This window comes from Streptomyces aureocirculatus, from assembly GCF_000720475.1.
Taxonomy (GTDB): Bacteria; Actinomycetota; Actinomycetes; order Streptomycetales; family Streptomycetaceae; genus Streptomyces; species Streptomyces aureocirculatus.
Map to the genome: position 1 here is coordinate 1 of NZ_JOAP01000033.1, position 82079 is coordinate 82079.

Annotated in this window: 77 protein-coding genes and 2 pseudogenes; 49 read left to right on the forward strand and 30 right to left on the reverse strand. The window is 71.4% G+C overall.

Annotated elements, in window-relative coordinates; all coding sequences use genetic code 11:
• Positions 1-2176, reverse strand: a 2176-nt coding sequence (locus tag IG78_RS0127375) for an FtsX-like permease family protein (RefSeq protein ID WP_030567829.1), incomplete at its 3' end; no start/stop codon positions are given.
• An 84-nt stretch (positions 2177-2260) separates the two neighbouring features.
• On the opposite strand from IG78_RS0127375, the gene IG78_RS0127380 reads away from it, so the two are divergent.
• The 4 genes from IG78_RS0127380 (at position 2261) to IG78_RS0127395 (ending at position 6547) form a co-directional block, all read left to right on the forward strand.
• Entirely contained in the window at positions 2261-3433 is a 1173-nt protein-coding gene (locus IG78_RS0127380; protein ID WP_030567831.1) for a DUF2786 domain-containing protein, read from the forward strand.
• Positions 3433-3831, forward strand: a complete 399-nt coding sequence (locus IG78_RS0127385; protein WP_030567833.1) for a MerR family transcriptional regulator — start codon at positions 3433-3435, stop codon at positions 3829-3831. Before IG78_RS0127380 ends, IG78_RS0127385 begins: the two co-directional genes overlap by 1 nt.
• A 59-nt stretch (positions 3832-3890) precedes the next feature.
• Positions 3891-6035: an FUSC family protein gene (locus IG78_RS0127390; RefSeq protein ID WP_030567835.1), complete on the forward strand. Its 2145-nt coding sequence runs from the start codon at positions 3891-3893 to the stop codon at positions 6033-6035.
• Between the two features lie 119 nt (positions 6036-6154).
• Positions 6155-6547, forward strand: a complete 393-nt coding sequence (locus IG78_RS0127395; protein WP_107055010.1) for an SgcJ/EcaC family oxidoreductase — start codon at positions 6155-6157, stop codon at positions 6545-6547.
• 338 nt (positions 6548-6885) lie between these two features.
• Here the strand turns inward: IG78_RS0127395 and rpsN are convergent, their stop codons facing one another.
• Positions 6886-7191: a 30S ribosomal protein S14 gene (gene rpsN / locus IG78_RS0127400; RefSeq protein WP_030567838.1), complete on the reverse strand. Its 306-nt coding sequence runs from the start codon at positions 7189-7191 to the stop codon at positions 6886-6888.
• Positions 7191-7427 carry a 50S ribosomal protein L28 gene (rpmB, locus tag IG78_RS0127405; RefSeq protein WP_030567840.1) on the reverse strand — a complete coding sequence of 79 codons (237 nt, stop codon included), beginning with the start codon at positions 7425-7427 and terminating at the stop codon, positions 7191-7193. The genes rpsN and rpmB overlap by 1 nt, the downstream gene beginning before the upstream one ends.
• 71 nt (positions 7428-7498) lie before the next feature.
• Here rpmB and rpmG point away from each other — a divergent pair, with 71 nt between their 5' ends.
• The 5 genes from rpmG (at position 7499) to IG78_RS0127430 (ending at position 9931) form a co-directional block, all read left to right on the forward strand.
• The gene (rpmG, locus tag IG78_RS0127410; RefSeq protein WP_014150502.1) at positions 7499-7663 is read left to right on the forward strand and encodes a 50S ribosomal protein L33; all 165 of its coding nucleotides are present in this window, start codon (positions 7499-7501) and stop codon (positions 7661-7663) included.
• 1 nt (position 7664) lies between these two features.
• The gene (locus tag IG78_RS0127415) at positions 7665-7913 is read left to right on the forward strand and encodes a type B 50S ribosomal protein L31 (protein WP_030567844.1); all 249 of its coding nucleotides are present in this window, start codon (positions 7665-7667) and stop codon (positions 7911-7913) included.
• Positions 7913-9142 (forward strand): CobW family GTP-binding protein, encoded by a 1230-nt coding sequence (locus IG78_RS0127420; protein WP_051852986.1) that lies wholly within the window; start codon positions 7913-7915, stop codon positions 9140-9142. Before IG78_RS0127415 ends, IG78_RS0127420 begins: the two co-directional genes overlap by 1 nt.
• A 2-nt stretch (positions 9143-9144) precedes the next feature.
• Positions 9145-9387, forward strand: a complete 243-nt coding sequence (rpsR, locus tag IG78_RS0127425) for a 30S ribosomal protein S18 (RefSeq protein ID WP_030567848.1) — start codon at positions 9145-9147, stop codon at positions 9385-9387.
• Between the two features lie 304 nt (positions 9388-9691).
• A complete protein-coding gene (locus IG78_RS0127430; protein WP_030567850.1) occupies positions 9692-9931 on the forward strand; it encodes a DUF397 domain-containing protein in 240 nt (79 codons plus the stop codon).
• A gap of 57 nt (positions 9932-9988) precedes the next feature.
• On the opposite strand, the gene IG78_RS0127435 is transcribed toward IG78_RS0127430, so the two are convergent.
• Entirely contained in the window at positions 9989-10477 is a 489-nt protein-coding gene (locus tag IG78_RS0127435; protein WP_030567852.1) for an ATP-binding protein, read from the reverse strand.
• Between the two features lie 336 nt (positions 10478-10813).
• Between IG78_RS0127435 and IG78_RS42750 the strand changes: the two genes are divergently transcribed.
• The 7 genes and pseudogenes from IG78_RS42750 to IG78_RS0127470 form a co-directional block, all read left to right on the forward strand.
• Complete coding sequence (locus tag IG78_RS42750) at positions 10814-11665, forward strand: helix-turn-helix domain-containing protein (protein WP_404827765.1); 852 nt, start codon at positions 10814-10816, stop codon at positions 11663-11665.
• 123 nt (positions 11666-11788) lie between these two features.
• Positions 11789-13246 (forward strand): aldehyde dehydrogenase family protein, encoded by a 1458-nt coding sequence (locus IG78_RS0127445; RefSeq protein WP_030567854.1) that lies wholly within the window; start codon positions 11789-11791, stop codon positions 13244-13246.
• Positions 13247-13380: 134 nt separating this feature from the next.
• A complete protein-coding gene (locus IG78_RS0127450) occupies positions 13381-13929 on the forward strand; it encodes a DinB family protein (RefSeq protein ID WP_030567856.1) in 549 nt (182 codons plus the stop codon).
• Positions 13930-14010: 81 nt separating this feature from the next.
• On the forward strand, positions 14011-14655 hold the full coding sequence (locus tag IG78_RS0127455; protein WP_030567858.1) for a PadR family transcriptional regulator: 645 nt from the start codon (positions 14011-14013) through the stop codon (positions 14653-14655).
• Positions 14656-14858: 203 nt separating this feature from the next.
• Entirely contained in the window at positions 14859-15869 is a 1011-nt protein-coding gene (locus IG78_RS0127460) for a daunorubicin resistance protein DrrA family ABC transporter ATP-binding protein (protein WP_030567860.1), read from the forward strand.
• Complete coding sequence (locus IG78_RS0127465) at positions 15866-16705, forward strand: ABC transporter permease (protein ID WP_030567862.1); 840 nt, start codon at positions 15866-15868, stop codon at positions 16703-16705. The genes IG78_RS0127460 and IG78_RS0127465 overlap by 4 nt, the downstream gene beginning before the upstream one ends.
• A gap of 245 nt (positions 16706-16950) precedes the next feature.
• Positions 16951-17106 (forward strand): annotated as a pseudogene (locus IG78_RS0127470) (MerR family transcriptional regulator); the annotation flags it as partial.
• A gap of 363 nt (positions 17107-17469) precedes the next feature.
• On the opposite strand, the gene IG78_RS0127475 reads toward IG78_RS0127470, so the two are convergent.
• From IG78_RS0127475 to IG78_RS0127500, 4 genes are all read right to left on the reverse strand, one after another.
• Positions 17470-18174 carry a phosphotransferase gene (locus tag IG78_RS0127475; protein WP_157855883.1) on the reverse strand — a complete coding sequence of 235 codons (705 nt, stop codon included), beginning with the start codon at positions 18172-18174 and terminating at the stop codon, positions 17470-17472.
• A gap of 205 nt (positions 18175-18379) precedes the next feature.
• Positions 18380-18850, reverse strand: a complete 471-nt coding sequence (locus IG78_RS0127480) for a glycine-rich domain-containing protein (protein WP_030567868.1) — start codon at positions 18848-18850, stop codon at positions 18380-18382.
• 323 nt (positions 18851-19173) lie between these two features.
• Positions 19174-19389, reverse strand: coding sequence for a hypothetical protein (locus IG78_RS51660; protein WP_225882245.1), 216 nt, complete (start codon positions 19387-19389; stop codon positions 19174-19176).
• Positions 19390-19670: 281 nt separating this feature from the next.
• Positions 19671-20900, reverse strand: coding sequence for a helix-turn-helix domain-containing protein (locus IG78_RS0127500; protein WP_030567872.1), 1230 nt, complete (start codon positions 20898-20900; stop codon positions 19671-19673).
• A gap of 257 nt (positions 20901-21157) precedes the next feature.
• On the opposite strand from IG78_RS0127500, the pseudogene IG78_RS42755 reads away from it, so the two are divergent.
• Together IG78_RS42755 and IG78_RS0127510 are read left to right on the forward strand one after the other, a co-directional pair.
• Positions 21158-21463, forward strand: a pseudogene (locus IG78_RS42755) (MerR family transcriptional regulator); the annotation flags it as partial.
• A 140-nt stretch (positions 21464-21603) separates the two neighbouring features.
• Complete coding sequence (locus tag IG78_RS0127510; protein ID WP_030567876.1) at positions 21604-22851, forward strand: DedA family protein; 1248 nt, start codon at positions 21604-21606, stop codon at positions 22849-22851.
• Between the two features lie 25 nt (positions 22852-22876).
• Here IG78_RS0127510 and IG78_RS0127515 read toward each other — a convergent pair whose 3' ends face one another.
• Positions 22877-24532, reverse strand: coding sequence for a threonine/serine exporter family protein (locus IG78_RS0127515; protein WP_030567878.1), 1656 nt, complete (start codon positions 24530-24532; stop codon positions 22877-22879).
• A 163-nt stretch (positions 24533-24695) separates the two neighbouring features.
• Entirely contained in the window at positions 24696-25187 is a 492-nt protein-coding gene (locus tag IG78_RS0127520) for an inorganic diphosphatase (RefSeq protein ID WP_030567880.1), read from the reverse strand.
• An 85-nt stretch (positions 25188-25272) separates the two neighbouring features.
• Here IG78_RS0127520 and dacB point away from each other — a divergent pair, with 85 nt between their 5' ends.
• From dacB to folE, 6 genes are all read left to right on the forward strand, one after another.
• A complete protein-coding gene (dacB, locus tag IG78_RS0127525; protein ID WP_030567882.1) occupies positions 25273-26787 on the forward strand; it encodes a D-alanyl-D-alanine carboxypeptidase/D-alanyl-D-alanine endopeptidase in 1515 nt (504 codons plus the stop codon).
• Positions 26788-26866: 79 nt separating this feature from the next.
• Complete coding sequence (locus IG78_RS0127530; RefSeq protein WP_030567884.1) at positions 26867-28012, forward strand: zinc-dependent metalloprotease; 1146 nt, start codon at positions 26867-26869, stop codon at positions 28010-28012.
• Between the two features lie 176 nt (positions 28013-28188).
• A complete protein-coding gene (gene tilS / locus IG78_RS0127535) occupies positions 28189-29292 on the forward strand; it encodes a tRNA lysidine(34) synthetase TilS (protein WP_030567886.1) in 1104 nt (367 codons plus the stop codon).
• Between the two features lie 45 nt (positions 29293-29337).
• Entirely contained in the window at positions 29338-29898 is a 561-nt protein-coding gene (gene hpt, locus IG78_RS0127540; RefSeq protein ID WP_016643984.1) for a hypoxanthine phosphoribosyltransferase, read from the forward strand.
• Positions 29899-30093: 195 nt separating this feature from the next.
• Positions 30094-32148, forward strand: a complete 2055-nt coding sequence (ftsH, locus tag IG78_RS0127545; RefSeq protein WP_030567890.1) for an ATP-dependent zinc metalloprotease FtsH — start codon at positions 30094-30096, stop codon at positions 32146-32148.
• Positions 32149-32271: 123 nt separating this feature from the next.
• Positions 32272-32877 (forward strand): GTP cyclohydrolase I FolE, encoded by a 606-nt coding sequence (folE, locus tag IG78_RS0127550; protein WP_030567892.1) that lies wholly within the window; start codon positions 32272-32274, stop codon positions 32875-32877.
• Positions 32878-33208: 331 nt separating this feature from the next.
• Here folE and IG78_RS0127555 read toward each other — a convergent pair whose 3' ends face one another.
• The 6 genes from IG78_RS0127555 to IG78_RS0127580 all read right to left on the reverse strand — a co-directional run bounded on the left by IG78_RS0127555 (position 33209) and on the right by IG78_RS0127580 (position 38374).
• The gene (locus tag IG78_RS0127555; RefSeq protein WP_030567894.1) at positions 33209-33697 is read right to left on the reverse strand and encodes a DUF3180 domain-containing protein; all 489 of its coding nucleotides are present in this window, start codon (positions 33695-33697) and stop codon (positions 33209-33211) included.
• Between the two features lie 90 nt (positions 33698-33787).
• Entirely contained in the window at positions 33788-34384 is a 597-nt protein-coding gene (folK, locus tag IG78_RS0127560; RefSeq protein ID WP_030567897.1) for a 2-amino-4-hydroxy-6-hydroxymethyldihydropteridine diphosphokinase, read from the reverse strand.
• Positions 34381-34740 (reverse strand): dihydroneopterin aldolase, encoded by a 360-nt coding sequence (gene folB / locus IG78_RS0127565; RefSeq protein WP_030361050.1) that lies wholly within the window; start codon positions 34738-34740, stop codon positions 34381-34383. Before folB ends, folK begins: the two co-directional genes overlap by 4 nt.
• Before the next feature lie 197 nt (positions 34741-34937).
• Positions 34938-35525 carry a nuclear transport factor 2 family protein gene (locus IG78_RS0127570; RefSeq protein WP_030567899.1) on the reverse strand — a complete coding sequence of 196 codons (588 nt, stop codon included), beginning with the start codon at positions 35523-35525 and terminating at the stop codon, positions 34938-34940.
• The gene (gene folP / locus IG78_RS0127575) at positions 35522-36394 is read right to left on the reverse strand and encodes a dihydropteroate synthase (protein ID WP_030567901.1); all 873 of its coding nucleotides are present in this window, start codon (positions 36392-36394) and stop codon (positions 35522-35524) included. The genes IG78_RS0127570 and folP overlap by 4 nt, the downstream gene beginning before the upstream one ends.
• A gap of 153 nt (positions 36395-36547) precedes the next feature.
• A complete protein-coding gene (locus IG78_RS0127580; protein WP_030567903.1) occupies positions 36548-38374 on the reverse strand; it encodes a phosphatidylglycerol lysyltransferase domain-containing protein in 1827 nt (608 codons plus the stop codon).
• Between the two features lie 249 nt (positions 38375-38623).
• Between IG78_RS0127580 and IG78_RS0127585 the strand changes: the two genes are divergently transcribed.
• Positions 38624-39757 carry an alpha/beta hydrolase gene (locus IG78_RS0127585; RefSeq protein WP_030567904.1) on the forward strand — a complete coding sequence of 378 codons (1134 nt, stop codon included), beginning with the start codon at positions 38624-38626 and terminating at the stop codon, positions 39755-39757.
• Positions 39758-39793: 36 nt separating this feature from the next.
• Here IG78_RS0127585 and IG78_RS0127590 read toward each other — a convergent pair whose 3' ends face one another.
• On the reverse strand, positions 39794-40960 hold the full coding sequence (locus IG78_RS0127590) for an ABC transporter ATP-binding protein (RefSeq protein WP_030567906.1): 1167 nt from the start codon (positions 40958-40960) through the stop codon (positions 39794-39796).
• Between the two features lie 175 nt (positions 40961-41135).
• Here IG78_RS0127590 and IG78_RS0127595 point away from each other — a divergent pair, with 175 nt between their 5' ends.
• From IG78_RS0127595 to IG78_RS48390, 4 genes are all read left to right on the forward strand, one after another.
• A complete protein-coding gene (locus IG78_RS0127595) occupies positions 41136-41876 on the forward strand; it encodes an ABC transporter permease (protein WP_030567909.1) in 741 nt (246 codons plus the stop codon).
• Entirely contained in the window at positions 41873-42553 is a 681-nt protein-coding gene (locus IG78_RS0127600) for an ABC transporter permease (RefSeq protein ID WP_030567910.1), read from the forward strand. The genes IG78_RS0127595 and IG78_RS0127600 overlap by 4 nt, the downstream gene beginning before the upstream one ends.
• 80 nt (positions 42554-42633) lie before the next feature.
• Positions 42634-43599 (forward strand): ABC transporter substrate-binding protein, encoded by a 966-nt coding sequence (locus IG78_RS0127605; RefSeq protein WP_030567911.1) that lies wholly within the window; start codon positions 42634-42636, stop codon positions 43597-43599.
• A 157-nt stretch (positions 43600-43756) separates the two neighbouring features.
• Entirely contained in the window at positions 43757-45448 is a 1692-nt protein-coding gene (locus IG78_RS48390; RefSeq protein ID WP_030567912.1) for a hypothetical protein, read from the forward strand.
• Positions 45449-45622: 174 nt separating this feature from the next.
• On the opposite strand, the gene IG78_RS0127615 is transcribed toward IG78_RS48390, so the two are convergent.
• Both IG78_RS0127615 and IG78_RS0127620 read right to left on the reverse strand, forming a co-directional pair.
• A complete protein-coding gene (locus IG78_RS0127615; protein ID WP_404827766.1) occupies positions 45623-46981 on the reverse strand; it encodes a PH domain-containing protein in 1359 nt (452 codons plus the stop codon).
• Positions 46978-47502, reverse strand: coding sequence for a PH domain-containing protein (locus tag IG78_RS0127620; protein WP_030567914.1), 525 nt, complete (start codon positions 47500-47502; stop codon positions 46978-46980). Before IG78_RS0127620 ends, IG78_RS0127615 begins: the two co-directional genes overlap by 4 nt.
• A 165-nt stretch (positions 47503-47667) precedes the next feature.
• On the opposite strand from IG78_RS0127620, the gene IG78_RS0127625 reads away from it, so the two are divergent.
• Positions 47668-48762, forward strand: coding sequence for an NADH-quinone oxidoreductase subunit D (locus tag IG78_RS0127625; RefSeq protein ID WP_051852988.1), 1095 nt, complete (start codon positions 47668-47670; stop codon positions 48760-48762).
• A gap of 75 nt (positions 48763-48837) precedes the next feature.
• Here the strand turns inward: IG78_RS0127625 and IG78_RS0127630 are convergent, their stop codons facing one another.
• Positions 48838-49803: an SAM-dependent methyltransferase gene (locus tag IG78_RS0127630; protein ID WP_037686530.1), complete on the reverse strand. Its 966-nt coding sequence runs from the start codon at positions 49801-49803 to the stop codon at positions 48838-48840.
• Positions 49804-49974: 171 nt separating this feature from the next.
• Between IG78_RS0127630 and IG78_RS0127635 the strand changes: the two genes are divergently transcribed.
• Both IG78_RS0127635 and IG78_RS0127640 read left to right on the forward strand, forming a co-directional pair.
• Positions 49975-51177 carry a sensor histidine kinase gene (locus tag IG78_RS0127635; protein ID WP_030567917.1) on the forward strand — a complete coding sequence of 401 codons (1203 nt, stop codon included), beginning with the start codon at positions 49975-49977 and terminating at the stop codon, positions 51175-51177.
• A gap of 131 nt (positions 51178-51308) precedes the next feature.
• On the forward strand, positions 51309-51983 hold the full coding sequence (locus IG78_RS0127640) for a response regulator transcription factor (protein WP_030567918.1): 675 nt from the start codon (positions 51309-51311) through the stop codon (positions 51981-51983).
• Positions 51984-52003: 20 nt separating this feature from the next.
• Here the strand turns inward: IG78_RS0127640 and IG78_RS0127645 are convergent, their stop codons facing one another.
• The gene (locus tag IG78_RS0127645; protein ID WP_030567919.1) at positions 52004-53113 is read right to left on the reverse strand and encodes a DUF5937 family protein; all 1110 of its coding nucleotides are present in this window, start codon (positions 53111-53113) and stop codon (positions 52004-52006) included.
• Between the two features lie 284 nt (positions 53114-53397).
• Between IG78_RS0127645 and IG78_RS42760 the strand changes: the two genes are divergently transcribed.
• Complete coding sequence (locus IG78_RS42760; protein WP_037686533.1) at positions 53398-53634, forward strand: hypothetical protein; 237 nt, start codon at positions 53398-53400, stop codon at positions 53632-53634.
• Here IG78_RS42760 and IG78_RS0127655 read toward each other — a convergent pair.
• Entirely contained in the window at positions 53594-54790 is a 1197-nt protein-coding gene (locus IG78_RS0127655; protein WP_030567922.1) for a threonine aldolase family protein, read from the reverse strand. The genes IG78_RS42760 and IG78_RS0127655 overlap by 41 nt on opposite strands.
• Before the next feature lie 210 nt (positions 54791-55000).
• On the opposite strand from IG78_RS0127655, the gene IG78_RS0127660 reads away from it, so the two are divergent.
• From IG78_RS0127660 to IG78_RS0127715, 11 genes are all read left to right on the forward strand, one after another.
• On the forward strand, positions 55001-55969 hold the full coding sequence (locus IG78_RS0127660; RefSeq protein WP_169749722.1) for a Rossmann-like and DUF2520 domain-containing protein: 969 nt from the start codon (positions 55001-55003) through the stop codon (positions 55967-55969).
• A complete protein-coding gene (gene panC, locus IG78_RS0127665) occupies positions 55966-57030 on the forward strand; it encodes a pantoate--beta-alanine ligase (protein WP_030567925.1) in 1065 nt (354 codons plus the stop codon). Before IG78_RS0127660 ends, panC begins: the two co-directional genes overlap by 4 nt.
• Complete coding sequence (locus IG78_RS0127670; RefSeq protein WP_030567927.1) at positions 57027-58730, forward strand: L-aspartate oxidase; 1704 nt, start codon at positions 57027-57029, stop codon at positions 58728-58730. The genes panC and IG78_RS0127670 overlap by 4 nt, the downstream gene beginning before the upstream one ends.
• Before the next feature lie 5 nt (positions 58731-58735).
• Positions 58736-59746, forward strand: a complete 1011-nt coding sequence (gene nadC, locus IG78_RS0127675; RefSeq protein WP_030567929.1) for a carboxylating nicotinate-nucleotide diphosphorylase — start codon at positions 58736-58738, stop codon at positions 59744-59746.
• A 6-nt stretch (positions 59747-59752) separates the two neighbouring features.
• Positions 59753-60559, forward strand: a complete 807-nt coding sequence (locus tag IG78_RS0127680; RefSeq protein ID WP_030567931.1) for a type III pantothenate kinase — start codon at positions 59753-59755, stop codon at positions 60557-60559.
• A 575-nt stretch (positions 60560-61134) separates the two neighbouring features.
• The gene (locus IG78_RS49450; RefSeq protein WP_157855884.1) at positions 61135-61533 is read left to right on the forward strand and encodes a hypothetical protein; all 399 of its coding nucleotides are present in this window, start codon (positions 61135-61137) and stop codon (positions 61531-61533) included.
• Positions 61534-61934: 401 nt separating this feature from the next.
• Positions 61935-62609: a hypothetical protein gene (locus IG78_RS0127690; RefSeq protein WP_030567933.1), complete on the forward strand. Its 675-nt coding sequence runs from the start codon at positions 61935-61937 to the stop codon at positions 62607-62609.
• 13 nt (positions 62610-62622) lie between these two features.
• On the forward strand, positions 62623-62802 hold the full coding sequence (locus IG78_RS0127695) for a hypothetical protein (RefSeq protein ID WP_030567935.1): 180 nt from the start codon (positions 62623-62625) through the stop codon (positions 62800-62802).
• Positions 62803-62957: 155 nt separating this feature from the next.
• Positions 62958-63458, forward strand: coding sequence for a BlaI/MecI/CopY family transcriptional regulator (locus tag IG78_RS42765; RefSeq protein WP_225882247.1), 501 nt, complete (start codon positions 62958-62960; stop codon positions 63456-63458).
• A gap of 102 nt (positions 63459-63560) precedes the next feature.
• Complete coding sequence (locus tag IG78_RS0127710) at positions 63561-64097, forward strand: amino-acid N-acetyltransferase (protein ID WP_030567939.1); 537 nt, start codon at positions 63561-63563, stop codon at positions 64095-64097.
• Between the two features lie 224 nt (positions 64098-64321).
• Positions 64322-64657, forward strand: a complete 336-nt coding sequence (locus tag IG78_RS0127715) for a histone-like nucleoid-structuring protein Lsr2 (RefSeq protein ID WP_030567941.1) — start codon at positions 64322-64324, stop codon at positions 64655-64657.
• Here the strand turns inward: IG78_RS0127715 and IG78_RS0127720 are convergent.
• Entirely contained in the window at positions 64636-65310 is a 675-nt protein-coding gene (locus IG78_RS0127720; protein ID WP_030567943.1) for an SCO3374 family protein, read from the reverse strand. The genes IG78_RS0127715 and IG78_RS0127720 overlap by 22 nt on opposite strands.
• 465 nt (positions 65311-65775) lie before the next feature.
• On the opposite strand from IG78_RS0127720, the gene IG78_RS0127725 reads away from it, so the two are divergent.
• Positions 65776-68298 (forward strand): ATP-dependent Clp protease ATP-binding subunit, encoded by a 2523-nt coding sequence (locus IG78_RS0127725; protein WP_030567946.1) that lies wholly within the window; start codon positions 65776-65778, stop codon positions 68296-68298.
• A 250-nt stretch (positions 68299-68548) separates the two neighbouring features.
• Here the strand turns inward: IG78_RS0127725 and IG78_RS0127730 are convergent, their stop codons facing one another.
• A complete protein-coding gene (locus IG78_RS0127730) occupies positions 68549-71548 on the reverse strand; it encodes an NACHT domain-containing protein (protein WP_078965650.1) in 3000 nt (999 codons plus the stop codon).
• Positions 71549-71916: 368 nt separating this feature from the next.
• Between IG78_RS0127730 and IG78_RS0127735 the strand changes: the two genes are divergently transcribed.
• Positions 71917-72597 (forward strand): M23 family metallopeptidase, encoded by a 681-nt coding sequence (locus IG78_RS0127735; protein ID WP_030567950.1) that lies wholly within the window; start codon positions 71917-71919, stop codon positions 72595-72597.
• Between the two features lie 73 nt (positions 72598-72670).
• On the opposite strand, the gene IG78_RS0127740 is transcribed toward IG78_RS0127735, so the two are convergent.
• On the reverse strand, positions 72671-73255 hold the full coding sequence (locus tag IG78_RS0127740; protein ID WP_030567952.1) for a TetR/AcrR family transcriptional regulator: 585 nt from the start codon (positions 73253-73255) through the stop codon (positions 72671-72673).
• 133 nt (positions 73256-73388) lie between these two features.
• Here IG78_RS0127740 and IG78_RS0127745 point away from each other — a divergent pair, with 133 nt between their 5' ends.
• From IG78_RS0127745 to IG78_RS0127755, 3 genes are all read left to right on the forward strand, one after another.
• Positions 73389-75038 carry an MDR family MFS transporter gene (locus IG78_RS0127745; RefSeq protein WP_078965651.1) on the forward strand — a complete coding sequence of 550 codons (1650 nt, stop codon included), beginning with the start codon at positions 73389-73391 and terminating at the stop codon, positions 75036-75038.
• Between the two features lie 268 nt (positions 75039-75306).
• Entirely contained in the window at positions 75307-75753 is a 447-nt protein-coding gene (locus tag IG78_RS0127750) for a helix-turn-helix transcriptional regulator (RefSeq protein ID WP_030567956.1), read from the forward strand.
• Positions 75754-75832: 79 nt separating this feature from the next.
• A complete protein-coding gene (locus IG78_RS0127755; RefSeq protein WP_030567958.1) occupies positions 75833-76279 on the forward strand; it encodes a VOC family protein in 447 nt (148 codons plus the stop codon).
• Positions 76280-76331: 52 nt separating this feature from the next.
• Here IG78_RS0127755 and cseC read toward each other — a convergent pair whose 3' ends face one another.
• The 5 genes from cseC to IG78_RS0127780 form a co-directional block, all read right to left on the reverse strand.
• A complete protein-coding gene (gene cseC, locus IG78_RS48395; RefSeq protein WP_404827767.1) occupies positions 76332-77870 on the reverse strand; it encodes a two-component system sensor histidine kinase CseC in 1539 nt (512 codons plus the stop codon).
• Positions 77871-78473: 603 nt separating this feature from the next.
• On the reverse strand, positions 78474-79190 hold the full coding sequence (cseB, locus tag IG78_RS0127765) for a two-component system response regulator CseB (RefSeq protein ID WP_030567962.1): 717 nt from the start codon (positions 79188-79190) through the stop codon (positions 78474-78476).
• Positions 79191-79267: 77 nt separating this feature from the next.
• Positions 79268-79861, reverse strand: a complete 594-nt coding sequence (locus tag IG78_RS0127770; RefSeq protein WP_030567964.1) for a hypothetical protein — start codon at positions 79859-79861, stop codon at positions 79268-79270.
• 68 nt (positions 79862-79929) lie between these two features.
• On the reverse strand, positions 79930-80469 hold the full coding sequence (locus IG78_RS0127775; protein WP_030567966.1) for a SigE family RNA polymerase sigma factor: 540 nt from the start codon (positions 80467-80469) through the stop codon (positions 79930-79932).
• A 331-nt stretch (positions 80470-80800) separates the two neighbouring features.
• Positions 80801-81733 carry an HhH-GPD family protein gene (locus tag IG78_RS0127780; RefSeq protein WP_030567968.1) on the reverse strand — a complete coding sequence of 311 codons (933 nt, stop codon included), beginning with the start codon at positions 81731-81733 and terminating at the stop codon, positions 80801-80803.
• Between the last annotated feature and the right edge of the window lie 346 nt (positions 81734-82079).

Here is an 82079-nt window from a genome sequence, read left to right on the forward strand (position 1 = left end):
ACCCCCCGAGCCCCACCACCGTCACAAGGAGCCCAAGCACCGCCCCCACCCCCACAGCAAGCCCCGCCTCCACACCCACCACCACCCGAATCTGCCCAGGGGAGGCCCCCACAAGCCGCAACGAACGCAGCTCGGGCCCCCGCACCCCCGCCGACATCAACTGCGTGCTGACCAGCGAGATCGCCGTGTACGCGAGACAGATGCCGAGCAGCATGAGCAACCCGAGCCGCGTCTGCCCCCGCACCCCGGGGTACTCGGCGGCCAACCACTCCCCGGCGGACCGCACCTCACCCCCGGTGGCAACCCGCAGCGCCGCCACGACAGCCGCACGGTCGGCCCCCGGCCGCAGGGTCACGTCCATGCGGTCGAACGGGGCGACAGGAACGTTGCGGGACGTCACGTACGCCCCGTTGTCACCGGTACCGCGTGCGAGCACCGCCACGATCCGCAACCGCGCCGGACGCCCGTCCCCGAGCCGTACGTCCACCCACTCGCCGACCCGGCGCCGCTCCCACTCCTCGTTGACGACGATGGAACGGTCGTCGAGCCGGCGCACGTCCCCGGCGACGACGGGCAGCCGCGTCACCGCCGCGAACGCCCGCGGGTCGCTCACCGCGCGGGCCTCGGAGCGCACGAGCGCGGTGCCACCGTCCTCGCGTACGTACACGGCGGTGGCCGCGGAGGCGGCGACCACGGCCCCCGGGACGCCCCCGGCGACCGGCTTCAACCTGTCACCGGTGACGACGAGATCCGCGGCGGTACGAGCCCGCGCCTCCACGGCCTCGGCCCGCCCGACCGTCGCGGCGGAGCCGAGCAGACACCCCGCGAGAGCCACGGTGACGAGCACGGGAGCAGCCACCGCACTCGTACGCCGCACGGCCCCGGCCATGTTGGCCCGTGCCAACCGGACAAGGGTCCTCGCACGTCGCCCCCTGCTTCCGCGAGCACAACCCACGCGGGCGGCACCCTGGGGACCACGAGCAGCACTCTGGAGACCACGAGCAGCACCCTGGAGGCCACGAGCGGCACCCTGAAGGCCAACGGCGACCCGGTCCACGTACCGCACCGCCAAAGGCACGAGCGCCGCCACCGCAGTGGCGAGCACCATCCCCTCCACCACATAGAACTTCCGCTTCATCAGCTCAGCGGGCGCAGCCCAGAGCGTCCACAGCAACCACCCGCCCCCGCCCACAAGCAACCCCGCCCCCACCACCCGCCGGGCAGGCGGCATGACCCCCACATCGAGCGAAGCGTCCCGCAGGGCCGCCACGGGACTGACCCGCCCCGCCCGGCGCGCCGCGCTCCAGGACCCGGCGAGCGCCACGGCGAGGCCGGTCCAGAAGGCGAGCTGGTACGGCCACCACGCCCAGGTGGAGCCCGAGAACCCCTCGGCGACCGTGAACCACGCAGGCGCGACGCCCACGTCCACCAGCACCCCGGCAAGCACGGGCGCGGCCCACGCCCCACCCGCACACCCGACCGCGGAGGCCACCGCGCCCACCACGAGCGCCTCGCCGAGCACCCACCGCCGCACCTGCCCCCGACTCGCCCCGGCCGCCCGGAGCAGCCCGAACTCGCGCCGCCGCAGGGCCACCACGAACGCGAACGTGGACGCGGTCACGAACGCGGACACGAACGCGGCGACCCCGCCCGCCGTGCCGAGGAAGGAGTTCACGGCCACCAGGGCTTCCGCGTCCCGCTCGGTGGCGGGGTCGACAAGGCGCCGGTCGGCACCGGTGAGGACACGCGCCCCGGTCCCGGACGCGGCGACGACGGCGCGGACGGAGGCCACGGGCGCGTCCACGCCCACCGCGTCCACGCCCACCGCGTCGACCCCTGCCGTCTCCCCGCCGACCACGCCCGATGCCCTACCGTCTGTGCGGGTATGCCCCAGGAGTCGAAGCTCGCGCAGCAATTCTTTGTCCACAGGGTGTGGATGAGCGAGCCGCTTCGTCACCCGACGGACCTCGGGCCCCCGCTGCACCGCCACCGTCAGCGTGTCCTGCCCCGCGACCACCACCGGTGACCCGGCGAACCGCACCGGCGCGCGCACCGGCGGGTCCAGGCTCGCCGCGAGCCCCACCCCCATGGCGGCCACCAGGGCCACCCCGAGGGCGATGGCGACGAAGGCACCCAGAAATCCGGCCCACCGGGCCCGTAGCGACGCAAGAACCATGCCCCGAGCCAACCGTGCCCGGCCCCGGCGCTCACGACCACTGGCGGGCCGGTCGAGGGTATGGCCAGGCCTACCCTTAGGGGTATGGAATCGGTGATCGACAGGGCGTTCGCGGCGGCGTTGTACGGGCCGGACGCGGGCGCCGGGCGCGCGGGCGGGGCCACACACGGGCTCGACACCGGCGCGTCCCTGCTCGCCGCCGCCCCCACCGCGGACGCCGAACTGGCCGCGCGGGGCGAGGAGTTGCTCCGTCGCGCCTGGGAGCGCGGCTGGCAGCCCGCCGACGTCCTGCGCCTGGTGCGCCGCGACCTGGACGAGCCCCACGTACGCCTGGCCGCCTCCCTGATCCGCGCCGAGACCCGGGCGTACGCCCCCGACCGGCTGCCAGCCCGCTGGCCCGCCCAGCTCGCCGCCCTCGACGCGCACGCGCCCTGGCGGGCCCCCGACCGGTTCGCCCACGCCACCGCCGTACTCGCCCTCTACCGCCTGCTGCTCCAACTGCCCCCGACAGAGCCCGTCGGCCCGGCGCCCGGCACCCCCGTACACCTGCCGCCACCGCACCCGGGCGACGAACCGCGCGCCCTCACCCGCATCCGCGCCCTGCTCGCCAAGGCCGAGGCGACCGGCTATCCGCAGGAGGCGGAGGCGCTGACCGCCAAGGCGCAGGAGCTGATGGCGCGGTACAGCGTCGACGAGGCCGTGCTCGCCGCCCGTACGCAGGCCGCCGGTGTGCCCGGCGCCTGCCGCATCGGCGTCGACGCCCCGTACGAGACGGCCAAGGCGATCCTCCTGGACGCCGTCGCCGACGCGAACCGCTGCCGAGCGGTCTGGAACGAGGCGTACTCCTTCTCCACCGTCGTCGGCTTCGACCCCGACCTCGAAGCGGTGGACCTCCTCTACACCTCCCTCCTCGTGCAGGGCACCGCGGCGATGACCAAGGCGGAGGCCGGTCAGCGTGCGGGCGGGCGCAAGCGCACCAAGGCGTTCCGGCAGGCCTTCCTGATGGCGTACGCGCAGCGGATGGGCGCCCGCCTGGAGGCCGCCGCGGCCCCCGTCACCCACTCCGGCACCGACGGCGGCGCGCTGCTCCCGGTGCTCGCCGCCCGCGACGTCGCCGTCACCGACCGGACGGAGCGGATGTTCCCCGAGACGTCCACGACCCGGGTGCGCGGGGTGCGGGACGGCGAGGGCTGGGCGCAGGGTGCGGCGGCCGCGGACCGGGCGCACATGGCGCACCACGCGCGCGTGGAGGGCTGATGCGCATAGGGGAGCTCTCGGAGCGCACCGGCGCCTCCCGCAGGCTGCTGCGCTACTACGAGGAGCAGGGCCTGATCGTCGCCGACAGGGCCGCCAACGGCTACCGGGACTACGACGAGTTCTCCGTGGACAGGGTCCTGCAGATCCGCGGCCTTCTGGACGCGGGCCTGCCGACCCGGATCATCAAACAGATACTCCCGTGCCTCAACAGGCCCCGCACCATCCACTTCCCCGACGCCACCCCGGAGATGCTGGCCACCCTGGAGCAGGAGCTGGCCCGCATGACGCACCGCGCCGAGTGCCTGCTGCGCAACAGGGACGCCATCGCGGAGTACTTGGACGAGGTACGGGTTACCCGGGACGTGGGAGGTCGGGGAGGCCAGGGTGGCCAGGGCTGACGGACCGATCCGTCACACACTTTGCCCCATATGTGAAATATCCCCCGTAGTATCACTAAATGACCTGGTGGCGAGCCCTGAAGAAGACGGGGCGTTCGGGTCTGGCCGTGGAGCGGCGGCGGCTCGAACCCCTGGTGGCGCTGCGCGGCGCGGCGGGCCTGGCGATCGTGATCGGTCTGAGCCTGACGCTGTTCGGCCCGGCGGTCGCGGCGAGCTCGGCGTTCGGCGCGTTCCAGGCGGCCATCGCCACCTTCCAGCGCAGTTGGCGTCCGCGCCCCGAACTGGCCCTGGCCTCCGGCACCAGTTTGGCCCTCTCCACCTTCCTCGGTTACCTCACCGGCAGCCACCTCCTCCTCTTCCTGGCCCTCCTGGCCCTGTGGACCTTCCTGGCGGGCCTGAGCTGGGCGGCGGGGCCGACGATCGGCCTGATCGCCACCTCCAACGTGGCGATCATGCTGGTCACGATCACCCTGCCGACGTCCGTGGCCGCGGCGGCCGGGCACGCCGCGATGATGGTCGTGGGCGGCGCGCTCCAGGCGGCCCTGGTGATCGTGTTCCCGGTACGCCGTTGGGGCGCCCACCGCGACGCCCTCGCCGACGCCCTGGCCGCGGAGGCGGACTACGCCCGCAGGCTCCGCCACGACCCCGTGGCGCCCTTCGACCCGGTCCCGCTGATGACGGCCCGCGCCGCCGCCCACATCACGCCGCGCCAGGCCCGCACCCGCCCAGCCGAACTCCACGGCGCCCGCGGCGTCGCCGAGCGCATCCGCCCGGTCCTCGCCTCCCTGGCCGACCCGGCCCTCGGCGTCCCCGCGGACGGCCCCGAACGCGACCGGGTCCGCGAACTCCTCGCCGCGACGGGCACCATCCTGGACGCGGCGGCCCGCGCCATCCGCCACGGCGACCCGGTGGACCTCTCCCCGTCGGCGATCGCCACCTTCCGCACCCCGGACACGGGCGCCGTCCTCTCGGGCCCGCCCCAGCGAGCGGCCCGCCGCCTGGCCACGCTGCTACGGGACGTGGTGGAAGTGGCGGGAGGAACGTCGGCGGACGAGACCCCCGCCCCGGCCGCGGGCAAGCAGCCGACGAAGGCCAACCTGGTCAGGCCCGGGCTCACGGCCCTGGTCCCGGCCGCCCTGCGGGCCATGCGCCAGGAGCTGAAGCGGCGGCACACGGCGGTGACCCGCCACGCCCTGCGCGTGACCACGGTGGCGGTCGCGGGCTACATCCTCGGTACGTACCTGCCCCTGGGCCACCCCTACTGGGCCCCCATGGCGTCGGTCATGGTCATGCGCCCCGACTTCTCCCAGACCTACACCCGCGCGGTGGGCCGCTTCGCCGGCACCTTGGTGGGCGTGACCCTGGCCACGGCCCTGGTCCAGTTGACGCACCCGGACACCCACCTCTCCGCCGCGCTCGCGGTGGCCTCCGCGGGCCTGATGTACCTCCTGATGCGTACGGGCCAGATCGCCGCCCAGGCCTGCGTGGCCGCGTACGTGGTGTTCCTCCTCGGCATGGGCGGCGAGCAGTGGACGCAGACGGTCCCCGAACGCGTCGTCCTGACCCTCATCGGCGGCCTCCTCGCCATGGCGGCGTACGCCTCGTACCCCGCGTGGGAGACGCCGCGCCTGCGTACCCGCCTCGCGGACTGGCTGACGGCGGAGGGCAGGTACGCGGCGGCCGTCGCCGACCACTACGCGGACCCGGCGGGCACATCCTGCCCCGACGTCCGCGAGACCCTCCTCGCCGCGCGCGACGCCCGGGCCGCCTGGCAGGAGGCCCTGGCCAAGGCCGAGCACGAACCCGTACGCCACCGCGGTCTCTCGCGGGCGGCGGCAGCGGAGGCGGAGGAAGCCCTGGCCCAGTTCGGCCGGGTCGCCATGCTCCTGGAGGCCCACCTCCCGGACCGCGGCACGCCCCCCGTGCCCGCCGCAGCCGACCTCGCCACCGCTCTGCGTACGGCCACCGAGCAGGGCGCGAAGGCCGTACGGGAGCGCCGCGTCCCGCGCTGGGACCGGGTCCACGACGTCCTCACCGCCTGGGCGCCGGAGGACACCCCCGCCCGGATCGTCCGCCGAGGCGCCACCCTCCTCCGCAAGGCCCTGACCGACCTCTCCGAGGCCCTGGACACAACACCACCCCCCATGCTGGTGGACGGCGCCACCACACCCCGACGCCAGGGCGACACCCCTCCGCGCACATAGCGGCCACCCAGTGGCTGGGGCTGCGCCCACAGGGAGGGCGGTGGACGGCGCCCCCTCCCTCGTCGACGAGAAAACCGCCCCTTGACCTCAAGTCCGCTTGAGGTCCCAGAGTGATCTGCATGAACACCGAAACCGCAGACATCAAAGCCATCGAACAGGTCGTGGCCACCGTCGAGCGCACCCAACGCGCCAAGGATGCGGAGGGTTTCCTCGCGCTGTTCCATCCCGATGCCCTCTGGACGACCGGCCATGGCAAGGTCCTCATCGGCTTCGACGCGATCGCCGAGTTCACCCGCACCGTGCTGCCCACGGCGAGCTGGGACGGTGAGGTCACCTACGAGGCAGTACACACGCAGTTCCTGCGGCCCGACGTGGCAGCCGTCAAGGTCCGCCAGGTCTACCACTCGCCAGAGGGCGATACGGAAGGCGCTCCGCTCTACGTCATGACCAAACAGGATGACGGGAGATGGCTGTTGCACGCATGCCAGAACACTGAAGTGCGGGCCGGTTAGGGCTCGCCCGGCCGACGACAGCCCCGCCGGGACCTCAGGACCGCAAGAGGCACCGAGCCGCAGACGCTGTCGCGACCGGAGGGGTCGTGGCGGTATGACCGAGCGCAGCGTGCCAAGCAACACACTTACGGTGCGATGAAGCCAGGCAGTGTCCACTACGCGAGCACGGCCATACCGCCACGACCCCGCCACCCCCACAACCGGAAGGGCGAAAACGACCGTCGGCGCAGGAGACGGGCAGTATCAAGACGTCAACGGCCGTTGACCACGAGCGCAACGGGCTCACCCCCGGTGATGGCGACCCAACTGCCTCCCAGGCTGCTGAATCGCGCGCCGAGCTACCAGGAGGATTTGCGCACGCCGGGCAGAAAACCGGCGTGAGCCTGCTCCCGCAGCCGCACCCGGGAGAGCCCGAACGCCCCCACGTACCCGCGGGGACGCCCGTCCACGCTGTCACGGTTGCGCACCCGAGTGGCACTCGCGTCCCGAGGCTGCCGGGCCAACTCCGCCCGGGCGGCACGCCGTTCGGCGTCAGGCGTGGAAGGCCGCCGGATGACCTCCTTCAGGAGGGCCCGCCGCGCCGCGTACCGCGCGACGACAACCCGCCGCTGCTCATTCTTGGCGATCTTGCTCTTCTTCGCCATCAGACCTTCACCCCACGGGCACGGATCCTGGCCACGGCGGCCTCGATCCCGATGGTGTCGACGGTCTTGATGCCCTTGGCGCTCAGCCGCAGCCGGACATGGCGCCCCTCGCTGGGCAGCCAGTACCGCTTGCGCTGGACGTTGACGTCGAAGCGGCGCGGGGTGCGCCGGTGCGAGTGGGAGATCTGATTGCCGAACCCCGGCACGGCGCCGGTGAGCTGACAGTGGGCGGACATGGTGACGCACCTCTCGATCGGATTCGCTCCCGCTTATTTGAAAACGGGATTCATTTTCATACACTACCTCCATGGCCCGCAACGAACTCCGCCCGATCATCAAGCTCCGGTCCACAGCCGGAACCGGCTACACGTACGTGACCCGCAAGAACCGCCGGAACAACCCGGACCGCCTGACCCTGCGCAAGTACGACCCGGTGGCAGGCCGGCACGTCGACTTCCGAGAGGAGCGCTGACATGCGACCCGACATCCACCCGCCGTACGGCCCGGTCGTCTTCCGCGACAAGGCCGCGGACTTCGCCTTCTTGACCCGCTCGACCGCGACGAGCGAGAAGACGGTCGTCTGGGAGGACGGCAACACCTACCCCGTCATCGACGTCGAGGTCTCCTCCGCGAGCCACCCCTTCTACACGGGCCAGCAGCGCGTACTGGACACCGCGGGCCGCGTCGAGCGCTTCGAGCGGCGTTACGGCGGCGGCCGCTGATGGAAGCGCACCCCACCGGAGGCGCGGCAGGACCGCAGCCGTCCGCGGGCCGCATGGACGTAGCAGTGGTCGCCGGTCTGCACGCGGAGGCACGGTCGGCGGCGGTGGCCAGGCTCCTTGCCACCGTGCCCGGCAGCGTGGCGCTGCACCACGATCTGTCGAGCGCGGCGCACGGCACGGTCGCGCGGACGGTGCGCGACGCCGGCGGCCTGCTCTCCACCGGCGAGGCCCCGCTGGTGAACGACTGCGCGTGCTGCGCGCTGCGCGAGGACCTGGTGCCGGAGCTGGAGCGGCTCGCCGCGGGCGGGCTCACCCGGCTCGCGGTGGTCGAACTGTGGGACTCCGTCGAGCCCAAGGCCATGGCGGAGGTCATCGCGGGGCACGGCTCGCAGGCGCTGCGCCTGACCGGTGTGATCACGGCCGTGGACCCGGCCCTGCTCCTGCCGTACCTCGCCAATGGCGACGACCTGGTGGACGCCGGGCTCGCCGCGGCGGCCACCGACCAGCGCACGGTCGCCGACACCTGGGCGCGCCAGTTGGAGTACCCGCCGGTGCTCGCGGTACTCGAACCCGACGGCCAGACCGACCAGACCGACCCGGCCGACCCCGCCGCCCCCGGCGAGGCGGACGCCGAGGACCGCGCGCTGCTCGCGCAGCTCCACCCGACGGCCCGCCAGGTCCCGATCGGCCACGGCGACCTGGCGGGCGCCGCACTCGCGGGGTTCGACGTGGAGGCGGCGGCCGCGGCCCAGCACCCGGCGTGCGCGCTGCTGCCCGCGGAGGCCGACGACAGCGGGGTCAGCACCTTCGTCTGGCACCGTGAACGGCCCTTCCACCCAGAGCGGCTCTACGCCGCCCTGGAGGACCTGACCTGTGCGGCCGCCCGCAGCCGTGGCCGCTTCTGGCTCGCGGACCGGCCCGACACGCTCCTCGCGTGGGACGCGGCGGGCGGCGCGCTGTGCGTGGAGAACGCCGGACCCTGGCTCGCCTCCCTGCCGGACGCCGCGTGGGAGATGGTGCCGCCGGTGCGCAGGGCCGCCGCCGCGCTCGACTGGCACCCCGAGCACGGGGACTGCTGCCAGCACCTGGTGTTCACCTCGCCGGGCCTGGACCGCGACGGAATCGCCGAGGTCCTGGAGTCCTGCCTCCTCACGGACGAGGAGTACGCCGCGGGGCGTGCCGCCTGGAAGACCCTGACCCCCGCCTTCGACGCCCTCCTGGAGGTCTGACCTTGTCCCCGCGCCGCCCCGACCGTGCAGGCAAGCCCCTGAAGCCCCGGCCCAACCCCCTCGATACGGCGGGAATCACATACATCGACTACAAGGACACCGACCTGCTGCGGAAGTTCCTCTCCGACCGCGGCAAGATCCGCAGCCGCCGGGTCACCCGGGTGACGGTGCGGCAGCAAAGGCAACTGGCGAAGGCCATCAAGAACGCCCGCGAGATGGCGCTGCTGCCGTACGCGTCCCGCTGAGGGGCCGCGCCCTTTCGCGGCATACATCCCGTGACGCCCGTAACGCCGTCGCGCGGTGGACACCTCCCCGTCCGCCACGCGGCGGCGTTCTTTTCGACTTCGGCCAAAAAGAGCAGCCGTAATGGCTCTCTTTGCGTCTGTCATAGCGAGCGGGGCGGTGTTCGATCCGGTCAACCGAGGGCTGTAACCAGCTCACCACACCGCGTGCACGTGCATCTGCCCATGCATCAGCACATGAACAGAGCTATGATCCGGGACAGTTGACAGTTACAACAACAGCCACGGCACCACCGGGGAGCGACCTGTGCACCACGTGTTCAACGGCATGGCGGCCACGGATCTTCACGGGGTCATCTGGCAGAAGAGCAGGCACAGCAATTCACAGGGTGCCTGCGTGGAGTTCGCGAAACTGCCGGGCGGCGACGTGGCCGTCCGCAACTCGCGGTTCCCCGAGGGGCCCGCGCTCGTCTATACGCGCGCCGAGATCGAGGCCATGCTGCTCGGCATGAAGGACGGCGAGTTCGACGACCTCATCGGGGGCTGACCGGCGCCGCGGGTCCCCGGCCCAACCGGCGCCCGGGCCCCCTGGGGGGCCACGGGCCTAGGCCAGTTGGAACAGCGCCCACACCACTTTGCCGTTCAGCGCGCCCGCCAGCGGGTGCCAGCCCCAGCCGTCGCTGAACGAGTCCACCAGGAAGAGGCCGCGGCCCGACTCGGCGGAGAAGTCGTCATCCGCCTCCTCGCGCGCCACCGGACTGTCGTCGCTGGGGTCCCGTACCGCACACACCAGACGCGAGGTCCAGCGCATCATGTGCAGACGCACGGGCGCGTCCTCGGTGGCGCCGACCGGACACGCGGCACGCGGAGTGTCCGCGGGCAGCGCGTGCCGCAGGGCGTTGGTGACGAGCTCCGACACGACGAGCGCGATGTCGTCGAACCGCTCTTCGAGGTCCCAGGACACCAGCGTCTTGCGGGTGAACTGCCGGGCGCTGCCCACGGCTTCGTAGCGGGCGGGAAGAGCGCAGGAGGCCGCGCTGGAGACCGCGGAGGGGTCGAGCGGAGGAAGGCCCTGCCGTAACGGCTCGAGCATGGTCGATCCATTCGTCCCCATGCGAGGCACTCCCCGGTTTTCGCGGTTCGCGGTACAAAGCGATCGGGCGGTGGCGCGGTCGGTACAGCCGGGCGGCACAGCGATGGCGCAGCGGTGACGCGCGGACCATGGTTCCGAATGCGTACAGCAGATGCAAGGGCAGATGCACGTGCACGCGCCGGACTCGACCGTTCCTGGGCTGTTTCTTGCCTATTTCTTCCGACGACTTCTTGCGGAGACCTTCCTGAGGCTTTCCCTTTCCGTAACCGAACGAGCACGGCCTGAAGCGTTTAATGGCAGACTGCGGGTCTCACACCTTGGGGAGGACTGAGCGAAGTGACCGCTGGGGAGTCGAGCGGCTCGGTGGTACGGCGCATTCTGCTGGGCTCGCAACTGAGGCGCCTGAGAGAGTCGCGGGGCATCACCCGTGAGGCGGCCGGCTACTCGATCCGCGCATCCGAATCGAAGATCAGCCGCATGGAGTTGGGACGGGTGAGCTTCAAGTCGAGGGACGTCGAGGACCTCCTCACGCTCTATGGCGTCATGGACGAGGCGGAGCGCGGCGCACTCCTCTCGCTCGCCAAGGAGGCGAACCTGACGGGCTGGTGGCACAGCTACTCGGACGTCCTGCCCGGCTGGTTCCAGACATATATCGGTCTCGAAGGCGCGGCCTCCCTGATCCGTGTCTACGAAGTCCAGTTCATCAACGGCCTGTTGCAGACCGAGGCCTACGCCCACGCGGTCGTCGAGCGCGGCATGAAGGCCGCAGCCGCAGGCAAGACGGGCGGAGGGCGCAAGTCCGCGCGCGGCAACCGGGTCAACCAGGCCGACGTGGACCGCCGCGTGGCACTGCGCCTGGAGCGCCAGAAGCTGCTCGTGTCCGAGCGTGCCCCGAAGTTCGCCTGCGTCCTGGACGAAGCGGCCCTGCGCCGCCCGTACGGCGACCGCGAGGTGATGCGCGGCCAGATCCAGCATCTGATCGACATCTCGGAGCGCCCGAACGTGACGTTGCAGGTCATGCCGTTCACCTTCGGCGGGCACGCGGGCGAGTCCGGCGCGTTCACGATGCTCAGCTTCCCCGAGTCCGACCTGTCGGACGTCGTGTACCTGGAGCAGTTGACGGGCGCGCTCTATCTGGACAAGCCCGAAGAAGTCGCCCAGTACGAACGGGTGATGGCCGAGCTGTAACAGGACTGTCCTGATCCGGCCGACAGCCGTGACCTTCTCCGTGGTCTACTCCAACTGACCTGAATCGTCAGTAGGATGACGTGAAATCAGGTGTCTGCACTCTGCGGCAAGGGGTCTCGCGTCATGTCCTTCTTCACCGATCTGGCTCACCAGTACATCGACGGTGAGTGGAAGGCCGGCTCCGGTTCCTGGGACATCATCGACTTCAACCCGTACAACGGGGAGAAACTGGCGTCGATCACGGTCGCCACGGCGGACGAGATCGACCAGGCCTACCGCGCGGCGCAGCGCGCCCAGGAGTCCTGGGGCGCCACCAACCCCTACGCCCGGCGTACCGTCTTCGAACGCGTCCTGCGGATCATCGAGGACCGCGAGGCGGAGATCACCGAGGCGATCGTCGCCGAGCTCGGCGGCACGCTGGTCAAGGCCGGCTTCGAGCTGCACCTGGCCAGGGAGTTCCTGCGCGAGGCGATACACCTCGCGCTCGCCCCGCAGGGCCACATACTCCCCTCGCCGGACGACACCAAGGAGAACCGCCTCTACCGCGTCCCGGTGGGCGTCGTCGGTGTCATCAGCCCCTTCAACTTCCCCTTCCTGCTCTCGCTGAAGTCGGTGGCCCCCGCCATCGCCCTCGGCAACGCCGTCGTCCTGAAGCCGCACCAGAACGCCCCGATCCTCGGCGGCAGCCTGATCGCGAAGATCTTCGAGGACGCGGGCCTGCCGCCGGGCGTCCTGAACGTCGTCATCACGGACATCGCCGAGATAGGCGACGCGCTCATCGAGCACCCGGTGCCCGGCGTCATCTCCTTCACGGGCTCCGACGCCGTCGGCCGCCACGTCGCCACGGTCTGCGCCCAGAACTTCAAGCGCTGCGTCCTCGAACTCGGCGGCAACAGCGCCCTGATCGTCCTGGAGGACGCCGATGTGGACTACGCGGTCGACGCCGCCGTCTTCAGCCGCTTCGTGCACCAGGGCCAGGTCTGCATGGCCGCGAACCGCATCCTCGTGGACCGGGCCGTGCTCGCCGAGTTCACCGAGAAGTTCGTCGCCAAGGTGAAGACCCTGAACGTCGGCGACCCGGCGTCCCCGGAGACGCACATCGGCCCGCTCATCAACTCCTCGCAGGCCGACGGCGTGACCTCGCTGGTCACGCAGGCCGTCCAGGCGGGCGCCACGGCCCTGCTGCACGGCGCCACCGAGGGCAATCTGGTCGCGCCCTCCATCCTCACCGACCTGCCCGAGGACGCTCCCGTGCTGCGCCAGGAGGTGTTCGGCCCGGTCGCGCTCATCCTGCCCTTCGACGGCGAGGAGGAGGCCGTCCGCATCGCCAACGACACTCCGTACGGTCTGAGTGGCGCCGTCCACACCGGTGACATCGAGCGCGGGGTGCGGCTCGGCAAGCGCATCAACAGCGGCATGATCCACATCAACGACGGCACCGTCCACGACGAGCCGATCGTGCCCTTCGGTGGCGAGAAGCACTCCGGCGTCGGGCGCCTCAACGGCGAGGCGACGGTGGAGGCGTTCACGACCCACAAGTGGATCTCGGTACAGCACGGCCGCTCGCGCTTCCCGTTCTGAGGCGCCGTGGAGCTCCCGGAGAGCTGAATTCCACACCCGCGGACCCTTGAGGACAGCACCTGTCCGCAAGGGTCCGTAGCGTCTGTGGTGTCGGAAAGGCCGACGGCCCGGCAGGGCGCAGAAAGGCGGACACCATGGTCACCCACGTCAACGCGGAAGCTCACGGCGACGAGCGCGGCGCATTGATCGCCTTCGTGGACGCCCAGCGCGGCGGCATCCGCCGCTCGGTGCTCGGCCTGAGCGACGAGCAGGCGTCGGCCCGCCCGAGCGCCAGCGAGCTGACCCTCGGCGGCCTCGTCAAGCATGTCGCGGAGACCGAGCTGAACTGGCTGCGTATGGCACAGCAGAAGCCGAACGAGCGGCAGCGGACCGAGGAGACCTGGGGCGACAGCTTCCGGCTCGTCGAGGACGAGACGCTCGCCGACGTCCTCGCCCTCTGGGAGCAGGTGGCCGCGGAGACCGAGGAGTTCATCCGCGCGGTGCCGAGCCTTGACGACACCTTCCCGCTGCCCGATGCGCCCTGGTTCCCCAGCGACGGCGCCGTCTCCATGCGCTGGCTGATGCTGCACCTTATCGAGGAGATCGGCCGGCACGCCGGTCACGCCGACATCATCAGGGAGTCCCTCGACGGCAGAACGGCCTTCGAGCTGGTGGCCCTGGAGTCGGGCCAGTCGTGGGGATGAGCGTCCGGACCCGTACCCTAGTCAAAGTTGATGAATAGCGTCGACTGAACGACGCAAGGCAAGGGACTGAAGGGTGCGTGGATGTCAGCGATCCGGCTGCTTGTACTCGGGGCCGTCCGTCAGCACGGGCGTGCGCACGGCTACCAGGTGCGCAACGACCTGGAGTACTGGGGCGCCCACGAGTGGTCCAACGCCAAGCCGGGCTCGATCTACCACGCCCTCAAGCAGATGGCGAAGCAGGGCCTGCTGCACGAGCACGAGACCGCGCCGTCCACGGCGGGCGGTCCGCCCCGTACCGAGTACGAGATCACGGACAAGGGTGTCGAGGAGTACCTCGCCCTTGTCCGTGAGGCGCTGACGTCCACGCACAACCAGAAGCCCGACATGCTCTCGGCCGCGGTGGGCTTCATGGTCGACCTGCCGCGCGGGGAAGTCGTGGCCCTGCTGAAACAGCGGATCCAGAACATGGAGGACTGGCGGACCTCCGTCACCGACTACTACACCCCCGAGGACGGGCCCGAACAGCTCGGTCACATCGGCGAGATCATGAACCTGTGGCTGCACTCGGCGGATGCGGGCGCGGCGTGGACCCGCCAACTCGTCGAGCGTGTCGAACGCGGCGCGTACACCTTCGCCGGCGAGGGGGAGCCGTTCGTCGCGGTGCTCGCCGACGGCGAGGAGAACCCGTTCGCGACGGGGGAGCGGCACGCGGGCGACGACGCCTGAGGCATCGGCGCATCTGCGGTATCTCCGATACCTCCGGTAGCTCCGGCATATCTGATACCTCCGGCATCTGAAGCGTCACAGTAATCAAGTTTGACGAGTCTCGCGTTCGGGCAGTACCTTTGGGCCGCCCCTGGTAGTCAAGCTTGATTACCAGGGATTTTGTGGGGCACGGCTGGCGGTGCTCGACCCCTGGAGGGAGACGGATGACGGACGCGATCGTCGTCGAGGGCGCACGGAAGAGGTACGGCGAGAAGCGGGCCCTGGACGGGCTCGACCTGGTGGCCGCGCGGGGCACGGTGCACGGAGTGCTCGGTCCGAACGGCGCGGGCAAGACCACGGCGGTGCGGATCATGGCCACGCTGCTGCGGGCGGACGAGGGCCGCGTGGAGATCGCCGGGTGCGACGCGCGGCGGCAGGCGCGTGAGGTGCGCCGTCGCATCGGCCTCCTCGGTCAGCACGCCGCGGTGGACGAGGAGCTGAGCGGACGGCAGAACCTGGAGATGTTCGGGCGCCTGCACCACCTGGGCGCGCGCCGCGCGGGCGTACGGGCCGACGAACTCCTGGCCCGCTTCGGCCTCGCGGACACCGGCCGCAAGGCGGTCAAGCAGTACAGCGGCGGCATGCGGCGTCGCCTGGACCTAGCGGCGTCGCTGATTACGGAGCCGGAGGTGCTGTTCCTCGACGAACCGACGACCGGCCTCGACCCGCGCGGCAGGGCCGAGGTGTGGGAGTCGGTGCGCTCCCTGGTCGGCGGCGGTACGACGGTGCTCCTGACCACGCAGTACCTGGAGGAGGCCGACCAGTTGGCCGACCGCGTCTCCCTGGTCGACCACGGCCGGGTCATCGCCGAGGGCACCACGGACGACCTTAAGGCGCGGCTGGGCGGTGACCGCATCGACGTGGTGGTGCGCGACGGGGCCGAGCTGGTGCGCGCCGCACGCCTGCTGCCGGGCGCCGTGGGCGGCACGGACGCCCTGGGCGGCACGGACGGCGTGGGCGGCACGGACGGTGTGACGGTCGACGCCGACCGGCGGCTGGCCAGCGCGCCGGTCACCGACCGCATGGAGGCGCTGACCCGTGTGGTCCGCGCGCTCCAGGAGGAGGGCATCGAAGCGGAGGACATCGCGGTGCGCAGGCCGACCCTCGACGAGGTGTTCCTGCGCCTCACGGCGGGCCGTACGGAGGACCAGAACCGCATGAAGGAGGCCGTGTGAGCGCGACGACGACCGGTGCGACGGCACCGCCCGCGGACACGGTGAACGGCTCACGGCTCGTCCTGGCCCTCACCGACTGCTGGACGATGACCCGGCGCGAGCTCGCGCACTGGGGCCGCCAGCCCGTCCAGGTCCTGGTGGGGCTCTTCTTCCCCGTGATGATGCTGCTGATGTTCAACTACCTGATCGGCGGCGGCAAGGGCATCACGGGTGACTACGCCGAGTTCCTGGTGCCCGGGATGTTCGCGTTGACCATGGTGTTCGGTCTCGACGCGACGATGGTCGCGGTCACCACCGACCTCAACAAGGGCGTGGTGGACCGCTTCCGGTCCATGCCCATGGCCAACGGCGCCGTCCTGGTGGGCCGTTCGGTCGCCGACATGCTCCAGTCCTTCGCCTCCCTGCTCGTCATGATGGGCGTGGGCCTCACGATCGGCTGGCGCTGGCACGGCTCCCTCGCCGCGGTGGCCGGGGCGGTCGGCCTCCTCATGCTGCTGCGGTTCGCGATGCTGTGGCTCGGCATCCACCTGGCGATGGTCGCGGGCAGGCCGGAGCTTGTGACCGCCGTGCAGATCCTGGTCTGGCCGGTGGGTTTCCTGTCCAACGCGTTCACCGTCCCGGCGAACATGCCGGACTGGCTCGGCGCCGCCGTCGAGTGGAATCCGATGTCGGCGGCGGCCACCGCGGTGCGGGAGCTGTTCGGCAACGATCCCGGGGTGGCCGGGACGTCCTGGGCGGCTGAGCACGCGATGCTGCTCGCGGTGCTCTGGCCGGTGGCACTTGTGGCGGTCTTCCTGCCGCTGGCGGTACGGAGGTTCGGGGGCCTGAGCAGGTAGGCCCCCTGGACCCCAGCCCTGTCGGCGCTCCGCGCCTCGTCCTCAATCGCCGGACGGACTCTTTGGAGCCCCTCCGGCGATTGAGGAGCGGGGTCTGGGGCGGAGCCCCAGTTTCGGGAAGGGGCGGGACCGGGGCGCACCGCGAGGACCACCCACCCCCGCCCCGGAGAATCCGGACTTGCACCTCACGCGGCGTGAGGACCCAGGCTGAGGCGCGTACCGAACAAGGAGAGGGCGGAAGAGCCATGAGCTACTCCGTGGGACAGGTCGCCGGCTTCGCCGGGATCACGGTGCGCACCCTGCACCACTACGACGAGATCGGCCTGCTCGCACCGAGCGACCGCAGCCACGCGGGCCACCGCCGCTACGGCGACGGGGACCTGGACCGGCTGCAGCAGGTCCCTACCGCTGACTTATGGTCCTGACCTGCGTATATACGCCACCCGCCAGGGGCTGAGGGCACTTTGAGGGCACACCGGAGCCGAGAACGGCCTCGACGGCGTCCCGCGTGGTGTCCTCCTGGTTGGGCCAAAGGTGCGTGTACGTGTCGAGCGTGATGGGCGGCTTCGAGTGCCCGAGCCGCTTCTGAGGTTGTGTCTCGCGCGCGGGCGCGCGCGTACCGCGCCCCACTGGCAATCGCGCCGAATCCATCGCGGGACGGCTCAGGTAACCGGTTCTTCCCCTTCCCGCGCGCGAGGGGAGGCGAGCCCCGCGACCGGTCGCTATGCCCCTCACGCGCGCGCGAGGAACGGCCCGTCCACTCCTCATGCCTTGATCGGCCCGCGATAGGTGGCCCATGACCGCGCGGCAGTCGTGAGCGCGGCTCGGTGCGGTAGTGGGTCTGTGCGCTCCATGCTTTCCCACGCGACAAGTACGGCGTGCGCGAACGTGCCGACATCGGACGGGTCGGCATGACGGTACGCGGGCACCTGTCGGGCGACGGCCTCGGCCTGCTCCGGCGAGTGGCCGGACGAGATGAGGCGCAGCACGGCGAACGCCGTGTCGGCCCACGCGGGCGCAGGACAGGCAAGTGCCCAGTCCAAGAGGCGCAGACGGCCGTCGGCAGAGATCAGCATGTTCAGCGGGGACATGTCCGTATGGCTCAGGGAGCGTCCTTGCAGCCCGGTCGGAACGCCGTCGGGCAGGAAGTCGGCCCACCGTGTGTGAAGCGGCTTCTTCCGCAAGGTCTCAGGCCATGGCACCTCGGACACGGCGGTGAGCGTGCGGACGAGGGAGCCGACGTCAGGCGAACCAGGGGCAAGGTCCGAGTGTCGGCCGTCGACGTACTCGTATCCGACGAGCAGCCACCCATCCGCCTCGACTTCCCACAGCAGTCGAGGGGCGAGCGGAGCGTGCCGCGTCACCTGCGCCTCGTGCCGGTACACCCACGCCGACGGGTCATCGAGCTGCGTGCCCTTGACGAACAGGCGCCCCGAGCGGGCATGCACCGTGCAGGCGAGGCGGGACATCACCCCGTGGCTGGCCGTCTCGGCCCGCTGTACCTGTCCCGCGTGGCGCTCGACGACACGCTGTACGGCAGCCGGTAGGTCATGCCATGAGATGCGCTCCACCCCGCGTTCCCCCCTTCGGTCGCGTCGGACAAACGGAGACCGGTCCCCGGCCCGGCCACAGAGTGGCACAGACCGGAGACCGGCACGGGGAAAGCGTCGAGCGTCAGACCTTCTTGGGGCTGTTCAGGCTGTCGCTGCAATTCGCGTGGCATTGCGAGCACTCCGCGAGGTCCAGCTCAGGCCAGAACTCCATGTCGAGTTCGTACCCGGCGAGCGTGATCGCGTCCACGGTTCGCTCGCGCAGCGTCTTGCCCCCGCCGTGCTCGTCCTTGTCGAGGAAACCCGGTTGGTGGTGCACGAACGAGCCGAACGTCTGCTCGCAGAAGTCCTGATACGCCTTGGTGTGGAGCAGGAAGGCGTGCCAGAAGTCATCCACCAGGGGCGAAGGGCTGAGCGGCTTGTCGCTGCGGGCGCTCGCCGCTACGAATGCGAGCATCTGCCCAACTCCGCGGTCTGCCTTCTCCTCGGTCAGTTGGGGGAACCTGCCGCGCATGTTGGCGGAAAGGGTTGATCGCAGCTCGGCGCTGATCAGCCTCCGCGCGTCGATCGTTGCGCGCTCTTGGATGGTGGTCATGTTCCTTGCCTCCTTGAGTCGGTGGTGCAACGGGCGTGGGTGGTAGCGACCGCGGCCGGGCGCTCCGCCACGGTCCGCGGTATGACCCCGCCCGCCGGGGGCTGTCCGGTCACTCGGCGGGCGGGGAGTTCTATGCCGTCAGATGGACGGCGAGTCGGGCACGGAGTGCGCGGGGCCTGCCGCGTCCTGGCCGTCGAGGCTGTCGCTGATGAGGAAGCCGAGGCAGGAGAATCCTGCGGCCATCCCCAGGGCCCACAGCCACCCCAGGACGCGCCCCAAAGGGTCACAGCGAAGCGGTACGACTGCGGACGCGTGGCGCGCGTTCACGACACTGCCTCGCGCTTCGCGTTGCGCTGATCGATGATGCGCCCGATCTGACAGGCGCAGACCTCCATCTGATCAGGGGTGAGGATGAGCGTCGTCTCACTTGCCCCGCCGTCCTCGAAGTGAACTTGCACAGGCAGGGAGCCTTGTTGCGCACGAGGGTCGTAGACCGCGTCCCGCCGTATCGGCGTGATGTGGGTGACCTGAGCAGGCACCGGCCGCAGAGTCGTGCCGTCGGCGGGGGCGGACCAATCGTCACCGCCGCCCGGCGGGCGCAGGTGGTAGGTCCGCCGCCCCTCGCCGGGCAGGGCGACGACGACACCGACCCTGCCGTCTCGGGCGGTGTCTCGGGCGAGGTCTCCGAGCTGTGGGTGGAAGGGGGCCGCTGTGCCTAACTCTCCGCCCTGGGAAGGGAGATGAGGTGCTGGTCGTGGCGTCATGCCATCGACGCTAGGAGGACGTCAGGGGCTCAATATGAGGGCGAGGAATATGACCCTCATCCGTCCAGGTGGAAGCGATCGGACATGCGGCGCAGCTTCTCGCGCGTGGCGGCGCGCTCGGCGTAGACGATGCTCCGGAGCGTCGCGCGGGCGATGGGGTGGTTGCGTACGAGCTGCGGAGCGATCCGCTCGGCCCTCTCCAGTTCGACGAGCGCCTTGTCCCGGCTGCCGTCCCACAACCACGCCCGGGCGAGGTCCATGTGGTGGTGCCCCTGGCGGGAGTTGGGCAGAGCGGCGACCAACGCGGGACTGGTGCGGCGGTTTATGGCGAGCGCCTTGGTCTGCTCGCCCGTCTCCAGGGCGACGCTGATCGCGTGAATCTGTACGTTGCCCTGGGAGAACGTCAGCGAATGACGGTCGTAGACCGGTGGCCCTTGGCGCTCGCCCATGCGGTCGGCGGCGGCGCGGGCATGCCCGATCCGTTCCTCGGCTTCGGCTACGCGGTTCCCACGTGCGGCAGAGACCGCAGCGCGTAGCTGTAGTGATCCCCAGGCGCGCACCGCGAGCGGTTCGCCGCTGTCATAACCGTCCTGCACGCTGTTGAGCGCCCGGTCCGACAGGCTCAGCGCGTCGGACCAATCGGCGGTGGCCCACATGTCCCACACGCGCATCCAGTCGGCTACGGCGGGCATCACCGCGTCGCCGGACAGCCGGGCGGACCACGCGGCCCGCTCGCAAGCCATGGCGATCAGCTCGGGATGTCCGAGCGCGTGCGCGGCGGTGTGGGCGAACTTGCAGCACACCGCGTACACCGCGTACGCCTCTTCGCGCTCGTGACCCGTAGCGACCTCGGCGAGCGCGCGGGTCTCGCGCAGCAGATCGGGCAGGACGCGCAGGATCGCGACGTTCGCCGCTGCGTCCCGCAAGCGGTGCAACCGCGTCATCTCGCGCCACAAGGCGGCCGACGGGCGCGGCGTGCCGTCATATACGGGGGTGAGGTCATAGCGCCGCAGCTCTCTCATGATCGAGGACGCGGCGACCTGCCACTGATTCTCGCTCGGGCTGCTCGTGTACGGCCGTCCGATCAGGTCGTTGGGATGTACGTGCAGCTCGGCGGCAATCGCGTTGAGCAGCCCCACGCGGTCTATCTCGATCTGCCCGCACTCCATCTTGGACACCCACCCCTGACTCTTCCCCAGGGCTGCGGCGAGGTCCGCCTGCGGCATCCCGAGGCGCAGGCGCGCCCGGCGTACGCGACGGCCGATCTCTTCGGCTTCCTCCAGCATCAGCTCACCCCCAAGACTGCGGCGGGGCTGCTGGGCTCATGCGGTCGGCAGGGCATCAGGGCTCCATCCGTTCGGGCCTGTCCATTCAGAACGGTACCCATCCCTGTGTGGGCCGCAGGGGCTGTCGCGCTCTCTCTCGCTCGGCCGAGACCCGGGCGGGGCCGTCGGCGTGGTGCACCCATGAAAGCCACGGGCACGCTCTTGTGCCCCGAGGGCACACTCAGGGCACAAGGACCGGGAAGGGCCCGGAAAACGTCCCCCTCGACGAGGTCGCGACCCTGCTCGACGACCCGGACGCGGACCCGCGCGCGCATCTGCGCCGCCAGCACGAGCTGCTGTCCGCCCGCATCGTCAAGCTCCAGCAGATGGTCACGGCCGTCGAGACCGCCATGGAGGCGCAACGCATGGGCATCAACCTCACCCCCGAGGAGAAGTTCGAGGTGTTCGGGGACTTCGACCCGGACCAGCACGCCGAGGAGGTGGAGCGCCGCTGGGGCGACACGGAGGCGTACGCGGAGTCGCAGCGCCGCACCGCCTGGGGCTATAAGGACCAGGGGACCAGGGGGCCCGAGGTCAGGACTTGCCCTGGAACCTGTCCGTGTCACCTGGCGTTGGTAACTTGGGGCGGCGACCGCTGTCATCACATCGCACGGCCGCCCCCGAAGCCCGCCGCACTTCCTCACACCCACAGGAGCCCGGAACCGTGACGACGCTTGCGCTCGGACCAAGCTGGCTAGATCCGGACTACCTGCTGAACCAGTTCGGCCTCTGGGGCCTGCTCCTGATCGTCTTCGCCGAGTCGGGCCTGCTCATCGGCTTCTTCCTGCCCGGTGACTCGCTCCTGTTCACCACCGGCCTGCTGATCACGACGAACAAGCTGGACACCCCGCTGTGGCTGACCTGCATCCTGATCTGCATCGCCGCGATCGCCGGTGACCAGGCCGGATATCTCTTCGGCAAGAAGGTCGGACCCTCCCTGTTCAACCGCCCGGACTCCAAGCTCTTCAAGCAGGAGAACGTGGTCAAGGCCCATGAGTTCTTCGAGAAGCACGGCCCGAAGTCCCTGGTCCTGGCCCGCTTCGTGCCGATCGTGCGGACGTTCACGCCGATCATCGCGGGCGTCAGCGGCATGCGGTACCGCTCGTTCATCACGTTCAACATCATCGGCGGCGTCCTGTGGGGCGCGGGCGTCACGCTGCTCGGCGCCTGGCTCGGCAAGCACGAGTTCGTCCACAAGAACATCGAGGCGATCCTGATCCTGATCGTCCTGATCTCGGTGGTGCCGATCATCATCGAGTTCCTGCGGGCCCGAGGCAAGGGCAAGAAGGGGGCCGCCCAGTCCCCGGACCAGACCTCCGCGGGCCAGGCCTCCCAGGCCTCGGCCCAGGAGGACGACTCCGCGGACGGTCAGCAGTACCGGACCCAGGAGCCGCAGTACCCGTACCAGGGCGGCTACTCCCAGCAGTACGAGGGCCAGCCCCAGCACCCCCACCAGCCCCAGTACCCGGGTGGGCAGCAGTACCAGGGCGGTCAGTACGGCGACCAGCAGAACCAGGGGCAGTACGGCGACCAGCAGAACCAGGGGCAGTACGGCAACCAGCAGTACCAGAGCCAGTACGGCAACCAGCAGTACCAAGGGCAGTACGGCGGCCAGCAGCCGTACGGAAACGACCAGCAGCAGTACGGCGGCGATCAGCAGTACGGCGGCCAGCAGCAGCAGTACGGCGGCGGTCAGTACCAGGCGCAGCAGCCCCAGCACCCGGACGAGCAGGGCCAGTACCCCGACCAGCAGACCCAGTTCCTGGGACAGCAGCCCCTGTACCCGGACCCCCACCAGGCCCCGGACCACCAGACCCCGGATCACGAGGCCCCGGACCACCAGACCCAGTACCTGCGGCGGCAGCCCCCGGCCCCCGACGACTCCGAGCAGCACAACCAGAACAGGTACTGACCGGAGCCGTACCGAGCCGTACGGGTTAGAAGCCGCGCGTCCGCTTGGCCGCGCGGCGCCCCCGCTGGTCCTGCGCCGCCGGGGCCTTGAGGAAGAGACGGGACAGCTCCCCGCCGAGGTTCACGCCGATCGCGATGGCCAGGGCGAGCGCCGCCGCCTTGGAGAGCGAGGCGAGGCCCGGGTTCAGGTTGTTGCGGGCGATCTCAAGAAGTCCGAAGTACGTCGCGCTACCGGGAAGCAGCGGCCCGATCGCCGCCGTCACGAACGGCAGCGCGGAAGCGAACCGGTAGCGCGAGAGCAACTGCCCGAACAGGCCCACGAGCCCTGCCGCGACCGCCGTGGCCGCCACCGGCGAGATGTCCCCGGCCCGCGCGAGCGCACCGTAGACCACCCAGGCGACCCCGCCGTTCAGGGTGACGAGCAGCACGGTTGAACGTTCCTGCTGAAGCAGGATCGCGAAGGCGAGGCTCAGTGCCATGGACGCGGCGATCTGGATCCAGGGCCGGTCGCTGGTGTGGATCGACGTCTCCGGGTTGAGGCCCGCGTCGAGGGTCACGCCGAGATAGAGCACCATCAGGACGCCGCAGACGATGCCGACGATCAGATACCCGACTTCCAGGAGCCGGGCGGCCGCGGTGATGTAGTAGCCGGTCAGACCGTCCTGGACGCCCGCGACGAGCGCCCGCCCCGGAATCAGCGCGAACAGCCCACCGGTGATCACCGCGGACGCCTTCACGTCCGGCATGTCGAGCAGACTGATCGCCACGCCCATGGCGGCGGGCGGCATCGCCGCGACCACGAACTGGTAGAACTCCGGCAGACCGCGCCCGGCGCACAGCCACGCGAGCCGGTCGCCCAGCATCGCGCCAAGGGCGGCCGCGACGAACACGAGCACGTCACCGCCGACGAGGACGGACGCCGAACCGGCGAGCAGCCCGGCCGCGGCCGTCAGGGCCCAGCCCGGGTAGGGGTGCCGGTTGCGGCGCACCTCGGCGAGGCGCCGGTAGGCCTCCTCCAGGGAGACCTCGACGTCCTCGGAGCTGATGTCGTCCACGAGCTGGTAGACGGCCGCGAGACGCGTGTAGTCCGTGCCGCGGCGGCGGACCGTCCGCGACGCCGTCACCGGGTCGTCGACAAGGGACGGCTGGTACGAGATGGCGATCAGCGTGAACGTGACGTTCGGCTCGCAGCGGTCGAGGCCGTAGGAGTGCGTGACGGCGAACATCGCCGCCTCCACGTCCTCCGCGCCCTCGCCGCCGGCCAGGAGCAGCTCCCCGATGCGCAGCGTCAGGTCCAGGACGCGCGGTACGGCGCGCCCCTCGTCGTCCTCCCGCTTCTGCGTCGGCTCCGGTGCCGGGCGCTCGGCCACCGGGGTGCGCAGCATCGTACGCATCCGGTCCTGCCAGGGCGCCTCCTTCGTCAGCCGGACGATGGGCACCCCGCCGGGCGGCGTGAAGGCGGGCGGCTGCTGCCGGGCGTCGTAGGTCTGCGGCGGGGTGAACGCCGACGACTCGTTGTCCTCGGGCACCTGCGGGATCCTGAGGCCCGTCGGGATCGTGAACTCGGAGGACGGATGGTCTTCCTCGGCCTCGGCCGTCTGGTCGACGCCGCCCACCGGGGCGAAGGCGCTGTGCGCCTCGTCCGACTGCGGCTTGCGGTCTTCCTCCTCCGGTTCAGCCACCGGTGATGCCTCGCTCCTATGTGCGTACGTGTCGTTGCGCGCCCTACGTACGTCAGTATGCGCACGACGTACGTAGGTATGCGTCCGCATCCATGGCGCAGACGCGGACGGGCCGCGTGACCCGGGGAGGTCACGCGGCCCGTCGGCTGCGGCTCGCGGGGGCTCAGTGGCCGCCCTGCGCCTCGAAGCGCTTGTACGAGGCCTCGATCTCGGCCTCGGCGTCGGTGCGGCCGACCCAGTCGGCGCCCTCGACGGACTTGCCGGGCTCCAGGTCCTTGTAGACCTCGAAGAAGTGCTGGATCTCCAGGCGGTCGAACTCGGACACGTGGTGGATGTCGCGCAGGTGCTCCACACGCGGGTCGGAGGCGGGGACGCACAGCAGCTTGTCGTCGCCGCCGGCCTCGTCCGTCATCCGGAACATGCCGATCGCGCGGCACTTGATGAGGCAGCCGGGGAAGGTCGGCTCGTCCAGGATGACCAGGGCGTCCAGCGGGTCGCCGTCCTCACCGAGGGTGTTCTCGACGAAGCCGTAGTCCGCCGGGTAGCTGGTGGACGTGAAGAGTCGACGGTCCAGGCGGATACGGCCGGTCTCGTGGTCGACCTCGTACTTGTTCCGCGAACCCTTCGGAATCTCGATGGTGACGTCGAACTCCACGGGTGGCTCCTCCATGATCAGCACATACTTCGGGTGGTTAAGTGTCCCTCACGCAGATGTGTGATCGCGAAAGGGGCAGGTCGTCGTGGACGAGCGCAAGCCTGGGCAGCAGTTTCGGCGGCTGCTGCAGTTTCTGAGGCGGCTTGCCGTCAAGCCGCCCGCGAAACTCAGGACCTGGCAGCTCACGGCCGTCTCGGCCGCTGTCGGCCTCGTCGTCGCGGCCGTGGCGATCGCCGCGGCCGGCCCCTGGGACTCCTCCGGTCAGCGTACGGCCGAGCGGGACCTCGCGGCTTCCCGGGAAGCCGGGGGTGGCGGAGATCACGCCGGGGCGCCGGGCCGCGAGGCGTCGGACTCGGTGCCGAGCGCCCCCGCCGTGCTCGCCGGACTCTCCCGTTCCGCCCGTACCGCCGACGGGACGGGCACCAAGTCCCTCACCGCCGTCCTCGACCCGCTCATGGACGACGCGAAGCTGGGGCCCGAGCGCTCCGCGGTGGTCGTGGACGTGGTCTCCGGCAAGCGCGTGTACGGCAAGGGGGCGGGGCGGGAGCTGACCCCCGCGTCCACCACGAAGATCGCCACCGCGGTCGCCGCCCTGTCCGCCCTCGGCCCCAACCACCGGCTGACCACGAAAACCGTCGTCGAGCCGGGATCCCGCGACGTCGTCCTCGTCGGCGGCGGCGACCCCACGCTGACCGCCCGCGGCGAGGGCCGCTACGTGACCGAGTCCGCGAGCCTGCGCGATCTCGCCGACGACACCGCCGAAGCCCTCAAGAAGCGCGGCGCCGACCAGGACGTCACCCTTTCCTACGACACGTCCCGCTACTCAGGACCGCCGCAGCACCCCATCGGCCCCAACGAGAACATCGCCCCCGTCAGCGCCCTCATGGCCGACGAGGGCCGCCTCGACACATCCTCGTCGGGGACCGCGCCGCGCACCGCCGAGCCCGCGGGCGACGCCGCGCGGAACTTCGCCAACCTGCTGCGCGAACGCGGCATCGGCATCGAGGCCGACCCCGGCCCCCGCAAGGCGGGCGCGGACGCCGAGCACCTGGCGAGCACCCGGTCCCAGCCCCTCGCCGCCCTGGTCGAGCGGATGCTGACGCACAGCGACAACGACATCGCCGAGGCCCTGGCGCGCGAGACCGCCGTGGCCGCCGGGGAGCCCGCGAGCTTCGAGGGGGCCTCGCGGGCGGTGCGGGCCCGGCTCGGCAAGCTCGGCCTGCCGCTCGACGGAGCCGTGTTCGACGACGGCAGCGGCCTCGACCGGGACGACCGGCTCAGCGCGAAGCTCCTGGCCGCCCTCCTGAAGCGGGCCGCCGGGCCCGGTCACCCGGAGCTGCGCCCCGTGGTCACCGGCCTGCCGGTCGCCGGATTCACCGGCACCCTGGTCGGCCGTTACCCGGACGCGTCCGCGGGCACCGGTCTCGTACGCGCCAAGACCGGCACCCTCACCGGCGTGAACAGCCTCGCCGGCACCGTGGTCGACGCGAACGGACGTCTCCTGGTCTTCGCCTTCATGACCAACGGCACGACGGACCCCCAGGGCGCCCAGTCCACCCTTGACGCCATGGCCACGGCCCTCGCGGTCCGCGGGTCGTAGCGCCCCGTCCCGCGCGGGCCGGACCCACGGCGCCCCCAACCCCGGACGCGGGCCCGGCCGACCACGTACGGTTGACGGCATGACGAGCCTCGGTGGTGCGGAGATGGTCGACTGGAACCTCGCGGTGGCGACCGCGACCCGGCTCGTGCGGCCGGGCCCGGAGGTCAGCAGGGACGAGGCCCGCGCGGTGGTCGCCGAGCTGCGCAAACACGCCAAGTCCTCGGAGGGACACGTCCGTTCGTTCACCCGTATGGGTACGGAGGACACCCACGACACCCCCGTCCTGGTGGTGGACCGCGCGGGCTGGGTGCGCGCCAACGTCGCGGGCTTCCGGGAGGTGCTCAAGCCGCTCCTGGAGAAGATGCAGGACCGCCGCGGCGGCGGCCCCGGCGGCGCCGTGCTCGGCGCGGTCGGCGGCAAGGTGACGGGCGTCGAGCTCGGCATGCTGCTCTCCTTCCTGGCCTCCCGCGTCCTCGGCCAGTACGAGACCTTCGCCCCCGCCACCCGCGAGCTCCCGGCCGGCGCCAACGGCGGCGGCAGGCTCCTGCTCGTGGCGCCCAACATCGTCCACGTGGAGCGCGAACTCGACGTGGACCCGCACGACTTCAGGCTCTGGGTGTGCCTGCACGAGGAGACCCACCGCACCCAGTTCTCGTCCGTGCCGTGGCTGCGCGACCACCTGGAGGGCGAGATCCAGGCCTTCCTCAGCGAGACCGACGTCGACCCGATGACGGTCCTGGAGCGCATCAGGGAGGCGGCCCAGTCGCTGGCGGGCGGCCGCTCCGACGGCGCGGAGTACGAGGACGGCAGGACCGGTGCGGCCGACGGCGGCCGCTCCTTCGTGGAGATCGTCCAGACCCCGGCGCAGCGCGAGATCCTGGCCCGCCTGACCGCCGTCATGTCCCTGCTCGAAGGCCACGCGGACTACGTCATGGACGGTGTCGGACCCGATGTCGTGCCGTCCGTCACCGAGATCCGGGAGAAGTTCAAGGAGCGCCGCAGGCGCGGCGCGGGCCGCCTCGACCAGGCGCTGCGCAAACTCCTCGGCCTGGACGCGAAGCTGCGGCAGTACCGCGACGGCGAGCGGTTCGTACGAGCGGTCGTGGACGAGGTCGGCATGGACGGCTTCAACCGCGTGTGGACCTCCCCGAACACGCTGCCCACCAAGGCCGAGATCGCCAAACCGGCGGACTGGGTCGCACGGATGCACCACAGGGCGGACTGAGCGAACCGATGCGGCCGACGGCAGAAGAACGCCTCCGCAATCACCCGTCCGAGGGACCGTGAGCTGTGGGTGGGCGTGCGATGCTCGGGTAATGGCTCGGCTCTGTCACCATCGACACACTCTGAGTGACTGATCCGAGGCTCACCCCCCGAACTTCATGAAGGGAACCAACCGGAATGGGTCCCCATCCTGCGGTCGCGGCGATACGCCTGGCGGTCCGCCGCGTGCTCCACGACGTACTGACCGACACCGCCGCGCACCGCGAGCTCACCCCGTCGCGCTCCGCGCGCCCTCACGGCAACCCCCATCCCCCTCAGCAGACCCCCCTGGAGCCCCTGACCCCCCAGGGCTTCGCGCACGAGCCGCCCCCGCCGCTCGTGCTCGTGGCGTGCTCCGGCGGCGCCGACTCCATGGCGCTCGCGTCGGCACTCGCGTTCGAGGCCCCCAAGCTCGGCATCCGCGCGGGCGCGGTGACCGTCGACCACGGCCTTCAGCCCGGCTCCGACCTGCGCGCCGCCGAGGTCGTCACGCGGATGACCGCGCTCGGCCTCGACCCCATCGAGTCCCTGGTGGTGCACGTCGGCCGCGACGGCGGCCCCGAGGCCGCCGCCCGCGACGCGCGCTACGCCGCCCTCGACGAGGCGGCCGAACGCCACGGCGCCGTCGCCGTGCTGCTCGGCCACACCCGCGACGACCAGGCCGAGACGGTGCTGCTCGGGCTCGCCCGCGGCTCCGGCATCCGCTCGCTCTCCGGCATGGCCGCGGTCTCGGGGGCCGGCGGCCGTTACCGCAGACCCTTCCTGCACCTCGACCGCCAGACCGCCCGCAAGGCGTGCATGGTCCAGTCGCTGCCCGTCTGGGACGACCCGCACAACGCGGACCCGGCCTACACCCGCTCCCGTCTGCGGCACGAAGGCCTGCCCGCTCTGGAGAAGGCGCTCGGCAAAGGCGTCGTGGAAGCCCTCGCGCGCACCGCGCAGCTCTCCCGCGACGACGCCGACGCGCTCGACGCCTGGGCCGCGCAGGCCGAGTCGTCGGTGCGGGACGCCACGGGCGTGCTCGAGTGCGCCAAGCTGTTCGCGCTGCCGCCCGCGGTGCGCCGCCGCATCGTGCGCCGCGCGGCCATCGAGGCGGGCGCCCCCGCGGGCGCGCTGTTCGCCCGGCACATCGAAGAGGTGGACCGGTTGATCACGGGCTGGCGGGGCCAGGGCGCCATCAATCTCCCGGGCAAAGTCGTCGCACAGCGGCAGGGTGGCAGACTGGTCATCCGGCAAGGCTGACCCGGGACCGTTTTTCCCGACCGGCCGGTGGGACGACCGAAAGTGATGCGGGTGGACGCGAAAGACATGGGCACCGACCTTCAGTCGGTGCTCATCACCAAGGAAGAGATCGACGCGAAGCTGGCTGAGCTGGCCGCGAAGATCGACGCGGAGTACGCGGGCAAGGACCTGCTGATCGTCGGCGTGCTGAAGGGCGCCGTGATGGTCATGGCGGACCTGGCGCGCGCGCTGTCCACGCCGCTCACGATGGACTGGATGGCGGTGTCCTCGTACGGCGCCGGCACCCAGTCCTCCGGCGTGGTCCGCATCCTCAAGGACCTCGACACCGACATCAAGGGACGCCACGTCCTGATCGTCGAGGACATCATCGACTCGGGCCTGACGCTGTCGTGGCTGCTCTCCAACCTCGGCTCGCGCGAGCCCGCGTCCCTCAAGGTGTGCACGCTCCTGCGCAAGCCCGAAGCGGCGAAGGTTGCCATCGACGTGGAGTGGGTCGGCTTCGACATTCCGAACGAGTTCGTCGTCGGGTACGGCCTGGACTACGCGGAGAAGTACCGCAACCTGCCGTTCGTCGGCACCCTCGCCCCGCACGTCTACGGCGGCTGACGACTTGCGCCGGGCGGCCCGGGCGGCGTAAGACGCCCGGGAACCCTCAGCCGTTTCCCGCCGTTGGAGCATGCGAAGGCGGTACAGGCAGCCGTCCCGTGCGGCTTCGGGTCACAATGCTGGGGTACCGTCCGAAGAACAGTCTTTATCAAACTCACTATGGCAGGAGGTACGGAGCGCCATCGCTCCGTGTGGATGGACGTGAAGCGATACTTCCGTGGGCCAGTCATGTGGATCGTGCTGGCCGTCCTTGCCGTGGTCGTGTTGATGCAGGTCGTCGGTTCGTCCGGCGGCTACAAGACGGTGGACACCGGCCAGGTCGTGCAGGCCATCGACGACAACAAGGTCGAATCGGCCAAGCTCACGACCGGTGACGATCACACCATCAAGGTGGAGCTCAAGGACGGCCAGAAGGTCAAGGGCAGCAGCAAGATCCAGGCGAGCTACATCGGCGACCAGGGCGTCGAAGTCGCCAAGATGCTGCAGGCCAAATACGAGGACAAGCAGATCCCGGACGGTTACACCGTCTCCCCGTCGAAGCAGAACCCCTTCGTCGGCATCCTGCTGTCCCTCCTCCCCTTTGTTCTCATCGTCGTCGTCTTCCTGTTCCTGATGAATCAGATGCAGGGCGGCGGCAGCCGGGTCATGAACTTCGGCAAGTCCAAGGCGAAGCTCATCACCAAGGACACCCCGAAGACGACGTTCAGCGACGTCGCGGGTTCCGACGAAGCGGTCGAGGAACTCCACGAGATCAAGGAGTTCCTCCAGGAGCCGGCGAAGTTCCAGGCCGTCGGCGCCAAGATTCCCAAGGGCGTGCTGCTGTACGGCCCGCCCGGAACGGGCAAGACGCTCCTCGCGCGCGCAGTCGCGGGCGAGGCGGGCGTGCCGTTCTACTCCATCTCGGGTTCCGACTTCGTCGAGATGTTCGTCGGTGTCGGTGCCTCCCGTGTGCGTGACCTCTTCGAGCAGGCCAAGGCGAACGCCCCGGCGATCGTCTTCGTCGACGAGATCGACGCGGTCGGCCGCCACCGCGGCGCCGGCCTCGGCGGCGGTCACGACGAGCGCGAGCAGACGCTCAACCAGCTCCTCGTCGAGATGGACGGCTTCGACGTGAAGGGCGGCGTCATCCTGATCGCCGCCACGAACCGGCCCGACATCCTCGACCCGGCCCTCCTGCGCCCCGGACGTTTCGACCGGCAGATCGCCGTCGACCGCCCGGACATGCTGGGCCGTCTGGAGATCCTCAAGGTTCACCAGAAGGGCAAGCCGGTCGCTCCGGACGTCGACCTGGGCGCCGTCGCGCGGCGCACGCCGGGCTTCACCGGCGCGGACCTGAGCAACGTCCTCAACGAGGCCGCCCTGCTCACCGCGCGCGGCAACCAGAAGCTGATCGACAACCACATGCTGGACGAGGCCATCGACCGCGTCGTGGCGGGCCCGCAGAAGCGGACCCGGATCATGTCCGACAAGGAAAAGAAGATCACCGCGTATCACGAGGGCGGTCACGCCCTGGTCGCGGCGGCCTCCCCCAACGCGGACCCGGTCCACAAGATCACGATCTTGTCGCGCGGACGTGCCCTCGGGTACACCATGGTCCTGCCGGACGAGGACAAGTACTCGACCACGCGCAACGAGATGCTCGACCAGCTCGCGTACATGCTGGGCGGGCGCGCGGCCGAGGAACTGGTCTTCCACGACCCGACCACCGGTGCCGCCAACGACATCGAGAAGGCCACGGCCACCGCTCGCGCGATGGTCACGCAGTACGGCATGACCGAGCGTCTCGGCGCGATCAAGTTCGGCGGCGACAACACCGAGCCGTTCCTCGGCCGCGAGATGGGCCACCAGAGGGACTACTCCGAAGAGGTCGCGGCGCTGGTCGACGAAGAGGTCAAGAAGCTCATCGAGACCGCGCACAACGAGGCCTGGGAGATCCTGGTCGAGAACCGCGACGTTCTCGACAACCTGGTCCTGCAGCTCCTGGAGAGGGAGACGCTGAACAAGGAGGAGATCGCGGAGATCTTCGCCCCCATCGTCAAGCGTCCGGCTCGGCCGGCCTGGACGGGCTCCACGCGGCGTACGCCGTCGACGCGCCCGCCGGTGCTCTCGCCGAAGGAGCTCTCGCTGACGAACGGTGCGAACGGCGCCACCCCCGCGGTGACCGCCGGTTCGAGCGGTACGGCCGGTACGGCTGGTACGGGTGAGACCCAGGGCATCGAGGTGGCTCCGGAGGACCGCCCCGAGAGCTGACTCCCGCCCGCCCCGGGCGCCTCACCAGGCCCGGAATGGATGCCGCGCCCCCCAGGTTCTAGCCTGGGGGGCGCGGCTCTTTTCCGCCGTCCGCATGAAACAGGAACCAGGAACGAGGCACAGATGACCGACCCCGTGACGCTGGACGGCGAAGGCTCCATCGGCGAGTTCGACGAGAAGCGGGCCGAGAACGCCGTGCGCGAGCTGCTCATCGCGGTCGGTGAGGACCCGGACCGCGAGGGCCTGCGGGAGACGCCGGGGCGGGTGGCGCGGTCGTACCGCGAGATATTCGCCGGTCTGTGGCAGAAGCCCGAGGACGTTCTGACGACGACGTTCGACCTGGGGCACGACGAGATGGTCCTGGTGAAGGACATCGAGGTCACATCGTGCTGTGAGCATCATCTGGTGCCCTTCAGAGGGGTGGCGCACGTCGGCTACATCCCGGCCACCACCGGCAAGATCACCGGCCTGTCGAAGCTTGCCCGGCTTGTGGACGTCTACGCCCGGCGCCCGCAGGTACAGGAGCGGATGACGACGCAGATCGCCGACTCCCTGATGGAGATCCTGGAGCCGCGCGGAGTGATCGTCGTGGTGGAGTGCGAGCACATGTGCATGTCGATGCGCGGTATTCGTAAGCCGGGCGCCAAGACCATCACGTCCGCGGTCCGTGGGCAGTTGCGGGACGCGGCCACGCGGAATGAGGCTATGAGCTTGATCATGGCGCGGTGAGGGGCGCTTGCGCTGGGCGGTGACGGGGGGTGTCGCGCTGCGCGCTCGTCCTCAAGCGCCGGACCGGCTTGATCTCCGCGCTGTGCGCTTGTCCTCAAGCGCCGGACGGGCTTGATTCCCGCGCTGCGCGCTTGTCCTCAAGCGCCGGACCGGCTTGATTTGGTGCGCGCTTGTCTTCACGTGTCGGACCGGCGGGATCTTCGCGCTTCGCGCCTGTCCTGAAGCGCCGGAGCGGCTGGATTTGCTGCGCCGGACGGGCCTGGGTGCTGAGTGGGCTGGGTGCTGGCTGGGATGGCTCAGGGCGGGGGCAGTGGCCGGGGGGTGGGGTGGGTCACGCTGCGGGGGCCGTGCCGCCGTGTTCGTCGTCCCCGTCCTCGGGGAGTTTGCAGACCCGTTCCAGGAAGAACGCGGCCGCTATGACGCCGATGCCCGCCAGGACCGAGAAGCCGGCGTAGTACGCCTGGTCGCGGCGGGCGGGGATGTCCAGGAACTCCAGCATGAACACGCCCACGCCGCCGTACATCCCACAGACAAGGGCCGCGACCAGCGCGCTGGCCTGGCCGAAGACGACGGCGCGGGCGGCCATCAGCGGCTCGACGCCCTTCGCCCCCGGCCACCGCTCACGCTGGGCGCGCAGCCTGGCGCGCAGCGAGATCGCCGTGGCGAGCAGGACCACGGCGATCAGGGCGAGGACGATGGGCGCGGCGAGTGGCACGCGCGGCAGCGTGCCCACGGAGTCCCACAGCCGGGCCCCGGCCCAGGACAGCACTCCGGCGACGCCGAAGAGGCCCGCCAGCATCCCCACGCGCAGTTGCTTCATTCCGGCGGTCGCCCCTCAGTCCCTGTCCGTGCCTGCTTGCCTGCCGGGTGCGTCCCTGGCCTGCTGTGTGGTCCCTGTGGACCCTAACGATTACTCGGGCAGCCGGAGTTCCAGATCGGCGCGCGCCGCGACACCCTCGCGGGTGATGTCGTCGAGCAGTTGGGCCACGGGCCCGTGCCCGGCGAGCTGCGCCTCCGGCTCGACGTCGTGCCACGGGGCGAGCACGAAGGCCCGCTCGTGCGCCCGCGGGTGCGGCAGCGTGAGCACCGGGTCGTCCGAGACCACGTCGGCGTACGCGACGATGTCCACGTCGATCGTGCGCGGACCCCAGCGCTCGTCCCGTACGCGGTGGAAGGCCTCCTCCACGGCCTGTGCCCGCTCCAGGAGCGAGGACGGGGGGAGCGTGGTCCTCACGACCACCACGGCGTTGAAGTAGGCGGGCTGGGAACCGGGCTCGACGCCCCAGGGCTCCGTCTCGTACACCGGGGAGACCGCCTTGACCCGCAGGCCCGGAGTGTCCTCCAGGGCGTCCACGGCCCCCTGGAGGGTCTCCAGGCGGTTGCCCAGGTTCGACCCGAGGGAGATCACGGCGCGCTGCGGGTTGGACAGCGTCGTGTCGGCGGCGTCCACCTGCTCCACGACGGACGTGGGCACCGGCTGGACGGTGGGGTCGCTGTGGGCGGTCATACGCGGCTCCGGGTGATGGTGACGGTCACGTCGTCGAACGGGACGGTGATCGGGGCGTCCGGTTTGTGCACCGTGACCTCGACTTCCAGGACTCCGTCGTGCTTCAGGCAGGCCTGGGCGATGCGCTCGGAGAGCGTCTCGATGAGGTTCACCGGCTCCCCCTCGACGACGGCCACGACCTCCTCCGCCACGATGCCGTAGTGCACGGTCTTCGCCAGGTCGTCGTCGGCCGCGGCCGCACGGGTGTCCAGGCCCAGGACCAGGTCCACGATGAAGGTCTGGCCCTCCTCGCGCTCCCGCGGGTACACACCGTGGTGCCCGCGGGCCTTCAGGCCACGCAGCGCGACACGATCCACGCGAATCACTCCTGACAGTCGTCGGTAAGGGCCGGTCCTGCCGTGTGCGGTCGGCACACCGGCCTCGATCGAATCTACCTGCGGGCACCGACAGTGTTCGCTCGCGGGGCTGCCGGACGGCGCTCCCACGCGGGCTTGCGGTTGCCCCTACCCACTGAGGAGCCCTCGGCCACACCTCCGAGTAGTGGGCCCGTCGTCTAAGAAGAGGGCTCGTCGTCCTCGTCGTCACCGGTCTCGGCGAGCACCGGTGACGCGTGGTGCGACCACAGCTTCCAGCCGTCGGGTGTGCGGCGGAACACATTCGTGGCGACCACGAGCTGCCCCACGAGGGGGCCGAGCTCGTCGCCGCCCTGGGGCGCGGGACCGCCGCTGAGGATGTTCTCCGTGCAGGTCACCAGGGCGGTGTCGCCGGCCACACAGACCCGCAGGTCGGTGAGGAAGAACTGGATGTACTCGGTGTTGGCCATGATCAGCGCGTACGACCTGAGGACCTCGCCGCGGCCTGTGAGCACCGGCCAGCCGGGGTGGACGCAGGAGATGGCGGGCCCCTCCGAGGCCGATTCCGGTTCGCCGTCGCCCTCGGGGCCCGCCTCCGGCAGGCCGCTCTCGCGGACCGTGCCGGGGCCGCCCGTCTCCGGTGTCCCGCTGTACGTGTCCGCGTCGTCGAGGTCCGCGGCGTCGAGCCACAGGTCCGACACGCCGTCGAAGTCCCCCCGCTCCAGCGCTTCGTAGAAGGCGGTGTTGGCGAGCTCGACCTGCTCGACGTCCGTCTGCGCGCGCGTCACTGAGTGCCAGCCTCCCCGGAAGCGTCCGGTCCGGCGCCGTCGTCGGCACCGCTGTTCCCCCCGTGGCGGGGCGTTGCGGCGTCCGTGACGGCCTGCGCCACCCGTACCGCGTCCGCCGTGGCCCGTACCTCGTGCACGCGCACCGCCCAGGCGCCCTGGTGCGCCGCGAGGGCGGACACCGCGGCCGTCGCGGCGTCCCGCTCGCGCGCGGGCGGCGGGGATCCCTGCGGGCCCGCGAGGACCCGGCCAAGGAACCTCTTGCGGGACGCGGCGACCAGGACGGGGCGGCCGAGCGTGCGGAGCCGGTCGAGGCGGGCGAGCAGTGCCAGGTCGTGCTCGGCGTTCTTGGAGAAGCCGAGGCCCGGGTCGACGACGATCCGCTCCGGGGCGATGCCCCCGGCGACCGCCGCCTCCACGCGCGCGTGGAGTTCGTCGACGACTTCGGAGACCACGTCCTCGTACACAGGCCGGGCGTGGATGTCGGTGAGGAAGCCGCGCCAGTGCATGACCACGAAGGGGGCCTGCGCGGCCGCGACGGCCGGCACCATGCCGGGGTCGGCGAGGCCCCCGGAGACGTCGTTCACGAGGACGGCGCCCGCCGCGAGCGCCTCCTGTGCCACGCGGGCGCGCATGGTGTCCACGGAGACCGTGACACCCTCGGCCGCGAGACCGTGTACGACGGGGACGACGCGCCGCAGCTCCTCGTCCTCGTCCACCCGCGCGGCGCCCGGCCGGGTCGACTCGCCGCCCACGTCGACGAGGTCGGCGCCCTGGGCGACGAGGTCGATGCCGTGCTTGACGGCGGCCGTGGTGTCGAACCAGCGCCCGCCGTCGGAGAACGAGTCGGGGGTCACGTTCACGACCCCCATGACGGCACAGCGGTCCCACCGGGGGAGTCCCGCCACAGTGCCCCCGGCGTCCCCGCGTCGCCCGCCGCCGCCCCCGGCCGGGATACGCAGCCCGTCCTCGCTGTCCCCGCGCAACGTACTCATGCCTCAAGCCTAGGCCCGCGCGGGCCGCCGCTACGCCGCGCGGACCTCACGCTCCGCGGTGTGCGCCGACTGATGCGGGCAGGGACGGCGCTGCGCGGTGGCGCGGCGCAGGAATCGCGGCAGCGCGAGCGTGACGAAGCCCTCCGCCTGCATCGCGGCGAAACCGATCCGCGGCAGGTCGCGGCTGGAGCGGTAGACCACGAAGCGGGGCTCCCAGCGCGGCCGGAACTTCGCGTTGAACTTGTACAGCGACTCGATCTGGAACCAGCGCGAGAGGAACACCAGGAGCCCGCGCCAGGCGCGCAGGACCGGGCCCGCGCCCAGCTTCTCGCCGCGGGCGAGCGCCGCGCGGAACATCGCGAAGTTCAGCGACACACGTGTGATGCCGAGCTTCGGCGCGGCTTGCAGGGCGGCGACGATGAGGAGTTCGTTCATGCCCGGGTCGGCCGACCTGTCGCGGCGCATCAGGTCGAGCGAGACACCGTCCTGCCCCCACGGCACGAAGTGCAGTACGGCCTTCAGGTCGCCGTAGGCACCGGCCTTCTCGTCGGCCTTGTGGGCCGTCGCGATCAGGCAGTCGCCGTCGTCGGGGTCGCCGATGCGGCCGAGCGCCATGGAGAAGCCGCGCTCGGTGTCGGTGCCGCGCCAGTCCTCGGCGGCGCGCTGGATGCGGTCGAGTTCCTTCTCCCCGAGGTCACGGATGCGCCGCACGCGCGTCTCGTAGCCATTGCGCTCGATCCGCTTGACCATCTGGCGCACGTTGCGCATCGCGCGCCCGGACAGGGAGAAATCCGCGACATCCACCACCGCCTCGTCGCCCAGCTCCAGGGCGTCGAGGCCGGTCTCACGGGTCCAGACCTCACCGCCGGTCTCGGAGCAGCCCATGACGGCCGGGGTCCAGGAGTGCGCCTTGGCCTCGTCCATGAAGCGCTCGATGGCGCCGGGCCAGGCCTCCACGTCGCCGATGGGGTCGCCCGACGCGAGCATCACGCCGGACACCACGCGGTAGGTGACGGCGGCCTTGCCGCTGGGGGAGAAGACGACGCCCTTGTCGCGGCGGAGCGCGAAGTGGCCGAGGGAGTCGCGCCCGCCGTGCCTTGCGAGCAGCTCACGCAGCCGGCTCTCGTCGTCCTGGGTGAGGCGCGCGGCCGGGTGCTCGGGGCGGAAGGCCAGGTAGACGGTGGTGAGCGCGGTCAGCATGCCGAGGGCGCCGAGGGAGACGCCGACCGTCCAGGAGGTGCGGCCGGTGTAGCCGACGGGCCCCTCGAAGCCGAACAGGCCGTACAGGACGTGCGCGAGGCGGTCGGTGAGGCCAGGGTCGCCGATGACCTTGTCCGGGTGCACGCTGACGATGACGAGGCCGAGCGCGATGGAACCGGCTCCGAGGAGAACGAAGTTGGCCAGTGCCCGCCAGCGGCTGCGCGGGTCCGGCAGTGCGGCGAACTCGGTGCGGTGCCGCAGCAGCAGCGCGAGGAGCGCGAGCGAGATCGCGGCGCCGATGAACGAGTGGCGGTAGGCGAACTGTGCGACCGCGCCCGCAGGCAGCAGCACCACCGCGGCCCGCCAGGCGCGCCGCTTGTGCCGCCGCAGGCCGTGCGCGAGCAGGAGCAGCAGGACGCCGCAGCTCAGCGCGAGGGCGGCGGCGAAGGGTCCGAGCGCGCCCGGCAGGACTTCGGCGAAGGTGTGCAGGCGGCTGCGCCGGAAGCGCGGGAAGACGGCTGCGGCGATGTTCAGAAGGCCCACGAGGGCGCAGATTCTGGCGGCGAGGACCGGGACGGCCTCGGCGCGGGGGCCGCGCAGGATCCGGCGCAGCCGGCCGTCGCCGCCGCCCTGGCCTCCTGGAACCGCACCCGACATTTCGCCATCTATCCTGACAGACATCGCATCCCGTAGTTCTGCGAGAGAGCTTTGACCCCGGTACCAAAGGTGGCAACCGGTGATATTGCGCCCTCTAGGACGGTCCTTCGGGGACAGGGGTTCACTCCCCTCCGGAAAACCGGCGGAAAGCTGGCGGAAAAGGTACGGCTCGGGTCGTATCCATGGATTCCGCCCTCCGCGCCGACCCCCTGAGGGCGGACAGGCAGAAAGCGCAGGCAGGATCATCCCATGGGTCTCACGAGCAATAAGGTGCTGGCACTTGCCGTAGCGCTGGCCGTGCTGCTGTTCATCGGCACGGTCTGGCTGTGGCCGCGCCTCGCCCGCCGCAGTTGGCAGGCGATCATCGGGCGAGTCGGGCTGCTGCTCGCCACACAGCTCGCGATCTTCGCATCCGTCGGCCTCGCGGCCAACCAGGCATTCGGCTTCTACGCCACCTGGGCCGACCTCTTCGGCCAGGAGACGTCGCAGGGCGTGGTCGTCGACCACGACGCCATGAAGGGTGAGAAGGGCCCGGTCCGCGTCGTCGACACCAAGTCCGTCGACGTACCCGGAGGCGGCATCCCGCGGATCGGCGGCCAGATCCAGAAGATCGACATCCAGGGCCGGAACTCCAGGATCGCCAGCCCGGCGTACGTGTATCTGCCGCCCGAGTACTTCCAGCCGCAGTACAAGAACCGCACCTTCCCCGCGGCCGCCGTCCTGACCGGCTACCCCGGCACCGCCGAAGCGCTCATCAAGGGCCTGCACTACCCGCAGACCGCCCACAAGCAGGCCAAGGACGGCAAGATGCAGCCGATGATCCTGGTCATGCTGCGGCCCACCGTGGCGCCGCCCCGGGACACCGAGTGCGTGGACATCCCCGGCGGCCCGCAGTCCGAGACGTTCTTCGCCAAGGACCTCCCCGGCGCCATCAGCGACCACTACCGCGTCGGCAAGAAGGCCGACAGTTGGGGCATCATCGGCGACTCCACGGGCGGCTACTGCGCCCTGAAGGTCGCCATGCACCACCCCCGCGCGTACGGCGCCGCCGTCGGCCTCTCGGCCTACTACAAGGCCGCCCAGGACGTGACGACCGGCAACCTGTTCCACGGCGACAAGGAACGGGAACGGCGCGCGAACCTGCTGTGGTACCTCGACCACATGCCGCCGCCCAGGACCTCCCTCCTTGTGACCACCAGCAAGAAGGGCGAGGGCAACTACAAGGACACCAAGAAGTTCATCGAGAAGGTCAAGTCCCCCACCCGGGTCTCGTCGATCACCCTCGCCAGCGGCGGCCACAACTTCAACACGTGGCGGCGTGAGATCCCGGCGTCCTTGGTGTGGATGAGCGGGCGGCTGACCGGCGGGTCGGACGTGCGCTGAGCCCCTTGGGCGGCTGACCGGCGGGGGCGTGCGCTGTCACGCCCCGGCTACCGACGCCACCGTCTCCAGGTCGACGTCCTCGCGCGCGATGTCCCGCGCGTCCGCCGCCGTCGAGCGGCGCAGCGCCTCGTGCAGCCGGGCCGGGGTGAGGACCCCGAGGAAGCGGCCCTCGCTGCGCTCGTCGATGACCGCGATCCAGCCCGCGTCGTGCTGGAGCATCGTCGAGAACGCCTGCTTCAGGCTGGCGCCGACCGGCAGCCACGCCTCCATGCGGCGGGCGTGCTCGCGCACCGTGCCGGTGCCCACGCGCGCGTGCTCGGCGGAGATCCAGCCGTGCAGATTGTTCTCGCCGTCCAGGACGACGGCCCAGCGGGCGCCGGCCCCTTCGAGGTCCTTGGGCAGCGGGTCGTCGAGGTGGACCACCGGCGGCTGCTCCAGGTCGCCCTCCTCGATGGGCGTCACGGACAGCCGCTTAAGGCCCCGGTCCGCGCCCACGAAGTCGGCGACGTACTCGGTGGCGGGCGCGCCGAGGACGGTGGAGGGGGTGTCGAACTGCTCGACGCGGCCCTGTCCGTAGACGGCGATGCGGTCACCGAGGCGGACTGCCTCCTCGATGTCGTGTGTGACGAACAGCACGGTCTTGCGAACGGCCTGCTGCAAGCGGAGGAACTCGTTCTGCAGATGCTCGCGCACCACGGGGTCGACCGCTCCGAACGGCTCGTCCATCAGCAGGACGGGCGGGTCGGCCGCCAGCGCCCTGGCCACGCCGACGCGTTGGCGCTGGCCGCCGGAGAGCTGCTCGGGATAGCGGTCACCGAAGGTCGCGGGGTCGAGGCCGACGAGGTCGAGGAGTTCGGCGGCGCGCTCGCGGGCCTTCGCGCGCTTCACGCCCAGCAGGTGCGGGACGGTGGCGGTGTTGTCCAGGACCGTTTTGTGCGGGAAGAGGCCGATCTGCTGGATGACATAGCCGATTCTGCGGCGGAGCTGGACGGGGTCGATTCCGGATATGTCCTCGCCGTCGAGGAATATCCGCCCCTCGGTCGGCTCGATGAGCCGGTTCACCATTTTCATCGTCGTGGTCTTGCCGCAGCCCGACGGGCCCACGAGCGTGACCAGTTCACCCTCCGCCACCTCGAAGGACAGGTCGTCGACGGCTGTCGTACCGTCCGCGTACCGCTTGGTCACGTTCTCGAACCGGATCATGATTCCCCATTGTGGCGCGTGTTCTGTGAAGACGGTGTTGCGCCCGCACGAAGAGGGCCCCCGCGTCTCGGAGATTGTCAGTGCTCGGGGTTAGGGTCGCCAGTCAGATGGACATGTGGGTTTCGGCACGTGTCCGGGTCTGCATGGCGACGGGGTTTCGGGGGAGGCGGGGCGGGTGAGCAAGCGGGACTGCCTGGTGGCGAACGACTGGATCTGCGGCGAGTACATCCGCTCGCGCAGCCAGGAATTGACCGACGCGACGCTGGAGCATGTGGCGATCACGGGCGCGTCCGTGCTGATAGGCGTGGCGGTCGCGCTGCCCCTCGCGCTGATCGCGCGGCGCTGGCGCTTCCTCGCCGCCCCCATCCTCGGCGTGACCACGGTGTTGTACTCGATTCCCTCGCTCGCGATGTTCTCGCTCCTGCTCCCCTTCTTCGGCCTTTCCGCCTCCTTGGTCGTCACGGGCCTCGTGCTGTATTCGCTGACGATCCTGGTGCGCAACATCCTCGCGGGCCTCCAGGCGGTCCCCGAGGACGCCAGAGAGGCCGCCAAAGGCATGGGGTACGGCCCGCTGCGGCTCCTGTGGGAAGTGGAACTGCCGCTCGCGCTGCCCGCCCTGCTCGCCGGTGTGCGCATCACGACGGTGTCCACCGTGGCCCTCACCACCGTCGGCGCGATCGTCGACTACGGCGGCCTCGGCACGCTGATCCTCGACGGCCTCGACACCCAGTTCAAGGCGCAGGTGCTCACCGCGTCCGCGCTGTGCGTCGTCCTCGCCATCGCCGCCGACCTGCTGCTTCTCGCTCTCCAGCGGCTGCTCACGCCCTGGACGCGAGCCCATCGAATACGACCGGGCCGCTTCTCGCGCAAGGCGGGCGCGGCCAACAGCGTGGCCAAGGTGGCTGAGCCCGTATGAACGCGATATCCGGTGCCTATGACTGGCTGACCACGTCCGCCAACTGGCAGGGCGAAAAGGGGGTGTGGCACCGTCTCGCCGAGCATCTGTACTTCAGCGGTGTGTGCCTCGCCGTGGCCTGCCTGATCGCGCTGCCCGTCGCGCTGCTGCTCGGCCACATCGGCAAGGGCGGCGCGCTCGCGGTCAACATCTCCAACGTCGGCCGTGCGGTGCCCACGCTCGCCGTCCTGATCCTGCTCACGCTCACCCCGCTCGGCGAGCACGGGGACATGCCCACGCTGATCGCCCTCGTCCTGTTCGCCGTGCCGCCGCTGCTCACCAACGCCTACATCGGCATGCGTGAGGTGGACCACTCGGTGGTGGAGGCCGCGCGCGGCATGGGCATGAGCGGACGTCAGCTCTTCGCCCGGGTCGAGCTGCCCCTCGCGTACCCGATGGTCATGACCGGGATCCGGTCGGCCGCGGTGCAGGTGGTGGCCACGGCGACGCTCGCCGCGATGGCCGGGGAGGGCGGTCTCGGGCGGATCATCACGGCCGGGTTCAACCTGCAGAACACCCCGCAGGTCGTCGCGGGCGCCTTCCTGGTGGCACTGCTCGCGCTGTTCGTGGAGGGCGTCCTGGTCCTCGCGGGGCGGCTCCTCGATCCGATGCGGGGGCGGTCCCGGGTGGGCGGCTGAGCCGGCCGGACCTTCCCGACGCTTGCAGCGAAAACTCTCGAAACGGTTCTCGACATGGTTTCCGAAATGGTGGTTCACCGATGAACAGCAGGACGCGTCGCGCACGACGGATGGCAGGGGCGGCAACGGCCGTCGTGGCGCTGACCGCGGGGCTCTCCGCGTGCGGCGGGGACAGCCTGGAGGACGACAAGGGGTCCGACGGCGGCGGCAAGGGCAAGCTCGTGGTGGGTTCGGCGCGGTTCACCGAGCAGAAGGTCCTCGCCGAGCTGTACGCGGGCGTCCTGCGGGACGCCGGTTACGACGCGTCGGTCAAGACCGTGCAGAACCGCGAGGTGTACGAGCCCGAGTTGAAGAAGGGCACCATCGACGTCGCCCCGGAATACGCGGCCACGCTCACGGAATTCCTCAACCTGAAGAAGAACGGCGCCGACGCGAAGCCGGTGGCCTCCAGCGATCTCGACGCGACGTACGGCGAACTCACCGAACTCGCCGAGCTGCGCGGCCTCAAGGCACTCCCGGCCGGTAAGGCCGTGGACCAGAACGCGTTCGCGGTGACCAGCAAATACGCCGAGGAGCACAAGCTCAAGACGCTTTCCGATCTTGGAAAGTCCGGCGAGAAGGTCCGCGTCGCGGCCGGTGACGAATGCGAGACCCGGCCGTTCTGCGCACCGGGCCTGAAGAAGAAGTACGGCATCGACGTCGCCGGAATCGACCCCAAGGGCGTCGGCACCACACAGTCGAAGCAGGCCGTGAAGAACGGCACGGACCAGTTGGTCCTGACGACCACCACGGACGCGACGCTGAAGAACTTCGGCCTGGTGATCCTGGAGGACGACAAGAAGCTCCAGAACGCCGACAACATCCTTCCCGTCGTGAACGCCAAGGAGGCCGGTGACAAGAAGGTGGCCGCGGCCCTCGCCAAGGTCACCAAGGCACTGACGACGGACGATCTCATCGAACTGAACCGCAAGGTCGACGAGGAGCGCCAGAAGGAAGCGGATGTCGCCAAGGAGTATCTGGAGTCGAAGGGCCTGATCGAGAAGTAGGGCTCGCGACCGGCCCGGGTTGCGTAATCCCGGCGGAGGGGATGAAGTGGCCCCTCGTGGAAGAAGTGGCTCACTGGGGTGGGGAGTTGCGGTGGGGGCACCGGGAATTTGGCGGGCGAGGCACCAGACTTCGCCTACGCGCGGTAAGTTTCTGGCCATGCCACGTGGACGTCACCGCCATTCCCCACCACTGCACAGGCTGCTTCCTCCGTCGGCGGTCGCAGGCTTCTCCCTCGTCTGCGCCGGCGGCGCCTGGATGTTCGCGGAACCCGTCGTGCTGCGCGGACTCGTCGCCGCCGCGGCGGCGAGCGCCATAGTGGGCTCGGTCGTCATGCGCCAGTGGGACCGGGCGGCGGGCAAACGGGTCGCGGAGCTCAGCCGCGCACGCGCCGGTGACGAGTGGCGCTACGAGGAGCGGATAGCCGAGGCCGAGTCCGACCTCGATGAGTCCCGCGAGCTGCGGACCAAGCTGGAGGCCAAGCTGCGCTCCAAGCGGGCCGAGCTCGCGGCGCTGCGCAACGAACACGCGGCGCTGCTGCGGCGGTACGCGACGGCGGAGACCGAGCGGGCCAGCGCCCTCGAAGGACGCAGGCTCCTCGCCATCGAGGCGTTGACGTCCACACGGGCGGCACTGCCCGCGGGAGCGCCCGCCGCGCGGGAGGCGCCCTCCGGTGAGGGAACGTCTCCGCGGGAGGGGGCGGTTGACGGGGAGTCGGTGCGGGTCTCGGACGACTCCGCGGTCGAGTCGTCCTCGGGGCGGGTCTTGGACGACTCCGCGGTCGAGTCGTCCTCGGGGCGGGTCTTGGACGAGTCCGCGGGGGGAGTCCCGACTGCGGCCGCAGTCGCGACTGCGGCGGAAGTCCCGGCCGAGTCGGTTGGGTGGGATGAGGCGGAAGTCCCGGCCGAGTCGGTTGGGTGGGATGAGGCGGAAGTCCTGGCCGAGTCGGTTGGGTGGGATGAGGCGGAAGTCCTGGCCGAGTCGGTTGGGTGGGATGAGGCGGAAGTCCTGGCCGAGTCGGTTGGGTCGGGTACCTCGGTGGAGTCGGGTGCCTCGGTGGAGTCGGTCGGGTCGGCCGAGTCCGTGGGGTCGGCCGAGTCCGAGGGGACGGGTGAGTCCGTGGGGACGGGCGAGTCGGCGGGTGATTCCGCCGGTTCCATCCCGGCCGCCGATGCCCGGGTGGCGGTCCGGCCGGGCGCGAGCCCCACTCCTTCGCTGTACGGGCGCGCCAACGTCGCGCTCGACCGCCTGGCACGGCCTGGGGCGTCGGTCGCGCGGCCGACGGTGGCTGCCGCGGGCGCCGAGGGCGGCCCCGCCGTCGCCGACGCCGCCGAGGCGGACGACTCCGGCTCAGGCTCCGGCTCCGGCTCCGGTGACGCCGACGAGCCCGGTGACCCGGTCGACCCGGGCCACACCACCGGCGGTTCCGCCCCGGCGACGACGACCGAGGCCGCCGACGAGCCGGTCCACAGCCACGGCGATGGTGGTGCCCGTGGTCACGAGCGCGCGGCCAGGGGCCACTTCGCCGTTCCCGTCGCTGCGGCCGTGGTGCCGCCCGCGCAGGGGCGGCGGCTCCCGGGGGAGGGCGGTTTCGACTTCTTCGGTACGAAGAGCACGTCCGCGAAGAGCCTGGCACCGGCCGCGCTGGACACCGTCCAGAACGAGGACCTCGCCGACGTCGTGGGCGAGGAGGCCCTCGCGGTCCACAAGGCGGAGGCCGAGGCCGAGTTCAAGCCGTCGGACGCCGCGACGGACGCGGAGCGGGGCGTGGGCCAGGTCATCGACCTGACGGCCCACGACGAGACGGAACAGATCGACATGGAGGGCCTGCGCACGGCGCTGCGCGCGTAGCAGCGCGACGCGCGCCCCGCGTACCCCCTCGCCGTGGGCGGCGGCGTGCCGTTCCTGCCCGCTGTCGCGGTGGGCCTCGGCGCGCCCCGTCCCTCGTCGGACACCAAGGTGACCGCAGCCGTGGGCTGTGCCCACCCGTTCCGCCCCTGGCGGACCAGTTGCCCACAGCGGAGCTCAGGCCATCCACCGGTCGGGCCGCGCCTCCCTGCGCCCCGTCCGGGACCGCTCGGCCTGACCATGAAGCAAGTCGGCCGCCTCCGAGGCGGACCGAAGCCGCGCGGTCACCGTCTTGTTGGCCCCCGTGTCCACCTTCACATCGGCCACGCCCTTGAACCGCTGCCAGGGCCCCTGCCCGACCCGCACGCTCTGCACCTTCGCGTGCGGCACCAACGAGAGCCGCCGCCGCAGCAGCCCGTGCCGCGCGGCGAACACGGCATCGGTGACCGCGAGCCCGTACCCGTGCCACCACACAGGAACGCACCAGGCCGCCCGCGAAGGCGGCCGCGAGAGCTCGTCGGCGGCGGGCACCCGCACCCCGGGCAGCACCTGCGAGATCACGGACTCGGCGACCGGCCGCGGGGCGACCGGCACCAGGACGCTGTTCGACGACCCCGCCACGTCCAGCTCGACCCGCACCCAGCCGAAGCGCCGCCACAGCAGCGGCTCGACGACCCGCACGGTCTGCACCCGTCCCGGCGGCACCGTCTCGTGCGCCTTGTCCAGAAGCCCGTGGTCGATGCGCAGGCCGTCGGGGGACTCGCCCACGCGCCAGTCGTACTCCGCGACGAAGCGGCCCACACTGCTCGCGAAGGCGCCGCCCAGCATGGGCAGGGCGGTCGCGATGACGGTCCAGGCGTTGTGCGTGATCAGCCACAGGACCGTCGGCACGACGAGCGCGGCCACCAGGAGCACCCAGGGGGCGCCGGTGAGCAGCAGGGACACGGCGAGCATGCGCGGCTGTACGTGCAGCAGGTTGCGGACCGGCGCCTCGCCGACGTCCCTGGCGGTCTCCGGGGCGAATCCGGCGGCACGCGCGAGCAGTTCGGCGCGCAGGGCGGCGGCGTCCTTCTCGCTGAGGTAGGCCAGCTCGTCCTTCTTCTCCGTGCCGACGACGTCCAGCTTGAGCTTGGTGACACCCACGATGCGGGCGGCGAGCGGCTGGGTCACGTCGACGGCCTGGAGCCGGTCGAGCCGGATGTGCGCGGTGCGCCGGAACAGCAGCCCCGTACGGATCCGCAGTTCCGTTTCCGTGACGGCGAAGTGAGTGAACCACCAGCTCAGGAAGCCGTACAGGGCGCCGCCGACGATCACGGCGAGGACACCGAGGGCGAGGGTGAGCGCGGTCAGCTCGGACAGACGGCGCTGGGTGCCGTCCGGGTCGTGGAAGGCCAGCCCGACGAGGATCGCGACGGGCGCCCAGGCACGGCGCAACGGCGTGACCGGGTGCAGCCGCCGCTCCCGGAGGCCGCTGGGGGCGGGGGCGCCGTCCAGGTTCCCGAGACCCGCCCCGCCGGTCTTGGCGGGCTCCCTCACAGCCCCGCCGATCTGGCCTCGCCGAGCTCCGTCAGTCGGTCGCGCAGCCGCTCGGCCTCGCTGGGGACGAGGCCCGGGATGCGGGCGTCCGTGGCGGCCGCGGCCGTGTGGAGCTGGACGCCTGCCAGGCCGAAGTACCGCTCCAGGGGGCCGGAGGTGACCTCGACGAGCTGCATCCTGCCGTACGGCACGACGGTCTCCTCGCGCCACAGGACGCCCCGGCTGATGAGGAGGTCGTCGGCCCGCTCGGTGTACCGCCACGAGCGCCAGTTGCGCCCCAGCATCACCCAGCCCCAGGCCGCGAGCGCCAGCGGCAGCGCCGCGAAGGCCGCCCACGCCGGTCCCGCGAAAAGTCCGAGCAGCACGCCGAGCGCCACCGCGGCCGGCACCAGCCACACCACCAGCAGCAGCCGGCGCATCGTCAGCACCCCGCGCGGCAGCCCGGTCCACCCGGACGGCACGCCGTCACCCCCCGTGGGTCCCGTGGATCCCTCTGGCCCCGCCGCCGTCCCCGTCTCCATGCCCCAAGCGTACGTACGGCATCTGACACCTGCGTGTCCGCACGCGTACGACAGACTGTGGGCATGAGCCCCACGACGGAGCACACGCCCACGACGCGGCCGCCGCGGACGACCGATCCCGCCGAGGCCACCTTCGGCATCGGCGGCGCGGCCGAGAGCACCGACATGGTGCTGAACATCGGCCCCCAGCACCCGTCAACGCACGGTGTGCTGCGATTGCGCCTGGTCCTCGACGGCGAGCGGATCGAGCGGGCCGAGCCGGTGATCGGCTATATGCACCGCGGCGCGGAGAAGCTCTTCGAGGCCCGCGACTACCGCCAGATCGTGATGCTCGCCAACCGCCACGACTGGCTGTCGGCGTTCTCGAACGAGCTGGGCGTCGTCCTCGCCGTGGAGCGGATGCTCGGCATGGAGGTGCCTGAGCGCGCCGTGTGGACGCGCACGCTCCTCGCCGAGCTGAACCGGACTCTCAACCACCTGATGTTCCTGGGCTCGTATCCGCTGGAGCTGGGCGGCATCACGCCGGTGTTCCACGCCTTCCGGGAGCGCGAGGAACTCCAGAACGTCATGGAGGAGGTCTCCGGCGGCCGCATGCACTACATGTTCAACCGTGTCGGCGGTCTCAAGGAGGACCTGCCCGCGGGCTGGACGGGACGCGCGCGCGGCGCCGTGGCCGCGGTGCGTTCGCGCATGGACGTGTACGACAGGCTCGTGCTCGGGAACGAGATCTTCCGGGGCCGCACCCGCGGTGTGGGCGTGCTCTCCGCCGAGGCGGTGCATGCCTACGGAGTGAGCGGTCCGATCGCCCGTGCCTCCGGAGTGGACTTCGACCTGCGCCGCGACGAGCCGTATCTGGCGTACGGGGAACTCGGCGACGTCCTGAAGGTCGTGACCCGGCAGGACGGCGACTGCCTGGCCCGCTTCGAGTGCCTTCTGGAGCAGACCCACAACGCCCTCGACCTCGCCGACGCCTGCCTCGACCGGATCGCCGACCTGCCTCAGGGCCCCATCAACCAGCGTCTGCCGAAGGTGCTCAAGGCCCCGGAGGGCCACACGTACGCGTGGACCGAGAACCCGCTCGGCATCAACGGCTACTACCTGGTCTCCAAGGGCGAGAAGACCCCCTACCGCCTCAAGCTCCGCTCGGCCTCGTACAACAACATCCAGGCCCTTGCCGAGCTGCTGCCGGGCACGCTGGTCGCCGACATGGTGGCGATCCTCGGTTCGCTGTTCTTCGTGGTCGGCGACATCGACAAGTAGGGCACGACTCTCCCCACCATCACCCAGTAGTGCACCATCACCCAGTAGTGCACGATCACCCAGTAGGGCAACGATTCAGAGGCCGGTCACGGGGGCCAGTACGTCCGTCAGGTCGAGCCGCACTGGCTGTGCCAGCCAGCCGAAGTCCCCGAGGCCGCCCGGCGCCGTCAGCTCCGCCGCCTCGCCCGCGCGGGCAAGGGCCCGTACGTAGGCGGCCGGATCGCCGGAGGCGAGCGTGCGGGGCGGGCGGCCGCCGTGGACGCCGAGGGCGTGCAGGGCGGCGCGCTGGGTGCACAGGCGGGCGCCGGGCAGCGCGCAGGCGTCGAGGGCCACATGGGCGGTGACGTCGCGGCTGCCGTCCGGCACGGGCGGCTCCGCACGGCCCGCGCGGAAGCCCGCGAGGGTACCGAAGGGCGGCCGGGCCTCCCGGGTGTGCGCGTAGTCGACGGCAACCGCGAGACCCCGCGTCAGCGTCGCCACCGCCGCCGCCCACGCCTCGTCCCGGGGGCGCCCGATCTCCGCGCGCAGGCCGGGCTCGGCGCCGAGCGGCCACCAGCGAGCCAGCCACGCGGCGTCCGGGCCCTCGACCGGGCCGCCGAGTTCCTCGGTGCCGTCGGCGTGCACCAGGACGCGGCGCAGCGCGCCGTCGGGCGCCCGTTCGGCCACGTCGAGGGGCACGTTGTCGAGCCACTCGTTGGCGAAGAGCAGACCCGTCACACCGGCCGGGGGCGTGGCGCGCCACCGGATGCGGTCATCGAGCCCTTCGGGGCGTTCGGCGCGCTCCACCGCGTACGCACGCGCGCGTGCCGCCACCTCGCCGGGCAGGGCCGCAAGGACGCCCGCCGTCAGCTCGCCGCGGCCAGCGCCCATGTCCACGAACGCGAGCTCGCCGGGGTGCCCGAGCGCGGTGTCGACCCGGCACAGGAGCCGGGCCACGGCGTCCGCGAACAGCGGTGAGGCGTGCACGGAGGTGCGGAAGTGCCCCGCGGGTCCCTCAGGGCGGCGGTAGAAGCCACCGGGGCCGTACAGGGCGCTCTCCATGGCTTCCCGCCAGCCGCTCGGCGCGCCGCTTTGCCCTGCGCGGGCTCCTCCTGCCTCGTTCGTCACATCCCGAAGGCTAAGCGGGCCTCCACCTTGGGGAGTACGAGAGGGTCGTACGGATCGGACCTCCGGTTGACCCGGGGGCCTGATGGGTTGCCTACGCTGGGTTACGTGCAGCGCCTCTATGACTTTCTCCGCAGACACCCGACAGGAGTCGACGTCTTCTGGGCGTTCGTCCTGCTCGGCATCTCCGGGATCGGTGTGGTGGCCGTAGCCGAGTCCGACGGCCGTGACCCGGCGCTCGCGTCGATTCCGGTCGTCGTCGGGCTGTGCCTGGTGGTGGCGCTGCGGCGCCGGGCGGTCGAACGGATGCTGGTCCTCGCCGCGGCCATCGGCGTCATACAGATGATCTTCGATGTGGAGCCGGGGCCCGCGAACTTCGCGATGCTCGTGATCATCTACACAACCGCGGCGGACGGCGCCCCGTGGGCCTCCCGGTTCGCCCTGGTCGGCGGGCTCGCGGCGGCGCCCCTCTCGCAGGCGCGCTGGCCCGAGGGCAGCACGGGCGTCTGGGGCAACATCCTCTTCATGGTCTTCATGGTCGTGCCGTTCGCCCTGGCCTGGGTGCTCGGCGACTCCATCCGTACCCGCCGGGCCTACTTCGCCCAGTTGGAGGAGCGCGCCAACCGCCTGGAGAAGGAGCGCGAGGCGCAGGCCAAGGTCGCGGTCGCCGCCGAGCGCGCCCGCATCGCCCGCGAGCTCCACGACGTGGTCGCGCACAACGTCTCCGTGATGGTGGTGCAGGCCGACGGCGCCGCCTACGTCCTGGACGCGGCTCCCGACCAGGCCAAGCAGGCCCTCGCCACGATCTCGGGCACCGGCCGCCAGGCCCTCGCGGAGATGCGCAGACTCCTCGGCGTGCTGCGCACCGGCGAGCCCGAGGAGAGCGGCGAGTACGTCCCGCAGCCGGACGTGGAACAACTCGACGAGCTGATAGAGCAGGTGCGCGGCGCGGGCCTGCCGGTCGACTTCAAGGTCGAGGGCACCCCGCGCCCGCTGCCGAGCGGCGTCGAGCTCACCGCGTACCGCATCGTCCAGGAGGCGCTGACCAACACCCGCAAGCACGGTGGCGAGAACGCCGGTGCGAGCGTCCGGCTCGTCTACTTCGACGACGGCCTGGGGCTGCTCGTGGAGGACGACGGCAAGGGCGCCCCGCACGAGCTGTACGAGGACGGCGGCGCCGACGGCAGCGGGCACGGCCTGATCGGCATGCGGGAGCGCGTCGGCATGGTCGGCGGCACGCTGGACGCCGGGCCGCGTCCCGGCGGCGGATTCCGCATCAGCGCGTTGCTCCCGCTGAAACCCGCACACTGACACCTGTCACTGGTGGATCCGCCACCGCTCCCCGGCAGCCCCCGACCGCTCCCCGACCGCTCCCCGCCCGCACCGAGCCCGCATCGTCCGCGATGATGTCCTGACGAACCCCCCCATGAAGGGACCCTTTGATGTCGATCCGCGTGATGCTCGTCGACGACCAGGTGCTGCTGCGCACCGGGTTCCGGATGGTGCTCGCCGCGCAGCCGGACATGGACGTCGTCGCGGAGGCCGGAGACGGCGTGGAGGCGCTACAGGCGCTGCGGGCCACCGCGGTCGACGTGGTCCTGATGGACGTCCGCATGCCGAAGCTGGACGGCGTGGAGACGACCCGGCGCATCTGCTCCGACGACAACCCGCCGAAGGTGCTCATCCTGACCACCTTCGACCTCGACGAGTACGCCTTCTCCGGGCTGAAGGCGGGTGCGTCCGGGTTCATGCTCAAGGACGTGCCGCCGGCCGAACTGCTCGCCGCCATCCGGGCCGTGCACAGCGGCGACGCGGTCGTCGCGCCGTCCACCACGCGGCGCCTGCTCGACCGCTTCGCGCCCATGCTGCCCGCGGGCGCCGGGCAGCCCCGGCACAAGGAGCTGGAGCGGCTCACCGAGCGCGAGCGTGAGGTCATGGTGCTCGTCGCGCAGGGCCTGTCGAACGGCGAGATCGCGGCGCGCCTCGTCCTCTCCGAGGCGACCGTGAAGACGCACGTGGGCCGCATCCTGACCAAGCTCGGCCTGCGCGACCGCGTGCAGGTGGTCGTGCTCGCGTACGAGACGGGTCTTGTGCGGGCGGGCGGCGGCGGGGGCTGACGCCCGCCGGGGCGCGTCCGTCAGCGCAGGACGCCCTCGATGAACTCGGTGCCGAGCCGGGAGACCACGCCCAGGTCGAGCTGGTGCTGTACGTACCGGCCGCGGCGGCGCGTGGTGATCAGCTCGGCCTTCTTCAGGACGCTCAGGTGCCGGGATATCTCCGGTGCGGTCATGCCGTGGGCGTCGGCCAGCTCCCCCGTGGTGTACGAACCCCGGGCCAGATGGCGGCAGAGGCGCATCCGGACCGGGTGGGAGAGCGCGGCCATGCGGCGGGTGAGCTGCTCCACGGAGGCGGGGGCGGCAAGGCCCGGGGAGTTCACGGGGTAGGTGATCGAGGACTGCCAGCCGTACCGGTGCAGGACGAGCAGGTGGGGCCAGCCGAGGCTGGTGGGCACCAGGACCAGGCCGCCTTCGCCCGTCCGGGTGTGGCCGACCGCCATCTTGTCGATGGTGATCCTGCGGGCCTGTTCGTCCAGGTCCACCGCTCCGGAGATGGCCTTCAGCGCCTCGTCCAGGCCCTTGCGGCGCAGCAACTCGGTCTTGTGCCGGGCGTCGGCGGCCAGTTGCTGGCTCACGCGGGACCAGGTGTCCGCGAAGAACGCCTCGTCGCAGTCCTCCAGGAACTGCCGGAACCAGGCCCGCACCACGGGCGGGTCGTCGAGCAGGCGCTTGGTGAACCGCACTTGGTGGTCGCCGCGGGCGGCCGCGAGATCCAGGGCGTGACGGCGCGTCTCCGGGTCGTTCAGCGGGTCCGTGGCGCGCTGGGAGTCGTACGCCAATTGGCAGGTGAACTCCAGGGCGGCGTCGACGAACTGCTCGTCCGTCAGCTTGTCGAGCAGGTCGAGCTCCTCGGCGAGGGTGGCGCCGGGCAGCGTGCCCTTGCCGGGGATGCCCGCGAACGGGGCGAAGACGTCGGAGAACGTCGTCCGCCACAGGAAGTCCGCCTCGCACATGCGGTCCGCGAGGCACGGGTCCAGGCGCGTGGTGACGGCCGTCGCCCAGCCCTGCAGCCCCGGGTGGTGGCCGGGCTCCGACAGCGCGTGCAGCGCCATGCCGAGCTCGGCGAGGGGCGAGGGCACGACATGGATGCGGTCCGGTGTCAGGCCGGTGATGTCGATGCTCACGCTCATGGTCCCCATGGTGCACCGCGCCACTGACATCGCCGCCGTCGATTGACAGTCGGCGTCAATTGGGGAGACCTGGCCCCTGGGCCTTGTGCAGGGTGGAGGCATCGCCGGGGCCGCGAAGGTGCCGCCCCTTCCCACTGGGGCTGCGCCCCTTTCCCCCCGTCGGCCCTCCGGGCCTCGTCCTCAAACGCCGGACGGGCTGAATACGTCCTCGTCTCGACCGCCAAGCAGTAAATCTGCCCTCAGGCCGCCCGTTAAGTACCATTTGACATGAAAGGTCGTACGTCATGAGCGTCACGCAGCAGTACCTGCTCGACACCTACCGCGCCGCCCAGCACGGCGAGCCCGCGCCGCCCGCACCCGGGGCCCACGACTGGCAGGTCGTGCGGGAGGTGCGCGACTACGGGCGCTTCAACGCCGTGGTCCGTGAACGGCCCGCGCGGGGCCGTGTCCGCGCCGCCGTGCTGCGGTACTTCCGGGTACTCAGGGGAGGCGGCGCGCGAACTCCGCGACCGCTGCCATGACGTCGTCGGCGGTCCACGCCAGGCCAGGACCGTTCACGGTGACCTCCGTGACGGACAGGCCCGGCGGGCCGTCGGGGAACCAGCGCCAGAACAACTGGGTACCGGTCTCCTCGGCCTGCGCGAGCGTCGCCTGGTTCAGGACCTCGGGCGCGTACGGGAGCCAGCACTGGAACTGGTGGGTGTGCGGCGGATCGGGGTGCACGCGCGACCACGGCACCCGCGCGGACGCGAAGCCCTCGCGCAGCGCGTCGGCGACCACGCGCGCGTGGGTGATGTACTCCGGCAGGCGCGGCAGCACGTGCTTGAGGCCGAGCAGCGCCGAGAGTGCCGTCGGGAACTGCTGGAACATCAGCCCGCCGTACCGGTGCCGCCAGGCGCGGGCCTCGTCGGTCAGGGACCGCGGGCCCGCGAGCGCGGCGCCCGCGATGCCTTCCAGAGACTTGTAGAACGACACGTAGACGCTGTCGGCGAGAGCCGCGATCTCCGTCAGCGGCCGCCCGAAGTGCGTCGTGCACTCCCACAGGCGTGCCCCGTCGAAGTGCACCACGGCGTCGCGTTCGCGCGCCGCCGCCACCACGTCCGTGAGCTCCTGCCACTCGGGCAGGACGAAACCGGCCTCCCTCTGGGGCAGTTCCAGCATCAGCGTGCCGAACGGCTCCTCGAAGTCGAGGATCTCTTCGGCCGTGGGCTGGCGCGGCTCGTCCGTGGGGTGCACGGTGCGCAGACCGCTCACCACGGAGAGGGCACCCGCCTCGTGCACCTCCGGGTGCGAGCGCGGGTGCAGGGCCACCGTCGCGTTGCCGGTGCGCCCCGCCCAGCAGCGCAGCGCGACCTGCTGGGCCATGGTGCCGGTGGGGAAGAAGACGGCGGCCTCCTTGCCGAGGATCCTGGCGACCTCGTCCTCCAGGTCGGCGACGACCCCGTCGCCGTACATGTCACCCGGCCGCCCCAGGTCCGCGACCTCCGCGGCACCTCCCGTCAGGGCGGTGAGGCGCTCCGCCAGGGTCACCGTCGTCGGGGGCAGCGCCAGGATCCGTTCGGCGTCGCGGGCGGCGGCGAACCGCCGCGCGCGCTCGTCCGGCTGTTCCTGCTCGTCACTGCCTTCGCGGTCGCCGTCGTCGCCTTCGCGGTCGTCACGCGGGTCGTGTGCGGTCATCCACAGATCATCGCGCGCGGTCCTACGAATGCCCACAGCCTGTGGACAGCCGACGGCGCGGCGCCAAGCAATAGCGTTAGCATGACGAGAAATCGTCCGGTACCCCGAGCGGACTGGAACGGAAGGCGTCATCGCGTGAACGCATCTCACCGGCCCGAGCAGCAGCCGGAGGCCCGGCCGGACCCCAGGAACCGCCCCGCCAGGCTCACCGTGGGCGTCGTCGGAGCGGGCCGAGTGGGCCCCGCGCTCGCCGCGTCCCTGCAGCTCGCCGGGCACCGCCCGGTGGCCGCGTCCGGTGTGTCCGAGAGCTCACGGCGGCGTGCCGCCGCGCTGCTGCCCGACGTGCCCCTCGCCTCGCCGTCCCAGGTCCTCGAGCGTGCCGACCTGGTGCTGCTCACCGTCCCCGACGACGCGCTTCCCGGCCTCGTCGAGGGCCTCGCCGAGACCGGCGCGGTGCGCCCGGGACAGCTCCTGGTGCACACCTCCGGGCGGTACGGCACGAAGGTCCTCGACCCCGCCCTGCGCGCCGGTGCGCTGCCCCTCGCGCTGCACCCCGCCATGACGTTCACCGGCACCCCCGTCGACGTACAGCGCCTGGCAGGCTGCTCCTTCGGCGTGACCGCTCCCGAAGAGCTGCGGCTCGCCGCGGAGGCCCTGGTCATCGAGATGGGCGGCGAGCCCGAGTGGATCGCGGAGGAGGCCCGCCCGCTCTACCACGCCGCCCTCGCCCTCGGCGCGAACCACCTGGTCACGCTGGTCGCCGAAGCCATGGAGCTGCTGCGTGACGCGGGTGTGAGCGCCCCCGACCGGATGCTCGGTCCGCTGCTCGGCGCGGCGCTCGACAACGCCCTGCGCTCCGGGGACGCGGCCTTGACGGGACCCGTCGCGCGCGGGGACGCGGGCACGGTCGCCGCGCACGTCGCCGAGCTCCGCAAGCACGCCCCGGGGACCGTCGCGGGCTATCTGGCGATGGCCCGCGCGACCGCCGACCGCGCGCTCGCCCACGGTCTGCTCAAGCCGGAACTCGCCGAGGACCTGCTGGGCGTGCTCGCGGGCGGGGTGACGGGGCCCGGCGGACCGGGTGGACCGGGTGGCCCCTCCGGCGGCCCGGACGGCTTCCGTGACGGTGGCCCGGGTGGCTTCCGTGACGGCGGTCCGGACGACGGAGAGCAGCGATGAGCACCGCACTCCTGCACACCGCCAAGGACCTGCGCGCCCGTACGCGGGCCGGGCGGCGGGCCGTCGTCATGACCATGGGCGCCCTGCACGAGGGCCACGCCACCCTGATCCGCACCGCACGGCGGACGGCGGGGCCCGGCGGCGAGGTCGTCGTCACGGTCTTCGTGAACCCCCTGCAGTTCGGCGCGGGCGAGGACCTGGACCGCTATCCGCGCACCCTCGAAACCGACGTCACGATCGCCGCGCGGGCCGGCGCCGACCTCGTGTTCGCCCCCGGCGTGGACGAGGTCTATCCCGGCGGCGAGCCGCAGGTGCGGGTCACCGCGGGTCCCATGGGCGACGTCCTCGAAGGGGCCACGCGCCCCGGGCACTTCGACGGCGTGCTCACCGTCGTCGCCAAACTCCTTCACCTGACCGCACCGGATGTGGCGCTGTTCGGCCAGAAGGACGCCCAGCAGCTCGCCCTGATCCGCCGCATGGTGCGCGATCTGAACTTCGACGTTGAGATCGTCGGTGTGCCGACGGTCCGCGAGGACGACGGCCTCGCCCGCTCCAGCCGCAACCGCTACCTCTCGCCGGACGAGCGCCGCACCGCGCTCGCGCTGTCCCACGCCCTGTTCGCGGGCCGCGACCGGCACGCCGCGCAGGAGGCGCTGCGCGCCCGCGCCGCCCTCACGCCCGCCACCCACGCGCGCGTGGACGGTCTGAACGCCCTCGGCGAGGCCCGCGCGGCCGCCGACGCGCACGCCGTCGCCGCCGCCCTGCCGACCGGACCCGCCGCCCCGCCGACCGGACCCGCCGCCCCGCCGACCGGACCCGCCGCCCCGCCGACCGGACCGATCGGCCCCGACGCCGTGCGCGCCGCCGCCCGGCAGGTCCTCGACGAGGCCGCGCGCCTGCGCCCGCCGCTCGTCCTGGACTATCTGGCGCTTGTCGACCCGTCCGACTTCCAGGAGATCGACGGCGGCCACCAGGGCGACGCCGTGCTCGCCGTCGCCGCCAAGGTCGGCACGACCCGCCTGATCGACAACATCCCGCTCACGTTCGGAGCCCCCGCATGAGTGCTACCGGCATACGCCTGTACGCCCCCGCTCCCGGCTGGTCGCTGGATGCCGACGTCGTGGTCGTCGGCTCCGGAGTGGCCGGCCTGACCGCCGCCCTGCGCTGCTCGGCCGCAGGACTGAAGACCGTCGTCGTCACCAAGGCGCGCCTGGACGACGGCTCCACGCGCTGGGCCCAGGGCGGCATCGCGGCGGCACTCGGCGAGGGCGACACCCCCGAGCAGCACCTGGACGACACCCTCGTGGCGGGCGCGGGCCTGTGCGACGAGGAGGCGGTGCGCATCCTCGTCACCGAGGGCCCCGCCGCCGTACGCCGCCTCATCGAGACCGGCGCCCACTTCGACGAGTCCGCGGAAGGCGCCCTCGCGCTCACCCGCGAGGGCGGCCACCACCGCCGCCGCATCGCGCACGCGGGCGGCGACGCGACCGGCGCGGAGATCTCCCGGGCCCTGGTCGAAGCGGTCCGCGCGCGCGGCATACCCACGGTCGAGAACGCCCTGGTCCTCGACCTGCTGACGGACGACGAGGGGCGCGCGGCCGGCGTCACCCTGCATGTGATGGGGGAGGGCCAGCACGACGGCGTCGGCGCCGTGCGGGCGCCCGCCGTGGTCCTCGCCACCGGTGGCATGGGCCAGGTCTTCTCCGCGACCACGAACCCGTCGGTGTCCACCGGGGACGGGGTCGCGCTCGCCCTGCGCGCGGGCGCCGAGGTCTCCGACCTGGAGTTCGTGCAGTTCCACCCGACCGTGCTCTTCCTGGGCGCGGACGCCGAGGGCCAGCAGCCGCTCGTCTCCGAAGCCGTGCGCGGCGAAGGCGCCCACCTGGTGGACGCCGACGGCGTGCGCTTCATGGTGGGGCAGCACGAACTCGCCGAGCTGGCACCGCGCGACATCGTCGCCAAGGGCATCACGCGCCGCATGCGGGAACAGGGCACCGCGCACATGTACCTGGACGCCAGGCACTTCGGCCCCGACATGTGGGCGACGCGCTTCCCCACGATCCTGGCCGCCTGCCGCGCCCACGGCATCGACCCCGTCACCGAGCCCGTCCCGGTCGCCCCCGCCGCCCACTACGCCTCCGGCGGCGTCCGCACCGACCTGCACGGCCGCACCACCGTCGCGGGCCTGTACGCCTGCGGCGAGGTCGCCTGCACCGGCGTGCACGGCGCGAACCGGCTCGCCTCCAACTCCCTCCTGGAGGGCCTGGTCTACGCCGAGCGCATCGCCGACGACATCGCCGCCCTGCACGCCGCGGGTGCACTCCCCGCGCGCGTGCCCGCCGACACGACGCCTCCGGAGCGCCCGGCCCACCCGCTGCTGCCCCCCGAGGCCCGCTTCGCCATCCAGCGCGTGATGACCGTGGGCGCGGGCGTGCTGCGCTCCGCCGAGTCCCTCGCCGAGGCCGCCGAACGCCTCGCCGCCGTCCACGCGGACGCCGCGGGCGCGCTCGCCGAGCACGGCAAGACCGCCGAGCCCGGCGTGGACACCTGGGAGACCACCAACCTGCTGTGCGTCGCCCGCGTCCTGGTGGCGGCGGCACAGCGGCGCGAGGAGACTCGTGGCTGCCACTGGCGCGAGGACCACGCGGACCGCGACGACGCGGCGTGGGGACGCCACATCGTCGTACGCCTCGACCCCGACAGGGCCCTCACCACCCGCACCACCGACAACGCCCGATTCCCGAGCACCCAGGAGCAGTGACCGACGTGAGCACCCCCGACCTCCCCCTCGCCGACGGCAACGGCGGCTGCGGCGACGCCTGCGGCTGCGGCGACGCGGCGCCCGACGCGATGGAGTGCGGCCTCGACCCGTCGCTCGCCCGGATGCTGGCCGACGCGGGCCTCGACCCCGTCCAGATCGAGGACATCGCGCACCTCGCCATCGCCGAGGACATGGAGTTCTCGCCGGACGCCGTGGACGTCACGACGGTCGCCACCATCCCCGAGGACGCCGTCGCCACCGCCGACTTCACCGCCCGCCAGGCGGGCACCGTCGCGGGCCTGCGCGTCGCCGAGGCCGTCCTGTCCGTCGTCTGCGAGGACGAGTTCGAGGTCGAGCGGTACGTCGAGGACGGCGAGCGCGTCGAGGCAGGAGACGTGCTCCTGAGCATCACCACCCGCACCCGCGACCTGCTCACCGCCGAGCGCAGCGCGCTGAACATCCTGTGCCGCCTGTCCGGCATCGCCACCGCCACGCGCGCGTGGGCGGACGCCCTTGAGGGCACCGGCGCCAAGGTCCGCGACACCCGTAAGACGACGCCGGGGCTGCGCTCCCTGGAGAAGTACGCGGTACGCATGGGCGGCGGCGTCAACCACCGCATGTCCCTCGCCGACGCCGCCCTGGTCAAGGACAACCACGTGGTCGCGGCGGGCGGCGTGACCCAGGCCTTCAAGGCCGTACGGGAGATGTTCCCGGGCGTGCCGGTCGAGGTCGAGGTGGACACCCTCCACCAACTGCGCGAGGTCGTGGACGCGGGCGCCGATCTGGTCCTCCTGGACAACTTCACGCCCGGCGAGACGGAGGAGGCCGTCGCCCTCGTCGCGGGCCGTGCCCTCCTGGAGTCCTCCGGCCGCCTCACCCTGGACAACGCCGCCGCCTACGCGCGCACCGGCGTCGACTACCTCGCCGTGGGCGCCCTCACGCACTCCTCGCCCATCCTCGACATCGGCCTCGATCTGAGGGAGGCCGCCGCGGCCTCCGCGCGCGAGGCGGAGTAGCCCGCCATGCTGTTGACGATCGACGTAGGCAACACCCATACGGTTCTCGGCCTGTTCGACGGCGAGGACATCGTCGAGCACTGGCGCATCTCCACCGACGCCCGCCGCACCGCCGACGAACTCGCGGTGCTGCTCAAGGGCCTGATGGGCATGCACCCCCTGCTCGGCGGCGCACTCGGCGACGGCATCGACGGGATCGCGATCTGCTCCACCGTGCCGTCCGTCCTGCACGAGCTGCGCGAGGTCACCCGGCGGTACTACGGAGACGTGCCCGCAGTCCTCGTGGAGCCCGGCATCAAGACCGGGGTGCCCATCCTCATGGACAACCCCAAGGAGGTCGGCGCCGACCGCATCATCAACGCGGTCGCCGCGGTCGAGCTCTACGGAGGACCCGCGATCGTCGTGGACTTCGGTACGGCCACGACGTTCGACGCGGTGTCCGCGCGCGGGGAGTACGCCGGCGGGGTCATCGCTCCCGGCATCGAGATCTCCGTGGAGGCGCTCGGCGTACGCGGCGCGCAGCTCCGCAAGATCGAACTGGCCCGGCCGCGCAGCGTCATCGGCAAGAACACCGTGGAGGCCATGCAGGCGGGCATCCTGTACGGCTTCGCGGGCCAGGTCGACGGCGTCGTACAGCGGATGGCACGCGAGCTCGCAGGGCCCGGCGGGGACCCCGAGGACGTGACGGTGATCGCCACGGGCGGGCTCGCCCCCATGGTGCTCGGCGAGGCGTCCGTCATCGACGAGCACGAGCCCTGGCTGACACTGATCGGACTGCGGCTCGTGTACGAGCGGAACGTGTCACGCGGCTGAGCATGATTTTGCGCCGGAGAGTGCGGCTCGTCGCCAACTTTTCGCTTACGTCGGACATGCTGTATCCGTCTCCAACAGGCTGTGCGGGGACGGATATTGACCGGGTGTCTGGTGCGGGTGTTCGAGTGAGCGTGGGGCGGATGAGGCGCAGGGTGCGGCTGGGTGTGGTGACGGCCGCGGTGGTGGTGGCGTGGGCGGGGGGTGGCGCCGGGGCCGGGTTCGGGTCCCCGGCCGCGACGCCACCCCCCGGCCCGCCCACAGTCACCGCCCCCGCCGCGCCACCCGGCACCGCATCCACCGCTGCCACATCCCACACTGCGTCCGCCACCGCATGCGCCGTGGCATCCCGTGCTGCGTCCGTCGCCGCGTCCACCGCCGCGTCCCACGCTGCGTCCACCGCCGCATCCACCTCGGCATGTTCCGTGGCATCCGGTGCCGCATCCGCCTCTCCCGCATCGGCACCGACGCGGACTGTGCCGCCGTCGTCCACTCCGCCGGTGGGTGCGGTGGCTGCGGTGGCAGCGAAGGTGCCGCCTACAGCGTTGACGGCAGCGACGGCAGCGAAGGTGCCCACAGTGGCGACGGCAGCGGAGATGCCGACGGCACCGAAGGCGCGCAAGGTGGCGACGGCATCGACGGCGCCCACGGCGGCGGCGCCCACGGCAGCGGCGGCGACGGTGCCGACGACGTCGAGGGCGGCGGCTGCGAAGGTGCCCACGGTGGCAGCGGCCGCAGCGGCACCCACAGCGCCCGCGGCTTCCGCCACCCCCGACCCGGGCACACCGACCGCACCGGATGCCCCGGGCACACCGGCCGCACCGGATGCCCCGGGCACACCGGCCGCACCGAACGCCCCGCGCGGTCGCATGGCGGACACCGGGGCCGGTGTCGTGCCCTGGATCGTGGCCGGGGCGGCCGGGGCCCTCGGGGTGGGGGCGGTCGCCTTCGCGACGACGCGCCGCCGCCAGGACTGACCTCGCCCGGCCGCCGGGCTCCGCCCCCAGGCCCGCCCGCCGGGCCTCGCACGCGCCCGGGCCCGCACAGCCTCCGCCCGCCGGGCCTCGCACGCGCCCGGGCCCGCACAGCCTCCGCCCGCCGGGCCCCGCACGCGGCCGGGCCCGCACAGCCCCCGCCCGCCGGGCCCCGCACGCGCACGGGCCCGCACAGCCCCCGCCCACCGGGCCCCGCACGCGCCCCGGACCGCACAGCCCCGCTCACCCCGGTGGGCCTCCGCGGCCCCGGACCGCGCACCCCCCGGTCCACCCCGGGGGCCTCCGCAAAGCCTCAGCCACGCCAAAAGTGTCCGTTAAGCAGATTTTGTCCCGTTTGCGCTTATCGTCGGTTCATGCCCACGCCATACGGATCCCGGGGCGGAATGGCCTTCGGTGCGCAGGAGCTGCGAGTGCTCCGCCGTGCTCTGGCCCACGCCCTGCACCCCAGTACCGTCCGTGCCCTTGACGACCAGGCCGTGCAGGACTGCGTGCGCCTCGCCGACGACATCGACGAGGCGGCGCGCGAGAGCGCCCGGCTGCGTGCCTTCCTGGTGGCCGACCTGGCCCGCTACCGGGCCGCGCTGCCCGGCACCACCGCCGGGTACCTGGAGCTCCTCGACACCGTGCTCGGCACCGGGTACCTGCCGGACGCCGACGACCTCTCGGCGCTGCGAGCCCTGCGCGGCAACCCGCGCGCGGCCACCCTCCTCGGCCGCTGCCGGACACTCGCCGAGCAGGCCGTACGGGAGCGCCTCGCGGCGGCCACGGCGGCCCGCGGCACCGCCGCCACGGCGGCCCGGAGCGCCGCCGGTCCCGCCCCGTACGGGCCCGTGGTGGTCCGCCCCCGGGTACCCGTCTCCCGCGCCCGGCTGCTCGCCCTGCCCGGCGGGCTCACCGCGGCGGACGAGAAGAAGCCCGCGCCCCGCGCGAAGCCGCCCGCCGAGCGCCCCGCGCCCCCGCAGGAGCGCCCCCGCCCGATGCCCACTCCGGCCGAGGTGTTCCCGCCCAAACGCCCGGAGCGACCCGCCGCCCCCGCGCAACGCCTCGCCGCGGGCTAGCTACGCTGGGGGCATGGACTACGTCTCCGCGCTCGTGCCCCCCGTAGTGATGGCCGTGTTCTTCGTCGGTCTCATCGTGACGATCGTCAAGACCCAGGGCGGCGCCAACAAGGCCAAGGAGGACGCCGCCGTGGACGCGGCGATCGCCCGCGCCGAGTCCGTTCAGCAGACCCCCAGGACCGGCGACGCCTGACCGTCCACCGTTTCGCGGCAGGCGGGAAGCCGTAAGGCAGGACGCTGCCTCGGCGTACGACCCGACACTCGGGTCGTACGCCCTTTTTGTTGCGAAAATGACCGGTATGCCACGTCCATCACGTCATTAGTGGTCTCGCCCACTATTGTTCCACTGTGCCTCGCCCCTTGGGAGAACTCGAAGACGCAGTGATGACACGGGTGTGGAAGTGGAACCGCCCCGTGACCGTTCGAGAAGTCCTGGAAGACCTTCAGCGGGAACGGTCCATCGCGTACACGACTGTCATGACCGTTTTGGACAATCTCCATCAGAAGGGCTGGGTGCGCCGCGAAGCGGAAGGCCGGGCCTATCGATATGAGGCGGTCTCCACCCGTGCCGCCTACGCGGCCGCACTGATGAACGAAGCATGGTCGCAGAGTGACAACCCGGCATCCGCACTCGTCGCGTTCTTCGGCATGATGTCGCCGCAGCAGCGGCAAGCGCTCAGCGACGCCGTTCGCATGGTCGAAGGCGACACGGTTCGCAACAACGAAGCCGAAGCCAACGCCGAAGCCGACGCCGAAGCCGAAGCCGCCCATGGCGAAGCCGAAGCCCGAGCGGCGGCGGCGGAAGAGGCGCAGAACCCCGCGGCCCCGGAGTCCGGGACCGAACGATAGCGTCCGCCCATGCCAGCACAGCCCGACGAACTGTCCCAGCCACCCGGCGAACCCGGCGGCCCATGCGAACCCGGTGAACCCGGTGAACTCGGCGGGCCCGGCATGCTCCCGGCAAATGCGGTCTCGGTGCGCAGGGCCCGTACCGCCGATGTGCCCGCGGTGCGGGCCCTGCTCGATCCCTACGTCCGGCGCGGCATCCTGCTCGACAAAGCGACCGTCACGCTTTACGAGGACATCCAGGAGTTCTGGGTGGCGGAACGCGTGTCAGGCCAAGGCAAAGCCGGTCCCGTGGTGGGCTGCGGCGCGTTGCACGTGATGTGGGAAGACCTCGCCGAAGTACGCACCCTGGCGGTGAATCCACAGGTCAAGGGCGCGGGAGTGGGACATCGGCTGCTCGGTGAGTTGCTGCGGACCGCTCGTCGGCTCGGCGTACGACGCGTTTTCTGCCTCACCTTCGAAGTCGACTTCTTCGCCAAGCACGGCTTCGTGGAGATCGGCGAGACGTCCGTCGATACCGTCGACCGAGATGTCTACACCGAGCTGCTGCGTTCCTATGACGAGGGCGTCGCGGAGTTCCTCGGCCTCGAACGAGTGAAACCGAACACCTTGGGCAACAGCCGGATGCTTCTGCATCTGTGATCGTGACCGAGCTATTCCGGGCAGTCACATGGCCGGTGGGCTATGTCCGAAACGCGCATGTTTCCCGGGATCCCGTCGAGCTGGTCTCTCCCAGGGGTTTGTGTTTTTCCGGGAAAAGCGGTTTGCTTTCCGACGTACTGCAGTGCTGCATATAACAGGGGGCGGCGAATCGGCGGCTCATGCCGCATGGTCCGGCCCTGAAGTTATCGATGAAAGGAAATCCGGTGGCACAGAAGGTTCAGGTCCTTCTTGTCGATGACCTCGACGGCGGCGAGGCGGACGAGACCGTGACGTTCGCGCTGGACGGCAAGACGTACGAGATCGATCTCACCACCGCCAACGCAGACAAGCTCCGCGGTCTTCTCGAGGCGTACGTGAAGAGCGGGCGTCGGACGGGTGGCCGCTCCAGCGGACGCGGCAAGTCCCGGACCGCGACGTCCGGCGGCAGCCAGGACACCGCGCAGATCCGCGCGTGGGCGAAGGACAACGGCTTCGAGGTCAACGACCGCGGCCGCGTCCCCGCGTCCATCCGCGAGGCCTACGAGAAGGCCAACGGCTGACTGCTCTGACGCCGCAGCCGGACCCGGTGGCACTGCGTTGCCGCCGTGTCCACGAGGCGTACGAGGTCGGAGCCCGCGGCGGAGCCGGAATGGGGGTCGGTTCCGCTGCCGTCCGCGCACAGGGCCGGGCTCGGCCCCGGGGCGGACGGCGGTGTCGGTGACGGCAAGGTCAGTGACGGCAAGGTCAGTGACGGCAACGTCGCCTCCACCTCGCAGTTGGGCTCGGGGGCCCGCAGCCACACGGCGGCCCCCGGTCGGCCGACCGCGCCGGGAGGGGTGGGCGCGTCCACGAGACCGCCCGCGCCGATCCCCTTGAGGTCCAGGGGGATGCCCCCCCACTCCAGCCAGTCGAGCAGTCCCGGCAGCTCGTCCGCGCTGCCCGCGGCCACGAAGAGCCGCATCGTCTCCCCGTGCAGGGCCACGGGCGCCTTCGGGCCCGCGTGCCGCAGCGCCGCGAAGCCCGCCTCCGCCGGCAGTTCGAGCACGTCGAAGCGCAGCCCCGTGAGCAGCCTGACGCCGGGGCCGGAAGCCACGGCCCAGCCCAGGCCGTTCTCGTACCAGCACCGCTCCGCCGCCGGATCCCACGGCCCCGGCGCCGGGGCGTCCCGCTGACGCGACACCGGCGGTCGGGGGTGGGGAACGCTGAGGGCCATGCCCGGAGCAACCGGGCGAGACGCACTGGGGTTACGGCCCTGTCACGATGGGTGTGGGTTCTGTCGCGCTCGGTGGTCGATCCGGGGGCGTATTGGCGCACTTCACGGCGCAAGGGTGTTCGCCCGTAGCGGAGCGAACCGGTGCGCGCTGCATGGAGAGTCAGTGCATACGGGTAAGACATCCCTAGTGGGGAGGGGCGACACGCGGCGTTCAGGTGTCCCACGTTCGCCAACGGCGTACTCGTAGCGAGGGTGACGGCCTGGCCTGCGGGAACATCATCTCCCACCATCAAGTTGTGGCATGTGTCGGCGTTGGAGCCGGGAAGCGTTCTCTACCGTAGTGAGGGTGATCCGGACGGGTGTCGGCAGTTGGAATGAGCGGTCCCCGCTTGCGGGACTAAGCTGCGGAAGGACAGGGAGGGGAGCGTCCCCTTACTGCCTGACCGCTCTGAGGAGCGATTAACGATGTTCGAGAGGTTCACCGACCGCGCGCGGCGGGTTGTCGTCCTGGCTCAGGAAGAAGCCCGGATGCTCAACCACAACTACATCGGCACCGAGCACATCCTCCTGGGCCTGATCCATGAGGGTGAGGGTGTCGCCGCTAAGGCCCTGGAGAGCCTCGGGATTTCGCTCGAGGCGGTCCGCCAGCAGGTGGAGGAGATCATCGGGCAGGGCCAGCAGGCCCCGTCCGGGCACATCCCCTTCACCCCCCGTGCCAAGAAGGTCCTGGAGCTCTCGCTCCGCGAGGCCCTTCAGCTCGGGCACAACTACATCGGCACGGAGCACATCCTGCTCGGCCTGATCCGCGAGGGCGAGGGCGTCGCCGCCCAGGTCCTGGTCAAGCTGGGCGCCGATCTCAACCGGGTGCGGCAGCAGGTCATCCAGTTGCTCTCCGGCTACCAGGGCAAGGAGACCGCCACCGCCGGCGGTCCTGCCGAGGGCACGCCCTCCACGTCCCTGGTCCTCGACCAGTTCGGCCGGAATCTCACCCAGGCCGCTCGTGAGTCCAAGCTCGACCCGGTCATCGGGCGCGAGAAGGAGATCGAGCGGGTCATGCAGGTGCTGTCCCGCCGTACGAAGAACAACCCGGTCCTGATCGGTGAGCCCGGCGTCGGCAAGACCGCCGTCGTCGAGGGCCTCGCCCAGGCCATCGTCAAGGGCGAGGTGCCCGAGACCCTCAAGGACAAGCACCTCTACACCCTCGACCTGGGCGCCCTGGTCGCAGGCTCGCGCTACCGCGGCGACTTCGAGGAGCGCCTGAAGAAGGTCCTCAAGGAGATCCGCACCCGCGGCGACATCATCCTGTTCATCGACGAGCTGCACACGCTCGTGGGTGCGGGTGCCGCCGAGGGCGCCATCGACGCGGCGTCGATCCTGAAGCCGATGCTGGCCCGCGGTGAGCTCCAGACCATCGGTGCCACCACGCTCGACGAGTACCGCAAGCACCTGGAGAAGGACGCGGCCCTCGAGCGCCGCTTCCAGCCCATCCAGGTCGCGGAGCCGTCGCTGCCGCACACCATCGAGATCCTCAAGGGCCTGCGCGACCGGTACGAGGCGCACCACCGCGTCTCCATCACCGACGAGGCCCTGGTCCAGGCCGCCACCCTGGCCGACCGGTACATCTCGGACCGCTTCCTGCCCGACAAGGCGATCGACCTGATCGACGAGGCGGGCTCCCGGATGCGCATCCGCCGGATGACCGCGCCGCCGGACCTCCGCGAGTTCGACGAGAAGATCGCGGGCGTGCGCCGGGACAAGGAGTCGGCGATCGACTCCCAGGACTTCGAGAAGGCCGCTTCCCTGCGCGACAAGGAGAAGCAGCTCCTGGCCGCCAAGGCCAAGCGCGAGAAGGAGTGGAAGGCCGGCGACATGGACGTCGTCGCCGAGGTCGACGGCGAGCTGATCGCCGAGGTCCTCGCCACGGCGACGGGCATCCCGGTCTTCAAGCTGACGGAGGAGGAGTCCTCCCGTCTGCTCCGTATGGAGGACGAGCTCCACAAGCGCGTCATCGGCCAGAAGGACGCCGTCAAGGCGCTCTCGAAGGCGATCCGGCGTACGCGGGCGGGTCTGAAGGACCCGAAGCGTCCCGGTGGCTCGTTCATCTTCGCCGGTCCGTCCGGTGTCGGTAAGACCGAGCTGTCCAAGGCCCTCGCCGAGTTCCTCTTCGGTGACGAGGACGCGCTGATCTCCCTCGACATGTCGGAGTTCAGCGAGAAGCACACGGTCTCGCGTCTCTTCGGCTCGCCCCCCGGCTACGTGGGCTACGAAGAGGGCGGTCAGCTCACCGAGAAGGTCCGCCGCAAGCCGTTCTCCGTCGTCCTCTTCGACGAGGTCGAGAAGGCCCACCCGGACATCTTCAACTCGCTGCTGCAGATCCTGGAGGACGGTCGCCTGACCGACTCCCAGGGCCGGGTCGTGGACTTCAAGAACACGGTCATCATCATGACGACCAACCTCGGTACGCGGGACATCTCCAAGGGCTTCAACCTGGGCTTCGCCGCCCAGGGCGACACGAAGTCCAACTACGAGCGCATGAAGAACAAGGTCTCGGACGAGCTGAAGCAGCACTTCCGGCCCGAGTTCCTCAACCGTGTGGACGACGTCGTCGTCTTCCCGCAGCTCAGCCAGGGCGACATCCTCGAGATCGTCGACCTCATGATCACCAAGGTGGACGAGCGCCTGAAGGACCGGGACATGGGCCTCGAGCTCTCCCAGTCCGCCAAGGAGCTCCTCGCCAAGAAGGGGTACGACCCCGTCCTGGGTGCGCGGCCGCTGCGCCGCACCATCCAGCGCGAGATCGAGGACACGCTCTCCGAGAAGATCCTCTTCGGCGAGCTGCGCCCCGGTCACATCGTGGTCGTCGACACGGAGGGCGAGGGCGAGACCAAGGCCTTCACCTTCCGCGGTGAGGAGAAGGCGGCTCTCCCGGACGTGCCGCCGATCGAGTCCGCCGCGGGTGGCGGGCCGAATCTGAGCAAGGACGCGTGACGCGGGCGCTTTGCCTGAGCAGCGCGTAGGGGCTGCCCCGGACCTTCGGGTCCGGGGCAGCCCCTTTTCCGTGTTTGTACGGTCGTGAGGGTGGCGTGTTCCAGGAGGTGTTCCGTTCAACTCGAAGAGCCGTAGTGTTTTGATTCCGGAGGGTGAATTCCCAGGTAGGAATGCGGTCGGACGCAAGCCGGGCAAGGGGTGGGCCCATGGATTCGGCGCATCCTTGCCGTACGGATATCGGCCGCCCAGTTCAAGACGGGTGACGGGGCGGTGCTGCGGCGTGGTCTTCCCAGTGGGCCGGGAGAGCCAGGTGTTCGATGCCGGGGAAAAGTGACCGGGCCCGTGCCAGGGCGGTCGCTGAGGCGGGCTCCCAGTCGCGGGTGCTGATCAGCAGCAGCTCGGTGATGCCGGGCATGCTCAGGTCATCGGGTGCGTGGGCGAGGCTGTCGGCAGGTACGGCCAGTCCGGTGAGGTGGCGCAGGCGGGCGAGGTTCCGCCACGCCGCTTGTGAGCCGGGGAACTCCTCCGTGTTGCTGAAGATGAGCCGGCGCAGCTCCGGCCAGCGGCCGATGAGGTGTAGATCCCGGTCCTCGATGCCGGTGTCCAGGAACAGCCCGAACGTGTGCAGCGGCGCCTCGGCGGGGATCTGGTCGAGAGCCCAGGGCTCTCGACTGCCCGCGACGCGCAAAGCCCGCAGGCGCCGCAACGCCACCAGAGCGTCCCGCGTGAGATGGGCGGGCGAGAGCCCGAGGAACAGATACGTGGGCTCGCACTCGACGATCAGGTGCGACGCCGCATCGGGGGACACGCCGTCGCGGATGTCCAGGTCCGCGGGTCGCAGACCGAGCCTCAGCACCTCGTCCACGTGCTCGTCCGCATGGAAGGTGAAGTGGGTCGAGCCGTCGTCCAGACGGGCCACGACCTGCTCGGCGTACGTACGGCAGTCGAAGCGGTGCCAGCCCCACATGAGCTGACTGCGGACCGCCTGGTCGGGGTGGTCCACGTACCGGGCGAGGAACGGGATCGCCGCGTCCGAGCGCACATGGGTCGCGGCGGTCACCACGTGCCGGGCGGCGTCGCCGGAGACCTCGTCCGGGCCGGGGAGCAGGTCGAGGATCATCGGCCCCGCGGCCGCGAGGTCCCGCGCGTCCTCCGGGCCACGCGGCGGGATCAGATCGGCCGTCCGCCGCTCGACCTCCTCCCGCGCCGAGGGCGCCAGCTCCGCCGCGTGCTCCAGGCAGGCCGCCGCGAGGAGGTGTGCGCGCCTGCGGGCGGAGGAGTCGGCGTGGGTGTCGCCGTACGCGAGCAAGTCGCCGAGTAGCTCGGCACGTTCGCGGGGGCGGGCCTGGGCGACCGCCATGCGGATGACGTCCTCCCACTGGTCGTCCGCACCGTGCCGGGCGAGCACCCCGAAGTCGCCCTCGTCCACGGCGGCCCGCGCGCCGAGGAAGTCCTGGAAGGTGCGGTGCACGAACTCCACGGTGTCCGGGCCGGGTTCGCGCAGCAGCCCACTGCGGTGCAGGAAGTGGGCGTACACCGCGTCGGCGTCGCCCAGGGCCGCGAGTTCCGGGACGGCGGGCAGGGCGTCCCGGATGATCGTGGTGGCGCGGGTGCGGTCCAGCTCCGTACGGCCGTTGCGGATCAGCCAGTAGGCGAGCCGCTGCAAAAGCTGGAGCTGGGGCTCCTCGCGGAGTTCGGGCACGTGCAGATGGCGCTCGCGGTCGCGGCGGATCAGGAGCATGGACAGGGCGGCCGTGTAGAGGTCCTTGCGGCCGAGCGGCAGAAAGCCGCGGCGGTCCCGGTGCAGGGCGCACAGCAGCCCGCACAGCAGCGGGTTGGTGGCGAGCCTGCCGAGCTCCGGCTTGCCGCGCACGGCGTCGAGGAGCTGGGTCCGGTACGCCGTAAGGGCCGCGTCCTGCTCCGGCGAGCCGGTCGCCGCGGCCCGGTGCCAGCGCGCGATGAACCTGGCCACGTCGGCCGCGCTCATCGGCGCGAGGGTCAGCTCCGTGAAGTCCTCGTCGGCGAGCCAGTCCTCGCGTACGGCCGAGGGCCGGGACGTCACCAGCCAGCGGTTGCCGGGGTAGGCGTCCATGAGGTCCGTCAGCCACGCGCGCGTGCGGGCGCGTTCGGCCTCGGGGACCTCGTCGATGCCGTCGACGAGGACCAGGGCGCGGCCCGCGGTCAGGACGCGGGCCTCCCAGCCGTCCGGCTGGGTCCCCGCGAGCGGTGACACGGCGGTCAGGAAGTCCTTCGGCGCGGGGAGGCGCTCGCCGTGGGCGGTCAGGGTGCGCAAGGGCAGGACGTAGGGGACGCGGTCGTGCAGATAGGCCATGCGCGCGCCGGGGCGCGGGGCGGCGGCGGAGACCGCGAGCCACTGGACGAGGGTCGTCTTGCCCGAGCCCGCCTCACCGCGGAGGAGTACGCGGTCGTGCGTGGCGAGGGCCTCGTCGGCGGGGCGGGGCGCCGAGTCGAGGTCCGCCTCGCGGATCGGGTACAGATCGTCCCCGATCCGCACCTCGCCCAGGGGCCGTCCCTCCCCGGTCGCCGTCAGGCTCAGATAGGCCGCGTCCAGGGGCCAGGTGCCCGGCGAGTCGGCCAGGTCGATCCCGAAGATCGTCAGCTTGCCGTGCTTCTTCGCGACATGGGCGAGGTAGCGCTGCTCGAACCGCACGTCCTCCGCCCCCGGGAGCGGGTTCCGCGCGATCAACTCGTCAACTTTGGCTATGAGTTCCGCCTGGTTGCGGCTCTGCTCCACCAAGGTGCGGGCCACGAAGGCCGAACGCTGCGTGAAGAAGTTCAGGACGTGCAGGCACGCCGTGGTCAGCAGCCGTTCGTAGAAGTACGCGGCGTCCGCCGACAGCTCCCTTGCCGGGTCCCCACCGGTACGGCGCAGCCGGTTCGCCAGCTCCTGATGGCCGAGGGACACCGCCTCCACGTCCGTGAGGGTGAGGGCGCCGAGCGCGAGCAGCGTGCCGGTCAGGGCGTGGACGACGGCTTCCTCCTCGTCGTGGGGGAGGGGGCGTTCGCCGTGCTCACCGGCGCGTACGGCCTGCCGGACCAGCTCGGTCACCAGGCCGCGCACGTCCTTCTCGGCGAGGTGGCGCCGCTCGCCGCGGAACGACACCAGGCCGTCGACGCGCACCGGTTCGTCCACCAGGCCCGCCCCCGGCCCCGGCCGCGCGAACAGCTTCCTGATCAGCGGGGAGACGACGCCGGACGCGATGCGGATGCCAAGGGCCGCGGGATCCATGCGCGAGAGCGTAGTGGGCGTAGCGCGCGTCACATTCCGGGGGTGCGGAATCGTGCCGTCCGGTGATGTGACGCACAGGGCATACGTCACATACGAGGTTTGATAGTGGTCGTTCCGGGCATCGCGGCCCGGACCACCCCTGCGGGATGACCGAAGAAACCTAAGGGATCGAAGAAGCCGCCGGAAACGGACGTCTCGGGTACGGCCACTCCTAGTAGAGGGGCTGTTTGAGTGCGGGGCGGGGTGGGGGTTACCAAGGGATAGCCGTCCGGCATGCGCAGTCCGTGTGCCGGATTCCCTTTTGCCCGTGTCACCCCTTCTTTGCCCGCTCCACCCCGTCCCCCCTGCCTTGCCCCGGAGGTTTCCCCATGCCGAAGCGCGCCACGACTCACTCTTTCGCCCCGTCCCCGCGTCGTACCCGGGCGGCCGTCCTCGCCGCCGGTGTCGGTGTCACGACGGTGCTCGGAGCCGGGGTCGCGGCCGCCGCCGACGCCAAGGGCTCGGTGCAGTCCGTGACCGCCTCGTCCGTGGGGGCGCAGGCCGCCGCCCAGGCCAAGGCGGCCGAGCACGCCAAGCAGGCCGCCGGCAAGAAGGCGGCGCAGGCCAAGCAGGCCGCCGCCAAGAAGGCCGCCGCCTGGCAGGACCCGGTCGAGAACTACCGTCTGTCCGCGAGCTTCGGCCTCGGCGGCAGCATGTGGTCCAGCAAGCACTCCGGCCAGGACTTCGCCGTGCCGATCGGCACCGTCGTGAAGTCCGTGCACGCCGGCACCGTCGTCAAGGCGGGACCGAACGGCGCCGGTGACGGCCCCGCGTACGGCAACGCCGTGGTGATCAAGCACGCCGACGGCACGTTCTCGCAGTACGCGCACCTGTCGAAGGTCGAGGTCCGCCCCGGCCAGGCCATCGGCACCGGCCAGCGCATCGCCCTGTCCGGCAACACCGGCAACTCCAGCGGCCCGCACCTGCACTTCGAGATCCGTACGACGCCGAACTACGGCTCGGCCGTGAACCCGGTCAACTTCCTCCGTGAGCAGGGCGTCCGCGTCTGATCCCCCGCGCGTGACGCCCCGGCTCAGGCGCGGTGAGTCTGGGTCGGCACAGGCGTGGTGAGCCTGGGTCGGCTCAGGCGTCGTGGTGCGCCTGGGTCACCAAGTCGATGGCGACCTCGAGGATGGCTTTCCGCTTCTCCTCGGGGTCGCCTTCGGCGTCCTTGAGCACGAACATCCCGCCGTGCATCGTGAACAGCGCGCTGAAGCAGCGCACCTGTGCGGTCATCGGCGTCGACGGGTCGTCGTGGCGGAGGATGTCCAGGAGCTGGAACATCCGGTCCTTGAAGCTCTCGCCCGTCTTCAGGTCGCGCATCGTCGCCTGGTTCTCCTGCATGAAGCGGAAGAGCGGGGCGCCCTCGTCGAGGATGCCGCTGTAGCGCGTCAGGATCGTGCGCTTGGTCTCCAGGGTGCGCGGCTGCTCCTTGCCCCAGGCGATCAGCTCGTCGATGGGCCGCGTCAGATCGTCGAAGATGCTGGTGAGGATGTCTTCCTTGGTCTTGAAGTGGTAGTACAGCGCCGCCTTCGTGACCTCCAGACGCTCGGCGATCTCGCGCAGGGACGTCTTCTCGTACCCCTGCTCGGCGAAGAGTGCGAGTGCCACGTCCTGAATGCGCTGACGGGTGTCCCCGCGACGCCGCTGCCTGCCTGTGCTGCCCATGGTGGCGATCCTCGCACTTCTCCCCGGCCCAGCCCGAACTTACTTGACGCCCGGCTAGTTAAGGGTCTACTTTCCTCTACTGTAGCCAACTTGCCGGGCGGCAAGTAAGTGCGGGGAAAAGGGGACGGGAACCATGGCGGGAACCAGCGTGGCGGTCGGGGCGGCCGGCCGGGATGCGCAGAAGAAGGCGGAGCAGGAGCACGGGGAGAAGAGGAAGAAGAAACAGCGGGGCGCGGAGCCGCCGGAGCCGCGCAGCGTACGCGTCGTGATCTTCGCGCTGATGGTCGCGATCCTGCTTGCGATGCTCGACAACATGATCGTGGCGCCCGCGATGCCGACCATCGTCGGTGACCTCGGCGGTCTTGAGCACCTGTCGTGGGTCGTCACCGCGTACACCCTCGCGACCGCGGCCTCCACCCCGATCTGGGGCAAGGTCGGCGACATGTACGGGCGCAAGGGCGCCTTCCTCAGCGCCATAGTCATCTTCCTGGTCGGCTCCGCGCTCAGCGGCATCGCCCAGGACATGGGGCAGCTCATCGCCTTCCGGGCCGTGCAGGGCCTGGGCGCGGGCGGTCTGATGGTCGGCGTCATGGCGATCATCGGGGAACTGGTGCCGCCGCGGGAGCGCGGCAAGTACATGGGCATGATGACCGGCGTGATGGCGGTCGCGATGATCGGCGGCCCGCTGGTCGGCGGCACCCTCACCGACCACCTCGGCTGGCGCTGGGCCTTCTACATCAACCTGCCGCTCGGCATCGTCGCCCTGTTCATGGTCAGCGCCGTGCTGCACCTGCCCAAGAAGCGGGCCGAGGGACGCATCGACTACCTCGGCGCGGCCCTGCTCACCGTCGGCATCACCTCGCTGGTGCTCGTCACGACCTGGGGCGGCACGGAGTACGACTGGAACTCGGCCGTGATCATGGAGCTCATCGGGCTCGGTGTCGCCTCCCTGGTCGGCTTCTGGTTCGTCCAGCAGAAGGCCGCCGAGCCGATCATGCCGTTCCGGATCTTCCGCAACCGCAACTTCTCGCTCATGGCCGTGGTCGGCTTCCTCACCGGCTTCGTGATGTTCGGCGCGATGCTCTTCCTGCCGCTCTACCAGCAGGCGGTCCAGGGCGCGTCGGCCACCAACTCCGGGCTGCTCCTGATGCCGATGCTGCTCGCGATGATGGCCGTCTCGATGTTCGCGGGGCGGTACACCACCGCCACCGGCAAGTACAAGGTCTTCCCCGTCGCAGGCAGCGTCCTGATGGCCGCGGGCCTCTTCCTCCTGTCGCAGATGGACACCGAGACCTCCCGCCTGACCTCCGGGATCTACATGGCCGTCCTCGGCGCCGGCATGGGCTGCCTGATGCAGATCACCATGCTCGTCGCGCAGAACAGCGTCGAGATGAAGGACATGGGCGTCGCCTCGTCCACGGCCACGCTGTTCCGTACGCTCGGCTCGTCCTTCGGTGTCGCGATCATGGGCGCGCTGTTCAACAACCGGGTCCAGGACGAGATGGCCGAGCGGTCCGCCGGGGCCGGCGGCGGCGTCGCCCAGGTCACCGAGCACTCCGCCCAGCTCGACGCGGACAGCCTCGCCAAGCTGCCGGAGGCGGCCCGCGACGCCTACCAGCACGCGGTGTCCTCAGGTACGCACCTGGCGTTCCTGCTCACCGTGGTGGTGGCCCTCGGCGCGCTCGCCGCGGCGGTCTTCGTGAAGGAGACGCCGCTGCGCGGGTCGGGGCCCGCCGACCAGAAGCCGGCCGGTGCCGCGGGTGGGGACCCCGCGCGCGGATAGCGGCGGCGGACGGCGGCAGAGGCCGTCCGATTCCGCGGCTTCCGCCCGGCCGTACGGCCCCCGGAACCGAGCGAGAGCTCGGCGCCGGGGGCCGTCGCCGTGGGGCAGGGCGCCCCCCCCCGTGTGCAGGGTGCCCCCGTGTGCGGCGGGTGCCCCGGTGTGTGCCGCGGTGTGTGCCGGGCACCCGGTGCGCGCCGGGTGGATACGGTCACCGGCTGCCGTTGTCAGTGGCTCGTGCCAGCATCGCAGCGTGGACAAATTGCGGCAGATGAGGCGGCTGCGCCTCGCGAAGGACGCGATGGACCGCGACTGGGCCGACCCCGCCCTCGACCTGGCCGCCGTGGCCGCGCACGCCGGCTACGCACGCCATCACTTCCTGCGCGCCTTCAAGGAGGTGTACGGGGAGACGCCCGGGCAGTACCTCTCGCGCCGCCGGATCGAGCGGGCCGGGGACATGCTCCGCTCGGCCGACCTCTCCGTGACGGACATCTGCATGCTCGTCGGCTTCACCAGCGTGGGCACGTTCTCGTCGTCCTTCAAACGGCAGACGGGCCTCACCCCGAGCGAGTACCGCGCGAAGCACGTGGGGCGCGGGGCGGCGCTGATCCCCGGGTGCTGGGCACTGCTGTGGGCGGGCGGGTTCCCCGCGCGGGCGGGTCTCGACGGCACGGGGACCGGACCCGTGAGAACCGACGGCGGGGAGCGCAATTCTTGAGAAGCGGGACGCGGGGCCCGCTGCCTACGGTGGCCGGGCAGGTACGAGAACCCCTCACCAGGAGCACCGGGAGCACGACATGATCAAGGGACTCGCCATTTCCACCGTCTGGGTCCTCGACCAGGACCGGGCCAAGGAGTTCTACACCGAGAAGCTGGGCATGGAGGTCCGCACCGACATGACCCTCGGTGAGGGCGGCATGCGCTTCCTCACCGTCGGCGCCAAGGAGCAGCCCGAACTGATGATCGCCCTGATGGTGCCGGGCGGTGCGGGCATGGACGCGGAGTCCGCCGAGGCGATGAAGAAGCTGATCACCAAGGGGGTGCTGGGTGGTGGCGCCCTGAGCACGGACGACATCCACGGGGACTACGAGAAGCTGAAGGCGCGCGGCGTGGAGTTCCTGCACCCGCCGCAGGAACGCCCGTACGGAATCGAGGCGATCTTCCGCGACGACTCCGGCAACTGGTTCTCCTTCACCCAGCCGCGCGAGGGCGAGCTCGACCTCGACAAGGACTGGGGGTGCTGAGCCGCTCCTGAACCTCGCCCGCGGGTCGGGGGCCGACGTCGGACGCCAAGGCCTATTTATCCCACTTGTCGGGGAACTGGAACATCGGGAAGCTCCCGGTGTTCGTCGGCGCGTGCTCGGGCAGCCAGAGCACCGCCACCGCCCCCTCGGCGGGCTCGTCGGGGGCGGACCCCGGCGGGCGTATGTTGCGGAAGGTCAGCCGCGCGCCGAGTACCTTGGCCTGGCCCGCCGCGATCGTCAGGCCCAGGCCGTGGCCGCGGCCCGCGCGGTCGGCGGAGCCGGTGCGGAAGCGGCTCGGGCCCTCGGCGAGCAGGGCGTCGGGGAAGCCGGTCCCGTGGTCGCGCACCCGGACGACGCGGCCCTCGACGCTGACCTCGATGGGCGGCTTGCCGTGTTTGGCGGCGTTGGCGACGAGGTTGCCGAGGATGCGTTCCAGGCGGCGCGGGTCGGTGGTGACCACCGACTCGTGCACGATCTGTACCCGTACGTCGTGGCTCAGGACGGCCATGCGGCGGCTGACGAACTCGCCGAGCGTGATGTCCTGCAGTTCGGCGCGCTCGGACGCGGAGTCGAGCCTGGCCACTTCCAGGACGTCCTCCACGAGTGTGCGCATCGCCTGGGCGCGGTCCTTGACCAGCTCGGTCGGGCGGCCCGGCGGCAGCAGTTCGGCGGCCGTGAGCAGCCCGGTCACCGGGGTGCGCAGCTCGTGCGCGATGTCGGCGGTCACGCGGCGCTCGGCTTCGAGGCGCTGCTTGAGGGCGTCGGCCATGGCGTCGACGGCCTGCGCGAGGTCGTCGGTCTCGTCGCGTACGTAGCCGCCGATGGCCTCCTGCACGGTCACGTCGGTCTGGCCCTGCGCGACCTGGCCCGCGGCCGTCGCGGCCTCGCGCAGGCGGCGGGCGATCTGGCCGCCGATGAGCACGCCGAGGGCGCAGCCGCCGAAGACGACCGCGATGGAGCCTATGACGAGGGCCTGGTCGAGGTCCTTCATGATGGCCGCGCTGCGGTCGGTGAAGCGGGTGTGCACCGACAGGACTTGGCCGTCACTCAGCGGCACCGCGCCCCAGATGTCCGGTACGCCGTCGGCGTGCTCCTGCACATAGGTCGCGCGGCGGCCGGTGAGGACCTTGCGCCGCAGCTCCTTCGGGAGCTGCGGGTCGTCGATCTTGGTGCCGTAGAAGGCGCTGGTGGTGCCGCGCGACTGGTAGTTGCGCTGGGCGATCTGGACACGCTCGTCCTGGAGGTCGCGGGCGTTGTCGAGCATCGAGACGCGGGCCGCGTTGTGCACGACGAGGCTCAGCGCGATGGCGACGAGCGCGCCGACCAGGGCGATGGCCGCCGCGATCTTCCAGCGCACGCCGGTGCGCAGCCGGGCGCCCGCGAGGTCCCGCAGGCGCCAGGTTCCGCGGGGGCGCCGCAGGGCTTCCAGCCGGTCCCGCAGCCCACGAAACGCCCCCGAGGCCACCCCCTCGGCCCCCGTCCGCACCGGTCCCGCTCCCCTTAGCGTCGGCTCCGCTTCCGTGCGTGCCGGGTCCGCTCCCGGAGGCACCGGTCCCGCTTCTGCGCGTGCCGGGTCTGCTGGCGTCCGCACCGGTCCCGCTCCCCTTAGCGTCGGCCGCGCTTCCGTGCGTGCCGGGTCCGCTCCCGGAGGCACCGGTCCCGCTTCTGCGCGTGCCGGGTCCGCTCCCGGGCGCGTGTTCGCTGCGCCTGCGCGCCCCGCGTCCCATCGGGAGCGCGCACCGCCCGGGCCGGGGCGGCCTGTGCCTGGGCCGGGCGGGTTTGCGCCCGTTCCGGGGCGTTCCGTACGCGGGCCGGGGTGGTTTGCGCTCGCCGCGGGGCGGGGCGCGCCCGTTCCGGGGCGGCCTGTGCCTGGGCCGGGTGGGTTTGCGCCCGTTCCGGAGCGGTCTGCTCCTTCTTCGGAGCGGTGTGCACCCGGCCCGTGGCGGTCCGTGCCTGGCCCGGGGCGGTGTGCGCCCGGCCCGGGGCTGTCTGCGCCCGCTTCGGGGCGGCCCGCGCCTGGCCCAGGGCTGCCCGCACCCGGCCCGGGGCGTTCCGCACCCGGCCCGGGGCGTTCCGCGCCCAGGTCAGGGCGCTTCGCGCTGCGCTCGCGGTGGGCTTCGCCCCGGCCGGGGGGTGTTGGCTCGTTCATGTCACCGCCCATGGCTGACCCCTGTGTCCCCGCCACGTCGCCGGCTCACGCCCTGAGCTTGTAGCCGAAGCCGCGGACCGTTTCGATGCGGTCCTGGCCGACCTTGGTGCGCAGGCGCTGGACGTGCACGTCCACGACGCGCGTGTCGCCGCCCCAGCCGTAGTCCCAGACGCGCTCTAGGAGCTTGTCGCGGGAGAGGACCGTGCCGGGGGCGGAGGAGAACTCCAGGAGCAGCCGCATCTCCGTCGGCGTGAGGCCGACCGGGGCACCGGCGCGGCGCACCTCCATACCCTCCGTGTCGATCTCCAGGTCACCGAAGGTGAGCACACCGCCGTCGGTGGCGCCGCCCGCCTCGGCGGGAGCCGCCGCGCCCACGCCGGGACCGCTGGCGTGCCCGAAGCGCCGCAGCACGGCGCGGATGCGGGCCACCAGGACGGCACCGTCGAACGGCTTGGTCACATAGTCGTCGGCGCCCGCCTCCAGGCCGAGGACCACGTCGATCGAGTCGGCCCGCGCCGACAGCATGATCACCGGCACCGTCGACTCGTCCCGGATGCGCCGGCAGAGGCTGACGCCGTCAAGGCCGGGCACCATCACGTCGAGCAGGGCGATGTCGGGCCGGTCCGCCCGGAACGCCGCCAGGCCCGAAAGGCCGTCGGGCATGGCGGTGACCACGAAGCCGTCGCGCTCCAGGGCGAGCTGCGTGGCCTCGCGGATGACGTCGTCGTCCTCGACGAACAGGACATGAGTGTGTTCTGCCATCGGGTGCTCTCAGTTCCGCTCTGTTCTGGGTTCGGGGACGGGTGGGGGTGCGGGGACGGGTGCGGGTGCGGGGGCGGTCAGTCGTCGTCCGGGGCGGCGGAGGCGCCGCTCACCGTCTTGCTGTAGTTGTTGTGCGTACGGTCCTGCTCGGTGAAGCGGTCCGAGGACCAGCGGTACGTGATGACTTCCTCGCCCGACGGATCGGACTGCGAGCTGCCCTCCTCGTACAACTGCTTGCTCACCACCAGGTCGCCGCGGTCGATCTCCGCGTAGACCGGAGGCTGCTCGTCCGTGAAGACATTCTCGTACGTCTTACCGGTGGGGCGGTACACGTAACTCCCGATACCGACGGCGTCCCCGCAGGTCAGCACGTTGACGACGACATCGGACGAGGCCGCTCCCGTGATGTTGCCGTAGGACACGTCCACCGGGTACTCGTCCGCGACGCATGGCTTCAGGTCGCGCTTGACGGCCAGGCTGACCTTCGGGTCCTCCTTCACCAGGCGGACGGCGTCCACGCTCTTGGGGGCGGGCGACGCGGACGGGCTCGCCGAGGGCGTCGTGGTGCCCACGGGGCCCGAGCGGGCGGGGCCTTCGTCACGCGTGCCGGAGCCGCCCGTGGAGCAACTGGTCAGGGGGAGCAAAAGGCCGAGGGCGGCGAGCACGGCCACTGCCGTACTCCCCGCCTTCCACTGTCTCCACTGTGGTGTCGGCCGGCCTGGCCGACCGGCTCCGGCACTCAGGCCGCGCAACGCTCCCGCTCCTCACGTTCGAACGCGCGCGCATCGAGATCGCGGCTCTCCAGCTCCTGACGGAGCCGGGCGAGCGCCCGGTGCAGCGTGCTCTTGACCGTGCCGGCCGACATGCCGAGCGCGGCGGCCGTCTCCTCGGTGGACATCTGCTCCCAGTGTCGCAGCACGACGACGCTGCGCTGCTTCGGGGCGAGCACCTTCATGATGTCCATCAGGAGGGCGCGGTCCGCGTGCTGCTCGGTGGAGTCGTCGACGGAGGCGTCCGGGAGCTGCTCGGTGGGCACCTCTTCGAGCTTGCGGGCGCGCCACCACTCCGTACGCGTATTGATCATGACCCGGCGCAGGTAGGCGTCCGCGAGACGCTTGTCGGCTATACCGTCCCAGCGGCCGTAGGTCCGCACGAGCGCAGTCTGCAGCAGGTCCTGCGCGTCCACGGGGTCCGGGACGAGCCGTCGGGCGCTGCGCAGCAGGGCGTCCTGCCGAGTGCGGACGTACTCTTCGAACTCGAGCACCTCGCCGTGCGCCATATCCAACCGCCTCCGTCCGTTCCCGTTAAACCCCGGCTGCCCCCGGTCGACGCCGGTTGCCTCGCGACCGCGTTTTCCCTTGCCTGTGCGGTACGAGAATGAAGTTACGGAGGCCTTGTCACGGGGCTGTGCGGAGCAGCCAGCGGCGGACGCACGGCTGTACGTCGGTTGTGTAACAGAAGTAGGCCGGGCGTAAACCAGCAGGTGAGTGTGGGTGCTGATGCCCGTTATGTCGGCGGTTCGGGCCCGTCCGCCGCGGTACGGCGGCCGTGACACGGGGGCGTGACGCGGCGGCCGCGACATGGAGGTGTGGCGCGGCGGCTGTGGCGCGTCAGGTCAGCGGGAGCCGGTAGCAGCCGTCCGGCAGGGGTTCCACGAGTCCGTCCGCGACGAGCCCGTCCAGGGCGCGGGCCCGCTGCACGGCGTCGTCCCACACCCGGTCGAGTGCGGCCTGCGGTACGGGTGTCACGGCCTCGCGGAGCACGGCGAGGAGCTTGCCGCGGACCTGCCGGTCGGTGCCCGCGTACGTCTGACCGCGGCGCGCGGGGCCCTCGTGCGCCGGTTTGCCCGCCCTCAGCCAGGCGCACCGGTCGGCGAGCGGGCAGCGCGCGCAGTCCTCGTTCCGGGCGGTGCAGACGAGGGCGCCCAGCTCCATGGAGGCCGCGGCCCAGCGCGAGGCGGTGCGCTCGTCCCCGGGCAGCAGGGCGCGGGCGAGCTTGCGCTCGGCCGCGGTGGTGGCGTTCGGCGGGTACTGCACCCCGGTGACGGCGCGCGCGAACACCCGCCGGACGTTGGTGTCGAGCACGGCGTGCCGCTGCCCGTACGCGAACGACGCCACGGCAGCGGCCGTGTACTCGCCGATGCCGGGCAGCGCGAGCAACTGCGCGTGCTGTGCCGGTACGTCGCCGCCGTGCCGTTCCGTTATGGCGACGGCGGCCCCGTGCAGCCGCAGCGCCCGCCGCGGGTACCCGAGCCGCCCCCAGGCGCGCACGGCCTCGCCGGGCGCCTCCTCGGCGAGGTCGGCGGGGCGCGGCCATCGGGCGAGCCACTGCTCGTACACCGGGAGGACGCGGCTCACCGGTGTCTGCTGGAGCATGAATTCGCTGACCATGACCCCCCAGGGCCCGGCGTCCTGCCGTCGCCACGGCAGATCGCGCGCGTTGGCGTCGAACCAGGCGATGACGGGGGAGTGGAACTGCTCGTCCAGCGAACGGGCGTCGGCGGTGCCGTCGCTGACGAGATCGGCGGCGAGTGCGGTCGGCATGGGCACGATCCTGCCATGGCGGCCATGGCCGATACACCAACGGCGCGACCGGACGCCCCCCTGGCTCAGGGGTTGCTGTCGTCCCCGGTGCTCGGGGGCCAGTGGCCTCCCGCGGCTGCGCGCGGCATCTCCTACCCACCCGCCCGTCGCTGTCGGGCCTTGGCGTGCCGTGCGGCCTGCGGTGCGGGGGTTGCTGTTGTGCCCGGTGCTCGGGGGGCGTAGCGATGTTCCGCCGCTGCGCGGCGGTGTTCCCCACCCACCCGCCCATTGCTGTCGGCCTTGGCGTGCCGTGCGGCTTCCGGTGTAGTGGTTGCTGTCGTCCCCGGTGCTCGGGGGGCAGCGGTGT

What these genes read in the sequence shown, in the direction of transcription:
- IG78_RS0127735 (WP_030567950.1), top strand. Translation starts at nt 71,917, where the DNA reads ATGCCGAAGCGCGCCACGACTCACTCTTTCGCCCCGTCCCCGCGTCGT.
- panC (WP_030567925.1), top strand. Translation starts at nt 55,966, where the DNA reads ATGAGCACCGCACTCCTGCACACCGCCAAGGACCTGCGCGCCCGTACG.
- IG78_RS0127415 (WP_030567844.1), top strand. Translation starts at nt 7,665, where the DNA reads ATGCGACCCGACATCCACCCGCCGTACGGCCCGGTCGTCTTCCGCGAC.
- IG78_RS0127680 (WP_030567931.1), top strand. Translation starts at nt 59,753, where the DNA reads ATGCTGTTGACGATCGACGTAGGCAACACCCATACGGTTCTCGGCCTG.
- IG78_RS48390 (WP_030567912.1), top strand. Translation starts at nt 43,757, where the DNA reads ATGCCACGTGGACGTCACCGCCATTCCCCACCACTGCACAGGCTGCTT.
- folP (WP_030567901.1), bottom strand. Translation starts at nt 36,394, where the DNA reads ATGGGGGTCGTGAACGTGACCCCCGACTCGTTCTCCGACGGCGGGCGC.
- IG78_RS0127655 (WP_030567922.1), bottom strand. Translation starts at nt 54,790, where the DNA reads ATGACCGCACACGACCCGCGTGACGACCGCGAAGGCGACGACGGCGAC.
- IG78_RS0127620 (WP_030567914.1), bottom strand. Translation starts at nt 47,502, where the DNA reads ATGGAGACGGGGACGGCGGCGGGGCCAGAGGGATCCACGGGACCCACG.
- IG78_RS0127600 (WP_030567910.1), top strand. Translation starts at nt 41,873, where the DNA reads ATGAACGCGATATCCGGTGCCTATGACTGGCTGACCACGTCCGCCAAC.
- IG78_RS0127500 (WP_030567872.1), bottom strand. Translation starts at nt 20,900, where the DNA reads ATGCTGGAGGAAGCCGAAGAGATCGGCCGTCGCGTACGCCGGGCGCGC.
- IG78_RS0127420 (WP_051852986.1), top strand. Translation starts at nt 7,913, where the DNA reads ATGGAAGCGCACCCCACCGGAGGCGCGGCAGGACCGCAGCCGTCCGCG.
- IG78_RS0127625 (WP_051852988.1), top strand. Translation starts at nt 47,668, where the DNA reads ATGGTGCTGAACATCGGCCCCCAGCACCCGTCAACGCACGGTGTGCTG.
- IG78_RS0127480 (WP_030567868.1), bottom strand. Translation starts at nt 18,850, where the DNA reads ATGACCACCATCCAAGAGCGCGCAACGATCGACGCGCGGAGGCTGATC.
- IG78_RS0127585 (WP_030567904.1), top strand. Translation starts at nt 38,624, where the DNA reads ATGGGTCTCACGAGCAATAAGGTGCTGGCACTTGCCGTAGCGCTGGCC.
- IG78_RS0127720 (WP_030567943.1), bottom strand. Translation starts at nt 65,310, where the DNA reads ATGGCCCTCAGCGTTCCCCACCCCCGACCGCCGGTGTCGCGTCAGCGG.
- IG78_RS0127710 (WP_030567939.1), top strand. Translation starts at nt 63,561, where the DNA reads ATGCTCCCGGCAAATGCGGTCTCGGTGCGCAGGGCCCGTACCGCCGAT.
- IG78_RS0127395 (WP_107055010.1), top strand. Translation starts at nt 6,155, where the DNA reads ATGAACACCGAAACCGCAGACATCAAAGCCATCGAACAGGTCGTGGCC.
- ftsH (WP_030567890.1), top strand. Translation starts at nt 30,094, where the DNA reads ATGGACGTGAAGCGATACTTCCGTGGGCCAGTCATGTGGATCGTGCTG.
- IG78_RS0127745 (WP_078965651.1), top strand. Translation starts at nt 73,389, where the DNA reads ATGGCGGGAACCAGCGTGGCGGTCGGGGCGGCCGGCCGGGATGCGCAG.
- folE (WP_030567892.1), top strand. Translation starts at nt 32,272, where the DNA reads ATGACCGACCCCGTGACGCTGGACGGCGAAGGCTCCATCGGCGAGTTC.
- IG78_RS0127555 (WP_030567894.1), bottom strand. Translation starts at nt 33,697, where the DNA reads ATGAAGCAACTGCGCGTGGGGATGCTGGCGGGCCTCTTCGGCGTCGCC.
- IG78_RS0127455 (WP_030567858.1), top strand. Translation starts at nt 14,011, where the DNA reads ATGTCAGCGATCCGGCTGCTTGTACTCGGGGCCGTCCGTCAGCACGGG.
- IG78_RS0127605 (WP_030567911.1), top strand. Translation starts at nt 42,634, where the DNA reads ATGAACAGCAGGACGCGTCGCGCACGACGGATGGCAGGGGCGGCAACG.
- rpmB (WP_030567840.1), bottom strand. Translation starts at nt 7,427, where the DNA reads ATGTCCGCCCACTGTCAGCTCACCGGCGCCGTGCCGGGGTTCGGCAAT.
- IG78_RS0127690 (WP_030567933.1), top strand. Translation starts at nt 61,935, where the DNA reads ATGGCCTTCGGTGCGCAGGAGCTGCGAGTGCTCCGCCGTGCTCTGGCC.
- IG78_RS0127580 (WP_030567903.1), bottom strand. Translation starts at nt 38,374, where the DNA reads ATGTCGGGTGCGGTTCCAGGAGGCCAGGGCGGCGGCGACGGCCGGCTG.
- cseB (WP_030567962.1), bottom strand. Translation starts at nt 79,190, where the DNA reads ATGGCAGAACACACTCATGTCCTGTTCGTCGAGGACGACGACGTCATC.
- folK (WP_030567897.1), bottom strand. Translation starts at nt 34,384, where the DNA reads ATGACCGCCCACAGCGACCCCACCGTCCAGCCGGTGCCCACGTCCGTC.
- IG78_RS0127725 (WP_030567946.1), top strand. Translation starts at nt 65,776, where the DNA reads ATGTTCGAGAGGTTCACCGACCGCGCGCGGCGGGTTGTCGTCCTGGCT.
- IG78_RS0127475 (WP_157855883.1), bottom strand. Translation starts at nt 18,174, where the DNA reads ATGTCCCGCCTCGCCTGCACGGTGCATGCCCGCTCGGGGCGCCTGTTC.
- IG78_RS0127730 (WP_078965650.1), bottom strand. Translation starts at nt 71,548, where the DNA reads ATGGATCCCGCGGCCCTTGGCATCCGCATCGCGTCCGGCGTCGTCTCC.
- hpt (WP_016643984.1), top strand. Translation starts at nt 29,338, where the DNA reads ATGCGGGTGGACGCGAAAGACATGGGCACCGACCTTCAGTCGGTGCTC.
- rpmG (WP_014150502.1), top strand. Translation starts at nt 7,499, where the DNA reads ATGGCCCGCAACGAACTCCGCCCGATCATCAAGCTCCGGTCCACAGCC.
- IG78_RS0127590 (WP_030567906.1), bottom strand. Translation starts at nt 40,960, where the DNA reads ATGATCCGGTTCGAGAACGTGACCAAGCGGTACGCGGACGGTACGACA.
- IG78_RS0127385 (WP_030567833.1), top strand. Translation starts at nt 3,433, where the DNA reads ATGCGCATAGGGGAGCTCTCGGAGCGCACCGGCGCCTCCCGCAGGCTG.
- IG78_RS0127640 (WP_030567918.1), top strand. Translation starts at nt 51,309, where the DNA reads ATGTCGATCCGCGTGATGCTCGTCGACGACCAGGTGCTGCTGCGCACC.
- IG78_RS0127460 (WP_030567860.1), top strand. Translation starts at nt 14,859, where the DNA reads ATGACGGACGCGATCGTCGTCGAGGGCGCACGGAAGAGGTACGGCGAG.
- tilS (WP_030567886.1), top strand. Translation starts at nt 28,189, where the DNA reads ATGGGTCCCCATCCTGCGGTCGCGGCGATACGCCTGGCGGTCCGCCGC.
- IG78_RS0127775 (WP_030567966.1), bottom strand. Translation starts at nt 80,469, where the DNA reads ATGGCGCACGGCGAGGTGCTCGAGTTCGAAGAGTACGTCCGCACTCGG.
- rpsN (WP_030567838.1), bottom strand. Translation starts at nt 7,191, where the DNA reads ATGGCGAAGAAGAGCAAGATCGCCAAGAATGAGCAGCGGCGGGTTGTC.
- IG78_RS0127390 (WP_030567835.1), top strand. Translation starts at nt 3,891, where the DNA reads ATGACCTGGTGGCGAGCCCTGAAGAAGACGGGGCGTTCGGGTCTGGCC.
- IG78_RS0127435 (WP_030567852.1), bottom strand. Translation starts at nt 10,477, where the DNA reads ATGCTCGAGCCGTTACGGCAGGGCCTTCCTCCGCTCGACCCCTCCGCG.
- IG78_RS0127670 (WP_030567927.1), top strand. Translation starts at nt 57,027, where the DNA reads ATGAGTGCTACCGGCATACGCCTGTACGCCCCCGCTCCCGGCTGGTCG.
- IG78_RS0127750 (WP_030567956.1), top strand. Translation starts at nt 75,307, where the DNA reads ATGAGGCGGCTGCGCCTCGCGAAGGACGCGATGGACCGCGACTGGGCC.
- IG78_RS42760 (WP_037686533.1), top strand. Translation starts at nt 53,398, where the DNA reads ATGAGCGTCACGCAGCAGTACCTGCTCGACACCTACCGCGCCGCCCAG.
- IG78_RS0127530 (WP_030567884.1), top strand. Translation starts at nt 26,867, where the DNA reads ATGACGAGCCTCGGTGGTGCGGAGATGGTCGACTGGAACCTCGCGGTG.
- IG78_RS0127780 (WP_030567968.1), bottom strand. Translation starts at nt 81,733, where the DNA reads ATGCCGACCGCACTCGCCGCCGATCTCGTCAGCGACGGCACCGCCGAC.
- IG78_RS0127645 (WP_030567919.1), bottom strand. Translation starts at nt 53,113, where the DNA reads ATGAGCGTGAGCATCGACATCACCGGCCTGACACCGGACCGCATCCAT.
- IG78_RS0127380 (WP_030567831.1), top strand. Translation starts at nt 2,261, where the DNA reads ATGGAATCGGTGATCGACAGGGCGTTCGCGGCGGCGTTGTACGGGCCG.
- IG78_RS0127630 (WP_037686530.1), bottom strand. Translation starts at nt 49,803, where the DNA reads ATGGAGAGCGCCCTGTACGGCCCCGGTGGCTTCTACCGCCGCCCTGAG.
- IG78_RS0127695 (WP_030567935.1), top strand. Translation starts at nt 62,623, where the DNA reads ATGGACTACGTCTCCGCGCTCGTGCCCCCCGTAGTGATGGCCGTGTTC.
- IG78_RS0127740 (WP_030567952.1), bottom strand. Translation starts at nt 73,255, where the DNA reads ATGGGCAGCACAGGCAGGCAGCGGCGTCGCGGGGACACCCGTCAGCGC.
- IG78_RS0127445 (WP_030567854.1), top strand. Translation starts at nt 11,789, where the DNA reads ATGTCCTTCTTCACCGATCTGGCTCACCAGTACATCGACGGTGAGTGG.
- IG78_RS0127450 (WP_030567856.1), top strand. Translation starts at nt 13,381, where the DNA reads ATGGTCACCCACGTCAACGCGGAAGCTCACGGCGACGAGCGCGGCGCA.
- IG78_RS0127755 (WP_030567958.1), top strand. Translation starts at nt 75,833, where the DNA reads ATGATCAAGGGACTCGCCATTTCCACCGTCTGGGTCCTCGACCAGGAC.